The organism is Neisseria bergeri, assembly GCA_003044455.1.
GTDB lineage: Bacteria > Pseudomonadota > Gammaproteobacteria > Burkholderiales > Neisseriaceae > Neisseria > Neisseria bergeri.
Genome location: POWY01000009.1, coordinates 1 through 91172 on the forward strand (window position 1 = coordinate 1; position 91172 = coordinate 91172).

Here is a 91172-nt window from a genome sequence, read left to right on the forward strand (position 1 = left end):
CAAAACGGTGCGTTCAAGTCTGTGGACGAGTTGACGAAGGTGAAGGGCATCGGCCCGGCGGTGCTGGCGAAGCTGAAGGACCAGGCTTCGGTCGGCGCGCCCGCACCCAAAGCCCCCGCCAAACCGGCAACGCCCGCGGCTAAAAAATAGGGGAACCTGTAAGGGAAGGGGCATCGGCCGACACCGGTGCTTTTTTGTTTGGAAGGGAAATGGCTGGAGAAAGACCTGCGCTATATCGGGGAATGAATCGACGCAAAGGAAATGCCGTCTGAACATGCGTTCGGACGGCGTTTTGTTGGGGGTATCAGAGCGGAATGTCTGAAAAAGGGTCTCAGGCGGCCTTTGGGCGTGTGGCGGCAGTTGAAAACGTGATAAGGCTACCTGAAAAGTTTGGGAGATTTTCAGGTAGCCTTTGGTATTGGGCGCAACAGACGCAGGTACAGATTAGGCGGTGTGCCGTAATCGTACGAATGCTGATTCAACCCAAGCAGACATCAGTATTTGGGAAGCGAGTGTTTGATGGAGCAAAGGTTGTACGAAGGGTGGAAGGCAACCTGTGGGTGTTTGGTATGGTCGCGCTTGAAAAAACGTGTTTTAAGGGACAAATGCCGTCTGAAAATCGGTTTCAGACGGCATTTTTGGTTTGTATGAAACAATTAGGTAAACCGCGCTACGGAATACTTTCCTTGGAAATGGGAAAAGGCAGCATTTTTATGCTGCTTTTTATACGCAAGGGAATTAGAACGTTGCGGCTACACGGAAGCCGTACTCGTTAAACTTTTCTCTGTCTGTTTTGGTTTTGGTAGTATTCGAGCCAAATTTGGCAGACTTGCGGATTGCGCGGTGGCGGCAGTATGGGTCAAACTCTACGCCGAGACTACCGGTCAGTTGTTTGCCCACATTCAGACCGGTGCTGACGAACCGGCCTTTGGAGTTTAGGCTGGCATCTTGGGAAGCAATTGCTATTTTGTTTTTGTTGCGGAGATAGACAGCCACCCCGCTCATGGCTTCAGAAACCGGCTTTCGCCAAGGTTTTGACGGATTTCACCATCTGCTTGCAGGGGGAGGCGTTCGCTTTTGGACAGGCGTAGCCGCAGCACTTTTCTCCCAGATAACGTTTAACTTGGACGCGCTCCAAACCGCCACGGAAACGTGTGGATTCACCGACCAGTTGGGTGTGGGTATAACCGACATACACGGCAGCCGTTTTGCCTATTGCGCCGTTAGCGATGTGTGCATTCCCTCTTTTGTCGTCTGCATCGTTTTGCTTCAGGCGTACTCTGTCTCAAAACGCATACTGTGGCGTTCGTTGAACGGAAGCCGATGGACGGTGTGCGTTGTTTTTCTTTCAAATTGCCGGTAGTGGCTTTGCCTTTAACATAAGCGGAAAGACTTTGTATTCGCTTTTGCCGTTAGATTCGGGAATGTCGGTTACCGTAACGGCGGACACGGCTGCAAGTGAGAGTGCAAGCAGGGTTTTTTTCATGTTTTTATAATGAGGATAAATAAATGGAGAAAGTGTGGGAAATACCCGCATTCCAATAAAATCTTTTTTCAAGCAATTAGTTCTTTTGTTTTCAACATTTTCCTTGCGTATGAAATCTTGCCGGATGTGCAGGCGGAATCGGCAGCGAGGTGTCCTGTACCAGATTGTCGTGGAAACGGGAAAACGGATGTTCCGTGCGGTTTTGTCCGAATGAATGGCAGGTATTGTTTTTATCAATCTGTTTCTTTTTCTTTGAAATAAAATTCCTAAAATATTAAAAATATGAAATTTAAAATCTATGAAAAAAGATATATCAGTTATTTTGAAATAAAATAGCTTTGTAGTAATATGTTGCACTTGTTTGTGCAAGGTAAACGATGTAACCTAAGCCGCGTATAAAAACCCATCAGGAAAGATGCAAGATGACACACCATTACCCCACAGACGATATTAAGATTAAAGAAGTTAAAGAGTTGTTGCCGCCGATTGCCCATCTTTACGAGTTGCCGATTTCCAAAGAGGCTTCGGGCTTGGTTCACCGCACCCGTCAGGAAATTTCCGATTTGGTTCACGGCAGGGACAAGCGGCTGTTGGTCATTATCGGGCCGTGTTCGATTCACGATCCGAAAGCGGCGTTGGAATATGCGGAGCGTTTGTTGAAACTCCGCAAGCAGTATGAAAACGAGCTTTTGATCGTGATGCGCGTTTATTTCGAGAAGCCGAGGACGACGGTAGGGTGGAAAGGTTTGATTAACGACCCGCATTTGGACGGTACGTTCGACATCAATTTCGGTTTGCGTCAGGCGCGCAGCCTGTTGTTGTCGCTGAACAATATGGGCATGCCTGCCTCTACCGAGTTTTTGGATATGATTACGCCGCAATATTATGCGGACTTGATTTCTTGGGGGGCAATCGGTGCGCGGACGACCGAAAGCCAAGTTCACCGCGAATTGGCAAGCGGTTTGTCCTGCCCCGTCGGCTTTAAAAACGGTACGGACGGCAATTTGAAGATTGCCATCGATGCAATCGGTGCGGCGAGCCATTCGCATCATTTCTTGTCTGTAACCAAGGCAGGGCATTCCGCCATTGTCCATACCGGCGGCAATCCCGACTGTCATGTCATTTTGCGCGGCGGAAAAGAGCCGAATTATGATGCGGGACACGTCAGCGAGGCGGCGGAGCAACTGCGTGCGGCAGGGGTAACCGACAAGCTGATGATCGATTGCAGCCACGCCAACAGCCGCAAGGATTACACCCGGCAGATGGAAGTGGCACAAGATATCGCCGCCCAATTGGAACAGGACGGCGGCAATATCATGGGCGTGATGGTGGAAAGCCATTTGGTCGAAGGCAGGCAGGACAAGCCGGAAGTGTACGGCAAAAGCATTACCGATGCGTGTATCGGTTGGGACGCGACTGAAGAACTGTTGGCATTGTTGGCAGGTGCAAACAAAAAACGTATGGCGCGCGCCAGTTGAGATTTTTGACGCAGAATGTCATAAAATGCCGTCTGAAGCGTTCAGACGGCATTTTTGTGGAGGAAATATGCTCAAAATAACCCTAATTGCGGCGTGTGCGGAAAACCTGTGCATCGGGGCGGGCAATGCTATGCCTTGGCACATCCCCGAAGATTTCGCATTTTTCAAAGCCTATACCTTGGGCAAACCCGTCATTATGGGGCGGAAAACGTGGGAATCCCTGCCCGTCAAACCCCTGCCCGGGCGGAGGAACATCGTCATCAGCCGGCAGGCGGATTATTGCGCGGCAGGCGCGGAAACGGCGGCAAGTTTGGAGGCGGCATTGGCATTGTGCGTCGGCGCGGAAGAAGCCGTCATTATGGGCGGCGCGCAAATATACGGACAAGCGATGCCGTTGGCGACTGACCTGCGGATAACCGAAGTGGATTTGTCTGTGGAAGGAGATGCATTTTTCCCCGAAATAGACCGGACGCATTGGAAAGAGGCAGAGCGGACGGAACGCCGTGTCAGCAGCAAAGGCGTTGCATATACATTCGTGCATTACCTCAAGGGATAACCGCAAGGCAGATGCCGTCTGAAGCCGTTTCAGACGGCATTTTTCCAGCTTGAGAACGGATGTTTGCTCAAATAGGCATTGGTAAACATACCGTCCGAAGTGATTTCGCGCCCCAGCCAGTTCGGACGCTCAAAATCGGCATTCTCGTCGGGCAACTCGATTTCCGCGACGACCAAAGGCGCGTTTTCGCCAAGGAAAACATCGACTTCAAACAGGCTGCCGCCCCATCTGACCGGATAACGCCGTTTTTCCATCTTAAACGGGCACATCGTTTCCATCATCTTTTCCGCATCGGCAAGCGGGATTTCGTATTCGAACTCGCTGCGGCTGATTTCCGAAATATAGCCTTTCAGCGTCAGCCACGCCCGTTTTCCGACAATGCGGACGCGGACGGTGCGTTCTTTTTCAACAGACAGATAACCCTGCCTCAACAGCAGCGGCTCATCGGCGTATTGCCGCCAGTTGTCGTTTCCAATCAAAAAACGGCGTTCGATTTCTATCGGCATAAGATGCTCCGTCAAAACGGTTTGAACACGACCAGATAAAGCGCACCTATCATCAGCAGCACGGGGATTTCGTTAAATACGCGATACCAGCGGTGTGAGAAAGTATTGCTGTAATCCTGAAAACGGCGCAGCAGCACGCCGCAATACAGCTGATAGGCCAAGAGCATCAACCCCAAACACAGTTTGACGTGAACCCAGCCGTTGCCCCACCAGCCGGCGGCAAACGGTATCGCCGCGCCGAACACGACCGCGCCGAAGCCCAACGGCGACATAAAACGGTACAGCCGCACCGCCATACCCGACAGGCGCACATACTCGGGATTGCCGCGCGGCGCATCAATCATCGCCATATTGACGAAAATCCTCGGCAGGTAAAACAGCCCTGCAAACCACGAAATGACAAAAAACAAGTGAAACAGTTTGAACCAAGAAAACATCATCGCCCACACCCTGCCGAAAAGCGGTATTGTACAGGCAAACCGCTTGGGAAACGTGATAAAATCAGGCGGATAAACAAATCGAATAAATCCTTACCGCAAAACGGAGGCAAAATGCTCAAATCCATCGAACTCAATTCCCACGTCCGCAACCGCCTTGCAGCATATCTGAAAGGAAGGGGTATGGATTTTCAGACGGCGATGCGGGAGGAAAAAGGCAACAAAGAAATCGCCGCCATCGTCCACAGCGGTCTGCCCACTCTGGTACGCAAACTGTATTCCGAACAAAAAATGCAGAAGTTTTTTTGGGACAAGCGGGATTTGATTGCCGACTACATCAGCCGCCGGATGCAGGGATAGGCGGCTGAAATCTGTTTTCAGGCAAGTGAAAAGACAATATGGCAGATTGAAATTACGCTTATCGTCATTCCCGCCCGCGCGGGAATCCGACTTGTCCGGTTTCGGTTATTTTTCGTTTCGTAACTTTTGAGCCGTCCTTCCCGAACAGGCGGTAATCTGAACACGTCCGTAGGGAAACCTATATCCCGTCATTCCCACGAAAGTGGGAATCTAGGATGCAGGGGAAACCGTTTTATCCGATAAGTTTCCGCCCCGAAAGGTCTAGATTCCCGCTTTCGCGGGAATGACGGCGGAGGGGTTTTAGTTTTCCCGATAAATGCACATCATCCAAAATCCCGTTATTCCCACAAAAACAGAAAATCAAAAAACAGCAACCTGAAATCCCGTCCTTCTGGCACAGGCGGAAATCCGGCTTGTTCGGTTTCGGTTCTTTTTCCCGTTTCGGGTGATTTCTAAACCGTCATTCCCGCGCAGGCGGGAATCCAGACCTTTAAATCCCGTCCATCTCTGATAAATTCTTGCGGCGTTGAAATTCTAGATTCCCGCTTTCGCGGGAATGACGGCGGAGGGTTTTTTGCTTTTCCTGATTTTTCATTGCGATGTAGTATAATGTAGTATATAATCATTATAATTTTAACACTTGACAAAGGAAAATTTCTCATGACACTGAAAGCAAGCAAGCAAGCAAGCAAGCAAGCAAGCAAGCAAGCAAGCAAGCAAGCAAGCAAGCAAGCAAGCAAGCAAGCAAGCAAGCAAGCAAGCAAGCAAGCAAGCAAGCAAGCAAGCAAGCAAGCAAGCGGTCAGGTTAATCTATTAGCATTATCTGTTTTATCGCTGTTTTGCACGCCATATGCTTGGGGTTCGGATGCGTACGATCCCGTCAAAGAAGCCGAGATTAAAAACAAATTTATTTTAGAAGCGGCGGAAGACAGAAATTCCCACGTTTGGCGCGGCCCGTGCAGCATATCTTTTGATTGCTTCGGTACTTTCAGTTATCAGCCCGGTTCAAATACTCGTTCTACCGAAATCGGCAACGATACCGATTTTTCATTTTCAGACAAGCCGGCAAACGGCGTTTCCCATTATTTTTCCAGCGGTAAAACCGATCCAAATTCATCTGAAGCCTTGTATGACGAAATCAATATCACGGGTAAAAACTACAATAGCGGCATCCTCGCCGTCGATAATATGCCCGTTGTTAAGAAATATGTTACAAAGAATTACGGGGATAATTTAAAGGAGGCAGTTAAGAAGCAATTAGAAGATACTGTGCAAAAACAACCAGATGTATTTGCTAAAGCTGCAGAGAAAATCAAGCAAGATTTGAAAAAAGGAGCAGTAAACAAGTTTGGTGAGAAGGTGCTGGAAAAAATACCAGAAAAGACTTGGGATGCTTTAGCAAACCAAACGTTACAAGGTTACATAACGAATACAACAGCTCAAATAACTAATATATCAGACCAAACACTCAACAACATCTTCAATAAAACACTGCACGTCAAAATCGAAAACAAATCCCATGTCGCCGGACAGGTGTTGGAACTGACCAAGATGACGCTGAAAGATTCCCTTTGGGAACCGCGCCGCCATTCCGACATCCATACGCTGGAAACTTCCGATAATGCCCGCATCCGCCTGAACACGAAAGATGAAAAACTGACCGTCCATAAAGCGTATAAGGGCGGTGCGGATTTCCTGTTCGGCTACGACGTGCGGGAGTCGGACGAACCCGCCCTGACCTTTGAAGACAAGGTCAGCGGAAAATCCGGCGTGGTTTTGGAACGCCGGCCGGAAAATCTGAAAACGCTCGACGGGCGCAAACTGATTGCGGCGGAAAAGGCAGACTCTAATTCGTTTGCGTTTAAACAAAATTACCGGCAGGGACTGTACGAATTATTGCTCAAGCAATGCGAAGGCGGATTTTGCTTGGGCGTGCAGCGTTTGGCTATCCCCGAGGCGGAAGCGGTTTTATATGCCCAACAGGCTTATGCGGCAAATACTTTGTTTGGGCTGCGTGCCGCCGACAGGGGCGGCGACGTGTATGCCGCCGATCCGTCCCGTCAAAAATTGTGGCTGCGCTTCATCGGCGGCCGGTCGCATCAAAATATACGGGGCGGCGCGGCTGCGGACGGGTGGCGCAAAGGCGTGCAAATTGGCGGCGAGGTGTTTGTACGGCAAAATGAAGGTAGTCGGCTGGCAATCGGCGTGATGGGCGGCAGGGCCGGCCAGCACGCATCAGTCAACGGCAAAGGCGGTGCGGCAGGCAGTTATTTGCATGGTTATGGCGGGGGTGTTTATGCTGCGTGGCATCAGTTGCGCGATAAACAAACGGGTGCGTATTTGGACGGCTGGTTGCAATACCAACGTTTCAAACACCGCATCAATGATGAAAACCGTGCGGAACGCTACAAAACCAAAGGTTGGACGGCTTCTGTCGAAGGCGGCTACAACGCGCTTGTGGCGGAAGGCGTTGTCGGAAAAGGCAATAATATGCGGTTTTACCTGCAACCGCAGGCGCAGTTTACCTACTTGGGCGTAAACGGCGGCTTTACCGACAGCGAGGGGACGGCGGTCGGACTGCTCGGCAGCGGTCAGTGGCAAAGCCGCGCCGGCATTCGGGCAAAAACCCGTTTTGCTTTGCGTAATGGTGTCAATCTTCAGCCTTTTGCCGCTTTTAATGTTTTGCACAGGTCAAAATCTTTCGGCGTGGAAATGGACGGCGAAAAACAGACGCTGGCAGGCAGGACGGCGCTCGAAGGGCGGTTCGGTATTGAAGCCGGTTGGAAAGGCCATATGTCCGCACGCATCGGATACGGCAAAAGGACGGACGGCGACAAAGAAGCCGCATTGTTGGTCAAATGGCTGTTTTGATGCGTCGGGAAATGTTTTGACGCACAGGCGGCACACCTGCACGGCCCCGCGCGCCGCCCCGCAAACCGATCCGAACCCTGCCGCCCCGAAGGGCGGGGCATAATGATGAAACCGGCGGGAAACCGCCGGTTTTTTGCTGCCGTCTGAAACCCGATTCTGGCTTCAGACGGCATTGTCGCGGCATCGGGCGGCAGGGTTTGGAACAGCGGCATAAAAAACTGATACAATCCGCCAGTTGATAATGGTTATTTTTTATTTTTATTTTTGTGGGAAGACATTTATGCCTGCACGAAACAGATGGATGCTGTTGCTGCCTTTATTGGCAAGCGCGGCATATGCCGAAGAAACACCGCGCGAACCAGATTTGAGAAGCCGTCCCGAGTTCAGGCTTCATGAAGCGGAGGCCAAACCGATCGACAGGGAGAAGGTACCGGGGCAGGTGCGGGAAAAAGGAAAAGTTTTGCAGATTGACGGCGAAACCCTGCTGAAAAATCCCGAATTGCTGTCCCGCGCGATGTATTCCGCAGTAGTTTCAAACAATATTGCCGGTATCCGCGTTATTTTGCCGATTTACCTACAACAGGCGCAGCAGGATAAGATGCTGGCACTTTATGCACAAGGGATTTTGGCGCAGGCAGACGGTAGGGTGAAAGAAGCGGTTTCTCATTACCGGGAATTGATTGCTGCCCAACCCGACGCGCCCGCCGTCCGTATGCGTTTGGCGGCGGCATTGTTTGAAGACAGGCAGAACGAGGCGGCGGCAGACCAGTTCGACCGCCTGAAGGCGGAAAACCTGCCGCCGCAGCTTATGGAACAGGTCGAGCTGTACCGCAAGGCATTGCGCGAACGCGATGCGTGGAAAGTAAACGGCGGTTTCAGCGTTACCCGTGAACACAATATCAACCAAGCCCCGAAACAGCAGCAGTACGGCAACTGGACTTTCCCGAAACAGGTGGACGGCACGGCGGTCAATTACCGGCTCGGCGCGGAGAAAAAATGGTCGCTGAAAAACGGCTGGTACACGACGGCGGGCGGCGACGTGTCCGGCAGGGTTTATCCGGGGAATAAGAAATTCAACGATATGACGGCAGGCGTTTCCGGCGGCATCGGTTTTGCCGACCGGCGTAAAGATGTCGGGCTGGCAGTGTTCCACGAACGCCGCACCTACGGCAACGACGCTTATTCTTACGCCAACGGCGCACGCCTTTATTTCAACCGTTGGCAAACCCCGAAATGGCAAACGCTGTCTTCGGCGGAGTGGGGGCGTTTGAAGAATACGCGCCGGGCGCGTTCCGACAATACCCATTTGCAAATTTCCAATTCGCTGGTGTTTTACCGGAATGCGCGCCAATATTGGACGGGCGGTTTGGATTTTTACCGCGAGCGCAACCCCGCCGACCGTGGCGACAATTTCAACCGTTACGGCCTGCGCTTTGCCTGGGGGCAGGAATGGGGCGGCAGCGGCCTGTCTTCGCTGTTGCGCCTCGGCGCGGCGAAACGGCATTATGAAAAACCCGGCTTTTTCAGCGGTTTTAAAGGGGAAAGGCGCAGGGATAAAGAATTGGACACATCCTTGAGCCTTTGGCACCGGGCATTGCATTTCAAAGGCATCACGCCGCGCCTGACGCTGTCGCACCGCGAAACGTGGAGCAACGATGTGTTCAACGAATATGAGAAAAATCGGGTGTTTGTCGAGTTTAACAAAACGTTCTGATGTTCGTTGCAAAGTGAAAAATGCCGTCTGAAACCCGATTCCGGCTTCAGACGGCATTTTTTCGGCGTGAGGGTTTAGGCTTCGACAACTTTGCCGCGCAGGGAGAAGGTGTAGGCCTCGGTGATTTCCAAATCGATCATTTGGTTAATCATGTCGGGTGTGCCGGTAAAGTTGACGACGCGGTTGTTGGCGGTGCGGGCTTGGAGCTGGTCGGGGTCTTTTTTGGAGATGCCTTCGACCAGGCAGCGTTGAACCGTGCCGACCATGGTTTGGTTGATGCGCGCGGTTTCGGCTTCGATGACTTCGTTCAAAGCTTCGAGGCGGCGCACTTTTTCTTCATGCGGCGTGTCGTCGTGCAGGTTGGCAGCAGGCGTGCCAGGGCGCGGACTGTAAATAAAGACGAAGCTCAAGTCGAAGGCAATGTCTTTCACCAGTTTCAAGGTTTGCTCGAACTCGCGCTCGGTCTCGCCCGGGAAGCCGACGATAAAGTCGGAGCTGAGGCACAAATCAGGACGGATGGCGCGCAGTTTGCGGATGATGGATTTGTATTCCAAAGCGGTATAGCCGCGTTTCATCGCGCTCAATACGCGGTCGGAACCGCTTTGAATCGGCAGGTGCAGGTGGGAAACCAGCTTCGGCAGGTCGCGGTAGCACTCGATAATCGAGTCGGTAAACTCGCGCGGGTGGCTGGTGGTGAAGCGTATACGTTCAATGCCGGGGATTTCGTGGACGATGCGCAGCAGGGTGGCGAAGTCGCAGATTTCGCCGTCGTCCATTTCGCCGCGATAGGCGTTGACGTTTTGTCCCAAGAGGTTGATTTCTTTCACACCTTGCTGCGCCAAGCCGGCAATCTCGGTCAATACGTCGTTGAGCGGTCGGGAGAATTCTTCGCCGCGCGTGTAGGGGACGACGCAGAAGGAGCAGTATTTGGAACAGCCTTCCATAATCGACACGAATGCCGCGCCGCCTTCGACGCGGGCGGGCGGCAGGTGGTCGAATTTTTCGATTTCGGGAAAGGAAATATCGACTTGCGACAGCCCGCTGGTTTCTTTGTCCACAATCATTTTGGGCAGGCGGTGCAGCGTTTGCGGGCCGAAGACGACGTCCACATAAGGCGCGCGTTTGATGATGTTTTCGCCTTCTTGCGAGGCGACGCAGCCGGCAACGCCGATGATGAGGCCGGGGTTTTTTTCTTTGAGCGGACGCACGCGCCCCAAGTCGGAGAACACTTTTTCCTGTGCTTTTTCGCGCACGGAGCAGGTATTGAACAAGATGATGTCGGCTTCGTCGGCTTGGGTAACCTGTTCGATGCCGCCGTGTTCTTCGGCGAGGACGGCGAGCATTTTGTCGCTGTCGTATTCGTTCATCTGGCAGCCGAAGGTACGGATAAATACTTTTTTCATGGTCTGTGTCTTTCTCAGGCAGCCGTAATTGCGGGGCTGATTGTTGTCGGAATGAAAAAATTTCAGACGGCATGACGGTGCCGTCTGAAAATCGGTGCGGATTATAGCACGATGTGGGTTTGGGAGGTAGAATATTGTTTTAAAATATAAATTTAATCGGTCGGAGCGACTGTATAATGTTTGGCTTTAATGGGAGGTGTGTATGAAACCGGTTGTATGGGCGGCATTGCTGCTGTGTGCGTGTACCAGCAATTTCGGCGACAGGGAACATCAGTTCCTGCGTTATCAGACGGAAGAGGGAATCGCACAAACGGTTGTTAAAGGCAAAACGACCCGGGCGGAGGTAGAGGCACGTTTCGGGAAGCGCAACCCTTTCGGTTGTTATGCCTATCATGAAGTCAGCCTGCCTATTTATAATTTTTTGCCGACCAATTTTATTTATATGAAATCGGAGCGGCGGCATTGGGAATGGTGTGTGGATTACGACGGGGAGGGAGTTGTCCGGGACTACCGCTTTACACATAAAGTGGAAAAAGACGAGCGTTCCGTCATTCGGGATGCGGTTGGCGTAATCCGCAAAGAAGCGGGCAAATCCTTGTCGCAACCTGAAAAATGATAAAATGGGGGCTTTCTGCTTCCAAGCCCGAAACCTGCCGTTCAGACGGCATTTGAGGATAAATATGAACCGTAACGAAATTTTATTCGACCGCGCCAAGGCGGTCATTCCCGGCGGCGTGAATTCGCCCGTGCGCGCATTCGGCAGCGTCGGCGGCGTGCCGCGCTTCATCAAAAAAGCCGAGGGCGCGTATGTTTGGGACGAAAACGGCACGCGCTACACCGATTATGTCGGCTCGTGGGGGCCTGCGATTGTCGGACACGCGCATCCCGAAGTCGTCGAAGCCGTGCGCGAAGCCGCGTTGGGCGGTTTGTCGTTCGGCGCGCCTACCGAAGGCGAAATCGCCATTGCCGAAGAAATCGCCAAAATCATGCCGTCCGTCGAACGGCTGCGCCTTGTCAGCTCCGGTACGGAAGCAACGATGACCGCCATCCGTCTGGCACGCGGTTTTACCGGCCGCGACAAAATCATCAAGTTTGAAGGCTGCTACCACGGCCATTCCGACAGCCTGTTGGTGAAAGCCGGCAGCGGCCTGCTGACGTTTGGCAACCCGTCTTCCGCCGGTGTGCCTGCCGACTTTACCAAACATACTTTGGTACTCGAATACAACAATATCGCCCAACTGGAAGAAGCCTTTGCCCAAAGCGGCGACGAAATCGCCTGCGTGATTGTCGAACCCTTCGTCGGCAATATGAACCTCGTCCGCCCGACCGAAGCCTTTGTCAAAGCCTTGCGCGGATTGACCGAAAAACACGGCGCGGTGTTGATTTACGATGAAGTGATGACCGGCTTCCGCGTCGCGCTCGGCGGCGCGCAATCTTTGCACGGCATCACGCCCGACCTGACCACGATGGGCAAAGTCATCGGCGGCGGTATGCCGCTTGCCGCGTTCGGCGGGCGCAAAGACATTATGGAATGTATTTCCCCGCTGGGCGGCGTGTATCAGGCAGGTACATTGTCCGGCAACCCGGTTGCCGTCGCCGCCGGTTTGAAAACGCTCGAAATCATCCAGCGCGAAGGGTTTTATGAAAACCTGACCGCCTTGACCCGCCGCCTCGCTGATGGGCTTGCCGCCGCCGCCAAAGTGCACGGTATCGAGTTCACCGCCGACAGCGTGGGCGGTATGTTCGGTCTGTATTTCGCCGGACACGCGCCGCGAAACTATGCCGATATGGCGCGTTCCAATATCGACGCCTTCAAACGCTTCTTCCACGGCATGCTCGACCGCAATGTCGCGTTCGGCCCGTCCGCTTATGAAGCAGGTTTCGTTTCCGCTGCGCATACGCCCGAGCTGATTGACGAAACGGTTGCGGTTGCGGTTGAAGTGTTCAAGGCGATGGCTGCATGATGTTTTGACGGACAGGGTTTCTCTGTTCGATCTGTTTGGCAGATTGAAGTATAGTGGATTAACAAAAACCAGTACGGCGTTGCCTCGCCTTAGCTCAAAGAGAACGATTCTCTAAGGTGCTGAAGCACCAAGTGAATCGGTTCCGTACTATTTGTACTGTCTGCGGCTTCGTCGCCTTGTCCTGATTTTTGTTAATCCACTATAAGAATGCACACCGCCGTCATTCCCGCGCAGGCGGGAATCCGGACCTTTCAGTTTCTGTAATGATTGAAAATAACGGCAGGCCCGACCTTCCGGATTCCTGCCTGCGCGGGAAGGACGGGCGTGTATATTTTTGATTTCAATCTGCTGTAAAAATGCCGTCTGAAATGCAAACTGCGTTTCAGACGGCATTGTTTGTTTCTTATTGCGCTTCGGCTTTCGGGGCGGAAATCAGAAAGTGTTCGCGGTAGTGGCGCATTTCCCCGATGCTTTCCAAAATGTCGTCCAATGCCTTGTGCGAACCGCGTTTGACCACGCTTTTGGCAACGGGCGGATTCCAGCGTTTGGCGAGTTCTTTCAGCGTGGAAACGTCGAGGTTGCGGTAGTGGAAGTAGTTTTCCAGTTTCGGCATATATTTGACCATAAAACGCCGGTCTTGGTGGATGGAGTTGCCGCACATCGGCGTGGCGCGTCCGGGTATCCATTCCGACATAAAGTCCAGCAGTTTCTGTTCGACTTCGGCTTCGGTATGCCGCGATTCGCGCACGCGCTGCGTCAGCCCCGTCCTGCCGTGTGTGGCGGTGTTCCACTCGTCCATATTGTCGAGCAGCTCATCGCTTTGGTGGATGGCGTAAACTTCGGATTGCGCCAATACATTCAAATCCGAGTCGGTAATAATCATTGCGACTTCGATAATGCGGTCGGTTTCGGGGTTCAGCCCCGTCATTTCCATATCAAGCCAGCAGAGGTTGTTTTTGTCCTGCACGGTGTTTCCTTTCCGTTTCAGCGTTTTACGCCGCTCAAGCGCGCCCAGCCTTCGTCAGTTTCCGCCGGGTCGAGGTCGAACCATTGGCTGTAAATGCCGCTGAGTTCTTCGATTTGTTCGTCCAACAAACCGGATAACACGATGCGGCCGCCCTGTTTGGTGCGGGCGGCAAGCATTTCGCCGAGCATACGCAAAGGGTTGGCGAGGATGTTGGCGACGACGACATCGAATTGTCCGGATGGCAATTGTTCGGGCAAATAAAATTGTGCATCGACGTTGTTTTGCGCGGCGTTGTCCCTGCCGGCGCGGACGGCCTGTCCGTCAATATCCACGCCGACGGCGGAACCTGCACCGAGTTTGAGGGCGGCAATGGTCAGGATGCCCGAACCGCAGCCGTAGTCGAGGACGCTTTCGCCGTTTTTGAGTTGCGTATCCAGCCATTTGAGGCAGAGGCGCGTGGTCGGGTGGCTGCCGGTGCCGAAGGCGAGTCCGGGATCGAGGCGGAGGTTGACGGCGCAGCCTTCGGGTGCTTCGTGCCAGGAGGGGGTAATCCACAGGCGGTCGGAAATTCGGATGGGGTCGAATTGCGATTGCGTGAGGCGCACCCAGTCTTGGTCTTCGATGGTTTCGCCGGTGTATGCCAAGTCTTTTAACCCGCATTCCTGTGCGGCGGCATCGATGATGACGGCGGCTTCGTCGTGTTCGTCGAACAGGGCGATGACTTTGCTTTGCTGCCAGATTTGTTCGGTCGGCATACCGGGTTCGCCAAAGATGGCTTGTTCGTTTTCGGTGCCGGCGTAGGCATCTTCGATGGCGGCGGAGAGTGCGCCGTGTTCCATCAGCGCGTCGGCGAGGCGTTCGGCGACGGCATCGTTGACGTTGACGGTGATTTGTTGGTAGGGCATAACGGGCTTTCTTGGAAATATCGAAATCGGTTTCAGACGGCGGGGCAAGGGAAATGCCGTCTGAACGCGGACGGGCGGCTTCAGACGGCATATCGGGGACGGCTTATTTGTCCTGTTTGGCTTTGCGATCTTCCAGCCAGTGTTCCAAATAGTGGATGCTGACGCCGCCTTCTTGGAAACCTGCATCGGCGAACAGGTCGCGGTGCAGCGGCGTATTGGTTTTGATGCCGGTAATCGCCAGCTCGGCAAGGGCTACGCGCATTTTCGCCATTGCCTGTTCACGCGTTTTGCCGTGTACGCAGACTTTGCCGATCAGGCTGTCGTAATACGGCGGGATGCGGTAGCCTTGGTAGATGTGGCTGTCCACGCGGATGCCGAAGCCGCCGGGCAGGTGGCAGCTTTCAATCGGGCCCGGGCTGGGGATGAAGTTGTACGGGTCTTCGGCATTGATGCGGCACTCGAAGGCGTGTCCTTCGATTTTGATGTCTTTTTGCTTGTATTGCAGCGGCAGGCCGGATGCGATGCGGAGTTGCTCCTGCACGATGTCCACGCCGGTGATGAGTTCGGTAACCGGATGCTCGACCTGAACGCGCGTGTTCATCTCGATAAAGAAAAATTCGCCGTTTTCGTATAAAAACTCAAACGTGCCCGCGCCCCGGTAGCCGATGCGTTTGCAGGCATCGGCACAGGCTTTGCCGATTTTTTTGCGTGCCTCTTCATCGATGAACGGGGCGGGTGCCTCCTCGATGACTTTCTGGTGGCGGCGTTGCAGCGAACAGTCGCGCTCGGCAAGATAGACGGCGTTGCCGTGTTCGTCGGCAAGCACTTGGATTTCGACGTGGCGCGGGCGTTGCAGGTAGCGTTCCATATAAACCATTGGGTTGCCGAATGCCGCGCCTGCTTCGGCCTTGGTCATTTCGACAGATTGGAGCAGGTCTTCTTTTTTCTCGACCACGCGCATACCGCGTCCGCCGCCGCCGCCCGATGCTTTGATAATCACGGGATAACCGACTTTGTCGGCGATTTTGAGGATTTCGGCATCATCGTCGGGCAATGCGCCGTCAGAACCGGGGACGCAGGGCACGCCTGCCGCTATCATCGCGTGTTTGGCGGAGACTTTGTCGCCCATCAGGCGGATGGTGTCGGGTTTCGGGCCGATGAAGGTAAAGCCGGACTGTTCGACCTGTTCGGCGAAATTGGCGTTTTCGGCAAGGAAGCCGTAGCCGGGGTGGATGGCATCTGCATCGGTAACCTCGGCGGCGGCAATGATGGCGGGAATGTTCAGATAACTTTGCGCGGAAGCGGCAGGGCCGATGCACACGGATTCGTCGGCGAGTTTGACGTGCAGGCTGTCTTTGTCGGCCTCGGAATGCACGGCGACGGTGGCAATGCCCATTTCGCGGCAGGCACGGAGTACGCGCAATGCGATTTCGCCCCGGTTGGCGATTAAAACTTTTTTCAGCATGATGACCTTTCCTGCGGTTCCGGCAACCCGTCCGTAAAAAAGGTGCGGGAACGCTGTAGGGGGAAAACAGGATTATCCGATAATGAAGAGCGGTTCGCCGAATTCGACGGGCGTACCGTTTTCGACCAGAATTTCTTTGACCGTGCCGGATTTTTCGGCTTCGATTTCGTTCATCAGCTTCATCGCTTCGATGATGCACAGCGTGTCGCCGGCTTTAACCTGTTGACCGACTTCGACAAAAGGCGCGGCATTCGGACCGGGTGCGCGGTAGAACGTGCCGACCATAGGCGATTTTTGCGCGTCGGACAAATCGCGGGCGGCCGGTGCGGCGGCGGGCGCGGATGCCGCAACGGGTGCGGCGGCAGGCGTTACGGCCGGCGCGGCGGCAGGTACGGGCGCGGCGTAAACGGGAGCTGCCGCAGCTGCAATGGTACGGGTAATGCGGACTTTTTCCTCGCCTTCGGTTACTTCGATTTCGGCGATGCCCGATTCTTCAACCAAATCAATCAGTTTTTTTAATTTGCGCAAATCCATTTCTGTTCCTTTAAAGGCTGCCGGTGTTCCGGCGGGTTGTTGCGTTGGTTTTTCAGAAAACAGCCGGCTTGCGGCAACGGCGCAAACCGGGCGGAATGGTGTTCGGATACGGTTTTCCTGTGGTGGAAAACGACCGTGAGAATGTGTCCATTTTCCCGAAGTTGTCGGCAAATGTCCAGTAAAATATCAAAAAACGGCGGTTTTTGGGGGAAATGTGCAGGAAGTTTGATTTTGCGCACAAGATGCCCCGGGTCAAGAGTGTTTATTCTAATCTGTTGGTTTTTCGGGCAAAGATGCCGTCTGAAAAAGGGCTAAAGTGCGTATAATGGCGGCTTGCCCGAACGAGAGTGTAAAAATGGATATTTTAGATTTTGACTTTACCCTGCCCGAACACCTGATTGCCCAGCATCCGCCCGAGGTGCGCGGCAGCAGCCGCCTTTTGGTCGCGCTGCCCGATATGCCGCTGCAAGACCGGGTGTTCGGCGATTTGCCGGATTATGTCGAGGCGGGCGACGTTTTGGTGTTCAACAACACCAAAGTCATGAAGGCGCGGCTGTTTGGGCAGAAAGACAGCGGCGGCAGAATCGAAGCCCTGATTGAGCGCGTATTGGACAACCATACCGCACTGGCGCACATCCGTTCGTCCAAGTCCCCCAAGCCCGGTATGGGGCTGGTGTTTGAAGGCGGCATCCGCGCCGTGATGGTCGGGCGTGAGGGCGAACTGTTCTGCCTGCGTTTTGAAGGCGGAGAGACCGTTTACGAACTTTTGGAACAGAACGGACACCTGCCCCTGCCGCCTTATATCGAACGTGCCGCCGATGCGGACGACGACAGCCGTTACCAGACTGTTTATGCCAAATATCAGGGCGCGGTCGCCGCGCCGACGGCGGGCCTGCATTTTACGGAAGAACTTTTGCGCCGTCTGAAAGACAAAGGCGCGGTAACCGCAGAAGTAACCCTGCACGTCGGTGCGGGAACGTTCCAACCCGTGCGCGTCGATAAAATCGAAGAACACAAAATGCACAGCGAATGGTTTGAAGTGCCGTCTGAAACCGCCGCCGCCGTTGAGGCGGCAAAAGCACGGGGGAACAAAGTCTGGGCGGTCGGCACGACTTCCATGCGCGCCCTCGAGTCTGCCGCGCTCGAGACAGGCCGTCTGAAAGTGGGGCAGGGCGATACCGATATTTTCATCACGCCGGGCTACCGTTTTAATGTTGCCGACAGGTTGGTTACCAATTTCCATCTGCCGAAATCGACGCTGCTGATGCTTGTCAGCGCGTTTTCGGGTATGGGGCATATCCGCGCCGTATATCGTCATGCGGTCGAACGCGAATACCGTTTCTTCAGCTACGGCGATGCGATGGTTTTGGGGCGGAACGAAGGGGTGGTACGTTAGAACAGCCCCAAGTCTATTGGGGGGAGACAAGTGCCGTCTGAACGGATGTTCGGACGGCATTCTTTTGTTGATTTGAATGAAAGGAACTGTATGACATAGATTCAGGCGCGAGAGGCGAGAAACTCAGTCATTGTTGATGACGCGCAATACATTAAAATTCATTCCGTTTTGGTCGTATAAGCATATTACATACGCCATTTTTTGTATTCAAGGCTGACTGAAAACAGTGAGCAAGAATATCTAACCCAACGAAAAGCTGAAAAAGCAACAAAAAATAATCTGCACCTTAGTCGGTTGGTTAGTCCAACCTTAGTGGTGCAGACCATTTAATCTTTCAGACGGCCTTTGTTTGTTTATCAGACAAATTTTTAGCCGAACAATTTTTCCAAGTGTGCCTGATAGTCTGCCAAGTATTTTTCCACTTGCGGGTTTTTAATCACATCGTTACACAAGAATGTCGGCAGGCGGGTCAAGCCGATGAACTCGTTGGCTTTGTGGAAGTGCATATACAAAACATCAACGCCTTTGCCTTCAAAGAAATCGCCTTCGCGGGTAAAGGCTTCAATCGGCGCATTCCAAGTCAGTGAAAGCATATGTTTTTTGCCTTGCAACAAGCCGCCTGTGCCGTAGCCCTCAGTCGGATTGGCGCGGTGTCTGCCGTCGCTTTGGTAGAGTTTGCCGTGTCCGCCGGTAAATACTTCGTCCATATATTTTTTCACTGTCCAAGGCTCGTGCATCCACCAGCCCGGCATCTGCCAAATCACGGCATCCATCCAAACGAATTTTTCGATTTCTGCCTCAACATCATAGCCGGCATCAATCACGGTTTCTTGAACATTGTGTCCGAGCGCGGTCAAAACTTCTTTCGCTTTTTTGTGAAGCGTGTGGTTTAACCCGCCGTGAGAATGTCCGAACGCTTTGCCGCCGTCTAATAATAAAATATTCATTTGTTACCTCGTTTGTGAATTGATGAATGTATTGTACTGTTTTACTTTATGATTTAAAAGTACAAAAATAAGAAAACACTTTTGCGTCAAATGGAATAATCAGATGTTTCAACACACAGGATGACACATAAAGCACCGCCCTGTGTGCCGTCCTGATTCGGAAGGGGTTACGCCCCTCCCGAATAAAGTCTGATCCTGTCGCCCTAAAGGGCGGGGTTTCAACCGAAAAGGAAACACGATGAAAACCAATTCAGAAGAACTGACCGTATTTGTTCAAGTGGTGGAAAGCGGCAGCTTCAGCCGTGCGGCGGAGCAGTTGGCGATGGCAAATTCTGCCGTAAGCCGCATCGTCAAACGGCTGGAGGAAAAGTTGGGCGTGAACCTGCTCAACCGCACCACGCGGCAACTCAGTCTGACGGAAGAGGGCGCGCAATATTTCCGCCGCGCGCAGAGAATCCTGCAAGAAATGGCAGCGGCGGAAACCGAAATGCTGGCAGTGCACGAAGTACCGCAAGGCGTGTTGCGCGTGGATTCCGCGATGCCGATGGTGCTGCATCTGCTGGCGCCGCTGGCAGCAAAATTCAACGAACGCTATCCGCATATCCGACTTTCGCTCGTTTCTTCCGAAGGCTATATCAATCTGATTGAACGCAAAGTCGATATTGCCTTACGGGCCGGAGAATTGGACGATTCCGGGCTGCGTGCACGCCATCTGTTTGACAGCCGCTTCCGCGTAGTCGCCAGTCTTGAATACCTGGCAAAACACGGCACGCCGCAATCTGTAGAAGATCTTGCCAACCATCAATGTTTAGGCTTCACAGAACCCGGTTCTCTAAATACATGGGCGGTTTTAGATGCGCAGGGAAATCCCTATAAAATTTCACCGCACTTTACCGCCAGCAGCGGTGAAATCTTACGCTCGTTGTGCCTTTCAGGTTGCGGTATTGCTTACTTATCAGATTTTTTGGTTGACAACGACATCGCTGAAGGAAAGTTAATTCCCCTGCTCGCCGAACAAACCTCCAATAAAACGCACCCCTTTAATGCTGTTTATTACAGCGATAAAGCCGTCAATCTCCGCTTACGCGTATTTTTGGATTTTTTGGCGGAGGAACTGGGAAACAATCTCTGTGGATAATTCTATAAAAATCCGTCATAAAACTGTTTTTGCTTACTTAATAACTTTGAGAAAAAATAAATAAGATGATGTATAGCCGGCGGCAATGGCAGTCTATATGGGGAGCGTGATAGGGCTGTTCCTTATGTACGGCTTGTGTGTGGCAACATCGGCTTTCCGAATGACAAAATGCCGTCTGAAACCGCAAAACAGCTTCAGACGGCATAGTTCAACCTGATTCAGGCATCAGTTGCGGTTTTTCAAACGCCCGTGCAGCTCTTGAACGCTGTACACGCCCAGATGGTCGCGGCTTTTCGTGCCTTCGCTCATCGCTTCGCCGCCGGCGGTGGTGGTGTATTGCGGCACGCGTTGCTGCAATGCGCTTTGGCGGATGATGTGGCTGTCGGACACGGATTGCGGATTGCTGGAAACGGTATTCACGACCAGTGCGATTTCACCGTTTTTCAGTGCGTCGCCGATGTGCGGGCGGCCTTCGGGGACTTTGTTGATGGTCTGCACAATCAGCCCGTGTTCGGTCAGGTATTGCGCCGTGCCGCGCGTGGCGCAGATGCCGTAGCCTAATGCTTGGAAGTTTTTGGCGGTTTTGATGACGCGTTCTTTGTCTTCTTCGCGCACGGAGAGGAAGATTTTGCCGGTCGGGTTGAGGCGTTCGCCCGCGCCGAGTTGGGCTTTGTAGTAGGCTTCTCCGAAACTTGCACCCACGCCCATCACTTCGCCGGTGGAGCGCATTTCCGGTCCCAAAATCGTATCCACGCCCGGGAATTTGATGAAGGGGAACACGGCTTCTTTGACGGCATAGAAATCGGGGACAACTTCTTTTTCCACGCCTTGTTCTTTCAGGGAAATGCCTGCCATGCAGCGCGCGCCGACTTTGGCAAGCGGCACGCCGGTGGCTTTGGAGACGAAGGGCACGGTACGGCTGGCGCGCGGGTTCACTTCCAACACGAACACCACGCCGTCCTGCACGGCAAACTGCACGTTCATCAGACCGACCACGCCCAGTGCGTATGCCATCGCTTTGGTTTGGCGGCGGATTTCGTCTTGGATTTCTTCGCTTAAGGAATAGGGCGGCAGCGAGCAGCTGGAGTCGCCCGAGTGGATGCCCGCCTGTTCGACGTGCTGCATAATGCCGCCGATAACCACGTCTTTGCCGTCTGAAACACAGTCCACATCGACTTCAATCGCGTTGTTGAGGAAGAAGTCGAGCAGCACGGGGCTGTCTTCGGAAACCTGCACGGCTTCGCGCATATATTTTTGCAACTGCTCGGCAGAGTGAACAATCTGCATGGCGCGGCCGCCGAGGACGTAAGAAGGACGGACAACCAACGGATAACCGATTTCTTCGGCTTTAACGAGGGCTTCTTCTTCGTTGTGGGCGATGCGGTTGGGCGGTTGACGTAGGCCTAAGTCGTTCAACACTTTTTGGAAGCGTTCGCGGTCTTCGGCGGCATCGATGCTGTCGGCGGACGTGCCGATGATGTTCACGCCGTTTTCAACCAATGCATTAGCCAGTTTTAGCGGGGTTTGACCGCCGTAATGCACAATCACGCCCCACGGGTTTTCGGTGCGGACGATTTCCAACACGTCTTCCAGCGTCAGCGGCTCAAAATAGAGGCGGTCGCTGGTGTCGAAGTCGGTGGACACGGTTTCTGGGTTGCAGTTCACCATAATCGTTTCAAAGCCCGATTCGCGCAGGGCAAGTGCGGCGTGAACGCAGCAGTAGTCAAACTCGATGCCCTGACCGATGCGGTTCGGGCCGCCGCCGAGAATCATCACTTTTTTACGGTCGGAAGGACGCGCTTCGCATTTCTCTTCGTAAGTGGAATAGAGGTAGGCGGTTTCGGTGGCGAACTCGGCGGCGCAGGTATCGACGCGTTTATACACGGGATGCAGCTTCAGTGCGTAGCGGTGTTCGCGCACTTCTTTTTCGCTTACGTTCAACAATTGTGCCAATCGTTTGTCGGAGAAGCCTTTGCGTTTTAGACGGCGTAGGGCGGCGAAATCCAAATCACTCAAAATGCCGTCTGAAACCGATTTTTCTTCTTTTACCAAGTCTTCGATTTGCGCCAAGAACCAAGGGTCGATGGCGCAGATTTCGTGGATTTCTTCCAAAGTAAAGCCTGCGCGGAACGCATCGGCTACAAAGAGCATGCGCTCAGGACCTGGGTTGGCCAGTTCGCGGCGGATTTCCGCTTTGTCGGAGCTTCTCGGATTGAAGCCGCACAAACCTGTTTCCAAGCCGCGCAGGGCTTTTTGGAAGCTTTCCTGAATCGTGCGTCCCATCGCCATCACTTCGCCCACGGATTTCATCTGCGTGGTCAGGCGGTCGTCTGCGGCAGGGAATTTTTCAAACGCGAAACGCGGGATTTTGGTTACCACATAGTCGATGGACGGCTCGAACGACGCGGGTGTGCGACCGCCGGTGATGTCGTTGCGCAACTCGTCCAGCGTAAAGCCGACCGCCAGTTTCGCCGCCACCTTCGCAATCGGGAAACCCGTCGCTTTGGAAGCCAGCGCGGACGAACGGCTCACGCGCGGGTTCATCTCAATTACAATCATCTCGCCGTTTGCAGGGTTTACCGCAAACTGAACGTTCGAGCCGCCCGTATCCACACCGATTTCGCGCAACACCGCCAACGAAGCATTACGCATGATTTGGTATTCTTTGTCCGTCAGCGTTTGCGCCGGCGCAACCGTAATCGAGTCGCCCGTATGCACGCCCATCGGGTCGAAGTTTTCAATCGAGCAGATGATGATGCAGTTGTCGTTTTTATCGCGCACCACTTCCATCTCGTACTCTTTCCAACCGAGCACGGACTGCTCAATCAGCAGCTCATGCGTGGGCGACGCATCGAAACCGCGTTCGCAAATCGCCAAGAACTCGTCTTTGTTGTAGGCAATGCCGCCGCCCGAACCGCCCATCGTGAAAGACGGACGAATCAGCGTCGGAAAGCCGACCTGTTCCTGCGCCGCCAAAGCTTCGTTCATCGTGTGGCAGACAAAAGATTTCGGGCAGGACAAACCGATTTTTTCCATCGCCTCCTTAAAGCGGCCGCGGTCTTCCGCCTTATCGATCGCGTCTTCCGTCGCACCGATCAGCTCGACATTGTATTTCGCCAGCACGCCGTTGCGCGCCAAATCCAGCGCACAGTTCAGCGCGGTCTGGCCGCCCATCGTGGGCAAAATCGCATCGGGTCGCTCCTTGGCGATAATCTTCTCCACCGTCTGCCACATAATCGGCTCGATGTAGGTAACATCCGCCATTTCAGGGTCGGTCATAATCGTGGCGGGGTTGGAGTTTACCAAAATGACTTTATAGCCTTCTTCACGCAAAGCCTTACAGGCCTGTGCGCCCGAATAGTCAAATTCGCAGGCCTGACCGATAACGATAGGGCCGGCGCCGATGATAAGGATGGATTTTAGGTCGGTACGTTTGGGCATGGGTGGGTCTTTCTTTCATGAAGTTTTGGGAATCAAAATTTTTTTTTGATTAAAATTCTGAAATATGGATTTTTTCCATTTATAGATAAATCTTTTCCGTCACTACCTTTCCTAAACTGAATAATTTCAAATTGTTCAGGATTAAACTTGTGTAAGAACGTAATGGGAACTCCCATAATCCCATTATAATCAATAGGTATATCTTTTGTCTTATTTACATTAATTGCATCGTAATTATCATACCTAGGATAATTTCCTTCATTTCCATAGTATTTCTTAGTCAGCGGTATATTCTCATGTCGTTTTGAATTATCTAGATTTGTTAACCATAGGCAATTATTTGGAGAAATAATTCTTTCTCCATTTTCATTAATTTTAGTCTCTGTTCCATAAAGTTCATAATGCTTTGGTACAATAAAACCTGAAATTCCTCTACCTAGGTTTATACCTAACCAAGCTTGATTATTCTGTATTAATTTGAATATTTCTTTATATGTAATACAATTGATATTTCCAATCACAAGAAATTTTTTCTCATACTTTATTATTTGGTCAATATATTCTCTAAATAGTGAAAATGGTGGATTTGTTACGACAATATCAGCTTTTTTCAACAGTTCAATATTCTCAATATTTCTAAAATCACCATCTCCCTTGAAAAACATAATATCATCAGTTTTTATTTCACTGCCTTCATTTCCTGTATATTCATACCAGAAACCTTGTTCGTTGTTTCCTATATACTCTTTCTTGTAGGATGAGCAAATTAATTTCTTAATCCCTAATTTCTTGAAATTCAATGAGAAATATCTAAAGAAGTTACTAAATCTTATGTCATCGCAATTACAAAGTACAATTTTGTCTTTAAAATGATGCTTATAATGGATCAGTTCGTTTTCTATATCTATCAACTGTGTATAAAATTCATCGTTTCTATTTATTTTTGCATTTTTTAAAAATGTACGATCTACGTTTCGAGTCATAGTAATTCTATTTTTTAGTTAGTTGTTTAAATAAATCACTTCCTAACACTTGAAGTGAGGTGTCGGCTACACCATACATAATATTAAACATTTCTGTTTTATTCCAAGCAATGCCTTGCCCTTGTGTATAAATTGATGTTGCTTGCAACATAATTGTTTTATCTCCATGCCTCAGAAATTTATTCTTACATAAGTTGGTATTAATGCTCATTCCATAGTTGGCGGCTGTTAATCTATCTAATCTATTCAATAATCCTGAATTATATTCAAGCTTTACTATTCTCCCGTCAGGTCTGGCAACCTCAATTGTCTCAGTCAGAAAATTGGAACCCTCTAAGAATAAAATATATGGGAAATAGGATTCTTTTAGCATTAGATTTGCAATCTCAGAAATGTTCTTATGAGACCGTTCAATAGCATTTCCAGCAGCCATTAAATCCTGATTATTCTGTGCGCCAACTAAAATTCCTTTTTTGATGTTCTCAATATCTTTTCCTTGATGTTTAGCCTCTGTAACTAGAATAATTCTCCAGTTATCAGAATCATCTTTAACTTCAATAATTCCTCCGTCAGGCTTGATACTAGAATTTTCAACAAAGAGGGTTTGCCCTAGTTCAGGATCAAGTTCTTTTAATGACTGATTAATTTCTTCTTTTGTTACTGTTGTTCTATATCTAAATAATAATTTCGGGTAGTCAGTCTCTAATTGCTTTTGTACAAGTCTTGCAATTTCTCCAACTGTTTTATCATGGATTTTTGCTTCATCTCCAAATATCCCAATAACTCCCTGTGATGATTTATGCTGATTGGTTAATCGAGAAGATTGATTCTTTTTAGACATGAAATAAACACCTTTAAAAAATCTGCACCTATAATTAAAAAATGAACTGTTATGCTAATTTAGCAAGCCGTAGCCCGCATGTAGGGTGTGTGCGGAACGCACGCACGTGTTCCCCATTTTCCCTGCAACCCCAACCCGCCGCGTGCGTGCCTTGCGGCACACCCTACCACTTGGGTTTAAAGGTCGTCTGAAAAAATGCTCGCGACGTTTGTTCTATCTGCCTTGCGATAAAGGCTACCTGAAAAATTCCTGCTGTTGATATTTTGGTGACTCTTTTTCAGACGACTTTTTGCGTTTTTATTTTGCACAGGCCGTCTGAAAACTTCCTTAAAAACTGGTAATAAACGTAATCAGACCCAAAATGATGCCGGGGATGTTTGCCAGTATGACGGGGTAGTCGCGTTTTTCTTTCAAAAAGCCGTAGGCAACCCATAATGTGCAGTTGATGGCGGCGACGAAGGGTTGCAGCGGCGAGCCGTGGTTGCCTGCGAGGTTATTTTGGATTTGCGGGATGTAGGAAACGTACATACCCACGGCGGTCAGGGCGGCGGCGGCGGAAAGGATGCGCATTTGTTTTTCAGTCAAAATAGTCCTTTCTGATTTTGGGGCGGCAAACGGTGTCGGGATGCCGTCCGTATGCCTTGTATCGGAATCTGTCTGCGTTTTCAGACGGCATACTTTTCGGATGCCGTCTGAAACAGCCGGCTTATTGTTTTGCAGCCTCCATATTGCCAATGAATTTGTCGAACAGGTAACCGACATCTTGCGGACCGGGGCTGGCTTCGGGGTGTCCTTGGAAGCAGAACACGGGTTTGTCGGTCAGTTCGATGCCTTGCAAGGTGTTGTCAAACAAGGACTTGTGGGTAATGCGCGCGTTGGCGGGCAGGGTGTCGGCATCGACGGCGAAACCGTGGTTTTGGCTGGTGATGACGACTTTGCCGCTGTCCAAGTCTTGTACGGGGTGGTTCGCGCCGTGATGGCTGAAGCGCATTTTCAGGGTTTTCGCGCCGATGGCGAGGCTGATGAGCTGGTGTCCCAAGCAGATGCCGAAAATCGGTTTGCCGCTTTCCATCAGTTTTTGTACGGCTTTGATGGCGTAGTCGCAAGGTTCGGGGTCGCCGGGGCCGTTGGACAGGAATACGCCGTCGGGATTGAGTGCCAACACGTCTTCCGCACTGGTTTGTGCGGGGACGACGGTCAGGCGGCAGCCGCGCGAGGCGAGCATACGCAGGATGTTGGTTTTCACGCCGAAATCGTAGGCGACGACGTGGTAAGGCTGTTCGTCAGGGGTAACGAAACCTTTGCCCAATTCCCATTCGCCTTCCGTCCATTCGTAAGTTTCCGTGCAGGAAACTTCTTTTGCCAAGTCTTTGCCGACCATGCTGCCGAACGCGGCGATGAGTTCTTGTGCTTTTTCAACCGTAGCGTCCGCACCTGTCAGAATCGCGCCGCCTTGTGCGCCTTTTTCGCGCAACAGCGTGGTCAGGCGGCGGGTATCGATGTCGGCGATGGCAACGGTTTTGTTGCGTACCAGATAGTCGTGCAGGCTTTCGGAGGCGCGGAAGTTGCTGTGCAAGAGCGGCAGGTCGCGGATAATCAGGCCGGCGGCGTAAACGCTGCGGCTTTCTTCATCTTCGGCGTTGGTGCCGGTATTACCGATGTGGGGGTAGGTGAGGGTAACGATTTGTTTGCAGTAGGACGGGTCGGTCAGGATTTCCTGATAGCCGGTCATCGAAGTATTGAACACGACTTCGCCGGAAGTCGAACCTTCGTAACCGATTGATGTGCCGTGAAATACGCTGCCGTCAGCGAGGACGAGGAGGGCGGGGGTGCTCATGAGTGGGAATCCTGTTTTTAATAAAATTCTTGACAATGCCGTCTGAAGGGACTTCGGCAGGGTCATCTGGTCGGAAAAATCCGGTCAAAAAAAAACACGCCGCGCAAGAAAGGCGCGTAACGTGCTTTTCGGGCAAGTGCCTATACCCTGAAAGCAGCATATTTTAAGACGAAACATACCCGATTTCAAGCGCAAACGCGTCCGGCGGGCCTGTATGTTCGCGCGAAAACGGAAATCCGCGGCGTAAAACCGCCCGCCCCGCGCCCACTATGCCCGTTACGCATTTCCCCACGTCCGCCCGGCGAAACTATGGGAATACCCAAACCGTCAGGAATACCCGAACCGTCAGGAATACCCGAACCGTCATTCCCGCGCAGGCGGGAATCCAGACCTGTCGGTGCAGAAACTTATCGGGTACAACTGAAGGTTTCTCCAGTCCTGAGTCCTAGATTCCCGCCTGCGCGGGAATGACGCGTTTCATTTGCTGCCCCCCCCCATCCCGAAAAACGCAAAAAATGCCGTCTGAAAGCTCTTGTAGAGTAGGCTTCAGCCCACCGATTCCATCAATCCCACATTTCCACCGTTTTCATCGAATACCCCGAATCCGCCCCTTTTCACAATCCGGTTCTACGCAACTGAACCGTCATTCCCGCGCAGGCGGGAATCCAGACCCGTCGGTGCGGAAACTTATCGGGTACAACTGAAGGTTTCTCCAGTCCTGAGTCCTAGATTCCCACTTTCGTGGGAATGACGGGATGTAGGTTTCCTTAACCCTGCATCCTAGATTCCCGCCTGCGCGGGAATGACGGCATCGGTTTGACGGCGTTTCCCCCCCCTCCCGAATTTGTCGGCGTTTCATTTGCCCCCCTCCGAAAAACGCAAAAAATGCCGTCTGAAGGGCTTTCAGGCGGCATTTGCGGAAAAATCGGACGTGCGGGCGGGTTAGAAGAAAACTTCGCGCCAGCTTACCCGTTTCATATTGCAGATCGGGCCGGCAACATCCAAGTCGGACATATCGTTCATCAGCAGCGTGTGCACGCCTTTGCTGAAGAAGCAGCGGTTGCCGGATTTTTGGAAGGGGGCGTTGTCGTTGCCGCTGCCGCCCGCGTCGCCGTCTGCCGTTGTCGGGTTGTCGCTTGTTTTTTGGCTGTCCAAATAGCTTGCGGTCAGCAGTTTCGGATAAACATATCCGCTCGGGCAGACGGTTTCAGTGCCTTTTTCCATACAGCCCACGGGGATATTGTTGCCTTTCGCGTCTTTTTTCTCGCCGACTTTTTTTGCCACGCGGGGATCAGGCACGACGGGGCGCGCGCTTTTCTTCGTCAGCCTGCCGCCGTCGGCGGTGTTGATGCCCAAAAATGCCGTTTCCGCGCCGCAGCCGTTGGCATTGTAGTTGCGGATGGTAACAAAGGCGGTACGCAATACCACGGTCGGTTTGACGGTAACGCGCTGTCCGGGCTGCAATTTCACTACCCAGCCCTTGTCGCCCGAGCCGTCAGACCTTTTGTAGTCGCTCAAGAACAGCGTATTGTTGCCGTCTTTTGTCAGCACTTGCTCAAGCAACCCTTTGCCCAATCCGTCTTCTGCCGGCAAAGAGTCCGTATCGTTATCAAAGATACCGTAAACGTGTTGGATTTCTTGGCTTGCCACATCATCCTCAGTCAAATCGCTGCCTGTGCCGAAGATGACGACGCGTTTGTCTTTCAGTTGGGAAATAGCGGGTGCGGAAGTAATCGGCTTCGTGCCGTTGAAAATGGAGCGTGCAGACCATCTGGTCGGATCGTTGCCGCTCAAATCAAAGCGGTACATCTTGCCGCCGCGATCGCCGGCATAGGCGATATCGACCGTGCCGTCCAAATCTGTATCAACAAGCGTTGGGGACGAAAGCCCGCCCTTGCCGCCGGGTACGGCAATTTTTTTAATCAGCGTACCGTTGCTTTCCAAATCATATACATACAGCGCGGTTTGATTTTCCGGGCTGTTAATATCTTTGACGGCATAACCGGAGGCGAGGAAGGCGGCGTATTTGTCGTTGTGGGTTTTGCCGATTTGCGGTGTGCCGACGGTGTAGCCCAATCCGTTGCCTTGTACATCAAACAGGGAAACGCCGGTCTGGTTGCTGTCGGCTTTGGTCAAATCCAGGGCATACGCGCCTTTGCCGCCCTGACCCATCGCGCCGAACATAAACACGCGGTTTCCGACTTGGCGCAAGACAAAGCCGCCGTCCACGCCGTACAAACCGCCCGTGTAGTTTTCGTTGGCAAAATTGTGCAGGTCTTTTGCCAAATCGGAATCGTTATTGTCCAAATCTTTGCGCGGCATTTCACCGGGGATGTAGCTGAGTTTCAGATTGTAGCCGCCGCCGCTTTTTTTGAAGATATGCACCATCCCGTCGTTGGCGGCGGTTGCCAAATAGTCGCCGACCGCCGTTACCGGGCTGTTGACAATGTCGCCCAAATTGCGATTCTTGTCGTCGCGGATGCGGTATTGCTGGCTATACAGTTTGCCGCGTGTCGAGGCATCTATCGTATTGTTAAAATAGTTAAACTGATTGTCGTTTGCATCGCGCCGGTCGGTCCAGCGCAGCAATACGGTTTTCCATTCGTCTTGATTGTTTCCCAAGCCGCCGATACCGAATGTGCTATTCGTAATGCCGTTAATATTGCTGTCGCTCAAGGATACGCCGTTTGCCAGGCGGATTACCGCCTTGCGTCCGGCAAAGACGGGTTCGGTAAAACCTTTGCTTGGCAGATAATCCGCGCCGCCGTTTTTCTTATTGTTTTTATCCAAGGTGTAAAAGAGGATGCGGCTGCTTGCCGACTTGGGATCGGTAACGACCGCCGCCGCCTTGCCCGGGAAACCCACGCCCAAAGGGGCGGGAGCGACAATGGCGTATTGGCTGCCGTCCGGCCCGGCGGCGGTATATTGCGCCCGCGTACAGCCGCCCGCGCCTATGCTCGGAAGCTGGAGTTTTACGTCGATATGGCCCTGTTCCCGTACCTTATATATAGTTGCTGTCCGCCCCTTGCCGTTTTCATTATGCGGCATAAAGGCGAAGTTGGGCATACTAATCTCGCCCAGCTTGATTTCTTGGGCGTTGAGGCTGCCAGAGTTGCCCAGCATATGCAGTTTGGCGCGCAGGGCGAAGACCTGCCCCTTGCTTCTTTCCCCTGTCGGTTGGGTAACCATTTTGCTTACTTCGGTATGGTCTCTCTGAATGGCGAGCCAGTTTTCCGGTGTTTTGCCGTCTGATAAAGCCAATTGGAAGGAAACGCCCAGCCACGGATGGTCTGTCAGCTTGTATATCGGCAGACCGTCTGAACTGGTTCCCACCGATGTGGAGTCGAGCGCGCTATTGGTAAAGTCGAAAAAAAACTGGAAGGGCAAGTCGGGACACTGGCGGCTTTGCCCCGTCGATACGCCCACACCCTTGAGGAAGCAACTCAAGCCGGTAAAATCGTAACCCATCTTCCCTTTGTGAACGGTCGTCAGCCAATTGTCGGTCTTGCGCCCCGCCATATTGTCGGCATCAAGCCCGGAAACCTTGCCCCACAGCGGGGCGGAACCGCCGCCGAGAATCAGCTTCCCACCGTTCTTGCCCGCAAGCAGCGTGTCGGTGTTTGCGTAGGTGAGTTCATAAGTCAGTGCGGCGAGAAATGGACACCCTTGTACGGGGTCATGCTGGATACCCAGTTCCCTACATACGTTTTTTGGGCGTGTAGAGCTTCCGATTGGGAAAGTTTCTTTCTTACCCGTTCGTACGCCTTTGTTGCCGGGTGCCTGGTCGCCTTTTACGCTGCCGTCGTCGTTGACGATAAAATTGAAATTCGCGGTATCGCCCACGCCGAACGCCTGTTGGGACGATACCGCCAAGAGCATCGCGGTATAAACCGCGGTATGGCGGAGCAAGTGCCGTTTGGGTGTTTTTTTCATATCGTTTTCCTTTTCCGTTTTCCTTTTTTGGTGAAACCCCACCACTTGGACATCCGTCCTTCGCGGCGGCAGAATCAGACTTTGTTTGGGAGGGGCGCAACCCCTTCCGAATCGGGGCGGCACACAGGGCGACGCTTTATGTGCCGCCCTGCATGTCGAAACATATGTTTCGTGGGTTTCGCAGGGCGGGCTTTAGCCCACTCTATGGCGCACCTTGCGAATCTGCCTTATAAAGATACCCGAACCGTCATTCCCGCGCAGGCGGGAATCTAGGATGAGGAATCTAGAGAAACCGTTTATCCGGTAAGTTTCCGTGCCGAAAGGTCTAGATTCCCGCCTGCGCGGGAATGACGAATCCATCCGCACGGAAACCTGCACCGCGTCATTCCCACGAAAGTGGGAATCTAGAACGTAAAATCTCAAGAAACCGTTTTATCCGATAAGTTTCCGTTCCGACAGGTCTGGATTCCCGCCTGCGCGGGAATGACGAATCCATCCGCACGGAAACCTGCACCGCGTCATTCCCACAAACCTACATCCCGTCATTCCCACGAAAGTGGGAATCCAGAACGTAAAATCTGAAGAAACCGTTTTATCCGATAAGTTTCCGTGCCGACGGGTCTAGATTCCCGCCTGCGCGGGAATGACGGCGCATCGGTTTCCGTGCGGACGAGTCCGGATTCCTGCCTGTGTGGGAATGACGGACGGGAACGGCGCACGGGCATTGCCGGAATCTTTTGTGTTTCCATTATCATACTCTTTTTAATGCGCTATTCCAAGAATATGATGCCCTCCGGCGGCATCGCGCCCTACGGCTTGCTATAAAAATACCTAAACCGTCATTCCCGCGCAGGCGGGAATCTAGAACGTAAAATCTGAAGAAACCGTTTTATCCGATAAGTTTCCGTGCCGAAAGGTCTGGATTCCCACTTCCGTGGGAATGACGGCGGAGGGGATAAGTTCTTGCAATCTAAAATTTCGTCATTTCTATAAAATAGCAACCCGAAACAGCAACCTGAAACCCCGTCATTCCCGCGCAGGCGGGAATCTAGACCTTCAATGCTAAGGCAATTTATCGGGAATGACTGAAACTCAAAAAACTGGATTCCCACCTGCGCGGGAATGACGAAGTAGAAGTTACCCGAAACTTAAAACAAGCGAAACCGAACGAACTAGATTCCCACTTCCGTGGGAATGACGGCGGGGCGGATAAATCCTTGCAATCTAAAATCTCGGCATTTCCAATAAATTTCATATTTTTCATTTCTTTATTTTCAATCACTGATTGCCCGAAGGTCGGTTTGTATCGGCCGGTAAAAATCCGTCTCTTAATCAGCCGGGGTTTTTGGGGCGCATTAAGCGTTTCAGACGGCATTTGCCGTTTCGGGTACAGGCAGGGGGTTTTCGGGTAAAATGGCACTCTTTTATCCGGCTGTTGAAAAATATGTCTTCATCTGTTTCAAGTAAAACGCGCTATTGGGTATTGGCACTTGCCGCCATCGTGCTGGACCAGTGGTCGAAGTGGGCGGTGCTGTCGTCGTTTCAGTATCGGGAACGCGTCAATGTCATCCCTTCCTTTTTCGATTTGACCTTGGTGTACAACCCGGGCGCGGCGTTCAGCTTCCTTGCCGATCAGGGCGGCTGGCAGAAATACTTTTTTTTGGTGCTGGCGGTGGCGGTGAGCGCGTATTTGGTACGCGCCATCTTGCGCGACGAGTTTGCAGCCCTCGGAAAAATCGGGGCGGCAATGATTATCGGCGGTGCGTTGGGCAATGTCATCGATCGCCTGATACACGGTCATGTGGTCGATTTCTTATTGTTTTATTGGCAAAATTGGTTTTATCCCGCCTTTAATATTGCCGACAGTTTTATCTGCGTCGGCGCGGTGTTGGCAGTGTTGGACAATATCGTCCATCGCAAAGATAGCAAAAAAACGTGAATGCCGTCTGAACACGGAATGCAAAACTTATGAACGGAAAAACCATCATCCTTGCCAATCCGCGCGGCTTCTGCGCCGGTGTGGATCGGGCAATCAGTATTGTCGAACGTGCTTTGGAAGAATTCGGCGCGCCGATTTATGTGCGCCACGAAGTCGTCCACAACAAATTCGTCGTGGACAACCTGCGCGAAAAAGGCGCGGTGTTTATCGAAGACTTGGCGGAAGTGCCTCGGGGCGCGACGCTGATTTATTCGGCACACGGCGTATCGAAGGCGGTGCAGCAAGAAGCGGCGGAGCGCGGTTTCCGCGTGTTTGATGCGACTTGCCCGCTAGTGACGAAAGTGCATAAGGAAGTCGCCCGACTGGATGCCCAAGACTGTGAAATCATCATGATCGGGCATAAGGGGCACGTCGAGGTCGAAGGAACGATGGGGCAGCTTGCGCCGGGCAAAATGCTTTTGGTCGAAACGGTCGGAGATGTGGCAAAACTCGAAGTCAGAAACCCCGACAAACTCGCCTATGTCAGCCAAACTACGCTCTCGGTCGATGAAACCAAAGACATCATCGCCGCGCTGAACGCGCGTTTCCCCAATATCCGCAATCCGCACAAGGAAGACATCTGCTATGCGACGACCAACCGGCAAACCGCCGTCAAAGAGCTGGCGGAACAGTGCGACATCGTGATTGTGGTCGGTTCGCCCAATTCGTCCAACAGCAACCGCCTGCGCGAAGTGGCGGCAGGCATCGGGACCGATGCGTATATGGTGGATAATGCAGGCTACCTGCAACGCGCGTGGTTTGAGGGCAAGAACAAAGTCGGCGTAACGGCAGGCGCGTCCGCGCCCGAAGTGTTGGTGCGGGAAGTATTGGCAACCATACGCGGGTGGGGGCATGAAACCGTACGCGAAGGGGAGGGCGCGGAAGAAAGCATCGTGTTCGTCCTGCCCAAAGAGTTGCGCCGTGAGGGCGAAACCAAACCTGATTTGTGCAAACGTTGACGTAGGCATCGGATGTTTGGGCAACACAAATGCCGTCTGAACAGGTTTCAGACGGCATTTTTGCCGCGTGCCGGATGCGGAAACCAATCAGGCGTAATGCCGTGCAAGAAAACCGGGCAGTTCGGACAAGTCATTCAATACGGCGAGATGCGGTGCGCCAAGGAGCTGTTCGCGCGAATGTGCGCCGGTGGCAACGCCGACTGCCGCCGCGCCCGCGTTTGCCGCCATATGCAGGTCGTGCGCCGTATCGCCGACGACCAATGCCTCTTTCGGGTCGAGTCCCAGTTCGCGGCAGATTTCGAATACCATTTCGGGCGAGGGTTTGGACGGATACTCGCTTGCACAGGCGGTGGCGAGCCAATAGCCGCTGGTGGCGGTTTGGCTGATGGCGTTGTCCAAACCCGCCCGCCCTTTGCCCGTGGCGACGGCAAGCCGGAAGCCTTGCGCTTTGAGCGTGTCCAGACAGGGCAGGGCATCGGGAAAGAGCGTCATATTGCGGTTGTTGGGATTGAGGTAATGCGCGGAATAAGTGCGCGCGATGTCGGCAACGGCGGCTTCAGACGGCATTTCGAGCAGGGCGCGGATGATGGCGGGCAGGCTGTAGCCGATCAGGCTGCGGACACGTTTCGCTTCGGGCGGCGGAAAACCGCATTCGGCGAAGCTGCGGCGCATGGTGTCGATGATGGGTTGGGTCGTGTCGGCAAGCGTGCCGTCCCAGTCGAAGATGATGAGTTTGGGCGTGGTCATGGCAGGTTGTTTGCGGTGAAAAGTCAGATTTTATGCGGGAAACGCAGACGTGTCGCATTTTCGACAAAATTTGTCGGCTGCGCGATATGTTTTTCCGAACAAGCCGCGTTGTGCTTTATTAAAATAGAACCATTATCATTTATGTGAATGGGACAGTTTATGTCAGTTTTCCGCATCAATATGACCGCCGCCACGGTTTTGGCAGCACTTTCGTCTTCGGTTTTTGCCGCACAAACGGCGGATTTGGAAACCGTCCACATCAAAGGGCAGCGTTCTTACAACGCGATTGCCACCGAGAAAAACGGCGATTACAGCTCGTTTGCCGCCACTGTCGGCACAAAAATCCCCGCATCTTTGCGCGAAATTCCGCAATCCGTCAGCATCATCACCAACCGGCAGGTCAAAGACCGCAATGTCGATACGTTTGACCAGTTGGCACGCAAAACGCCCGGCCTGCGCGTGTTGAGCAACGACGACGGACGCTCTTCGGTTTACGCGCGCGGTTACGAATACAGCGAATACAACATCGACGGTCTGCCCGCGCAGATGCAGAGTATCAACGGCACGCTGCCCAACCTGTTTGCCTTCGACCGCGTGGAAGTGATGCGCGGGCCGAGCGGACTGTTCGACAGCAGCGGTGAGATGGGGGGCATCGTGAATCTGGTACGCAAACGCCCGACCAAAGCGTTCCAAGGTCATGCTGCAGCGGGATTCGGTACGCACAAGCAATATAAAGCCGAAGCCGACGTATCGGGCAGCCTCAATTCAGACGGCAGCGTGCGCGGCCGCGTGATGGCGCAGACCGTCGGCGCGTCTCCGCGTCCCGCCGAGAAAAACAACCACCACGAAACCTTCTACGCGGCGGCGGATTGGGACATCAACCCCGATACGGTTTTGGGCGCGGGCTATCTTTACCAGCAACGCCGCCTCGCGCCGTATAACGGCCTGCCTGCCGATGCAGACGGCAAATTGCCGTCCCTGCCGCAACACGCATTTGTCGGCGCGGATTGGAACAAATTTAAAATGCACAGCCACGACGTGTTCGCCGATTTGAAACATTACTTCGGCAACGGCGGCTACGGCAAAGTCGGTATGCGCTATTCCGACCGGAAAGCCGATTCCAATTACACGTTTGCGGGCAGCAAACTCAACAATGCCGGACAAGCCAACGTGGCGGGTTTGGGTACGGACATCAAACAAAAGGCGTTCGCGGTTGACGCAAGTTACAGCCGGCCGTTTGCCTTGGGCAACACTGCCAACGAACTCGTCGTCGGCGCGGACTACAACCGCCTGCGCAGCACCAACGAACAAGGCCGTGCAGCCGTTGCGCGTAATGTTGCCTTGGGCGATTTCCACTCTGTTCCCTATGTCAACCTGATGCAGAACGCCCGTGCCGGCGCGCGTGGTTACAGCCATACCGTCGCTACTGAAAACCTTGACGAATTCGGCGTTTACGGCAAATCCGTCTTCCATCCGGTCGACAGGCTGTCGCTCATCGGCGGCGGACGTTTGGGACACTACAAAATCGAAGCGGGCGAAGGCAAAACCCTGCACAAAGCTTCAAAAACCAAATTCACGAGTTACGTCGGTGCGGTTTACGATATAGACGGCAGCAACAGCCTCTACGCCAGCTTCTCCCAACTCTACACGCCGCAAACCAGCCTCGGCACCGACGGCAAGCTGCTCAAACCGCGCCAAGGCAACCAGTTTGAAGTCGGATACAAAGGCAGCTACATGGACGACCGCCTCAACACCCGCGTCTCCCTCTACCGCCTGAAAGACAAAAACGCCGCCGCACCGCTGAACCTGAACAATTGCAACAACTGTTACGCCGCATTGGGCAAGCGCGTGATGGAAGGCGTTGAGACCGAAATCAGCGGCGCGGTTACACCGAAATGGCAAATCCATGCAGGTTACAGCTATCTGCACAGCCAAATCAAAACCGCCGCCAATTCACGCGACGACGGCATCTTCCTGCTGATGCCCAAACACAGCGCGAACCTGTGGACGACTTACCAAGTTACGTCTGGGCTGACCGTCGGCGGCGGCGTGAACGCGATGAGCGGCATTACTTCATCTGCAGGGATGCATGCAGGCGGTTATGCCACGTTCGATGCGATGGCGGCATACCGCTTCACGCCCAAGCTGAAGCTGCAAATCAACGCCGACAACATCTTCAACCGCCATTACTACGCCCGCGTCGGCAGCGCGAACACCTTTAACATTCCCGGTTCGGAGCGCAGCCTGACGGCAAACCTGCGTTACAGTTTTTAAAGGCAAATATACCGTCTGAAACGGCAGCCGCAGCATCATCAAACCACAACAAGCTGCGCGGCATACCCTATGCTCTCACAACTGGAGTATGGCATTGCGAAGGAAAACAGACCGGACCGGCAGGCAGACCGCTTTGCCGGTTCGGTTTTACCGCTTGCCGCCAGTCTGACCCACAAGCCGAACATCATGAAACCCATACCGACCGACACATTCCAACCTGCCATACTGCCCCAAGCCTTTGAAACCGAAATCAAATCCACCTGCACGGGGCGAATCTATCGGATTCAGACGGCAACACTCGGCAAAATGCCGTCTGAAGGTTATCCCGTCCTCTTTGTCCTCGACGGCGAAGCCTTTTTCCCCGCACTTTTCAACATCATGCAGTCGCTGATGAACAACCCCGTTACCCGAAGCAACGCCCCCTGCCTGATCGTAGGCATCGGCTATGTCGGAGGAGGAGTGCGCGATTTGGCACAACGTGCCGCCGACTACACGCCGCCGCTTGGAGACAACGCCACGGCAGACGAACGGCAGCAGTTCGGACAGGCAGACCGCTTCGCCGACTTTATCGACAGCGAACTGACCACCTTTTTAGAAAGCAAATACCGGCTGGACAAAAATGAAACCGCCGTATTCGGGCATTCGTTCGGCGCACTGTTCGGACTGTATTCCCTGCTTTCCCACCGCCGTTTCAGACGGCATTGGCTCGTGTCCCCCTCGATTTGGTGGCACAACAGGCGGATACTCGATTTTATGCCGTCTGAAAACCGGCTAAACGGCATCGATGTCTGCCTCAACATCGGCGCGCTAGAACGGGGCAGCGATTGTAAACGCAGGGAAGAACGCGACATGGCAGGGCAGGCCGAACAAATGGCGGCAGAGTTGGACAGGCGCGGGGCCGCCGTCTTTTTCCGGGAATATCCGAATGCCAACCACGGCAATGCCCCGTTTCACTCGCTGACCGATTGCGTCGAATATTTGAGGAAGGCTTGGCAGAGGTAGGGAATCAGGGGTGGGCATAAAAGGCTTATCGCAAGATTGGAAGCCAAGGAGACCAAAAAAGCCGTCATCGCCGCATTGATGCGTAAGCAGGCAGCGATTGCGTACCGCACAGACAAGAAAATCAAAGATGACGGCTCATCGCGTGACAAACCGGCGGAAATCCTGATAAGAAAAAAAGGCATTTCTTTTGAAACGCCCGCCTTGCCGCGTGTAAAATCCTTTCAATTGTAAGGATTATGTTATCGATCAAAGGAGTATCTTTTCCATTTCGCAGTGCTACAATAATTCACGCCGTACCAACCCAACCAAATAGGTTGTAGCTCCCATTCTCATTTCGCAGTGCTACAATGCCGCGCTATGATTGCCTGCCCTCCGACACGTTGTAGCTCCCATTCTCATTTCGCAGTGCTACAATCTGAACGTGCGGCGTAGTTTCATCATATTGGTTGTAGCTCCCATTCTCATTTCGCAGTGCTACAATCGTGGTCAGGCTCTCCAACACGCATTCGAGGTTGTAGCTCCCATTCTCATTTCGCAGTGCTACAATACGGTACGTTGGTTGTCGGTGGCCCCGACTGTTGTAGCTCCCATTCTCATTTCGCAGTGCTACAATACTCCAACGGGAAATCCTTATTCTATAAGGGTTTCCCGTTTTATTTTGACTAAAAAAGTGGCTTTAAAATAATAATAGTTGGTCTGAATTGACCTTTTTTTCTTGGGTTTTCAGTTCGCCCAACAGCAGTTTCATAGCGGCATATTGCTTTTCTGTTACTTCCAAACAGCGGATTGAGCCTTCTTGCGGCAGGTTTGCACACAGCCTGTTGTGGTGTTTTTGCAACGAATCTCGGCCTTTGACGATACGGCTGTATACGGAAAGCTGGAGCATTTGGTATCCGTCTTTTAATAAAAACTGGCGGAATTGATTGGCGGCTTTGCGTTTTGCCGCCGTGATAACCGGTAGGTCGAAGAAGACGATAATCCTCATAAATTTGGCCTCACTCATATCGGTATTCTTTCAATGGTAGGATTTCAGGCAGTTTCAGTTGTTTGGCGTTTTTATCGGTTACACCGGCTTGAAATGACGAAACCATTTTGTCGATGGCAGCCAAGGTGCTGAAATGTTGCCGTTCGATGCTGATTTGATAGTGAAGGGTTTTGATAAGGTGTTGTTTGATGCCGGGGGTCAGTTCGGCTTTCAGACGGCCTTGTTCGTACAAATGTATCACGGTCAGGTCGGCTAATGGGCGTAAGGGTTCGATAAAGTCATCGGCGAGATTGAATGGATTGAGTTCGCTTCCATGAAACAAGCCTAATGCGGGCAACCAACCGTATAAGGTGAGGGTGCGTGCAACTGCGGCACGGAGCACGGCGTAGGTGTAGTTCAATGCGGCATTGACGGCGTTGTTGTCATTACGGGTAAATTTTTCTCCAAAGAGGGCTTGGAAGTAGAGGGCGGCAGCTTGGGCTTCACGGTTTCCTGTATCGCCTGAACGGACTTCAGATGCCAAAGTGCGCAGCCGTTTGGCTGCAAGATCATTGCCTGTTTCATCTGCAACAAAGGCTTGGTTCAGGATTTTTTGGCGGACGATATGTTGCCAGAATTGCTTTTTTAAGGGTTCGCTTATGTTCAGTTGCAGCTTGAGGATTTTAAGCTGGCGGTGATATTGGGCATAAGGCAGCCATTGTCCGCAGGGTAGGAACTGCTCGTCGCAGGTCAGCAGGGTTGCGCCATGTTCGGCTAAGGCTGATAGGAGCGGGGCGGTAATCAGGGTTTCGCGATTTTCGATGATGATAACGGCGATGTCTTCTAATGGTACGGTATGGGACTCGCCGTTTTGTTGAATCAGCAATTGCCGGCGTTGCAAGGATAGTTTGCCGCCGTTTTGAATGAGCAGGCTGCGCCAAGTCATGTTTTTCCCCTTATTTTGATATAAAAATCCCTGCTTCAGGCCGTCTGAAGCAGGGACAGATTAATTTAACGGACAGATGGGCGTTTTTTCAGACGGCATGGTCTGATTTCTTTGCCCAGTTCATCGATTTGGTGTTTTTGGAATGAAAGGGCAGTTTTAATTCCGATTCGATATACACCGTCTTTACCTTTAGTTTTATCTAAATCATGTGAACGCAAAGAAATGTTGCCAGTAGAACGATCTAATCCAGAAAAATAGCCGAAGAAAGTTTCTTTTTTAAGTTCAGCTTTAATCAGATCATTCGCATAAAGTACAAACCTAAACTCAAAACTATCATCCATTACCGTCCAATCTTCTTCATCTTTGAAAGCAACAACAGCCCTATCCGGTAAAATCCCTTTCGCTACCTGCCAACTGTAAATCGGGACCAGATAATACTTGCCGCCTTTCTCAAACACATCTACGCGCACCATGGTTGCGTTGTCGGCAATGCCGTTATGGTTGCGCACCCATACGCCGGTTTTCTGTACTTGCTCTACGCGCACGGCTTTTACCTGTTGGGTGCGGTTGCCTGCTTTATCGTATTTGTAAAACGGTTCGGCAAAGGCTTTGGCTGGGTCGTCTTTATGTGCTTCCAAACGTGCTTTCAGTGCTTCGTATAGCTTAGGTTCGCGCTCCCGATTGACCATTTTTTCCAAGTCTTTCAGTTTTAACTGTGTCAGCGGTACGCGCAACACGCTGATGCCTTCGTCCAGCCGTTTGGCGGATTTGACGGTTTCCATATGGCCTTGCCCGCTCATCTTCCGATTGGGCGCACGCGAAACAAACAGTGGCGTAACGTATTCGTGCACGGCTTCGGGACGAGATGATAATTTTTCTGCGAGCAGGGTACGCAGTTTTTCGGGGGTATCCGCTTCTTCAAATTCGGGTTTCCCGTCCGGTTTGCCGAAGACGCGAATCATGACTTCTTGTGCGAAAAATTCCCAAGGTTGCGGGAAGTGTGTTTTTTGATGCAGCACTTCTCCTGTTTCTTTATCTATGGTTTTCCCGTCAAACGCGTTCATTTCTTTATAGCGTACAAAACGGGTAATTTTCTGCTGCATGGCAACGGTCGAGCAGGCAACGACGACGGCATCCAAGGCGTGATGGCGGTCGTTTTCCGCACGCACTTTGCGCAATCCCCAAAAGCCGCGCAACAGATTGGTAATTTGTCCGTTGGATGCAAAGACACGTCTTTTCCTTTTACCTGTCAGCAGCATATGGTCGGCAACGAATTGGCACAGGAAACGGTTGACGTAGCGCGTATCGTTCAGATTGCGTTCTTTAAAGCCCTCTTCATCGAATTTTTGCAGCAGAATCCGTTGTTTTTTACTGCGTGGGAAACGGCTGGTTTCGACACGCGCTTTAAATTCCTGCCATTCGCGGCTGTTGTCTTTGCCGTTGAAGTATTCGTAAGGGGTTTGATTGCCTTTGTTTTGGTTTTCGCTGCCCAATACCAGCACTTTATTGTTGAAACTGTCGTCCCATGTGCGCGAGAACGGCAGGGCATGGTCAATTTCGACATAGCCTTTTTCGTTCAGACGGCCTAAGTTGATTTCTTTGCCCGAATACAGGCATTTGCCGTGTTGTTGCTCGTACAGGCGCAGTTTCAGAATATCTTTGGATTTGGGTTCGCCGACAAAATTGGGGAAATACTCTCGGAATTTGGCGGCGGCTTTTTCACGGTCTTTACGGTTTTCTTCTTGGCGTTTTTCGATTTCTTTGCGGTCTTTAAACGATTTTCCTACTTCCCTTGCCGTTTCAATATGGATACGTGCGGGGGAGCCGTAACGCCGAACCACGCCGTTAATGACTTTTCTGGCCTGAGATAAGGCACGCAAAACAACGGGGTTGCGGATTTCGTCGGCAGGGATGGGCGGCAGATCAATCTTTTCTTCCGTATTCTTCTTGCCGTAATGGTCTCCGTAGATTTCGGCGCAGGCTTCATCGTAACGTTTGCCTTGTTCCATTAGAGGCACAATTCGGCGCAATGCTTTCAAGGAAATTTGAACGAACTTGTCGAAGCTGATGTGTTTTAACAGCGCTTCTAAGATTTCGGGCTGTACACGGTCTTTCAGACGGCCTGTAATGTCCTCATCGGTTTTGAACAGGGAGAATGCCGTGCCGATTTCGTCTTGTAATTCGGGAGAAAGGTTTAATGGGGATTTTTTGTCTTTCAATCCTTCTTTTTCCAGCGCACGGCTGATGGCATGGTAGGCCTTCATTTCCATCAACGTTGAGGCTTCGGCATTGTCTTTACCATAGCGCAAGCCTTTGAAAAAGGCGGTATTGTCTAGCTCCAAAAGCTTACGGGCTTGTGCGTAAGTCAGTTTGGATTTTCTGTATGGCTCATCTATAAGCGTGGTGCGTTCGGTATCGGTCAATGGCCGCTCGCTGCCTTGCTCTAAAATACGCAGGTTATTCAGTTTGGTTAGCCAGACGAAACGTTCGGCTGTGTAGGTGTTTTTAGCGGCTTTCGGCTCTGTCGGCTCAAAGGTGCAATGCCCCAACATTTTTTGAACAGCATCGCCGGATAGGGCGGGGCGTTGCGTCATCAGCAGGGTTTCAATACCTTCTTTAAGGCCGCCTGAAATATGCGGATTGCCGAATTCTTTTTGTTTTTCAAACAATAAATTCAGCTCCGCCTGCAAATCTTTGCGGCTGAACGTATGCGAATAATCGCCGCGCTGGTTGCGGATATGGCCGCTTTCTTTCTCAAATTTATTTAAAGCCAATTCGGCCGGTGTGCGGAAATCGCCTGTCTGTAAGGCATGGGCATTGCCGGCTACGCCTTTAAGCAAAGCGCCAAGCTCCTTATCGGCAGTTTCGCCCTCGTTTTTCCGTTGCGATAAATAGCCGCGATGTTTGATTAAATGCAACAAGACTGCCGACCACTCTAAAGGCGTCAGTTTGCGGTCTAATGCGGCTGCGCGAAGTTGCCATGGTGTATTCGGTAAGGATTTAATCAAGCCGTTTTCGTCAAAATTGGCGGCTTGTAATACGCCTTCGCGTTTCAATAGGCGGCGGGTCCGAAGCAGGCGGTGGGCGCGACGGCGGGTCAGGCGGCGAACACTGCGTGCCAAGCGTCTTGCCGCTGCGAGAGAGTCGCCTGTTTTCGGTACTTCCGCACGCTCAAATACGCGCACACCTAAATCAATCAGGCGGGTGGGGTTTTCTTCTTCATCAATTTCTACCATTGCCCAGCCGACGGATGCGATGCCGATATCGAGACCGAGGATGTAGTTGATTGGATTAGGTTTGGAGGCAGCCATTTATTACTCCGTAAACAACGTTGCAAATAATGATAATATATCTGATTGTCTTATTTATATACAAATAGATTATTGACTTATCATCTCACAACGGCTAGAATTCTGAACATATTGTCGCGCTGCGAAATGAGAACCGTTGCTACAATAAGGCCGTCTGAAAAGATGTGCCGCAACGCTCTGCCCCTTAAAGCTTCTGCTTTAAGGGGCATCGTTTATTTCGGTTAAAAAATGCCGTCTGAAACCGGTTTTTGGGTTTCAGACGGCATTTGTATTTCGGGTTACCAGTTGACGCGCACCGACCGGCTGCCGAGCAATGTTTCCAGTTCGCCGAACAATGCGGAACTCGGCGTAACCGTCCATTTCGGCGGCACTTGAAGCCTGCCCGACGCTTTTTCGTTGGCATACGACAGTTGCAGCGGGATGCGCGGCGTGTCGGGCAGTTGGTGGGCGGCGAGCAGTTGTACCAGTCCGCCGATGTCGTGATGCGGGGCGAGGGCGAGGCTGAGGCTGCGGGCGTAGCGTTCGCGCGCCGTTTGCAGGGTCATGACTTGGTTTGCCAGAATACGCAGCCCGTCGCCGCCGCCGTAGTCGTCGCGGCTGACTTTGGATTCGATAATCAGCACTTGGTCGGATTTGAGGTAGTCGGCACAGTTTTCCAGCGTGTGGCCGCTGACCATGATTTCAATCTGCCCGCTCAAATCTTCGAGGCTGACAAAGGCGATTTTGCCGCGTTTGCCCATCGTGGTGCGCACGGCGGTCACGAATCCGGCGAGGCGCACGCTGTCTTGCGGTTTGAGTTTCGACAGTTTCTGCGGGGCGATTTGGCGGACTTCTTGGGCATACGGGCCAAAGGGGTGGCCGGACAGATAAAAGCCGATGACGGTTTTTTCTTCGGCGAGTTTTTCCGATTCGCTCCACATGGGCGCGTCAACGAGCCGCACCGGTTCGATGGCATCTTCCATCATGTCAAACAGCCCGCCCTGATTGGCGTTGGCGGCTTTTTGGTCGGCGTTGTTCATGGCAAGGTCGATGTTTGCCAAGAGCATGGCGCGGTTGGGTTCGATGCTGTCGAACGCGCCGCCGCGTATCAGGGCTTCAAGGGTGCGGCGGTTCATGTGTTCTTTGCCGACGCGCTCGCAGAAGTCCAACAGGCCGGTAAATTTGCCGCCGCTTTGCCGCGCGGCGGTGATGGATTCGACGGCGGCTTCGCCCGTGCCTTTAATCGCGCCGAGTGCGTAGCGGATTTTCATGTTCGGATACGGCGTGAAGCGGTAGTCGGATTCGTTGATGTCGGGCGGCAGGAACTCGATGCCGTTGGCGCGGCAGTCGTCGTAGAAATGCTTGAGCTGGTCGGTGTTGTCCAATTCAGACGACATGGTCGCCGCCATAAATTCGGCGGGGTAATGGGCTTTGAGCCATGCGGTCTGGTAGGAAATCAGGGCGTAGGCGGCGGCGTGGGATTTGTTGAAACCGTAGCCGGCGAATTTTTCCATATAGTTGAAGATTTCGTCGGATTTTTCGCGCGAAATGCCTTGTTTTGCCGCGCCTTCGGCGAAGATTTCGCGGTGTTTCACCATCTCTTCGGGCTTTTTCTTACCCATGGCGCGACGCAGCAGGTCCGCGCCGCCGAGCGAGTAGCCGCCGATAATCTGCGCCGCCTGCATCACTTGTTCCTGATACACCATAATCCCGTAGGTCGGCGCGAGGATGCCTTCGAGCAGCGGGTGGATGTATTGGAATTCCTGCCCCTTCATGCGCGCGACGAAGTCGGGGATGTTGTCCATCGGGCCGGGGCGGTAGAGCGATACGAAGGCGATGAGTTCTTCAAACTTGGTGGTGTGCGCCGTTTTCAGCATTTTTTTCATGCCGGTCGACTCGAACTGGAAGACGGCGGTGGTGTTCGCGTCGCGGAAGATTTTGTAGGCGGCTTGGTCGTCGAGCGGGATTTTGCCGACATCGACAATATCGCCGGTGGTGTTTTTGATGTTGTTCTGCGCCATTTCGATAATGGTCAGGTTGCGCAGGCCCAAAAAGTCGAACTTCACCAAACCCACGTCTTCCACGTCGCCCTTGTCGTACATGGATACGGGCGAAGCGGATTCGTCCGCCTGATACACGGGGCTGTAATCGGAAATCTTGCCCGGCGCAATCAACACGCCGCCCGCGTGCATACCCAGACCGCGCGTCAAATCTTCCAGCTTTTTCGCCAGCGTAATCAGTTCGTCCGCTTCTTCCGCTTCGATCAATTCCTGAATCTGCGGCTCCGCCTTCATTGCATCGTCCAAACCCAAAGGTTTGTTGGCTTCCAACGGAATCAGCTTCGACAGTTTGTCGCACAGGGTAAACGGCAGTTCCAGCACGCGCCCTACGTCGCGTATCACCGCTTTGGACGACATCGTGCCGAAGGTAACAATTTGGCTGACCGCCTCCGCGCCGTATTTCTCGCGCACATATTCAATCACGCGGCCGCGGTTGCTTTGGCAAAAGTCCACGTCGAAGTCGGGCATAGAAACGCGTTCGGGGTTTAGGAAACGCTCGAACAGCAGCGCGTATTTGAGCGGATCAAGGTCGGTAATCTTCAATGAATACGCCACCAGCGAACCCGCGCCCGAACCACGGCCCGGCCCGACCGGACAGCCGTGTGTTTTCGCCCAGTTGATAAAGTCTTGTACGATAAGGAAATAGCCGGGGAATTTCATCTGGATGATGATGTTCAGCTCAAAATCCAGCCGTTCCTGATATTCCGGCATTTTCGCCGCCCGCTCCGCCTCGTCGGGATAAAGCTGAATCATGCGTTCCTGCAAGCCTTCGTTGGACAGCTTGACCAGATAATCGTCCAGCGACAGGCCGTCCGGAGTAGGGAAGAGCGGCAGGAAGTTTTTGCCCAATGTGATGTGCAGATTACAGCGTTTGGCAATTTCTACCGTGTTTTCCAAGGCTTCGGGCAAATCGGCGAAACGTTCGGCCATCGTTTCCGGCGGAATGAAAAACTGACCCGGCGTGAAATCGCGCGGACGTTTCTTGTCCGTCAATACCCAGCCGCCTGCGATACACACCCGCGCCTCGTGCGCGTTGAAATCGTCGCGGCTCATAAACTGCGTCGGATGCGTCGCCACTACCGGCAAACCCAGTTCCTCCGCCAGCTTCACGCTGCCGGAAACGCAAGCCTCCCATTCGGGACGCTCGGGCAGGCGTTGCAGCTCTAAATAAAACGCATCGGGAAACCACGCCGCATATTTCAACGCCGCCGCACGCGCCGCGTCTTCATTGCCGTTCAACAGATTCACGCCCACTTCGCCGTAATGCGCGCCGCTCAAACAAATCAAGCCGCTGTTGTCGCCGTTTTCCAGCCATTCGGGATTGAGTTCCGCATGGTGGACATTGCGGTCTTTGCCGACATAAGCCGCCGTTAAAAGCTCGCTCAAGCGCAGATAGCCCGCATCGTTGCGGATAATCAGCATGGCGCGGAACGGCTTGTCGGGCGCATTCGGATTGCCTATCCACACATCCGCTGCACCGACAGGCTTAATCCCCGCGCCGCGGCAGGCTTTATAGAATTTCACCAAGCCGAATTCGTTCATCAAATCACTGATGCCCAAAGCAGGCAAACCGTATTCCTGCGCTTTGGCAATCAGTTTTTTAATCCGTACCATGCCGTCGGTAATCGAGAATTCGGTATGCAGGCGCAGGGGGATGTAGGTCGGCTCGGTCATGGCAAAATCGGCGTGAACAATAAAAGGCGTATTGTAGCAGGGTTGTCTTCAGATGGCGGTGTAGGTAATGCCGTTTCGGATTCAGACGGCATGACCTGCAAATGTTTTTGAGCTTTTACGACGGCAAAAAAATGCCTCCTGCCGTATGGCGGAGGCTTCCCAAGGAGTATTGATAGATATAAAGAACTATCAAACTAGTCATAAAGAACTATATACCTTATTTGGACGGACGGCAAGCAGTTAAATTAATTTTACGTTCAAACAGGTTTTTGATTTCGTTTTGATGGCTGATGCCGATGACCAGTGTATCGGGCAGTTCGCGTTTGAGGAGGTGCATCAGCGTCAATGCGGATTCGTCGTCGAGCTGGTTGGTGGCTTCGTCAAGGAACAGAATTTGCGGTTTGTGCAGCAATGCGCGGGCAAGGCTGAGCCGCTGTTGTTCGCCGCCTGACAGGAGGGAGTGCCATTCCCTTTCGGTATCCAAGTCGTCGGTCAGACAGCCTAACCCTACCTGTTCCAATGCCGTCTGAAGGGCGTGGTCGTCTGTATGTGCGGCATTCGGGTAGTGGGCGGTTTGACGCAGGGTTCCGGCGGGAAGATAGGGGCGTTGCGGTAGGAACAATGTTCCGCCTTTTAATGTGAAATTGCCGAGATAATAAGGCCACAACCCTGCCAATACGCGCAGAAGGGTGGATTTTCCGATGCCGCTTTTGCCTTCGAGCAATACCCATTCGGGGGCGCGGGCTTTGAGGGTGATACCGGAGAGCAGTTTGCCGCCGCTTTGGGTGTGGACGGTCAGGTCTTGCAGGGCGAGGATGCCGCCTGCTTTGTTGCCGGACGGTGATGGGTCGGGCTTTTGTATTGCGGCTGCCGTTGTCCTTTTTTCACTTATTTGTTCCAATGCCGTCTGAAAACCGGAAAGGCGTTCGACGACTGCCGCCCATTCGATAAGGCTGCGGTAGTAATCGGTAAACCAGCCGAAGCTGTCTTGAACCCGGGCAAACGATGTGCGGGTCTGCATCATATCGCCGAAGGTCAGGGTTTTCGCCAGATACATGGGTAACGTGGCGAGGATGGGGATAAAGATGCTGATGCGGACGTAGGTTGCAAAGAAGGTTTCTTGGCGGAATTCGCAGTTGGTCAGCTGCCGCCAGTTGTCGCGGATACGCTTAAAACGCTGTTTCAGCCGGTCTGCTTCGGCATCGTTGCCATTGTAAAAGGCGATTTGTTCGGCATTATCGCGCACACGCAGGAGGGCGGCGCGGTAATCGGCTTCGCGGTGCTGGCGGTCAATGTTGAGGATTTTCAGTTTGCGGCCGACGAGGTGTGCGAAGAGTGTGCTGATGACGGAATAAATCAGGGCAACCCAGACGAGGTAGCCGTGCAGGGTGATGTTTTGTCCGCCGATATTGAAGGTTTGTACGCCGGAGAGCGTCCACAGTACGGCGACGAACGCGCTGAATTTGGCAACGTTGTTGATGAAGGAGCGAAAGAGGCTGATGCTTTTGTCGGCGAGGAGGTAGATGTCTTCGGCGATACGCTGGTCGGGGTTGTCCGGTTCGCCCGTCAGGCGCAGGCGGTAGTGTTTGTGTTCGTCAAGCCAGTGGTGTTGGAACTGCTCGGTCAGATGGGAACGCCAGCGGAAAATAAGGCGTTTCTGCAGCCAGTCCCCAAATCCGATGCAGGCAACAATCATTGCCATATATCCTAAAAATTCACTGATCAGGGAAGGCATGGACGCGCCGTCGAATGCGGCCAGCGCATCATAGAAGCGTTTGTCCCAAGCGGCTATCCAAACGCTGATGGTGGTTGAAAAAAGCGTAAGGCCGATGAGTGAGGCGAGTATCAGCCATTGGGTTTTGCTGTGTCTGCCTGTCCAAAACGGACGGGCAAGATGAAGGAAGTTTTTTAGGGATTTCATGATGTTTTTAATGCATACGGCAAGCCGTCCGAAAGCAGGGTCAGGCTTTCAGACGGCCTCTTTGATTAAAAATGATACTTTTGCAGCGAAGGCACGCCCTTACATCTTCCATTTCAGGCTGAACACGGCATTACGCGGTTCGCCGTAGAAGTTGCCGTAGTTTTTTGTACGGTTGCTGTTGTTTTCATAGTAGCGTTTGTCGGTCAGGTTGTTGACTGCCAGCCCCAGTTGCAAATTGTCGGTCGGACGGTATTGCAAACCGGCATTCCAAACCGTATAGCCGCCTTGGGGCAGTTTGCTGCCGGTTTTGCTTTGACTGGATAAGCCCATACCGATGCTTAACTTACCGTTTGCAAACGGCGGCGTATAGCTGCTGTAAGCGCGGAAAATGTGTTTTGGAGTCCAGTTGGCAAAATCGCCCTCGGTATGGGGATGGTTTTCTGTTTTGCGGATATTGTAGGTATAGCCGGCAAACAGTTTCCAATTTGCGCCGATTGCTCCGGAAATTTCCGCATCTGCACCGCGGCTGCGTTCTTTTGCGGGAACGTAGTAGAAAGTCTGCTTCTTGTTGCCGCTGGCCGGAACGTTGACACGCACGCCGACGTTGGTGTTATCGGTTTGGAACAGGGAAACGGCCGTATTGAGTTTGCCCTGCATCCATTCGCCTTTCCAACCCAATTCGTAGTTTTTACCGACTTCGGGCGCGAGATAGCTGTTGTCCGCATTTGTTTTCAGAGTCGGTTTGTAGATGGATGTATAGCTTGCATAGAGGCTTTGCCCCGGCATGAAATCGTAGGTGATGCCGATGTATGGAATGAATTTGTTGTTTTTGACCGAATAGGTTTTTGCATCATTATCCGGAGCGCCTGCATAACGGGACCAGTTGTAATCGAAGTCGCGTTTCCAATGGGTATAGCGTCCGCCTGCCAACAGATGCAGTTTTTCCGTAGGATTGATGCGGGTACCTGCCGCAAGGGCGTGCGTATAGAAATGGTTGTTGCTGTCCATAATGCTGTATGGTTCGGCGGCCCAGTCCGGCTGAGGGATAACGGCAGAAAATGGATCGTAGCTGCCGGTTGCCTGCATACGGGTATGGTGCAGGGTATTGCGCTCTTTCGAATAATTATGGGTCAGGAAGATGTCGTGGGTTTGACCCAAGGCTTCAAACTTGCCGCGCAGGTTGTTTTGAATATGCAGGTGTTTGCTGTCGTGCTGATAGCGGAAAGCCTGTTGGTCTTCGATACCGATGGATTGATTGGCTTTCAACCCGCTTTTGCCTGCCATTAAGAAAGCATACCTTTGGTCGGAGTGGCTGTTTCGCCAATCGATTTTGCTGTTCCATTTCCAGTTGTCGTTGAAGTAGTGGTCAAATTCTGCAAAAACACCGTTTTTGATGAACCGCCCATGATTCCAATCCGCACCGAAATAGCTGTTGCGCGGCAGGCTGCTTCCGTCTTCCCATAAAGGTAAGCCGTTGAGATTGGGGGTGTTGCGCTGGGCGATACGGTACGCGCCGACAGAAACCTTGCTGTTTTCCCCGATGTCTTTTTCCAAAATGCCGTAAAGAAGGCTGTTTTGCCCTTTCACTTTATCCTGAAAGGTTTTGTCATGATCAAAACTGCCGACAATACGCCCGCGGAGTTGGTTTTCTGGGCTTAAAGTGCCCGAGGCATCCAATTCGATATGCCGTTTGCCGAAACGGTCGGCTAAACCATTCATACTGATTTGTTTTTTAGCCGTCGGTTTTTTGCGTACGGCATTAATCGTACCGCCGGGCGCGCTGTTGGATTGGGTCAGCCCGGCCGCACCACGCACAACTTCAATGTGGTCATACATGGCAAGGTCGGTGATGTTGTGCCCGTCTCTGACAGGGCTGCCGAATATGCCCGGCGCGCCAATAGTGGTGGCCATGCCGTCTTCTTCCAATTTTTCAATATAGAATCCGCGGCTTTGGAAATGGGTGCGGTTCCCTTGGCGGACGACATTTACACCGGTCGTTGTTTTCAACGCATCTGCAAGCGTAGTAATACCTTGATCGTCAATTTGGTTTTTGGTAATCACGCTGACGGATTGCGGCGTCTCGCGCGGAGTCAATGCCAGTCCTGTGGTGGAACTCATGGCCGAAGTCGTATAGTCATTACGGTTTTCGGTACGCAGGCTGCGGTTTTTGGCGGTTACGCGGATTTGTTCCAGTTCTGCCTGTTGCATTTCTCCGGCAGCCTGTGCGGCGTGGGACAATGCGGTCAGGCTGAGCGTCAGTATGCTGAGTTTGAAGAGTTTGTATGGGCGGTTCATGCCTATGCTCCTGTGCAAGGTTGACTTGGTAAAGCTTATTAATGTTGCAAACATATCCCCTGTTTTGAAATAAACCAAATATTACTTGGCGGGTATTCGGACAGGGTAGGATATGGTAGTTTAATGATTCGATACCAATAAAAATAATCAGAAAGAACTATATCGAAATCCTAAAAAAATCAACAGGATTTTTGTTGGATTTGGAGGGGTTTAGATGCTTTGTTTTAAATCAAATTTTTTATCGGGCAAATTTTAATGGTTTTTTGATGGATGATGCCTGCCGTCGTTATAGCGGACGGTTTATGCGTTGGGATATATATAAACGGTTTGCGGATTTATTGTCGGTTTTCAGGGTAATGCGCGGTCGGGATAAGGCGTTGCAGCCTGCTGTTGGACAGGATTTCTTTGATCGGATGGCGGCATATGGGGTTTCAGACGGCATTTTTACTTTTACGGAACAGGTGGGGTGGGATGTGCCGCCGGTTTTGCGGCAATTTGGGGTGCGCGGCGGCAGGTGCTACAATAACGGCCTCTTTCTGAAAGGGGACATTATGGAAGCCACTGTCTATCTCGAAGACAACGAATACATCGCCTTGTGCGACCTCTTGAAGTTGGCCGGACTTGCCGAAAGCGGCGGGCAGGCGAAAGCGTTGATTGCCGAAGGGCTGGTGTTGCGCAACGGCGAAACCGAAACCCGTAAAACCGCCAAAATACGCGGCGGCGAAGTCATCGAGTTTGACGGCGCGCGCTTGGAAATCGCCGATGGATACGACCCTGAAGAATAAAGCCGAAGCCCTTTTGGGCGAGCCGCTTTTAGACGAACCCGTCCGACCCGAGTCGTGGGAATGCTGCGGCAGCGACTGCGGCGAGGCGTGCATTCAGACGATTTATTGGGCGGATAAGGCCCGCTACGACGCGCAACGGCAGAAATTGAAAGAAGCGGGTTGGGCGGACAATGCCGTCTGAAAACGGTTCGGCTTGATATAGTGAATTAACAAAAATCAGGACAAGGCGGCGAGCCGCAGACAGTACAAATAGTACGGAACCGATTCACTTGGTGCTTCAGCACCTTAGAGAATCGTTCTCTTTGAGCTAAGGCGAGCCAACGCTGTACCGGTTTAAATTTAATTCACTATAAAACCACGTTTTCAGACAGTCTTTTATAGTAGATTAAAATTGAAAACGTCCATATCGTCATTCCCGCGCAGGCGGGAATCCGGAAGTTCGAAATAGCGGTTAACCTTAAACATTTCCAATAAATCAAAGTCTGGATTCCCGCCTGCGCGGGAATGACGGCATAGCGGCTTTTCCTTTGCATTTGCCATACGCCCGTCTTCAACATTACCGCCGCCACACCGCCCGACAATATTGAAACACCCTGCCCACCATTTACCACACACATAACGCCTTATGATAGACCTGCACTGCCATTCCACCGTTTCCGACGGTATGCTCTCCCCCGCCGAAGTCGTGCGTCTCGCGCATCAAAACGGCTGCACGCTGCTGGCGTTGACTGACCACGACCACACCGGCGGCATCGCCGAAGCGCGTGCCGAAGCTGACAGGCTCGGTTTGCGCCTGATTAACGGCGTGGAAATCTCCGTAACGTGGCGCGGGCGCACCATACACGTTGTCGGTTTGGATTTCGACGAGCAGGACGAAAACCTGCAAAACCTGTTGGCGCAAGTGCGGAAAGGTCGTCTGAAACGTCTTGAAGCCATCGCCGAAAAACTTGAAAAGAAAGGCATCGGCGGCGCATACGAAGGCGCGCTCGCGCTGGCGGCAAACAAAGAAATGGTCAGCCGCACCCACATCGCCGAGTTCCTCATCAAAAACGGATACGTCAAAAACAAGCAGCAGGCGTTCATCAAATACTTGGGCGACGGCAAATCCTGCGCCGTCCGACACGAATGGGCGACGCTGGCAGACTGCGTTTCCTCCGTCAACGGCGCGGGCGGGTTGGCGGTCATCGCCCACCCCATGCGCTACGATTTGTCCGCCACCGCCAAGCGCAATCTGTTTGAAGAATTTAAAAACCTCGGTGGCGCAGGCATCGAAGTCCACAGCGGCAACTGCTGCAAAAACGACCGCCTTAACTACGCGCTTTTGGCAGAACGCTTCGGTATGCTCGCCAGCGCGGGCAGCGACTTCCACCGTTTAAACGACTTCAGCGGCGGCATTCTTGGCGCGTGTCCCGAACTGCCGGAAAACTGCAAACCGGTGTGGGCGCATTTTTCCCGACATTGAATGCGGATAAAAATGCCGTCTGAAAACTTTTCAGACGGCATTTTTTTTGCGTTTTAAACGTTGTCGTACAGTTTTCGGACGGTTTTACCGATGGCGGCGATGCCTTTTTCCAGCGTTTGAGCGTCCTGCGCAATGCTCATGCGGATGCACTCGCCCGCGTGCGGGTAATCCTGCGTGTCGATGCCGACGAAGAAATGCTCGCCCGGAATAATCAGCGTACCTTCGGCTTTGAGCATTTCGTACAGGGTTTGCGATGAAACGGGCAGGTTTTCAAACCAGAGCCACAGGAAAATCGCGCCTTCGGGTTTGTGGATTTTCATCGGGTACGCGCCCAGCTCGCGCTTGAGCAGCGAGACGGCGGTTCGCGCCTGATTGCGGTAAAACGGCCGGATGACTTGGTCGGCAAGCCGTTTCATCTCGCCGCTTTCCAGTAGAGGGGCGGCGATGGCCGCGCCGAAGCGCGTGGGGGCAAGGTTCACAATCGCGTTCAGGCTGCTGACGGCTTTGACGACTTCGGGCGCGGCGACGATGATGCCGGTGCGAACGCCTGGCAGGCCGACTTTGGAAAGGCTGAAGCAGAGGATGATGTTTTCGTGCCAATTCAGCGTTACGTCGCTGTAAATGATGTTGGGGAACGGCATTCCGTAGGCGTTGTCGATAATCAGCGGAATACCGTGTTCACGCGCCAAAGCGTCCAAACGCGCCATCTCACCGTCGGTCAACACATTGCCGGTCGGGTTGGTCGGGCGCGAACAGCAAATCGCGCCGATTTTGCCTGCTTTGAGTTCGGGCAGGTTTTCCAATGCTTCAAAGTCCACGCGGTATTTGAAGAAGCCTGCTTCGCCTTCGTGTTTGACGTTTTCGATTTTGGGCTTGACGGAAACGAAGTGCTGCCCTTCGACGTGTACGTCGGCATAGCCGATATATTCGGGCGCGAGCGGCAACAAAATGGCTTTTTCTGCGGATGTGCCGTCTGAAAGGTTGAATTTGCCGCCGAAGAGGTTGAATAAATAGAAAAACGCGTTTTGCGAACCGTTGGTCAGCGCGATATTGTCGGCGGTCAGGTTCCAGCCGTATTCGCGGTTGAGGAAGGCGGTCAGTGCGTCAATCAGCGCGGCATCGCCTTGGGGGTTGGAGTAGTTGCCGATGTTTTCGACGGCGTGTTCTGCCGCCAGTTTGGAGAATATGTCGGCAAACGCCCGATCGATTTCCGGAATGCGCGCCGGGTTGCCGCCGCCGAGCATGTTGACGGGCTTGTCGCTTTTGAGCGCGTCGCCGAGGTCGTCCATCAGTTGGAGGATGCCGCTGTGTTGCGTGAATTTTTCGCCGAATGCTGAAAACTGCATGTCAAACTCCGTGTGTGTAAGGTAGGTTGGTTTGTACGTTATGCCGTCTGAAGGTTCAGACGGCATTTTTTGTGTGTGTTTCTCGTACCCAAAGCAGGTCGCAGATGCCGTCGCTCGGGGCAAAGCCGGTCGGGGCGTTGATGAGCAGGGTGCGGATTGCCTGCTGGTCGTAACGGTCGCAGGCCGCACGGATGCGGTTGAGCAGGGCGGAGAGCTCGTGCCACGGCAGCATGGTCTCGTTGGCGGTCATGATGCGCGGATGGCTGGTTTTGCGGACGTTGTCGCCGATGAGCAGCTCTTCGTAGAGTTTTTCTCCGGGACGCAATCCGGTAATGAGGATTTCGATGTCGCCGTCGGGTTGTTCGGGTGTTTTGGGTTTGAGGCCGCTTAGGGTAATCATTTGGCGGGCAAGGTCGATGATTTTGACGGATTCGCCCATGTCGAGGACAAATACGTCGCCGCCCGTACCCATCGCGCCTGCCTGTATGACGAGTTGGGCGGCTTCGGGTATGGTCATGAAATAACGTGTGATTTCGGGGTGGGTCAGGGTAAGCGGGCCGCCTTCGGCGATCTGTTTTTCAAACAGCGGGACAACGGAGCCGGACGAACCTAAAACATTGCCGAAACGCACCATGCTGAAGCGGGTTTTTTGTCCTGGTTCGGCGGCGAGTGCCTGAAGGCAGAGTTCCGCCATGCGTTTGCTGGCACCCATGGTGTTGGTGGGGCGGACGGCTTTGTCGGTGGAGATGAGGACGAAGGTTCTTACGCCCGATGCCGTGGCGGCAAGCGCGCACTCGAGTGTGCCGAAGATGTTGTTGCGTATGCCTTCGACGGTGTTGAATTCGACCATGGGGACGTGTTTGTAGGCAGCGGCGTGATAGACGGTCGCAATGGAAAAGGCGGTCATGACGTGTTCGAGCAGGGTGCGGTTTTGCACCGAGCCGAGAAAGGGCAGGATTTCGGTGTCGAGGCGTTTTTGGATGCAGGTTTCGCGCAATTCTTTTTCGATGGCGTACAGGGCGAATTCGGATAACTCGAACAGCAGCAGCTTTTCGGGGCGGCGGCGGATAATCTGGCGGCAGAGTTCCGAACCGATGGAGCCGCCCGCGCCGGTTACCATGACGGTTTTGCCTTCGATGTCGGCACTCATCAGGCGGTCGTCGGGCGTGACGGGGTCGCGCCCGAGCAGGTCGGAGACGGAGATTTTTTTGAGCGTGCCGATGCTGATTTTCCCGTCCATCAGGTCTTTCATTCCGGGAATGGTCAACACTTCGCACGGATAGGCTTCCAGTTTGCTGATGATTCGGCGGCGTTGTTCCTGAGTCGCGCCGGGGATGGCGAGCAGGATTTTTTCCACGCCGTAGCGTCCGATGAGGGCGGCGATGTCGTCGGGGCGGTAAACGGCAAGGCCGCAGATGACGGTGCGCCACAGTTTGGGGTCGTCGTCCACAAAGGCGGCGGCGGAATATTCGCGCATTTGTTTGACGGCCTCAAGCAGTTGTCTGCCCGACCGTCCCGCGCCGTAAATGATGACGGGGATCATCTGTTTTTTGGGGTGTTCGGACAACAGTCCGCGCAAAACCATACGCGAGCCGGTCACGGAAACAAACAGCAGTAAGAAATAGACAATCGGCAGGGCGAGGCGCAGCCTTTCTTCAAAAATCAATGTGTTGAGGAAGAACAGGACGGCGGAAACAATGCTGCCTGCCAGCGCGGTGGAGAGGATGCGGAAGCTGATGAAGCGTGTAACGGCACGGTAGAGCCCCATTCTGACGAACAGACCGATGGTCAACAGCGCGGTCAATAGGAAAGACTGCCAGTTGGCAGGGTCGAACCATTCGTTCGAGTAGTCGGCCTTTAGGCTTTGGGTGAACCAGAATGCAATGAAAATCATCAGAAAATCGTGTATGAGGAAACAGATTTTCTTGATGTTGCGCGGCAGGGCGATCAGGGTTTCCAGAGTCATATCGTGGGGCGGTATGTGCTTTCAGGCGGCATATGCCGTCTGAAGGGTTATCGTGCGGCTTCGGTCAATACGGCTTCGATGTGTTTTTTGCAGAATGCGATTTCGCCGTCGGTCAGCGTCGGGTGCACCAAGAACATCAGGCTGGTATCGCCCAACTCGACGGCGTTTTTCAGCCGCTCTTTGGGCCGCCACGGCGTGTTGTCGAAGGCTTTTTCCAAATACACTTCTGAGCAGCTGCCTTGATAGCAGGGGACTTTGCGCGCGTTCAGTTCGCTGACGATGCGGTCGCGCGTCCAGCCGTCTTTGAGGTGTTCGGGTTTGACGAAGGCGTAAAACTTGTATTGCGCGTGTTCGATGTAGCCGGCGACTTCAATCAAGCGGATGCTTTTGAATTTGCCCAGGCTTTCCGCCAGCTTGGCGGCGTTTTCTCGGCGGCGCGCCGTCCATTCTGGCATACGTTTGAGCTGGATGCGCCCGATGACCGCCTGCATTTCCATCATACGCCAGTTTGTGCCGAAACTTTCGTGCAGCCAGCGGAAACCGGGTGCGTGTTGGCGGCAGTACACGGCATCGTAGCTTTTGCCGTGGTCTTTGTACGACCACATTTTTTCCCACAGGGTTTTGTCGTTGGTCGTAACCATACCGCCCTCGCCGCCGGTGGTCATGATTTTGTCTTGGCAGAACGACCACGCGCCGACGTGTCCGATGCTGCCGACGGATTTGCCTTTGTATTTCGCGCCGTGCGCTTGGGCGCAGTCTTCGATTACCCAAAGATTATGTTCTTTTGCCAAAGCCATAATGCCGTCCATTTCGGCGGGCATACCGGCAAGGTGGACGACGATGACGGCTTTGGTATTCGGGGTCAGCACAGCCTTGACGGTTTCCGCGCTGATGTTTTGGCTGTTCAAATCCACATCGGCAAACACCGGATTTGCGCCCGCGTTCACAATGCAGGACGCGGAAGCCAAGAAAGTGCGCGAGGTAACGATGACATCGTCGCCCGCGCCTATGCCGATTGCTTTGAGCGCGGCATCGAGTGCCAGCGTGCCGTTGGCAAGGGCGACGGCGTATTGCGTACCGGCGAAGGCGGCAAATTCTTTTTCAAATTCGCGGCATTCGTTTCCCGTCCAGTAATTGACTTTGTTGGACAGCAGGACTTTGGAAACGGCATCGGCTTCTTCTTGGGTGAAGCAGGGCCACGGGGAAAGGGAAGTGTTCAACATGATGGTTTGTCCGTCGGGTTCAGACGGCATTTCCGACCCTATGCCGTCTGAAAGGGGTGCGTCCCGAAGAATCGGGCGCACGCCGCAGGTGTTGTCAAAATCGGTCTGTACGGGGGTGTATTTTAATCGCTTATGCTGTCGAGGTCTCGGGGTTTTTGCGCGGCAGCGGCTTTGCCGGATTGCCCGCGACGGTTATGCCGTCTGAAACGTCGCGTACGACGACTGCGCCCGCTCCAATGGTTGCGCGGCTGCCGATACGGATTTGCTGGCGGCTGCACGCGCCCGTGCCTATCCAGCTTTCTTCGCCGATACGCGTGTTGCCCGACAGGTGCGCGCCCGGGCTGATGTGGACGAAAGCGTCAAGCAGGCAGTCGTGATCGACGGTGGCGGCAGTGTTCACAATCACGCCGTCTTTCAATACGCTGCCGGCCTGTACGACTGCCTGAGCCATCACGACGCTGCCCTGACCGACGGTTGCCGACGGGGAAACGTATGCAAGCGGATGAATCAGGACGGGCAGTTTAAAACCCAATGCGGCGGCGCGTCCGGCGATTTGGCGGCGGATGCGGTTGTTGCCGACGGCGACGGCGATGTCGAATTGTTCGGGCAATAAACCGTTTTCAAGCAGCAGCGTCGTGCCGATGACGGGAAAGCCGTCGATACTGCCTTGTGCGCGGTCGTCCAGAAAAACGATTTCGCCGTATGTGCCGAGTGCGGCGGCAAGGTCGGCAACGACTTTTCCGTGTCCGCCCGCGCCGACGACGGCAAGTTTGCGTTTCCCTGTGAAAGGGGGCATGGTGGCTTCGCCCTGTGCGGAAATCCCTTCTTTAATCAAGACTTTTCTGACTGTCAAAAACAGGATTTTCATATCCAGCCAAAAACTGTAATGGTCGATATACCAAACATCGCAGGCGAATTTTTCGTCCCACGAAAGCGCGTTGCGCCCGTTGACCTGCGCCCAGCCGGTAATGCCGGGTTTCATTTCGTGGCGGCGGTTTTGAAATTCGTCGTACAGCGGCAGATATTGCATCAGCAGCGGGCGCGGGCCGACCAGGCTCATCTCGCCTTTTAAGACATTCCACAGTTCGGGCAGTTCGTCCAAGCTGGCGGCACGCAGTTTTTTGCCGAAATCGGTCAGGCGTTCGCTGTCGGGCAGCGGAATGCCGTCTGAATCAAGCGCGTCGCGCATAGAGCGGAATTTAATCATTTTAAACGGCTTGCCGTCCTTGCCCGGCCGCTCTTGGATGAAGAATACGGGCGAACCCAGATTCTTGCGGATGAGGTACGCCAAAATCAGGAAAACGGGTGAGAGGACAATCAGCCCCGATGCGGAGGCGGCAATGTCGAACAGGCGTTTGAAAAATTTATTCATCAGCTAATCTTTCAATCAGGTTGACGATTTTTTGATAGGCAACGTCGCGCCTGAAGCGGCGGACGATTTCGTCGGACTGAACGGGGTCGTTTTTGCGCTTCAAAATATCTTTGGCGGCTTGAACGAAACCGTCCACATCGCCGGAACGGTAGTTTTCGTGCGGCAGCAGGTTCAAGAGGCTAAGGACTTCGGCATTGTTCTGGCTGTTCAGAATCGGTTTTTGCAAAGCCATATAGTCGGAAAGTTTGTTGGTAACCGACTGCATGGCGTGGCTATGGATGGCGTTGACGGCAATGTCGCACGCTTTGGCAATCGACATCATTTCAGAATAGGGTAAATAACCGTAAAACTTGATGGCGCGGTTTTCATATTGTTTGAGTTTCTCCAAATCGGGTCCTCCGCCCATAATGTGCAATTCGACGTTTTCGCCGTCGTCTAAAAGTTTCCGAACACCTTTGCACACGGTTTCCACGTCATAGCTGTAACTGAGCGTGCCCAAGTAGAAAAGGCGGACGGTTTTGGAGCGGAATCGCGGGGGGGGGGCGATGGCGGCAAAATCCGTACCGATATAGACGGCTTCGCCGGGTACGTTCGGATTGGCTTCTTTGGCGCGGTCGAGATAAGTCTGCGATACGGCAACCAGCGCGTCGGCGCAGCGGTAGGCACGGTTGGCGCGTGAAGCAAAGGGCAGCAGCTTGTGCGGTACTTTTTTCAAAAACGGTACGACCGAGGAGAAAGACTCCGGCCATACGTCCTGTACATCGACAATCAGTTTGTAGCCCAAACGCGCTTTGTGTTTGCCCAACAGCAGGTTGGTGGCAATCAGCGGATAGGCGGAATAGACGATGTCTTGTTCGCCCGGCCGGCAGTTTTTCAGCCATTGCTCAAAATTTTTGACGAAGCGGTAATGGCTGGCAACACGTTCTAAAGACACGTTTTTGCCGTAGCCGCTTTCTTCCAACAGCATGACTTTCAGACGGCCTTGCGAGGCGGCCTCGGCATCTTCGGGCCGTCTGAAGGATTTGTCGTAGTGGCGGAAACGGCTGGTAATCAGTAACACGTCGTGCGATTGCGACAACAGTTCTGCCAGATACCAAAAGCGGTTGAAATACGGTTCGGACGGCAGCGAGCAGTAGGGGGCGACTATGGTGATGTTCATCGGCGGCTTTCAGACGGCATTACATGGTATAGGCGGCCATGGTGGTACGGTAGATTTCGTCGTCGGAACAGAGTGCGGCGACGTGTGCGTGCAGCCTTTTGCCCATTGCTTCGCGCAACAGCGGCTGTCTGACGAGCGTGTCTACGGCTTCGATAAATGCTTCTTCGTCGCCGAAGGGGATGCAGTAACCCGTTTCCCCGTTGACGACCATTTCGGAAATGCCCGCCATATCGTAGGTAACGACGGGCGTGTCGTAAAGTCCGGCTTCCAAGATGTTGTTGCCGACACCTGCGCCGTGGTCGCCCACGCAATGCGGCGTGTTCACCAAAATGTCGATTTCTTTGAAGTAGCCGGTCAAATCGCGTATGCCGCCGAGGAAGGTAACTTTGTCTTCAATGCCCAGACGTTCCGCCTGCATTTTTAAATTGTCCATTTCTTCTCCTATGCCCGCTATGTTGAGGCGGACGGGCATACCGCGGTCAACCATTTCCTTCAAAATATCCAGCATCAGATGCACGGCGCGGACGGTGTCCAAACGGGAAAGCGTGCCGAGTACGGCGCATTCTTTTTCGGTTTTCCGGAAATAAAATTCCGGGGGGGGGGAGTGCGTTGTAGGCGTAGGCAATCCGGCCGGCGGGGAAGCCGTGGCGGATGAGTTTTTCGCGCTCGTGTTTGCAGTTGCCGATGATGTACACGCCCAGCTTGTCGAAGAGTTTGGCGATTTTGGGGTAGGTTGCCGCGTCCAAACCGTGCGAGTGGTAGATGATTTTGGTTTTCGGCGAAACGATTTTGGCGGCAAGGGCGCAGGCTGGAACAACGCGCGCCATTTGGCAGTCGATGATGTCGGGTTGTTCGCGGCGCAGCATCCGGGCGTAGGCAAAGGTGCTTTTGAGGTAGCCGGCAAGCCCGCCCCGGTAAAAATCAACCGGCTGCCAACGGATGCCCGATGCTTGCGCCTCTCCGACAAAAGGCCCGTCCGAAGAAGCAAGGATGATGTCGTGCCCGCGCCGTTTGAGCAGCCGCCCGAGGCGGACGGTGGCGGTTTCCGTGCCGCCCAAGCCCGACATAGAAGTGGTCAGGATGATTTTCATAATGGAAACCCTTGTTTTTTCAAATAATGAAACAGTTTGTGCAAATCTTTCCGGTGGCGCAGGATGCAGCCTGCCAGATATGCCGCCCATACGCCGGCAAACAGGGGGTAGTTTGCCGGCGTGCCGAAGCAGGTGTAGGCCGCCGAGGAGGCCAGGCAGAACAATGTGTGCAGATAAAGCGGCAGGCGTTTGAGCGGCTGCCACAGGCGGCAGGAGCTTTCGGTCTTGAAAGCAAAAAACAGCCAGAATGAGGCGGCACAGGCAGCCGCCGCGCCGCGCGCGCCGCCGGACGGTACGGCAAGCCCCAGCAGCAGCAGGTTTGCCGCCAGCGCGCCCAAGGTGGCAAGTGCGATCGGGCGTGTTTTTCGGACGACGTTCAAACCGATGCCGCTGATTTCTGCCAGCGTGCAAAACAGCGGCGGCAGCATACACGATACGACGATAAACCGGACGGCGGCGTAGTTTTCCGGCAGCAGGAGTGAGGCGAGGGGCGAGAAAATGCCGGTCAGGCAGAGGGCGGCGGCAAGCAGGGCGGCGGCGGATTCTGCCGTTGCCGAGAGACGGGCGGGCGGGGCGTTTTCTTCGATTGCGCGGAAAATATACGGTGTCCAGACCGTTGAAAAGATGCTTTGGAACAATAATGCCGCCCCGCCGAACGAAATTCCCATCGAATAAACGCCGAGCTGTTCCAGGCCGGCATATTTTTTCAGGAACAAACGGTCGGCGGATGCCAGCCCCCAATAGGCGATGCTGCTCAGTGCGATCGGTATGCCGTAGCGCAGCCCCCGGTGCAGGACGGGGCGCGAAAACGGCGCGCGCCGGACGGCCTTCAGACGGCATCGGTTTTGAAACAGCAAAAAGGCGGCGGAGGCAAGGTTTGCCAGCGCGTAAACGGCGGTCAGGACGGCGGTGTTCGCCGGAAAGTGCAGCAGCCCGACCGTCAGCGGCAATAGCAGCAGCAGGGCGAGCTTGGGCACGAGTTGCGCTGACGAAAAGGCAAGGGCGCGCCCTTCCATACGCAAAACCAGTAAGAGAAAGCGGATGGGCAGGAAGCTCAGTTCAAACAGCACCAGCCCGATGCCGGCGGCGGCATCGTCGAGCGAAAACAGGATTTCAGACGGCAGGGACGGGCGGGAAAGCAGCAGGGCGGCTATCGCGGCGGCAGACAGCAGCGGCGGCAGGAACAGGGTTTTGAACAAGGTGTCTTTGTCGGCGGCGGCATAGTATTCGCGGACGTATGCCTGATCCAGCCCGAGGCACAATACCGACACAGTCAGTCCCGCCGCCGTCTGCATCAGCACGATGCGCCCGATGTCGTCGGCGGGGAAATACCACGACAGCAGCGGCAGGATGATGACGGCTAAAACCGCGCTGCCGATCGAGCCTGCCGCGTAGCCGAGGATTTCTTTTGTGTCCATTTTTGATGTCCGGACGGCGGCGGGATTCTGCCTGTGCCGTCTGAAGCCTTTCTTGATCGGAATTTGACGGCTTTCAGTCCGTCGCGGCTGCCGGCGGGGTGCGGCAGTCCGGGTTGCGCTTTTCCGGGCGGGCGGCGGTCTGAACGGGGCCGTTTTTTATCGGCGTTATTATATAGTGAAACGGCGCAAACCCTCTAAAAGGCGTTGCCGTTTTTTCGGAACACTGTTTTGATGTCGTGTCCGAGGATTTCGCTGGAAACGGGTGTCCACAAGGGCGGTGCGGAAAGGGCGGCGCGGTTTTCGGGCAGGGAAAACAGGTCTTTGCCGTTGCCGAGGATTTTGGGCGAACGGTACAGCACGATTTCGTCCGCCAAATCTTCTGCCAAAAATGCGGATGTGAGTTCGGAGCCTGCTTCGACCATGAGTTCCCCTATGCCTTCGTCGGCGAGCAGGTGCAGCAGGCTGTTCAAATCGATTTTGCCGTCTGCCGTTTCAGACGGCATCAGGATGTGGGCGTGTTTGCGATAGGGGCGGAATTTGTCTTCATCGCGTTCCAAGGTGGCGATGTAGGTCGGAGATTGTCCGTCGGTAACCAAATGGCTGTTCGGGGGCAGGCGCAGGCGGCTGTCTAACACGATGCGTGCGGGTTGGCGCAGGGTTGGGAAGTCGCGGACGTTGAGTTGGGGATTGTCCGCCAACACCGTGCCGATGCCGGTCAGCACCGCGCAGCTTTCGGCGCGCAAAACCTGTACGTCGGCACGCGCTTCTTCGCCGGTAATCCAAAAACTGCTGCCGTCTGAAAGGGCGGTTTTGCCGTCCAGCGAAACGGCGCATTTGAGGCGGACAAAGGGGCGGCGGCGTTCGATGCGGGACAGGAAGCCTCGGTTGAGTTCGCGTGCTTTGTTTTCAAGCAGCCCGCATTCTGTTTTGATGCCTGCCGATTCGAGCAGGGCAAGCCCTTTGCCTGCAACCAGCGGGTTGGGGTCGCGCATGGCGGCGACGACGCGTGTTACGCCGGAACGGAGCAGGGCTTCGGCGCAGGGCGGCGTGCGTCCGTAATGGCTGCACGGTTCGAGGGTAACAAAGGCGGTCGCGCCTTGTGCCATTTCGCCCGCCTGACGCAGGGCGTGGACTTCGGCGTGCGGTTCGCCCGCTTTGACGTGGAAGCCCTGTCCGACAATTTGACCGCCGTGTGCGATAACGCAGCCGACGCGCGGATTGGGCGAAGTGGAAAAACGCCCCAAAGCGGCAAGTTGGAGGGCGTTTTCCATCATGGATATATCTGTGTTCGAAAACATAGGGATACCGTATCAATATGGGTTGGGGGAATCAGGCTTTGCGGTCTGTTTTGACGGCTTGCGCCAGCCATGAGGCGAAATGTTCCGGGCTGTCGAAGCGTTTGTGCAGCGCGGCGAAGCGTACGGCGGCTTCCGTATTTTGCCCGAACAGCTCTTCCAGCACGATTTCGACAAGTTCGGATGAGGATATGTCGCGCTGACCCGAAGCGTAGAGCCTGAGTTCCGTCAGGCGGGCGGTTTCGTCGATCTGTTCGGGTGTCAGGGCGGATTTTCGGGCGGCGGCGGTCAGGTCGTTGCGGAGGCGTTGTGCATTGAAGGGCGAACGTTTTTTGTCCGGGCCGATGACGGCGGGCATTTTGAGTTCGGCGGTTTCGAGCGTGCCGAAGCGTTTGCCGCAGTTGGGGCATTGGCGGCGGCGGCGCACGGCGTTGCGTTCTTCCATCAGGCGGGAATCGGCAACTCGGGTGTCGGGGTGGGCGCAAAACGGGCATTTCATGGTATTTCTTCCTGATGCCGTCTGAACGTCAAACCGATACGCCGGCGGCGCGGGCGATTTCCAGACCTTCTTCGGCACTCATATAGACGGGGTTTTCGGGACGGTCGTGCCGGACGATGTTGCCTTCGCGGAACATGACCAGTTCGTTCACGGCAAGTTGGGACCACGTTTCATCGCGCGTCAGCGGCAGGGTGGCGATAACGGCAACGCGGTCGTCCGGCGTGGTTACTTCGGCAAAATCGACCATTACATCGTCGTCGAGCAGGCGTGCCTTGCCGAACGGGGCTTGGCGGACGATGTAGTGCAGCAGTGTGCTGGCGTGGGCAAACAGTGATACGCCGTCGGACAAGACGAAGTTAAACAGTCCGAATTTGCGGATTTCGTGCGTCAGCCCCGCAATCGCGTCAAACAGCGTGTCGTCGTCGGGACGGGCGGCAAAGCGGGTGCGGAGGCGGTTGAGGATGTGGCAGAACGCGCGTTCGGAATCGGTTGTGCCGACGGGGTGGAAAAATTCGTCCTGTTCGGGGAAAAAATCGACCAAATGCCCGTTGTGGGCAAACAGCCAGTAGCCGCCCCACATTTCGCGCATAAAGGGATGGGTGTTCGCCAGCGAGGTTTGACCTTGCGAGGCTTTGCGGATGTGTGCGACGACGTTTTCCGATTTAATCTGGTAGGCGCGTACGAGGTCGGCGACGGGGGAATTTGCACTCGGCTTGTCGTCATGGAACAGGCGCACGCCTTTGCCTTCGAAAAAGCCGATGCCGAAACCGTCGGCGTGGTGGTCGGTAATGCCGCCCCTGCGGCGGAAGCCTTCAAAGGAAAACATAATATCGGTCGGCGTATTGCAGTTCATGCCCAGCAGTTGACACATAGTTTGTCCAAATGATTCAGATGGTCGCAAGTATTCGGATTATACCCCGAACTGAAAATGCCGTCTGAAATACGGCTTGTTCCCCATTATTCCCGCGAAAACGGAAAACAAAGACGGAAACTTAAGATTCCGCCATTTCCGCTCAGGCGGGAATCCGACTTGTCCGGTTTCGGTTGTTTTTCGTTCCGTAACTTTTGAGCCGTCATTTTCCCCATTATTCCCGCAAAAACAGAAAACTAAGAACAGAAACCTAAAATCCGTCATTCCCGCGCAGGCGGGAATCTAGAATTTCAATGCCTCAAGAATTTATCGGGAAAAACCAAAACCCTTCCGCCGTCATTCCCACGAAAGTGGGAATCTAGAAATGAAAAGCAACAGGAATTTATCGGAAATGACCGAAGCTGAACGGACTGGATTCCCGCCTGCGCGGGAATGACGGGGTGTTTCGGGTTGCTGTTTTTTGTGGAAATGACGAGGCTTTGGATTGTGAGGATTTATCCCTTCCGCCGTCATTCCCACGAAAGTGGGAATCTAGAAATGAAAAGCAACAGGAATTTATCGGAAATGACCGAAACTGAACGGACCGGATTCCCGCTTTCGCGGGAATGACGGCGACAGGGTTGCTGTTATAGTGGATTAACAAAAACCAGTACGGCGTTGCCTCGCCTTAGCTCAAAGAGAACGATTCTCTAAGGTGCTGAAGCACCAAGTGAATCGGTTCCGTACTATTTGTACTGTCTGCGGCTTCGTCGCCTTGTCCTGATTTTTGTTAATCCGCTATATTCCGGATAAATTCCTGTGATTTTGAATTTCCGGATTTTCATCTGCGCGGAAATGATGGCGGACAGGTTGTCGTTATTCCGGATAAATCCCTGCGATATGGGATAACCGGATGCCCACTTTCGCGGAGAATGATGATGGAAAGTCATCATCGTGCGTCAAACCCGCGCGGCAACACATCGGTATGGCTAATCAGAGATACGGTTGCAGGGTGCGGCGGAGGATGTCCGTGTCGGTAATTTCGGTGATGTTGGCTTCGCCCAGCCGGTTCAGACCGATAAAGCGCATCACGCCGCCGCTGACTTTTTTATCGTGGCTCATGTGTTCCAGCCATTTTTCAAAGGCAAACACGGGCGGTGCGGACGGCAGTCCGGCGGCTTCGAGCAGGGCGGCGAGCCGCGCGGTATCTGCGGCGGAGGTTTTGCCCAGTTGTTCGGACAAACGCGCCGCCAACACGCAGCCGGCGGCAACAGCCTCGCCGTGCAGCCATACGCCGTAACCCATTTCCGCTTCGACAGCGTGTCCGAAGGTGTGTCCGAGGTTGAGCCATGCGCGTATGCCCTGTTCGGTCTCGTCTTGGGCGACGATGTCTGCCTTCATCTGACAGCAGCGGTACACGGCTTGGGCGAGTTTTTCCCGATCGAGCGTCATCAGTTCGGGCATATGCTGTTCCAGCCATTCAAAAAAACCGATGTCGCCGAGCGCGCCGTATTTGATGACTTCCGCCATACCGGCGGACAGTTCGCGGGCGGGCAGGGTGTGCAGCGTGTCCAGGTCGGCAAGTACGGCTTGCGGCTGGTAAAACGCGCCGATCATATTTTTGCCGAGCGGGTGGTTGATGGCGGTTTTGCCGCCGACGGAGGAATCGACCTGACTCAACAGCGTGGTCGGTATTTGGATGAACGGTGCGCCGCGCTGGTAGGTGGCGGCGGCAAAGCCGACCATGTCGCCAATCACGCCGCCGCCCAGTGCGATGAGCGTGGTTTTGCGTTCGGCGCGGTTTTGCATCAGCCCGTCAAAGATGAGGTTGAGCGTCTGCCAGTTTTTGTGCGCCTCGCCGTCGGGCAGGATGATGCTGAAATGGGATACGCCTGCCTCATCCAATGCCGTCTGAAGCGTGCAGAGGTAGAGCGGGGCGACGGTTTCGTTGGTAATGATGGCGGCACGCCTACCAAGATACGGTTTGAGCAGGCTTCCTGCCTGCGGCAGCAGCCCGTTGCCGATAAAGATGGGGTAGCTGTGCGAAGGTGCGTGTACGTTCAGTGTTTTCATGCGTCGATTTTTATTCGGATAAAAGGTTGAGCAGGGTTTGTATGGTTTGCCGGCAGTTTCCAGATTCGACGGTGAAGTCGGCGGTTTGCCTGTAAAGCGGGTCGCGTGCGGTATAGAGTTCGCGCAATCTGCCTAAGGGATCGGCAACTTGTAAAAGGGGGCGGCTACTGTCGCAGCGCGTCCGTTCGAGGAGCGTCTCAGGTTGCGCGTGCAGATAGACGACCGTGCCGCTTTTGCGGATAAGGGCGCGGTTTTCTTCTTTTAACACCGCGCCGCCGCCGGTGGACAGGACGATATGGGGCAGGATAACCAGCTTTTTGAGCATGGCGGTTTCGCGCGAACGGAATCCCTGTTCGCCTTCCATTTCAAATATGGTGGGGATGGGAACGCCGGCGGCTGCGGCGATTTCGTGATCGCTGTCGTAAAAACGGTAATCCAGCCGCTGCGCCATTTGCCGGCCCAGCGTGGTTTTGCCCGCGCCCATCAGTCCGATGAGGATGAGTTTGTCGTTAAAGTTTTTCATCACGATTCCTTAATGTTTGACACCCCGCCTTTCGGGGCGGCAGGGTTCGGGCTTATCGGGTTACGGCGGGATTTTATACGAAATCGGCAGGGCGGCGATACGTTTGGAAAAATAACCCGACCATCCCGAACCTTTCTGATTTTAAGGAAAAATAAAAGAAATCAGGGAGGTTTTTTATTTCAGGCTGTGTTTTGACAATCCGTTGATTTCACTTATTTGTCAGGAAAAGGCAATTATCTTTGCTTAGGTAAACAATTATCCAGTTGAATACATTGAAAATAATATGTTTATTAATACTATATTCAAACACAGCCGATCAAAAAAACGGATTCCCGCAAAAATAGAAAACAAAGAACAGCAACCTAAAATCCGTCATTCCCGCCTGCGTGGGAATGACGGGGTGTTTCGGGTTGCTGTTTTTTGTGGAAATGACGAGGCTTTGGATTGCGAGGATTTATCCCTTCCGCCGTCATTCCCACGAAAGTGGGAATCTAGAAATGAAAAGCAACAGGAATTTATCGGAAATGACCGAAACTGAAGAGACCAGATTTCCGCTTTCGCGGGAATGACGGCTCAAAAGTTACGAGACGAAAAACAAGCGAAACCGGACAAGTTGGATTCCCGCCTGCGCGGGAATGACGGCATTTCGGGCGCGGCAAAAGCATAAAGAAAGGGCATATGCCGTAAACATATGCCCTTATTTTGCCGCATCAATAGCGCAGGCTGTTGCCGGCCGTATCCATAATCCTCGGGGTAATGAAAATCAGCAGTTCGCGGCGGTTGGTGCTTTTCCCGCGTGTTTTAAAGAGGTTGCCGATAACGGGGATGTCGCCCAACAGGGGGACTTTGGTCAGCGTATTGCCGTTCTCTTCTTCATAAATGCCGCCTACAATCAAAGTGCCGCCGTTTTCAACCATAGCCTGCGTATTCAGGTTTTTGGTTTGGATACACTTGGTCGTCTCATCTTTTACGGTACAGTCGACAGGTGTGTCTTTATTGATTTTGACGGTCATAATGATTTGCCCGTCGGGCGTGATGTTCGGCGTAACGGTCAGCCCCAAGACGGCTTTTTTGAAGGTTGTGGTCGTGCTGCTGCTACCGCCCGAACTTGAAGTGTCTTGGAAGGGGATTTCCGTACCGGATTCGATTTTGGCTTCTTTCCGGTTTTGGGTCAGTACGCGCGGATTGGCAAGCGTTTTGGTTTTTGAAAGCGACTCGGATGCGGACAATTCCAAATTCAACGCGCCGGAGGAAATCGCGCGCACCAGCGAAATGCTGTTTGCGGCAGCGGCAACCGGCAGGTTGATGCTGGTTTGGGCAGACCATTTGCCGTCGCCGCCTTCAAAACCCGAGTTCACACCCCAGCCGAATGCGCGGTCTGCATCTTTCAGTTTTTTCTTGCCTGTCGCGCCGAATTTAACGCCCAAATCGCGCGAGAAGCCGTCTGCCGCTTCGACGATACGCGCCTCAATCATCACTTGTTGCGCGGGCACGTCCAATTCGTCAATCAGTTTGCGGAATTTTTCGATGACGCTGCGGGTGTCGGTAACAATCAGGGTGTTGGTGGCGGGATCGATCAGCACGCTGCCCCTGCCGCTGATAAGCGTGTTGCGGTTTCCGGTCGTGTCGGCATTGTCCAAACGCAGGATGCTGCGGAATTCTTCTACGTTTTTGTATTTCAACTGGAAGTTTTGGGAATACAGCGCACCCAGATCGGCAATGTCTTTTTCTGCCTGCAAGAGGGCTTTGTCTTTGGCAAGCAGTTCGTCGCGGGGCGCGATGTTGACGATGTTCCCTTGCTGGCGCATATCGAGGTTGCGCGCCTGCATAACCAAATCCAAAGCCTGATCCCAAGGTACGTCTTTGAGGGAGAGGGTCATTTTGCCGTTGACGGAATCGCTGGCAACAATGTTCATCCCGGATTCTTTTGCCAAAATCTGCAGGATGGTGCGGACTTCGACATCTTGGAAGTCAAGGGAGATTTTCCGGCCTTTGAAGGTTTTGGGCGCATTGTTCACGCCGCCTGACTCGAGGTTTTGTTTTTTCGGCAGGACTTGGAAGGTAAAGTATCCGGGCGCGGCGGATTTGTTGACGAGTTCCCAGTTGCCGACTGTTGTGATAATCAGCTGGGTGTCGTTATTGAAGCGTTTCAGCGTAACCTTTTGAACCGGTGTTTTGAAGTCTGCCACATCCAAACTGCGTTGGAGCGCGGTCGGCAGGGTATGGTTTTTCAGCGTAACGATGATGTGGTCGCGCTGTTGGCTGATGTCGGGCTGCCCGGCAAAGCCTAATGCCGCCAATTCGATAATGCCGGCATTTTTGCCGTCTTTGCGGAAATCGATATTGGTTTGTTTTGCCTGTACAGCCGCCGTTTGTTGTGTTGCGGGGCTGAATGGGGCGGATACGGATACTACGGACTCGGTAAACGGCGCGGCAGCCTGTTGTTTTGCCGGTGCGGCAGGCGCGGCTTTTACGGCGGGGCGGGTGGGGGCGGATGTGGTATCGTCCGATTCGTTGATGAGAATCCAAACTTCATTTCCGCGTACTTCGGTATTGTATTGGCCCGGTTTGTTCAGATTCAGAACCAGACGCGCACGGCTGCTGTTTTGTGCGGCACTGATTTTGCTCAACAGAGGGTCGGCATACTCGAGTACCTGTTGATCCATGGAAATGCCGGTTTGTTCAAAGTCCAAGGCGATGCGGGCCGGTGAGGAGGTTATGAAGCCGGTCGGGTTGACAACTTCTTTGTCAAAGCTGACTTTGACGATTTTCTGTTTGTTGGGCAGGGAGGAGACTTTGATGTCTGTAATGTTTCCTGCCGATGCCGTCTGAAAGGCGGCGGTTGCGACAAACAGGCCGGAAATGATTTTTGTCAGTTTGGTATTCATATGGATTAATCCCCTTCTTAATTTTGTTCTGCGGCGGGTGCTGCCGCTTGTTCGGTGTTTTTGTCGGAAGCGTTCAGAGGCAGTTCCGCCCTGCGGGAAACCCAGTTGCCCGTACCGTCTTCGATTAATTCGTTCAAAACGATGCTGTCGTCGGTAATGCTTTGGATTTTACCGTAATTTTGCCCCAAATAGTTGCCGATGCCGACTGTGTAGACATAACCGTCGGCTTCAACGAAGCCGGATACTTTCTGACCGGACTTCACAATGCCGACATAGCGTATGTTTTCCAGGCTGAATTTTTCCAGCGTTTCTTTAATACGCTTGGTGTCGGGGGCGTTACCCCCTTTTTTGGCGGCTTCCATTCGGTGGAAATCGAAAGCGTTGGGTCCTGTCGTCTGAGGGGGGCTGTATACCGGCGCGACCGGCAGGGTCGGTGCTTGGAAAGGTATGATTCCTGCTTTGGCTTCCTGCTGTGTCTGAGCCATCCACCCGTTCAGGTCTTCAGCATCTTGGGAACAGGCGGATAGGGCGGCAAGGCTGATGAATAAGGCGTAATATTTCATGGTTTCCCTAACATAAGTTATTTTTGTTCGGCATTTTGTGCCGCTTCTGCAGCCTGCTGTTGTGCGGCAAGTTCTTCTATGGATTTTGCCTTATAGGTAGTGGCAATGGCGCTGAGGTTCAGGATGTTGCTTTTGCCGTCCGCCCCCCCTCCGTTTTCGGAGGATTGGGTGATTTTGAGCGATTCAAGGGTGATAATCCGCGAAAGGCTGCCGACATCGCGCGTGAACTGGTTGATTTGATTGTAGTTTCCAGTAATGGAAATGGAATAGGGCAGCCTTTGTATCGGACCGTCGTCAACAGGCGGCTGCGGTATGACGCTGTCCAAGCGCAGGCCGTTGCTCGAACCCGCCTGATGAAGCTCTTGAACCAGATTGGGAATTTCGGAATCGGTCGGAAGCTGTTTCAGCATAATGTTGAAGGCGGATCGGATGGCGGCAAGCTCTTCTTTCAGGTTGTCCAAACTGGCCGCGTCGATACTTTTCTGTTTGTAGGTGTTTTTCAGTTCGGTTTCTTTTGCTTCATATTCCTCAAGGGATTCCATCTGGCTTTTGAACAATCCGGCATAACCGAGCCCCAGCATGGCGGCAACGACCAGCAGGGCGATAAAAAGCCTGGCAGGAAGGTTGAGCAGGTGAAGATTGTTGAGATCCAAGTTGGTTTTAGATGATTTAGAAGCCATTCAGTTTGCCTCCTGTGCATTTCCCGAAGCCGGATTCTCTTTGGATTCGGCCGCCTTTACGATAGGTTGTAATGTTGCCTGAAGGGTAAATTCTTGATACGAATTGTTTTTCTTGATGCTTAATAATTCGGGTTGCTTGAATATGCCGGTATTAGGCATCGCCCTCATCATGGCGGCAACGCGGTTGTCGCTGGATGTCCTGCCGTTGAGCCGGTAAGAGTCGGCGGTAACGGCATCCAGCGAGGTCAGGTAGGTGCTTTCGGGGACGGCCTCATTCAGGCTGTCGAGGATTTTTGCGGCTTGGAGGCGTTTGAGTTGGAGTTCCTCGATTTTGTTTTTCTTAATCAGGAAGGCATCTTTTTCCTGTTTGAGCTTTTGTATTTCCGACAGCTCGGTATCCAAGTGTGCGATGGAGGTTTCCAGCAGCGTGTTTCTTTCCGACTGGTTATTGATCATGTTGTCGATAAACAGGTAGGTTGCCGCAACGGCGGCAACGCCCGTCAGCACGGCGCCGTACATCAGCATTTTAAACTGCTGCTGTTTGCGCTTGTCCATCTCTTCCCTGTAGGGGAGGAGGTTGATTTTGATTAAATTGTTCATAATTATAATCCCCGTACCGCCAAACCGAACGCCCTGGTCAGTGTCGGCGCATCAAGTTCGAATTGTTGTTTGTCTGTTTTGAGGTCGTCCGCAAAATAACGCGCGGGATGGACGCATTGTACATCCGCATTGGTTTGCGAGGCGACGGTTTGGGCGATGCCTTCCTGGCGCACCGCTTCCCCCGTCAGCAGGATATGCTTGATGTCGGTCATATCGTCTGCGGTCTGCGTGGTGTAATAAAACTGCAAGACCCTTTGTATTTCTTGGGTAATCTGCTGGTTGAAATGGTCTGCCACTCTTTCTTGGTAATCGGAAGGTTTTTGCGGGGAGTTGATGATTTCTTCCGCTTTTTCTTCTGTCACCTGATAGGTGCGCTGGATGAGTTGGTTGAGCTGTTCTTCGCTGACGGAGGTTTCCTGTTTGTATAGGATTTTTCCGTCTTGGATGACCAAGGCGTAGGTTTGTGCGGCATATACGCCGAAAATGGCGACTTTTTCGGCTGCAAGTTCGGGGGCGAAATGGTTTATCCACAGCGCGTAGGCGTTGTATTGCCCGAAAATGTCCACATCAAGCGCGGATAATTTCATACCGGCGGCGTTGAATGCGTCAATCAGTGGTTCGATTTCATCCTTTCTCGATGCGACGGCCAAAACAGCTTCGCCGGCGGCCGATTGGGACAAGACCTGATAGTCGTAATTGGCTTCTTCGAGCGATATCGAGCTGACTTCGGAGATGGAGGACTCCACGAACCCCTGCAGATCCAATTCCGCATCTTTGGCCGTGTAGGTCAATTGTTCGATGGTTGTCAGATTTTGCGGGACGGATGCGATGATGTTTTTGCACGAAGCACCCAGTTCGGCATAGGCTTGTTGCAAATATGTAACAAGTTGATCGTAATTTTGAACTTTGTTGCCTTGGACAATATTTTTCGGCAGTTTGACAATAATGTATTTTTCCAATTGGATTTGGTTTAAACTACGTCCTGACAATTGGACCATTTTGATGGAATGTTGGTCGATGTCGACGCCGATTGCCGTGCGGTTATTGAGCCCTGAGGATTTCTTTGGGGGCTTGGCATCTGTTTTTTTAGGGTTTTTCAAGCTGTTAAACAAGCGCATGATGAAGTTCCTACTTTATTTGTACAGTGAGTAACCGTTTCGGTATCCGTAATGGATTTCTTGTTTTTTACACGTTGAAACTGTGCTTTGTAGAAATCGGCTGCTATTTTACTTTATTTAATACCGATAATGGTAAATTATCATTCAGCTATGATTAAAAAGATTATAACTACCTGTTTTGGTTTGGTTTTGGGATTATGTGTATTTGGAGTGGGGCTGGTTGCCATTGCTATTTTGGTAACGTATCCGAAACTGCCGTCTTTGGATTCTTTGCAGCATTACCAGCCTAAAATGCCGTTGACTATTTATTCGGCGGATGGAGAAGTCATCGGTATGTATGGGGAGCAGCGGCGCGAATTTACAAAAATCGGCGATTTCCCCGAGGTGTTGCGGAATGCGGTTATCGCCGCCGAGGACAAACGCTTTTACCGGCATTGGGGGGTGGATGTTTGGGGTGTTGCCCGCGCTGCCGTCGGCAATGTCGTGTCCGGCAGCGTGCAGTCGGGTGCGAGTACGATTACGCAGCAGGTGGCGAAGAATTTTTATTTGAGCAGTGAAAAGACATTTACACGGAAGTTCAATGAGGCGTTGCTTGCTTATAAAATTGAGCAGTCTTTGAGTAAGGATAAAATCCTTGAGCTGTATTTCAATCAAATTTATTTGGGTCAGCGCGCTTATGGTTTCGCGTCTGCTGCGCAAATCTATTTTAATAAAGATGTCAAAGAGTTGACTCTGGCGGAAGCCGCCATGCTGGCGGGGCTGCCTAAGGCTCCATCTGCCTATAACCCTATTGTTAATCCGGAACGAGCCAAGTTGCGTCAAAAGTATATTTTGAACAACATGCTTGAGGAAAAGATGATTACCTTGCAACAGCGCGATCAGGCGTTGAGTGAGGAACTGCATTATGAGCGGTTTGTCCAGAAAATTGATCAGAGTGCTCTATATGTTGCAGAAATGGTGCGTCAGGAACTGTATGAGAAATATGGTGAAGATGCCTATACGCAGGGTTTTAAGGTTTATACCACGGTCCGTACCGATCATCAGAAAGTAGCAACAGAGGCGTTGCGTAAAGCGTTGCGGAATTTTGATCGCGGCAGCAGTTATCGTGGTGCGGAAAACTATATCGATTTGAGTAAGAGTGAAGATGTCGAAGAGACTGTCAGCCAGTATCTTTCGGGACTTTATACCGTCGATAAAATGGTTCCCGCTGTCGTATTGGATGTGACTAAAAAGAAAAATGTCGTCATACAGTTGCCCAGTGGTAAGCGGGTTACGCTTGACGGCCGTTCCTTAGGTTTTGCAGCCCGCGCGGTCAATAATGAAAAAATGGGAGAGGACCGTATCCGCAGGGGTTCGGTTATACGTGTTAGGAACAATGGCGGGCGTTGGGTAGTGGTTCAAGAGCCGCTCCTGCAGGGTGCTTTGGTTTCCTTGGATGCCAAAACCGGTGCGGTGCGCGCGCTGGTCGGCGGTTATGACTTCCACAGCAAAACATTCAACCGTGCCGCCCAAGCTATGCGGCAGCCGGGTTCGACATTTAAGCCGTTTGTTTATTCGGCAGCTTTATCTAAGGGTATGACTGCCTCTACAATGGTTAACGACGCGCCGATTTCTCTGCCGGGGAAAGGGCCGAACGGTTCGGTTTGGACACCTAAAAATTCAGACGGCAGATATTCGGGATATATCACTTTAAGGCAGGCACTGACGGCTTCCAAAAATATGGTTTCCATCCGTATTTTGATGTCTATCGGTGTCGGTTACGCGCAACAGTATATCCGGCGTTTCGGCTTCAAACCGTCCGAGCTGCCTGTCAGCCTGTCTATGGCTTTAGGTACGGGCGAGACGACACCGTTGAGGATAGCGGAGGCATACAGCGTGTTCGCAAACGGGGGTTATAGGGTTTCTTCGTACGTCATCGATAAAATTTATGACAGCGAGGGCAGGTTGCGCGCACAAATGCAGCCTTTGGTGGCGGGGCAAAATGCGCCTCAGGCAATCGATCCGCGCAATGCCTATATTATGTATAAGATTATGCAGGATGTCGTCCGCGTCGGTACGGCAAGGGGCGCGACCGCGCTGGGCAGGTCGGACATCGCCGGTAAAACGGGTACGACCAACGACAATAAAGATGCGTGGTTTGTCGGGTTTAACCCCGATGTGGTCACTGCCGTATATATCGGTTTTGACAAACCTAAAAGTATGGGGCGTGCCGGTTACGGCGGTACGATTGCCGTTCCGGTTTGGGTGGACTATATGCGTTTTGCGTTGAAAGGAAAGCAGGGCAAAGGGATGAAAATGCCTGAAGGTGTGGTCAGCAGCAATGGCGAATACTATATGAAAGAACGTATGGTAACCGATCCAGGCTTGATGCTGGACAACAGCGGTATTGCGCCGCAACCTTCCCGACGGGCAAAAGAAGATGATGAAGCGGCAGTAGAAAAAGAACAGCAGGGAAGGTCTGACGAAACGCGTCAGGACGTACAGGAAACGCCGGTGCTTCCGAGCAATACGGATTCCAAACAGCAGCAGTTGGATTCTCTGTTTTAAAGACTCCGCAAAATGCCGTCTGAAAAGTCTTTCAGACGGCATTTTAGATTTGGCAGTGGCAATTTTTTAAATGTTTGCGGTCGGTCAAGTGGGGGAAATACGGTTTCCGTATAATTGGGGTCAGTTTTCCTCTGGAGAGGAAGCGGCGGCATCTGCTGCGTCAAACCAGCTTCCGACAGTTCGGTTGGTCTCGTCAATACCTTGTTTTTTCAGGCTGGAAAACAGCTGTACGCTGATGTTTTGCCTGTCGGAATAAGGTTTGAGCAGTTTTTTGACTTGGGACAGGGTTTTTATCTGTTCGTTTTTGGATAATTTGTCGGCTTTTGACAGAAGGATGTGAACCGGTCTGCCGGTCGTGTGGAAAAAGTCCAGCATACGGATGTCGAGTTCTTTTAAAGGATGGCGGGCATCCATAATCAGAATCAGACCGATAAGCTGTTTCCGATGGCGGAGGTAGTCGCCGAGCAGATTGACCCAATGTGCGCGTACCGCTTCGGGGACTTGGGCATAACCGTAGCCGGGCAAATCGACCATAAAATTGCCGTTTTGCAGCTCGAAAAAGTTGATATGCTGCGTCCGTCCCGGTGTTTTTGAAACGTAGGCAAGACGGACATGGTTGGTCAGGGTATTGATGGCACTGGATTTTCCGGCATTGCTCCTGCCGACAAAGGCAATTTCGAGCGATGTGTCCGGCAGGTCTTTGAGATGGTTTACCGTCGTGAAGAATTTGGCGTTTTGAAAAAGGTTCATGGGCATATCCTTGTTTTTCCGCCGCCGTTTGTCCGACAGCAAAATATGCGGTTGGTTTTATGTGAAACACAGTAGTAATTTAATGTAAATTTAGTATAGAATATCACGTTTGCAGAATCATCGGTTTTAATCGGGTCAAAAATCCCGTATTTGAATATAAAAAGAGCATTGTTGCGTTATCCAATGCTGTAATCAGGAGCACTCCATGAAACGATTGACTTTATTGGCCTTTGTTTTGGCTGCCGGTGCGGTTTCCGCATCTCCCAAAGCGGACGTGGAAAAAGGCAAACAGGTTGCCGCAACGGTTTGTGCGGCTTGCCATGCAGCAGACGGTAACAGCGGCATTGCGATGTATCCGCGTTTGGCGGCACAGCATACTGCTTACATCTATCATCAAACCATCGGCATCCGTGACGGCAAACGCACCCACGGTTCGGCAGCCGTGATGAAGCCGATGGTAATGAATTTGAGCGATCAGGATATTTTGAACGTATCCGCGTTCTATGCCAAACAACAGCCGAAATCGGGTGAGACGAATCCGAAAGAAAATCCCGAATTGGGTGCGAAAATCTATCGCGGCGGTTTGAGCGATAAAAAATTGCCGGCGTGTATGTCCTGCCACGGTCCGAGCGGTGCGGGTATGCCGGGCGGCGGAAGCGAGATTCAGGCTTATCCGCGTTTGGGCGGCCAGCATCAGGCATATATTGTCGAACAGATGAATGCCTACAAGTCCGGTCAGCGCAAAAATGCCATTATGGCGGATATTGCAAACCGTATGTCTGAAGAAGATTTGAAAGCGGTTGCCAACTTTATCCAAGGTTTGCGTTAATTCCGCAATAGTCTGTTTTAGAGGCCGTCTGAAAAGTTTTCAGACGGCTTCAGACAATTCTGCGATAAGTTTTTTCAATCGCAACCGTTGGAATCGATGCAGGCTGTCTTCATTGTCTTGAAATAAAAAGCATCAAGACAGTAGAATCGGGGCGTTGTTTTCTGTTTGCCCAATTCTGCTTTCCCATATTCCTGATGGCGGAATAAACACACAATGAGTAAATCCCGTATATCTCCCCCACTTCTTTCCCGTCCGTGGTTCGCTTTTTTCAGCTCCATGCGCTTTGCGGTCGCCTTGCTCAGTCTGCTGGGTATTGCATCGGTTATCGGTACGGTGTTGCAGCAAAACCAGCCGCAGACAGATTATTTGGTCAAATTCGGACCGTTTTGGGTGCAGATTTTTGGTTTTCTGGGACTGTATGATGTCTATGCTTCGGCATGGTTCGTTGTCATTATGCTCTTTTTGGTCATCTCGACCAGTTTGTGCCTGATTCGCAATGTGCCGCCGTTCTGGCGCGAAATGAAGTCTTTTCGGGAAAAGGTTAAAGAAAAATCTCTGGCGGCGATGCGCCATTCTTCGCTGTTGGATGTAAAAATTGCCCCCGAAGTTGCCAAACGTTATCTGGAGGTGCAGGGTTTTCAGGGAAAAACCATTAACCGTGAAGACGGTTCGGTTTTGATTGCAGCTAAAAAAGGCACAATGAACAAATGGGGCTATATCTTTGCCCATATTGCTTTGATTGTCATTTGTTTGGGCGGTCTGATAGACAGCAACCTGCTGTTGAAGCTGGGTATGCTGACCGGACGGATTGTCCCGGATAATCAGGCAGTTTATGCTAAGGATTTCAAACCCGAAAGTATTTTGGGTGCGTCCAATCTCTCATTTAGGGGCAACGTTAATATTTCCGAAGGGCAAAGTGCAGACGTAGTTTTCCTGAATGCTGACAACGGAATGCTGGTTCAGGACTTGCCTTTTGAAGTCAAACTGAAAAAATTCCATATCGACTTTTACAATACGGGTATGCCGCGCGATTTTGCCAGCGATATTGAAGTAATGGACAAGGCAACCGGTGAGAAACTCGAGCGGACCATACGGGTCAATCATCCGCTGACCTTGCACGGTATTACCATTTATCAGGCAAGCTTTGCGGATGGTGGTTCGGATTTGGCATTTAAGGCGTGGAATCTGGGTGATGCTTCGCGCGAGCCTGTCGTGTTGAAGGCAACCTCCATGCGGCAGTTCCCGTTGGAAATCGGCAGGCATAAATACCGTCTTGAATTTGATCAGTTTACTTCGATGAACGTGGAGGACATGAGTGAGGATGGGAAACGGGAAAAAAGTCTGAAATCCACGCTGAACGATGTCCGCGCCGTTACTCAGGAGGGTAAAAAATACACTAATATCGGTCCTTCCATCGTGTACCGCATTCGTGATGCGGCAGGGCAGGCGGTCGAATATAAAAACTATATGCTGCCGGTTTTGCAGGAACAGGATTATTTTTGGATTACCGGCACGCGCAGCGGTTTGCAACAGCAATACCGTTGGCTGCGTATTCCTTTGGACAAACAAGGGAAAGCGGACACTTTCATGGCATTGCGCGAGTTTTTGAAAGATGGGGAAGGGCGCAAACGTCTGGTTGCCGACGCAACCAAAGACGCACCTGCCGAAATCCGCGAACAATTCATGCTGGCGGCAGAAAACACGCTGAACATCTTTGCACAAAAAGGCTATTTGGGATTGGACGAATTTATTACGTCCAATATCCCGAAAGAGCAGCAGGAGAAAATGCAGGGCTATTTCTACGAAATGCTTTACGGCGTGATGGACGCTGCTTTGGATGAAACCATACGCCGGTACGGCTTGCCGGAATGGCAGCAGGATGAAGCGCGGAACCGTTTCCTGCTGCACAGTATGGATGCCTATACGGGGCTGACGGAATATCCCGCCCCTATGCTGCTCCAGCTTGACGGGTTTTCGGAAGTGCGCTCTTCAGGTTTGCAGATGACCCGTTCGCCGGGTGCGCTTTTGGTCTATCTCGGCTCGGTATTGTTGGTTTTGGGTACGGTATTTATGTTTTATGTGCGCGAAAAACGGGCGTGGGTATTGTTTTCAGACGGCAAAATCCGTTTTGCCATGTCTTCGGCCCGCAGCGAACGGGATTTGCAGAAGGAATTTCCAAAACACGTCGAGAGTCTGCAACGGCTCGGCAAGGACTTGAATCATGACTGAACACTATAAAACCCTTCCGGAACACGAGCTGCTGGTTCGAAAGTCTTTTATCCGTAATTTGAATATTTGGGATTGGGTGTTTGCCGCGCTGGTTTTTGCGGGTACGGTTTTCGTACAGACCCGTTCCGGTATGCATATGGACATTTACGAAACGGTCATGTTGTGGGCGAGTGCCGGTATTGCCGTGTTTTTGGGTTGGTTTTTCAAACCGATGCGCTGGTTTGTGCCACTGTGCATATTGTTTGCTTATGCTGCCGTCGGTTTGTACGGAGGCGACATCAAATCGGCAGAGATTTTCCTGTTGCGGTATTTCCTCAGCAGCCAATCGGCGATTATGTGGCAGTGTGCTTTTGTCTTCTTCGCCCTGTTCGCCTATATTTCGGGCGCGGTTTTGGCAAGAGTAAAAAATGTGCCGACCAACACGCTGTTGGGTATGGGAACCGTGTTTGCATGGGTGTCTGCCGTAGCGGGCTTTACCGGTCTGCTGGTACGTTGGCACGAAAGCTACCTGCTCCGTCCCGATGCCGGGCATATCCCCGTGTCCAACCTTTATGAAGTCTTCATCCTGTTTCTGGTCATTACCGCGCTGATGTATCTGTATTACGAGGGCAAATTCGCCGTACAGAAATTGGGCGGCTTCGTGTTCGGCTTTATGGCGGTCGTGGTTGGATTTGTCTTGTGGTACAGCGTGTCGCGTGAGGCGCATACCATCCAGCCGCTGATTCCCGCGCTCCAGTCTTGGTGGATGAAAATCCACGTTCCGGCAAACTTTATCGGTTACGGCGCGTTTTGTATTTCCGCGATGCTCGGTATTGCCGAACTGGTTTCCCTGCGTGCGGAAGAAAAAGGCGGAAAACTGTGGCTGCCGCCGTCGGCATTGATCGACGAGGTGATGTATAAGGCGATTGCCGTCGGCTTTCTGTTCTTTACCATTGCTACCATTTTGGGTGCGCTGTGGGCGGCGGATGCTTGGGGACGCTATTGGAGTTGGGATCCGAAAGAGACGTGGGCGTTCATCGTCTGGCTCAATTACGCCGTTTGGCTGCATTTGCGGCTGGTGGCAGGCTGGCGCGGCAAAGTGCTGGCGTGGTGGGCGATTATCGGTTTGTTCGTAACCGCATTTGCCTTTATCGGCGTGAATATGTTTTTGAGCGGGCTGCATTCTTACGGAACGCTTTGAATCAGGCAGAATATGCCGTCTGAACGGTCTTCAGACGGCATGTTCCGTTTTGGGGATACGGCAGTCGTGCCGAAATCCGCTAAAATATGTTTTTCAGTTTTTAGACGGCATCAGACCATGTTGGTATTAGGAATCGAATCTTCTTGCGACGAAACAGGCGTTGCGCTGTACGACACTGAACGCGGATTGCGGGCGCATTGCCTGCACACTCAAATGGCAATGCACGCCGAATACGGTGGGGTTGTGCCGGAATTGGCAAGCCGCGACCATATCCGCCGCCTTGTTCCGTTGACTGAAGGCTGTTTGGCGCAGGCGGGCGCATCGTATGGCGACATTGACGCGGTTGCCTTTACGCAGGGGCCCGGTTTGGGCGGCGCGCTGCTGGCGGGTTCGAGCTATGCCAACGCGCTGGCTTTGGCATTGGACAAGCCTGTCATTCCCGTCCATCATTTGGAAGGACATCTGCTGTCGCCGCTGTTGGCGGAGGAAAAACCTGACTTTCCTTTTGTCGCGCTGTTGGTTTCGGGCGGGCATACGCAGATTATGGCGGTCAGGGGCATAGGCAACTACGAGCTTTTGGGCGAGAGCGTCGATGATGCGGCGGGCGAGGCATTCGATAAAACGGCAAAATTGCTCGGATTGCCGTATCCGGGTGGCGCAAAGCTTTCCGAACTTGCCAAATTGGGCAGCCCCGATGCCTTTATTTTCCCACGCCCGATGATTCATTCCGACGATTTGCAGATGAGTTTTTCGGGATTGAAAACCGCTGTTTTGACTGCCGTTGAAAAAGTGCGTGAGGCAAACGGTTCGGAAACCATACCCGAGCAAACCCGCAACGACATCTGCCGTGCGTTTCAAGATGCGGTGGTAGATGTGTTGGAGGCAAAAGTGAAAAAAGCCCTGTTGCAGACGGGATTCAGGACGCTGGTTGTGGCAGGCGGTGTCGGTGCGAATTGGAAGCTGCGCGAAACGTTCGGCAACATGACGGTGCAAATCCCGACCCCCAAAGGCAAGCCGAAACATCCGTCCGAAAAAGTCAGCGTGTTTTTCCCGCCGATGGCATACTGCACGGACAACGGTGCCATGATTGCCTTTGCAGGCGCGATGCATTTGAAAACGGGTAGGGAAGCCGGTGCATTTAATGTACGCCCGCGCTGGCCGTTGTCTGAAATCGTCAAATGACAAAATGCCGTCTGAAACCTGTTCAGACGGCATTTCCATATGTTTACGGCGTTTTGTAGCGGTTGTACATAAACAGATACTGCGTCGGAAAACGGCGTATCCAATATTCGGTATTGCGGTTGAACACGGCGGCATCATGGGCTTTGTCGCCGTTCAATTCCCCTTGGACGGGGCGGATGTGCAACACAAAGCCTTGTCCGTCGGGCAGGCGTTCGCAGCAGAAAAACAGGGTTTTCACGCCTTTGACGTTTGCCAATCTTGCCGCCAGCGTCATCGTATAGGCAGGTTTGCCGAAAAAGTCCGCCCATACGCCTTCCCCGCCTTCTTGAGGGGAGGGGACGTGGTCGGGCAGGACGATGGTTGCTTCGCCCGCACGCAGGGCCTTGATGATTTGTTTGACCCCTTGCATGTCGGTGGGCGCGGTTTTACCTTTGCCGCGCACCCTGCCTGCCTGCATCACTTTGTCTATCGCTTTGATTTTCGGCGGTTTGTACATGGCGGTCAGCGGGAACGGAAGCTGCTGGCTGATGTAGCGTCCGCCCAAATCGTAGCTGCCGATGTGCGGCGTGATGAACAGCAGCCCTTCGCCCTTATCCAAAGCCTGTTGCACGTGTTCCCAGCCGTGTACCGATTGGAACAGCGTTTCGATGTCTTCCGGCTTTTTGAAAAACGCGGGGGCGAGTTCCAAACCGCATTTTGCCGTTTCCGCAAAAACGGCTTTGACCGTCTGCGTGTCGGGGTTCAAACCCGCCTGACGCATATTGGCAATAATGCGTGCCCGGTCTTCTTTACGCAGGTAAAACGCCAGATGTCCGAGGAAAACACCTAATTTGTGCAGAAAGGGCAGGGGCAGCAGGGAAAAGGATTTGAGCAGGGCGGTCAATAAGGTGTACATAGCAGGGGGTGAAAGGGGGAAACAGCCCGAATTGTAAACGAAAGATGCCGTCTGAAAAAGGGAACGGCTTGCGGTGGAAAGGCTTTTCTGCTAACATCACCCGCTTGCATCAAGAGTTGGGAATTCCATGCCAACCTGCTTTTCAAAAGGAAAAGTAAGGTGGACGGTTGAAAAGCTGATGTGGCCGCAAAGGCAATCCAAACCCGCTTGATGCGGGAATTTTTTTGCCTGTAAGAAACGTACGGGCAGAGATTCCAAAGTATAGTGGATTAAATTTAAACCAGTACAGCGTTGCCTCGCCTTGCCGTACTATTGTACTGTCTGCGGCTTCGTCGCCTTGTCCTGATTTAAATTTAATCCACTATACCATTTAAATGGGAATGTTTCTCAACTGGATGGCACGAATAGGGAAATTTTGCTATATTTCCCGCTGTCGACATTATGTTCATACAACATGCCGTCTGAAGAAGATGGTTTGTTTTTCAAGGAAAATCTCAATGAGCGAATATCTGTTTACTTCCGAATCGGTATCCGAAGGCCATCCGGATAAAGTTGCCGACCAAGTATCTGATGCAATTTTGGATGCCATCTTGGCGCAAGACCCCAAAGCGCGTGTCGCGGCGGAAACTTTGGTCAACACAGGCTTGTGCGTATTGGCGGGCGAAATCACCACCACCGCCCAAGTGGACTACATCAAAGTCGCACGCGAAACCATCAAACGCATCGGCTACAACTCCTCCGAGCTGGGCTTTGATGCCAACGGCTGCGCAGTCGGCGTGTACTACGACCAACAATCTCCGGACATCGCCCAAGGCGTGAACGAAGGCGAAGGCATCGACTTGAACCAAGGCGCGGGCGACCAAGGCCTGATGTTCGGCTACGCCTGCGACGAAACCCCGACCCTGATGCCGTTTGCCATCTATTACAGCCACCGCCTGATGCAGCGTCAAAGCGAATTGCGCAAAGACGGCCGCCTGCCGTGGTTGCGTCCCGACGCAAAAGCGCAGCTGACCGTGGTTTACGACAGCGAAACCGGCAAGGTAAAACGCATCGACACCGTCGTCCTGTCCACCCAGCACGACCCTGCCATCAGCCATGAAGAACTGAGTAAAGCCGTGATCGAGCAGATTATCAAGCCCGTTCTGCCGCCCGAAATGCTGACCGCCGAAACCAAATACCTGATCAACCCGACCGGCCGCTTCGTCATCGGCGGTCCGCAAGGCGACTGCGGTTTGACCGGCCGTAAAATCATCGTCGATACCTACGGCGGCGCAGCTCCGCACGGCGGCGGCGCGTTCTCCGGCAAAGACCCGTCCAAAGTCGACCGTTCCGCCGCTTACGCCTGCCGTTATGTTGCGAAAAACATCGTCGCTGCGGGTTTGGCAACCCAATGTCAGATTCAGGTTTCCTACGCCATCGGCGTTGCCGAACCGACTTCGATTTCCATCGATACCTTCGGCACAGGCAAAATCAGCGAAGAAAAACTGATTGCCTTAGTTCGCGAACATTTCGACCTGCGCCCCAAAGGCATCGTCCAAATGCTCGACCTCTTGCGCCCGATTTACGGCAAATCCGCCGCCTACGGCCACTTCGGCCGCGAAGAGCCTGAATTTACTTGGGAGCGCACCGACAAAGCGGCCGCATTGAAAGCAGCCGCCGGTCTGTAATTTGGTCTGAATAAAGAAATGCCGTCTGAAACCGAACTGCCTCCGGAGGCGGTTTGTGTTTCAGACGGCATTTTTGCAGCCTTTTGCAGCCTTAATGTTGCGTTACAATCGGGATTCTCGGTTCGTAGAGCAGGTCGTAGGTCGGCTTGTTGAGCAGGTCTTGCAGCGTAAAACCGTCCAGATACGTGAAAAACGACTTCATCGCGCCGCCGAGTATGCCTGTCAGACGGCAGGACGGTGTAATCAGGCATTCGTTGTTCTCGCCCATGCACTCGACCAGCTGCATCGGTTCGAGATGACGGACGACCGCACCGATATTGATGCAGTCGGGCGGAGCGGCAAGCCTCAGGCCGCCGCCTTTTCCGCGTATGCTGTGTAAGAACCCGCCTTTGACCAGCGAAGTAACCACCTTCATTAAATGACTTTTGGAAATACCGTATGTTTCGGCAATGGTGCCGATATTGACAAGCATATCGTCATTGATGGCGGCATAGATGAGGACGCGTAGACCGTAGTCCGTATGTTGGGTCAGATACATGATTTTTCCAGTATGGTTCGTTATTTTTATTGTCGCTGTCCAAGTTTCACAGAAAATACCTTAAAGGTTGAAACTTTGTCAGTCAGGGCGGTAGAATGCAGCCTGTTCGCGGCAGTATGCCGTCTGAAACAGGCGGGCTGCCGTTTGATAATTTATTATTATAACTCAAAATCATGAAACCGTTGAAACGACATTCGGCACTTATTGGACTTTCGCGCGACCACCACCATTCGCTTTCCCTGTGCGTGCGGCTGCTGCGTACGCCGGAAGAAGGGCATCGGGACGAACTCGAACCGCATTTTGCCGAACTGGAAATCCATTTTTGCGAAGAAGAAGCCAAGTTTGCCCCGATTTGGCAGAATGTCGCCCCCGAATTGAAACAACGTTTCGAGAAAGACCACGCCCGACTGCGGCAGATGATGGCGCAACCCGAATACGGGAGCAAAATATGGAACACGGATTTTGCCGTTACGCTCCGCGATCACGCGCGCTTTGAAGAACGCGAGCTGTTTCCCGCCGCCGAACCGTTTTTGCCGTCCGAGCCCGCCGGTTCGGAGGGCTGAATATATTAACGACAAATAAGGAACACGAATGAGCGCATTTACCAAACACCCCGTCTGGGCAATGGCGTTCCGCCCGTTTTATTCGCTGGCGGCACTGTACGGCGCATTGTCCGTATTGCTGTGGGGCTTCGGCTACACGGGAACGCATGAGCTGTCTGGTTTCTATTGGCACGCGCATGAGATGATTTGGGGTTATGCCGGACTGGTCGTCGTCGCCTTCCTGCTGACCGCCGTTGCCACATGGACGGGACAGCCGCCCACGCAGGGCGGGGTTTTGGCCGGGCTGACCGCCTTTTGGCTGGCGGCGCGGATTGCTGCCTTTATCCCGGGTTGGGGTGCGTCGGCAAGCGGCATACTCGGTACGCTGTTTTTCTGGTACGGCGCGGTGTGCATGGCTTTGCCCGTTATCCGTTCGCAGAATCAACGCAACTATGTCGCCGTGTTCGCGCTGTTCGTCTTGGGCGGTACGCACGCAGCGTTCCACGTCCAATTGCACAACGGCAACCTAGGCGGACTCTTGAGCGGTTTGCAGTCGGGGCTGATTATGGTGTCGGGCTTTATCGGCCTGATTGGGATGAGGATTATTTCGTTTTTTACGTCCAAACGGTTGAATGTGCCGCAGATTCCCAGTCCGAAATGGGTGGCGCAGGCTTCGCTGTGGCTGCCCATGCTGACCGCCATGCTGATGGCGCACGGCGTGATGCCTTGGCTGTCGGCCGTTTTTGCCTTTGCGGCAGGTGTGATTTTTACCGTACAGGTTTACCGTTGGTGGTATAGGGCCGTGTTGAAAGAACCGATGCTGTGGATTCTGTTTGCCGGTTATCTGTTTACCGGATTGGGGCTGATTGCGGTCGGCGCGTCTTATTTCAAACCCGCCTTCCTCAATTTGGGCGTGCACCTGATCGGGGTCGGAGGTATCGGCGTGCTGACTTTGGGCATGATGGCGCGTACCGCGCTCGGTCATACGGGCAATCCGATTTATCCGCCGCCCAAAGCCGTTCCCGTTGCGTTTTGGCTGATGATGGCGGCAACCGCCGTCCGCATGGTTGCCGTATTTTCTTCCGGCACTGCCTACACGCACAGCATCCGCACGTCGTCGGTTTTGTTCGCCCTCGCGCTGCTGGTGTATGCGTGGAAATACATCCCGTGGCTGATCCGTCCGCGTGCCGACGGCAGGCCGGGTTGAGCAAAACCGCCGCAGATTTTCGGTCTGCGGCGGTTTCGGTTTGGGCGCGATGCCGTCTGAACATCAATTTTCATCAGACCAGCCGTCGCGTGTGGTTTTGGCTTCTTCAAGATAACAGTACAGGGCGGGACGGTCCCGGTTAAGCAGGATGGTTTCCAAAGTGTCCAACTGCCTGCCCAAGCCCCGAATCAGCTCCAACAGGTTGTCCCTGTTGGCAAGGCAGATGTCCGCCCACACAGCAGGGTGGCCGGAAGCGATGCGGGTAAAGTCCTGAAAGCCCGTGGCGGCAAATTTCAGATACGCCTTCCCGTCGGGGTGGTCGAAAAGCTGGTGGACATAGGCAAAGGCGGTCAGGTGGGGCATATGGGAGACGGCGGCGAAAACCGCGTCGTGTTTTTGCGCGTCCATCGTATAAATTTCCGCACCGACCGCGCGCCACAGGTTTTCTACCAATGCGATGCCGTCTGAATCTTCGCCGCCGTGTGGTGTGATGATGAGTTTTCTGTTTTTGAACAGACCGTACTGCGCCGAATCTGCCCCGCTTTTGTCGGAACCGGCAATCGGATGGGCGGCGATGCAGTGGTGCAGGCGGTCGGGCAGACAGCGGCGGAAGGCTTCGATGACCGAAGATTTGGTGCTGCCGACATCGGAAATCCAAGTGTGTTCCGGCAAAACGGGGCGCAGCGCGGTCAAAATGGCGGGAACGGTGGCGACGGGCGTGGCAATCAGCACCAAATCCGCACTGCCGATGCTGTCCGCGTCGATGGCAACGGACGCACGGTCAATCACGCCGCGTTCCAATGCACGTTCGAGGTTGTCGCGGTCGGTGTCGATACCGGTAACGGTGCGGACGAGTCCCTGCCTTTTGAGGTCGAGAACGAACGAACCGCCGATCAGCCCTACACCGATGAGGGCAATATGGTTCAAAATGGGCATTTGTGTAAACGGTTTTCGCAAAGTGCCGTCATGGTAGCCTATCGGCGGAATATGCCGCAAGGTCGGCAGGGAAAAGGAGAAGAAATGGACAAAATCAGAGTTGCCGCCGTGCAGATGGTGTCGGGCGTGTCGCCTGAAACCAACGTTGCCGCCATGAAACGCCTGGTCGCACGGGCGGCGGAGCAGGGTGCGGATTGGGTGCTGCTGCCCGAATATTGGGTGCTGATGGGCGCAAACGATGCCGACAAACTCGCGCTTGCCGAGCCTTTGGGCGGCGGACGCTTTCAGACGGCATTGGCGGAAACGGCGAAAGCGTGCGGCGTGGTGCTGTTCGGCGGAACCGTGCCGCTGCAAAGCCCCGAAGCGTGCAGGGTCATGAATACTTTATTGGTGTACGGGCGCGACGGCAAACGGACGGGGCTGTACCACAAAATGCACCTCTTCGGTTTTTCCGGTTTGGGCGAACGCTATGCCGAAGCCGATACCATCCGCGCGGGCGGGGAAGTGCCGCATCTGTCGGCGGACGGCGTGTCCGTGGCGGCAGGCATCTGTTACGACTTGCGTTTTCCCGAATTTTTCCGCCGCCAGCTGCCGTTTGACGTATTGATGCTGCCCGCTGCGTTTACGCACACGACGGGCAAGGCGCATTGGGAGCTGCTTTTGCGTACGCGTGCCGTCGAAAACCAATGTTACGTCGTGGCGGCGGCACAGGGCGGGCTGCACGAAAACGGCAGGCGCACGTTCGGACACAGCATGATTGTCGATCCGTGGGGCGAAGTTTTGGACGTATTGCCCGAAGGCGAAGGCATCGTTACGGCAGACATCGATGCAGGCAGGCTGAATAGCGTCCGCAACCGCCTGCCCGCCCTGAAACACCGGGTTTTGGATGCCGTCTGAAACGCGGTTTTATATATAGTGGTTTAACAAAAATCAGGACAAGGCGGGGCAACGCTGTATCGGTTTAAATTTAAACCACTGTACTTTTGCTGTATTTTGTTCCGTCAGCTTGTTAAACTGTTGCCCATATTCCAAAAAATACGGCTTTTGCCGCACATACCGATGCTTTACCAAATCCTTGCCCTGATTATCTGGAGCAGCTCGTTTATTGCCGCCAAATACGCCTATGCCGCCATCGATCCCGCGCTGATGGTCGGCGTGCGTCTGCTGATTGCCGCGCTTTTGGTGCTGCCTGCCTGCCGCCGTCATGTCGGCAAGATTCCGCGCAGGGAATGGAAGCCGTTGCTGGCGGTATCCTTCATCAGTTATGTATTCACCCTAATGATGCAGTTTATCGGACTGAAATACACGTCTGCCGCCAGCGCATCGACCATCGTCGGACTCGAGCCGTTGCTGATGGTGTTTGTCGGACACTTCTTTTTCAACGACAAAGCGCGTGCCTACCACTGGATATGCGGCGCGGCAGCATTTGCCGGTGTCGCGCTGCTGATGGCGGGCGGTGCGGAAGAGGGCGGCGAAGTCGGCTGGTTCGGCTGTTTTCTGGTGCTGCTTGCAGGAATCGGTTTCTGCACGGCAGTCCGCCCGACTCAACGGATGATTGCCCGTATCGGCGCACCGGCATTCACATCTGTTTCCATTGCCGCCGCATCGCTGATGTGCCTGCCGTTCTCACTTGCCTTGGCGCAGAGTTATACCGTGCATTGGAGCTGGCAGGGCGTGGTGTCGCTGCTGTATTTGGGCGTGGGGTGCAGCTGGTACGCCTATTGGTTGTGGAATAAAGGTACGGGCAGTGTTCCGGCAAACGTGTCGGGACTGTTGATTTCGCTCGAACCCGTCGTCGGCGTGTTGTTGGCGGTTTTGATTTTGGGCGAACATTTATCGCCCGTGTCCGCTTTGGGCGTGTTTGTCGTCATCGCCGCCACTTTTGCCGCCGGCTGGCTGTCGCGCAACAGGGGCGGGGAGGGCGATGCCGTCTGAAGGCGGTGGGACGGGTTTGTATTTGCGCCGATGAGGACGCGCGCCACATATTTTGCGGAAGCCGTTGCAGCCGCATAAGTGATGCAGGCTTTATGTCCGATGCCGTTTCCAAGATGAACAAGCATCCTGATTTTTCTATTTTTTTTTTTTTTCAGAATTAAAAAAAGTATTGCGCCCCTTTGGCGGGGTGCGATATATAAAGTGTCCGCCGATTGGACATTTTTTGGCGCATCCCGTCCCTATCGAACACCCCGGCAGCCTCCGCTTTGAACGCGTAACCGCCAAGGCTTGCAGCATAGGGCAGTGCTGTAGCAACTGTATTTTTCACCCCGTCGGGCAAAAATACCAAAACTCAAATCAAGCCATTTGGATACCGTTTTCGGTGGTACCGTTTTCGGCAAAGTAATCACGCATCCGGGCATTCGATATCGTCAGCAGTTTGCGCATACATGCCGTAACGGCAACCTTATACGGCTTACCCTTGGACAGCAGGCGTTGGTAGAAATCCCGAATAAGCGGTTCAAAACGTGTCGCTGCCACGGTAGCCATATA

At 53.1% G+C, this 91172-nt stretch carries 76 protein-coding genes, 3 pseudogenes, 1 CRISPR repeat array and 1 riboswitch; of the genes and pseudogenes, 29 read left to right on the forward strand and 50 right to left on the reverse strand.

Annotation, left to right across the window (positions count from 1 at the left end):
* The coding region (locus tag DBY86_RS08955; RefSeq protein ID WP_199901079.1) for a helix-hairpin-helix domain-containing protein at nucleotides 1-150 on the forward strand (150 nt) is incomplete at its 5' end.
* Nucleotides 151-494: 344 nt separating this feature from the next.
* On the opposite strand, the gene DBY86_RS13095 is transcribed toward DBY86_RS08955, so the two are convergent.
* The 4 genes from DBY86_RS13095 to DBY86_RS13745 form a co-directional block, all read right to left on the reverse strand.
* Nucleotides 495-656 carry a hypothetical protein gene (locus tag DBY86_RS13095; RefSeq protein ID WP_159068578.1) on the reverse strand — a complete coding sequence of 54 codons (162 nt, stop codon included), beginning with the start codon at nucleotides 654-656 and terminating at the stop codon, nucleotides 495-497.
* An 82-nt stretch (nucleotides 657-738) separates the two neighbouring features.
* Nucleotides 739-1005, reverse strand: coding sequence for a hypothetical protein (locus DBY86_RS08970; protein ID WP_107819719.1), 267 nt, complete (start codon nucleotides 1003-1005; stop codon nucleotides 739-741).
* A gap of 4 nt (nucleotides 1006-1009) precedes the next feature.
* Nucleotides 1010-1198, reverse strand: coding sequence for a hypothetical protein (locus DBY86_RS13740; RefSeq protein WP_234403428.1), 189 nt, complete (start codon nucleotides 1196-1198; stop codon nucleotides 1010-1012).
* Between the two features lie 150 nt (nucleotides 1199-1348).
* Entirely contained in the window at nucleotides 1349-1723 is a 375-nt protein-coding gene (locus DBY86_RS13745) for a hypothetical protein (RefSeq protein ID WP_234403429.1), read from the reverse strand.
* A 185-nt stretch (nucleotides 1724-1908) separates the two neighbouring features.
* On the opposite strand from DBY86_RS13745, the gene aroG reads away from it, so the two are divergent.
* Both aroG and DBY86_RS08995 read left to right on the forward strand, forming a co-directional pair.
* Nucleotides 1909-2964 carry a 3-deoxy-7-phosphoheptulonate synthase AroG gene (aroG, locus tag DBY86_RS08990; protein ID WP_014573752.1) on the forward strand — a complete coding sequence of 352 codons (1056 nt, stop codon included), beginning with the start codon at nucleotides 1909-1911 and terminating at the stop codon, nucleotides 2962-2964.
* Between the two features lie 67 nt (nucleotides 2965-3031).
* Nucleotides 3032-3520 carry a dihydrofolate reductase gene (locus tag DBY86_RS08995; RefSeq protein ID WP_107819720.1) on the forward strand — a complete coding sequence of 163 codons (489 nt, stop codon included), beginning with the start codon at nucleotides 3032-3034 and terminating at the stop codon, nucleotides 3518-3520.
* Between the two features lie 29 nt (nucleotides 3521-3549).
* Here the strand turns inward: DBY86_RS08995 and DBY86_RS09000 are convergent, their stop codons facing one another.
* Nucleotides 3550-4026, reverse strand: coding sequence for a CYTH domain-containing protein (locus DBY86_RS09000; RefSeq protein WP_107819721.1), 477 nt, complete (start codon nucleotides 4024-4026; stop codon nucleotides 3550-3552).
* An 11-nt stretch (nucleotides 4027-4037) separates the two neighbouring features.
* Entirely contained in the window at nucleotides 4038-4466 is a 429-nt protein-coding gene (locus tag DBY86_RS09005; protein ID WP_107819722.1) for a CopD family protein, read from the reverse strand.
* A gap of 111 nt (nucleotides 4467-4577) precedes the next feature.
* Here DBY86_RS09005 and DBY86_RS09015 point away from each other — a divergent pair, with 111 nt between their 5' ends.
* The 3 genes from DBY86_RS09015 to DBY86_RS09035 all read left to right on the forward strand — a co-directional run bounded on the left by DBY86_RS09015 (nucleotide 4578) and on the right by DBY86_RS09035 (nucleotide 9408).
* Nucleotides 4578-4823 carry a hypothetical protein gene (locus tag DBY86_RS09015; protein ID WP_107819723.1) on the forward strand — a complete coding sequence of 82 codons (246 nt, stop codon included), beginning with the start codon at nucleotides 4578-4580 and terminating at the stop codon, nucleotides 4821-4823.
* Nucleotides 4824-5483: 660 nt separating this feature from the next.
* Nucleotides 5484-7694, forward strand: coding sequence for an autotransporter outer membrane beta-barrel domain-containing protein (locus DBY86_RS09025; protein ID WP_199901080.1), 2211 nt, complete (start codon nucleotides 5484-5486; stop codon nucleotides 7692-7694).
* A 247-nt stretch (nucleotides 7695-7941) separates the two neighbouring features.
* The gene (locus DBY86_RS09035) at nucleotides 7942-9408 is read left to right on the forward strand and encodes a surface lipoprotein assembly modifier (protein WP_439652351.1); all 1467 of its coding nucleotides are present in this window, start codon (nucleotides 7942-7944) and stop codon (nucleotides 9406-9408) included.
* A 74-nt stretch (nucleotides 9409-9482) separates the two neighbouring features.
* Here the strand turns inward: DBY86_RS09035 and miaB are convergent, their stop codons facing one another.
* A complete protein-coding gene (gene miaB, locus DBY86_RS09040; protein WP_107819725.1) occupies nucleotides 9483-10811 on the reverse strand; it encodes a tRNA (N6-isopentenyl adenosine(37)-C2)-methylthiotransferase MiaB in 1329 nt (442 codons plus the stop codon).
* A 202-nt stretch (nucleotides 10812-11013) separates the two neighbouring features.
* On the opposite strand from miaB, the gene DBY86_RS09045 reads away from it, so the two are divergent.
* Nucleotides 11014-11427: a glucosamine-fructose-6-phosphate aminotransferase gene (locus tag DBY86_RS09045; protein WP_107819726.1), complete on the forward strand. Its 414-nt coding sequence runs from the start codon at nucleotides 11014-11016 to the stop codon at nucleotides 11425-11427.
* Nucleotides 11428-11491: 64 nt separating this feature from the next.
* Nucleotides 11492-12775 (forward strand): glutamate-1-semialdehyde 2,1-aminomutase, encoded by a 1284-nt coding sequence (gene hemL, locus DBY86_RS09050; protein ID WP_107819727.1) that lies wholly within the window; start codon nucleotides 11492-11494, stop codon nucleotides 12773-12775.
* Nucleotides 12776-13178: 403 nt separating this feature from the next.
* Here hemL and orn read toward each other — a convergent pair whose 3' ends face one another.
* The 5 genes from orn to DBY86_RS09075 all read right to left on the reverse strand — a co-directional run bounded on the left by orn (nucleotide 13179) and on the right by DBY86_RS09075 (nucleotide 16885).
* Complete coding sequence (orn, locus tag DBY86_RS09055) at nucleotides 13179-13742, reverse strand: oligoribonuclease (protein WP_107819728.1); 564 nt, start codon at nucleotides 13740-13742, stop codon at nucleotides 13179-13181.
* A 17-nt stretch (nucleotides 13743-13759) separates the two neighbouring features.
* Nucleotides 13760-14647: a 50S ribosomal protein L11 methyltransferase gene (gene prmA / locus DBY86_RS09060; RefSeq protein WP_107819729.1), complete on the reverse strand. Its 888-nt coding sequence runs from the start codon at nucleotides 14645-14647 to the stop codon at nucleotides 13760-13762.
* Between the two features lie 103 nt (nucleotides 14648-14750).
* Nucleotides 14751-16112, reverse strand: a complete 1362-nt coding sequence (gene accC, locus DBY86_RS09065) for an acetyl-CoA carboxylase biotin carboxylase subunit (protein ID WP_107819730.1) — start codon at nucleotides 16110-16112, stop codon at nucleotides 14751-14753.
* A 72-nt stretch (nucleotides 16113-16184) separates the two neighbouring features.
* Nucleotides 16185-16646, reverse strand: coding sequence for an acetyl-CoA carboxylase biotin carboxyl carrier protein (gene accB, locus DBY86_RS09070; RefSeq protein WP_002256934.1), 462 nt, complete (start codon nucleotides 16644-16646; stop codon nucleotides 16185-16187).
* A complete protein-coding gene (locus tag DBY86_RS09075; RefSeq protein ID WP_107819731.1) occupies nucleotides 16628-16885 on the reverse strand; it encodes an acetyl-CoA carboxylase in 258 nt (85 codons plus the stop codon). Before DBY86_RS09075 ends, accB begins: the two co-directional genes overlap by 19 nt.
* Nucleotides 16886-17001: 116 nt before the next feature.
* Here DBY86_RS09075 and queA point away from each other — a divergent pair, with 116 nt between their 5' ends.
* Entirely contained in the window at nucleotides 17002-18042 is a 1041-nt protein-coding gene (gene queA / locus DBY86_RS09080) for a tRNA preQ1(34) S-adenosylmethionine ribosyltransferase-isomerase QueA (RefSeq protein ID WP_107819732.1), read from the forward strand.
* 368 nt (nucleotides 18043-18410) lie between these two features.
* Here queA and DBY86_RS09090 read toward each other — a convergent pair whose 3' ends face one another.
* A complete protein-coding gene (locus DBY86_RS09090) occupies nucleotides 18411-18989 on the reverse strand; it encodes an NAD(P)H-dependent oxidoreductase (RefSeq protein ID WP_107819733.1) in 579 nt (192 codons plus the stop codon).
* 238 nt (nucleotides 18990-19227) lie between these two features.
* Between DBY86_RS09090 and crgA the strand changes: the two genes are divergently transcribed.
* Nucleotides 19228-20127 carry a LysR family transcriptional regulator CrgA gene (gene crgA / locus DBY86_RS09100; RefSeq protein WP_107819735.1) on the forward strand — a complete coding sequence of 300 codons (900 nt, stop codon included), beginning with the start codon at nucleotides 19228-19230 and terminating at the stop codon, nucleotides 20125-20127.
* Between the two features lie 225 nt (nucleotides 20128-20352).
* Here the strand turns inward: crgA and carB are convergent, their stop codons facing one another.
* The 7 genes from carB to DBY86_RS13100 all read right to left on the reverse strand — a co-directional run bounded on the left by carB (nucleotide 20353) and on the right by DBY86_RS13100 (nucleotide 32537).
* Complete coding sequence (gene carB, locus DBY86_RS09105; protein WP_107819736.1) at nucleotides 20353-23568, reverse strand: carbamoyl-phosphate synthase large subunit; 3216 nt, start codon at nucleotides 23566-23568, stop codon at nucleotides 20353-20355.
* Between the two features lie 32 nt (nucleotides 23569-23600).
* Nucleotides 23601-24551 (reverse strand): adenine-specific methyltransferase EcoRI family protein, encoded by a 951-nt coding sequence (locus tag DBY86_RS09110; RefSeq protein ID WP_107810556.1) that lies wholly within the window; start codon nucleotides 24549-24551, stop codon nucleotides 23601-23603.
* A 7-nt stretch (nucleotides 24552-24558) separates the two neighbouring features.
* Complete coding sequence (locus DBY86_RS09115; protein WP_107810555.1) at nucleotides 24559-25392, reverse strand: EcoRI family type II restriction endonuclease; 834 nt, start codon at nucleotides 25390-25392, stop codon at nucleotides 24559-24561.
* 327 nt (nucleotides 25393-25719) lie between these two features.
* Nucleotides 25720-25977 (reverse strand): SemiSWEET family transporter, encoded by a 258-nt coding sequence (locus DBY86_RS09125; protein ID WP_107819737.1) that lies wholly within the window; start codon nucleotides 25975-25977, stop codon nucleotides 25720-25722.
* A gap of 121 nt (nucleotides 25978-26098) precedes the next feature.
* Nucleotides 26099-27229, reverse strand: a complete 1131-nt coding sequence (gene carA, locus DBY86_RS09130; RefSeq protein WP_107819738.1) for a glutamine-hydrolyzing carbamoyl-phosphate synthase small subunit — start codon at nucleotides 27227-27229, stop codon at nucleotides 26099-26101.
* Nucleotides 27230-28171: 942 nt separating this feature from the next.
* Nucleotides 28172-31162: a PilC family type IV pilus tip adhesin gene (gene pilC, locus DBY86_RS09155; protein WP_107819786.1), complete on the reverse strand. Its 2991-nt coding sequence runs from the start codon at nucleotides 31160-31162 to the stop codon at nucleotides 28172-28174.
* A gap of 1072 nt (nucleotides 31163-32234) precedes the next feature.
* On the reverse strand, nucleotides 32235-32537 hold the full coding sequence (locus tag DBY86_RS13100; protein ID WP_159068579.1) for a hypothetical protein: 303 nt from the start codon (nucleotides 32535-32537) through the stop codon (nucleotides 32235-32237).
* Nucleotides 32538-32606: 69 nt separating this feature from the next.
* Between DBY86_RS13100 and lspA the strand changes: the two genes are divergently transcribed.
* On the forward strand, nucleotides 32607-33101 hold the full coding sequence (gene lspA, locus DBY86_RS09180; protein WP_025456587.1) for a signal peptidase II: 495 nt from the start codon (nucleotides 32607-32609) through the stop codon (nucleotides 33099-33101).
* Between the two features lie 29 nt (nucleotides 33102-33130).
* A complete protein-coding gene (gene ispH / locus DBY86_RS09185) occupies nucleotides 33131-34099 on the forward strand; it encodes a 4-hydroxy-3-methylbut-2-enyl diphosphate reductase (RefSeq protein WP_107819742.1) in 969 nt (322 codons plus the stop codon).
* Between the two features lie 87 nt (nucleotides 34100-34186).
* Here the strand turns inward: ispH and DBY86_RS09190 are convergent, their stop codons facing one another.
* Nucleotides 34187-34846: an HAD-IA family hydrolase gene (locus tag DBY86_RS09190; RefSeq protein ID WP_107819743.1), complete on the reverse strand. Its 660-nt coding sequence runs from the start codon at nucleotides 34844-34846 to the stop codon at nucleotides 34187-34189.
* Between the two features lie 159 nt (nucleotides 34847-35005).
* Here DBY86_RS09190 and DBY86_RS09195 point away from each other — a divergent pair, with 159 nt between their 5' ends.
* The 3 genes from DBY86_RS09195 (at nucleotide 35006) to DBY86_RS13395 (ending at nucleotide 38353) form a co-directional block, all read left to right on the forward strand.
* Nucleotides 35006-37120, forward strand: a complete 2115-nt coding sequence (locus DBY86_RS09195) for a TonB-dependent siderophore receptor (protein WP_199901081.1) — start codon at nucleotides 35006-35008, stop codon at nucleotides 37118-37120.
* Nucleotides 37121-37189: 69 nt separating this feature from the next.
* On the forward strand, nucleotides 37190-38122 hold the full coding sequence (locus DBY86_RS09200) for an alpha/beta hydrolase (RefSeq protein ID WP_107819745.1): 933 nt from the start codon (nucleotides 37190-37192) through the stop codon (nucleotides 38120-38122).
* Nucleotides 38123-38158: 36 nt separating this feature from the next.
* The gene (locus tag DBY86_RS13395) at nucleotides 38159-38353 is read left to right on the forward strand and encodes a hypothetical protein (protein ID WP_199901082.1); all 195 of its coding nucleotides are present in this window, start codon (nucleotides 38159-38161) and stop codon (nucleotides 38351-38353) included.
* An 82-nt stretch (nucleotides 38354-38435) separates the two neighbouring features.
* Nucleotides 38436-38735: direct repeats of the CRISPR family, unit length 36 nt; unit sequence GTTGTAGCTCCCATTCTCATTTCGCAGTGCTACAAT.
* Nucleotides 38736-38798: 63 nt separating this feature from the next.
* Here the strand turns inward: DBY86_RS13395 and cas2 are convergent.
* The 6 genes from cas2 to DBY86_RS09235 all read right to left on the reverse strand — a co-directional run bounded on the left by cas2 (nucleotide 38799) and on the right by DBY86_RS09235 (nucleotide 51272).
* Complete coding sequence (cas2, locus tag DBY86_RS09210; protein ID WP_107819746.1) at nucleotides 38799-39125, reverse strand: CRISPR-associated endonuclease Cas2; 327 nt, start codon at nucleotides 39123-39125, stop codon at nucleotides 38799-38801.
* Nucleotides 39118-40032 (reverse strand): type II CRISPR-associated endonuclease Cas1, encoded by a 915-nt coding sequence (gene cas1 / locus DBY86_RS09215; protein ID WP_107819747.1) that lies wholly within the window; start codon nucleotides 40030-40032, stop codon nucleotides 39118-39120. The genes cas2 and cas1 overlap by 8 nt, the downstream gene beginning before the upstream one ends.
* Before the next feature lie 65 nt (nucleotides 40033-40097).
* Complete coding sequence (gene cas9, locus DBY86_RS09220) at nucleotides 40098-43343, reverse strand: type II CRISPR RNA-guided endonuclease Cas9 (protein WP_107819748.1); 3246 nt, start codon at nucleotides 43341-43343, stop codon at nucleotides 40098-40100.
* A gap of 278 nt (nucleotides 43344-43621) precedes the next feature.
* On the reverse strand, nucleotides 43622-47056 hold the full coding sequence (gene dnaE / locus DBY86_RS09225) for a DNA polymerase III subunit alpha (RefSeq protein ID WP_107819749.1): 3435 nt from the start codon (nucleotides 47054-47056) through the stop codon (nucleotides 43622-43624).
* A 217-nt stretch (nucleotides 47057-47273) separates the two neighbouring features.
* Nucleotides 47274-48977: an ABC transporter ATP-binding protein/permease gene (locus DBY86_RS09230; RefSeq protein WP_107819750.1), complete on the reverse strand. Its 1704-nt coding sequence runs from the start codon at nucleotides 48975-48977 to the stop codon at nucleotides 47274-47276.
* A 99-nt stretch (nucleotides 48978-49076) separates the two neighbouring features.
* On the reverse strand, nucleotides 49077-51272 hold the full coding sequence (locus tag DBY86_RS09235) for a TonB-dependent siderophore receptor (RefSeq protein ID WP_107819751.1): 2196 nt from the start codon (nucleotides 51270-51272) through the stop codon (nucleotides 49077-49079).
* 302 nt (nucleotides 51273-51574) lie between these two features.
* Between DBY86_RS09235 and DBY86_RS13750 the strand changes: the two genes are divergently transcribed.
* The 3 genes from DBY86_RS13750 (at nucleotide 51575) to DBY86_RS09255 (ending at nucleotide 53519) form a co-directional block, all read left to right on the forward strand.
* Nucleotides 51575-52057 (forward strand): RNA-binding S4 domain-containing protein, encoded by a 483-nt coding sequence (locus tag DBY86_RS13750; protein WP_234403430.1) that lies wholly within the window; start codon nucleotides 51575-51577, stop codon nucleotides 52055-52057.
* Nucleotides 52035-52238: an oxidoreductase-like domain-containing protein gene (locus DBY86_RS09245; protein WP_107819753.1), complete on the forward strand. Its 204-nt coding sequence runs from the start codon at nucleotides 52035-52037 to the stop codon at nucleotides 52236-52238. The genes DBY86_RS13750 and DBY86_RS09245 overlap by 23 nt, the downstream gene beginning before the upstream one ends.
* 444 nt (nucleotides 52239-52682) lie before the next feature.
* The gene (locus DBY86_RS09255; RefSeq protein ID WP_107819754.1) at nucleotides 52683-53519 is read left to right on the forward strand and encodes a PHP domain-containing protein; all 837 of its coding nucleotides are present in this window, start codon (nucleotides 52683-52685) and stop codon (nucleotides 53517-53519) included.
* A 53-nt stretch (nucleotides 53520-53572) separates the two neighbouring features.
* On the opposite strand, the gene DBY86_RS09260 is transcribed toward DBY86_RS09255, so the two are convergent.
* The 12 genes and pseudogenes from DBY86_RS09260 to DBY86_RS09320 all read right to left on the reverse strand — a co-directional run bounded on the left by DBY86_RS09260 (nucleotide 53573) and on the right by DBY86_RS09320 (nucleotide 68334).
* Nucleotides 53573-54865 carry a valine--pyruvate transaminase gene (locus DBY86_RS09260; RefSeq protein ID WP_107819755.1) on the reverse strand — a complete coding sequence of 431 codons (1293 nt, stop codon included), beginning with the start codon at nucleotides 54863-54865 and terminating at the stop codon, nucleotides 53573-53575.
* A gap of 55 nt (nucleotides 54866-54920) precedes the next feature.
* Entirely contained in the window at nucleotides 54921-56831 is a 1911-nt protein-coding gene (gene pglD / locus DBY86_RS09265) for an NADH-dependent dehydratase PglD (RefSeq protein ID WP_107819756.1), read from the reverse strand.
* Nucleotides 56832-56878: 47 nt separating this feature from the next.
* Nucleotides 56879-58054: a DegT/DnrJ/EryC1/StrS family aminotransferase gene (locus DBY86_RS09270; RefSeq protein WP_107819788.1), complete on the reverse strand. Its 1176-nt coding sequence runs from the start codon at nucleotides 58052-58054 to the stop codon at nucleotides 56879-56881.
* 130 nt (nucleotides 58055-58184) lie between these two features.
* Entirely contained in the window at nucleotides 58185-59426 is a 1242-nt protein-coding gene (locus DBY86_RS13990) for a NeuD/PglB/VioB family sugar acetyltransferase (protein WP_107819757.1), read from the reverse strand.
* Nucleotides 59419-60585 (reverse strand): glycosyltransferase, encoded by a 1167-nt coding sequence (locus DBY86_RS09280; protein ID WP_107819758.1) that lies wholly within the window; start codon nucleotides 60583-60585, stop codon nucleotides 59419-59421. Before DBY86_RS09280 ends, DBY86_RS13990 begins: the two co-directional genes overlap by 8 nt.
* Before the next feature lie 19 nt (nucleotides 60586-60604).
* A pseudogene (locus DBY86_RS14165) lies at nucleotides 60605-61676 on the reverse strand (glycosyltransferase family 4 protein).
* Nucleotides 61673-63094: a lipopolysaccharide biosynthesis protein gene (locus DBY86_RS09290; protein WP_061725674.1), complete on the reverse strand. Its 1422-nt coding sequence runs from the start codon at nucleotides 63092-63094 to the stop codon at nucleotides 61673-61675. The pseudogene DBY86_RS14165 and the gene DBY86_RS09290 overlap by 4 nt, the downstream one beginning before the upstream one ends.
* A 194-nt stretch (nucleotides 63095-63288) precedes the next feature.
* Nucleotides 63289-64392: a bifunctional diaminohydroxyphosphoribosylaminopyrimidine deaminase/5-amino-6-(5-phosphoribosylamino)uracil reductase RibD gene (gene ribD / locus DBY86_RS09295; protein WP_061725675.1), complete on the reverse strand. Its 1104-nt coding sequence runs from the start codon at nucleotides 64390-64392 to the stop codon at nucleotides 63289-63291.
* Between the two features lie 31 nt (nucleotides 64393-64423).
* Nucleotides 64424-64888 carry a transcriptional regulator NrdR gene (locus DBY86_RS09300; RefSeq protein ID WP_061725676.1) on the reverse strand — a complete coding sequence of 155 codons (465 nt, stop codon included), beginning with the start codon at nucleotides 64886-64888 and terminating at the stop codon, nucleotides 64424-64426.
* 28 nt (nucleotides 64889-64916) lie between these two features.
* Nucleotides 64917-65759, reverse strand: a complete 843-nt coding sequence (locus DBY86_RS09305) for a class II glutamine amidotransferase (RefSeq protein ID WP_061725677.1) — start codon at nucleotides 65757-65759, stop codon at nucleotides 64917-64919.
* A gap of 972 nt (nucleotides 65760-66731) precedes the next feature.
* The gene (gene aroB / locus DBY86_RS09315) at nucleotides 66732-67811 is read right to left on the reverse strand and encodes a 3-dehydroquinate synthase (RefSeq protein ID WP_107819760.1); all 1080 of its coding nucleotides are present in this window, start codon (nucleotides 67809-67811) and stop codon (nucleotides 66732-66734) included.
* 10 nt (nucleotides 67812-67821) lie between these two features.
* The gene (locus tag DBY86_RS09320) at nucleotides 67822-68334 is read right to left on the reverse strand and encodes a shikimate kinase (protein ID WP_107819761.1); all 513 of its coding nucleotides are present in this window, start codon (nucleotides 68332-68334) and stop codon (nucleotides 67822-67824) included.
* 283 nt (nucleotides 68335-68617) lie between these two features.
* On the opposite strand from DBY86_RS09320, the gene DBY86_RS09325 reads away from it, so the two are divergent.
* Complete coding sequence (locus DBY86_RS09325) at nucleotides 68618-68872, forward strand: hypothetical protein (RefSeq protein ID WP_107819762.1); 255 nt, start codon at nucleotides 68618-68620, stop codon at nucleotides 68870-68872.
* Nucleotides 68873-69044: 172 nt separating this feature from the next.
* Here the strand turns inward: DBY86_RS09325 and pilQ are convergent, their stop codons facing one another.
* The 5 genes from pilQ to pilM are packed head-to-tail and all read right to left on the reverse strand — an operon-like array spanning nucleotide 69045 to nucleotide 74183.
* Nucleotides 69045-71222: a type IV pilus secretin PilQ gene (gene pilQ, locus DBY86_RS09330; RefSeq protein WP_107819763.1), complete on the reverse strand. Its 2178-nt coding sequence runs from the start codon at nucleotides 71220-71222 to the stop codon at nucleotides 69045-69047.
* Nucleotides 71223-71239: 17 nt separating this feature from the next.
* A complete protein-coding gene (locus DBY86_RS09335; protein WP_107819764.1) occupies nucleotides 71240-71785 on the reverse strand; it encodes a pilus assembly protein PilP in 546 nt (181 codons plus the stop codon).
* A gap of 17 nt (nucleotides 71786-71802) precedes the next feature.
* Nucleotides 71803-72465 (reverse strand): type IV pilus inner membrane component PilO, encoded by a 663-nt coding sequence (locus DBY86_RS09340; protein WP_107819765.1) that lies wholly within the window; start codon nucleotides 72463-72465, stop codon nucleotides 71803-71805.
* Nucleotides 72466-73065 (reverse strand): PilN domain-containing protein, encoded by a 600-nt coding sequence (locus tag DBY86_RS09345; protein WP_107819766.1) that lies wholly within the window; start codon nucleotides 73063-73065, stop codon nucleotides 72466-72468.
* Nucleotides 73066-73067: 2 nt separating this feature from the next.
* Entirely contained in the window at nucleotides 73068-74183 is a 1116-nt protein-coding gene (gene pilM / locus DBY86_RS09350; RefSeq protein ID WP_107819767.1) for a type IV pilus biogenesis protein PilM, read from the reverse strand.
* 150 nt (nucleotides 74184-74333) lie between these two features.
* Between pilM and DBY86_RS09355 the strand changes: the two genes are divergently transcribed.
* A complete protein-coding gene (locus DBY86_RS09355; protein ID WP_107819768.1) occupies nucleotides 74334-76730 on the forward strand; it encodes a penicillin-binding protein 1A in 2397 nt (798 codons plus the stop codon).
* A gap of 120 nt (nucleotides 76731-76850) precedes the next feature.
* Here the strand turns inward: DBY86_RS09355 and yihA are convergent, their stop codons facing one another.
* Complete coding sequence (yihA, locus tag DBY86_RS09360; protein ID WP_107819769.1) at nucleotides 76851-77480, reverse strand: ribosome biogenesis GTP-binding protein YihA/YsxC; 630 nt, start codon at nucleotides 77478-77480, stop codon at nucleotides 76851-76853.
* A gap of 205 nt (nucleotides 77481-77685) precedes the next feature.
* Here yihA and DBY86_RS09365 point away from each other — a divergent pair, with 205 nt between their 5' ends.
* The 4 genes from DBY86_RS09365 to tsaD all read left to right on the forward strand — a co-directional run bounded on the left by DBY86_RS09365 (nucleotide 77686) and on the right by tsaD (nucleotide 82900).
* Nucleotides 77686-78309, forward strand: a complete 624-nt coding sequence (locus DBY86_RS09365) for a c-type cytochrome (RefSeq protein WP_107819770.1) — start codon at nucleotides 77686-77688, stop codon at nucleotides 78307-78309.
* Between the two features lie 276 nt (nucleotides 78310-78585).
* Nucleotides 78586-80538, forward strand: coding sequence for a cytochrome c biogenesis protein ResB (locus DBY86_RS09375; protein WP_199901084.1), 1953 nt, complete (start codon nucleotides 78586-78588; stop codon nucleotides 80536-80538).
* Nucleotides 80531-81718: a c-type cytochrome biogenesis protein CcsB gene (gene ccsB / locus DBY86_RS09380; RefSeq protein WP_107819772.1), complete on the forward strand. Its 1188-nt coding sequence runs from the start codon at nucleotides 80531-80533 to the stop codon at nucleotides 81716-81718. Before DBY86_RS09375 ends, ccsB begins: the two co-directional genes overlap by 8 nt.
* A 117-nt stretch (nucleotides 81719-81835) precedes the next feature.
* Nucleotides 81836-82900, forward strand: a complete 1065-nt coding sequence (gene tsaD / locus DBY86_RS09385; RefSeq protein WP_107819773.1) for a tRNA (adenosine(37)-N6)-threonylcarbamoyltransferase complex transferase subunit TsaD — start codon at nucleotides 81836-81838, stop codon at nucleotides 82898-82900.
* Between the two features lie 43 nt (nucleotides 82901-82943).
* Here the strand turns inward: tsaD and DBY86_RS09390 are convergent, their stop codons facing one another.
* Nucleotides 82944-83795, reverse strand: a complete 852-nt coding sequence (locus DBY86_RS09390; RefSeq protein ID WP_107819774.1) for a lysophospholipid acyltransferase family protein — start codon at nucleotides 83793-83795, stop codon at nucleotides 82944-82946.
* Between the two features lie 101 nt (nucleotides 83796-83896).
* A riboswitch (SAM-I-IV-variant riboswitch) is annotated at nucleotides 83897-84005 on the forward strand.
* 25 nt (nucleotides 84006-84030) lie between these two features.
* A pseudogene (locus DBY86_RS13105) lies at nucleotides 84031-84161 on the reverse strand (IS5/IS1182 family transposase); the annotation flags it as partial.
* A gap of 131 nt (nucleotides 84162-84292) precedes the next feature.
* Here DBY86_RS13105 and metK point away from each other — a divergent pair.
* Nucleotides 84293-85462 carry a methionine adenosyltransferase gene (gene metK / locus DBY86_RS09395; protein WP_107819775.1) on the forward strand — a complete coding sequence of 390 codons (1170 nt, stop codon included), beginning with the start codon at nucleotides 84293-84295 and terminating at the stop codon, nucleotides 85460-85462.
* Nucleotides 85463-85553: 91 nt separating this feature from the next.
* Here the strand turns inward: metK and DBY86_RS09400 are convergent, their stop codons facing one another.
* Entirely contained in the window at nucleotides 85554-86000 is a 447-nt protein-coding gene (locus tag DBY86_RS09400; RefSeq protein WP_107819776.1) for an Rrf2 family transcriptional regulator, read from the reverse strand.
* Between the two features lie 173 nt (nucleotides 86001-86173).
* Here DBY86_RS09400 and DBY86_RS09410 point away from each other — a divergent pair, with 173 nt between their 5' ends.
* Together DBY86_RS09410 and DBY86_RS09415 are read left to right on the forward strand one after the other, a co-directional pair.
* Nucleotides 86174-86563 (forward strand): hypothetical protein, encoded by a 390-nt coding sequence (locus DBY86_RS09410; protein ID WP_107819778.1) that lies wholly within the window; start codon nucleotides 86174-86176, stop codon nucleotides 86561-86563.
* A gap of 28 nt (nucleotides 86564-86591) precedes the next feature.
* Complete coding sequence (locus DBY86_RS09415; protein WP_107819779.1) at nucleotides 86592-87749, forward strand: NnrS family protein; 1158 nt, start codon at nucleotides 86592-86594, stop codon at nucleotides 87747-87749.
* 63 nt (nucleotides 87750-87812) lie between these two features.
* Here DBY86_RS09415 and DBY86_RS09420 read toward each other — a convergent pair whose 3' ends face one another.
* Nucleotides 87813-88685: a prephenate dehydrogenase gene (locus tag DBY86_RS09420; protein WP_107819780.1), complete on the reverse strand. Its 873-nt coding sequence runs from the start codon at nucleotides 88683-88685 to the stop codon at nucleotides 87813-87815.
* 84 nt (nucleotides 88686-88769) lie between these two features.
* Between DBY86_RS09420 and DBY86_RS09425 the strand changes: the two genes are divergently transcribed.
* Nucleotides 88770-89582 (forward strand): carbon-nitrogen hydrolase family protein, encoded by an 813-nt coding sequence (locus tag DBY86_RS09425; protein ID WP_107819781.1) that lies wholly within the window; start codon nucleotides 88770-88772, stop codon nucleotides 89580-89582.
* Nucleotides 89583-89744: 162 nt separating this feature from the next.
* The gene (locus tag DBY86_RS09430) at nucleotides 89745-90620 is read left to right on the forward strand and encodes a DMT family transporter (protein ID WP_107819782.1); all 876 of its coding nucleotides are present in this window, start codon (nucleotides 89745-89747) and stop codon (nucleotides 90618-90620) included.
* A 357-nt stretch (nucleotides 90621-90977) separates the two neighbouring features.
* Here the strand turns inward: DBY86_RS09430 and DBY86_RS09440 are convergent.
* Nucleotides 90978-91172: pseudogene (locus DBY86_RS09440) on the reverse strand (IS110 family transposase); the annotation flags it as partial.

What these genes read in the sequence shown, in the direction of transcription:
- DBY86_RS08970 (WP_107819719.1), bottom strand. Translation starts at nt 1,005, where the DNA reads ATGAGCGGGGTGGCTGTCTATCTCCGCAACAAAAACAAAATAGCAATT.
- aroG (WP_014573752.1), top strand. Translation starts at nt 1,909, where the DNA reads ATGACACACCATTACCCCACAGACGATATTAAGATTAAAGAAGTTAAA.
- DBY86_RS08995 (WP_107819720.1), top strand. Translation starts at nt 3,032, where the DNA reads ATGCTCAAAATAACCCTAATTGCGGCGTGTGCGGAAAACCTGTGCATC.
- DBY86_RS09000 (WP_107819721.1), bottom strand. Translation starts at nt 4,026, where the DNA reads ATGCCGATAGAAATCGAACGCCGTTTTTTGATTGGAAACGACAACTGG.
- DBY86_RS09005 (WP_107819722.1), bottom strand. Translation starts at nt 4,466, where the DNA reads ATGATGTTTTCTTGGTTCAAACTGTTTCACTTGTTTTTTGTCATTTCG.
- DBY86_RS09015 (WP_107819723.1), top strand. Translation starts at nt 4,578, where the DNA reads ATGCTCAAATCCATCGAACTCAATTCCCACGTCCGCAACCGCCTTGCA.
- DBY86_RS09025 (WP_199901080.1), top strand. Translation starts at nt 5,484, where the DNA reads ATGACACTGAAAGCAAGCAAGCAAGCAAGCAAGCAAGCAAGCAAGCAA.
- miaB (WP_107819725.1), bottom strand. Translation starts at nt 10,811, where the DNA reads ATGAAAAAAGTATTTATCCGTACCTTCGGCTGCCAGATGAACGAATAC.
- DBY86_RS09045 (WP_107819726.1), top strand. Translation starts at nt 11,014, where the DNA reads ATGAAACCGGTTGTATGGGCGGCATTGCTGCTGTGTGCGTGTACCAGC.
- hemL (WP_107819727.1), top strand. Translation starts at nt 11,492, where the DNA reads ATGAACCGTAACGAAATTTTATTCGACCGCGCCAAGGCGGTCATTCCC.
- prmA (WP_107819729.1), bottom strand. Translation starts at nt 14,647, where the DNA reads ATGCCCTACCAACAAATCACCGTCAACGTCAACGATGCCGTCGCCGAA.
- accC (WP_107819730.1), bottom strand. Translation starts at nt 16,112, where the DNA reads ATGCTGAAAAAAGTTTTAATCGCCAACCGGGGCGAAATCGCATTGCGC.
- accB (WP_002256934.1), bottom strand. Translation starts at nt 16,646, where the DNA reads ATGGATTTGCGCAAATTAAAAAAACTGATTGATTTGGTTGAAGAATCG.
- queA (WP_107819732.1), top strand. Translation starts at nt 17,002, where the DNA reads ATGGATATTTTAGATTTTGACTTTACCCTGCCCGAACACCTGATTGCC.
- DBY86_RS09090 (WP_107819733.1), bottom strand. Translation starts at nt 18,989, where the DNA reads ATGAATATTTTATTATTAGACGGCGGCAAAGCGTTCGGACATTCTCAC.
- crgA (WP_107819735.1), top strand. Translation starts at nt 19,228, where the DNA reads ATGAAAACCAATTCAGAAGAACTGACCGTATTTGTTCAAGTGGTGGAA.
- carB (WP_107819736.1), bottom strand. Translation starts at nt 23,568, where the DNA reads ATGCCCAAACGTACCGACCTAAAATCCATCCTTATCATCGGCGCCGGC.
- DBY86_RS09110 (WP_107810556.1), bottom strand. Translation starts at nt 24,551, where the DNA reads ATGACTCGAAACGTAGATCGTACATTTTTAAAAAATGCAAAAATAAAT.
- DBY86_RS09115 (WP_107810555.1), bottom strand. Translation starts at nt 25,392, where the DNA reads ATGTCTAAAAAGAATCAATCTTCTCGATTAACCAATCAGCATAAATCA.
- carA (WP_107819738.1), bottom strand. Translation starts at nt 27,229, where the DNA reads ATGAGCACCCCCGCCCTCCTCGTCCTCGCTGACGGCAGCGTATTTCAC.
- pilC (WP_107819786.1), bottom strand. Translation starts at nt 31,162, where the DNA reads ATGAAAAAAACACCCAAACGGCACTTGCTCCGCCATACCGCGGTTTAT.
- DBY86_RS13100 (WP_159068579.1), bottom strand. Translation starts at nt 32,537, where the DNA reads ATGCCGTCTGAAACGCTTAATGCGCCCCAAAAACCCCGGCTGATTAAG.
- lspA (WP_025456587.1), top strand. Translation starts at nt 32,607, where the DNA reads ATGTCTTCATCTGTTTCAAGTAAAACGCGCTATTGGGTATTGGCACTT.
- ispH (WP_107819742.1), top strand. Translation starts at nt 33,131, where the DNA reads ATGAACGGAAAAACCATCATCCTTGCCAATCCGCGCGGCTTCTGCGCC.
- DBY86_RS09190 (WP_107819743.1), bottom strand. Translation starts at nt 34,846, where the DNA reads ATGACCACGCCCAAACTCATCATCTTCGACTGGGACGGCACGCTTGCC.
- DBY86_RS09195 (WP_199901081.1), top strand. Translation starts at nt 35,006, where the DNA reads ATGTCAGTTTTCCGCATCAATATGACCGCCGCCACGGTTTTGGCAGCA.
- DBY86_RS09200 (WP_107819745.1), top strand. Translation starts at nt 37,190, where the DNA reads ATGCTCTCACAACTGGAGTATGGCATTGCGAAGGAAAACAGACCGGAC.
- cas2 (WP_107819746.1), bottom strand. Translation starts at nt 39,125, where the DNA reads ATGAGTGAGGCCAAATTTATGAGGATTATCGTCTTCTTCGACCTACCG.
- cas1 (WP_107819747.1), bottom strand. Translation starts at nt 40,032, where the DNA reads ATGACTTGGCGCAGCCTGCTCATTCAAAACGGCGGCAAACTATCCTTG.
- cas9 (WP_107819748.1), bottom strand. Translation starts at nt 43,343, where the DNA reads ATGGCTGCCTCCAAACCTAATCCAATCAACTACATCCTCGGTCTCGAT.
- dnaE (WP_107819749.1), bottom strand. Translation starts at nt 47,056, where the DNA reads ATGACCGAGCCGACCTACATCCCCCTGCGCCTGCATACCGAATTCTCG.
- DBY86_RS09230 (WP_107819750.1), bottom strand. Translation starts at nt 48,977, where the DNA reads ATGAAATCCCTAAAAAACTTCCTTCATCTTGCCCGTCCGTTTTGGACA.
- DBY86_RS09235 (WP_107819751.1), bottom strand. Translation starts at nt 51,272, where the DNA reads ATGAACCGCCCATACAAACTCTTCAAACTCAGCATACTGACGCTCAGC.
- DBY86_RS13750 (WP_234403430.1), top strand. Translation starts at nt 51,575, where the DNA reads ATGCGTTGGGATATATATAAACGGTTTGCGGATTTATTGTCGGTTTTC.
- DBY86_RS09245 (WP_107819753.1), top strand. Translation starts at nt 52,035, where the DNA reads ATGGATACGACCCTGAAGAATAAAGCCGAAGCCCTTTTGGGCGAGCCG.
- DBY86_RS09255 (WP_107819754.1), top strand. Translation starts at nt 52,683, where the DNA reads ATGATAGACCTGCACTGCCATTCCACCGTTTCCGACGGTATGCTCTCC.
- DBY86_RS09260 (WP_107819755.1), bottom strand. Translation starts at nt 54,865, where the DNA reads ATGCAGTTTTCAGCATTCGGCGAAAAATTCACGCAACACAGCGGCATC.
- pglD (WP_107819756.1), bottom strand. Translation starts at nt 56,831, where the DNA reads ATGACTCTGGAAACCCTGATCGCCCTGCCGCGCAACATCAAGAAAATC.
- DBY86_RS09270 (WP_107819788.1), bottom strand. Translation starts at nt 58,054, where the DNA reads ATGTTGAACACTTCCCTTTCCCCGTGGCCCTGCTTCACCCAAGAAGAA.
- DBY86_RS13990 (WP_107819757.1), bottom strand. Translation starts at nt 59,426, where the DNA reads ATGAATAAATTTTTCAAACGCCTGTTCGACATTGCCGCCTCCGCATCG.
- DBY86_RS09280 (WP_107819758.1), bottom strand. Translation starts at nt 60,585, where the DNA reads ATGAACATCACCATAGTCGCCCCCTACTGCTCGCTGCCGTCCGAACCG.
- DBY86_RS09290 (WP_061725674.1), bottom strand. Translation starts at nt 63,094, where the DNA reads ATGGACACAAAAGAAATCCTCGGCTACGCGGCAGGCTCGATCGGCAGC.
- ribD (WP_061725675.1), bottom strand. Translation starts at nt 64,392, where the DNA reads ATGTTTTCGAACACAGATATATCCATGATGGAAAACGCCCTCCAACTT.
- DBY86_RS09300 (WP_061725676.1), bottom strand. Translation starts at nt 64,888, where the DNA reads ATGAAATGCCCGTTTTGCGCCCACCCCGACACCCGAGTTGCCGATTCC.
- DBY86_RS09305 (WP_061725677.1), bottom strand. Translation starts at nt 65,759, where the DNA reads ATGTGTCAACTGCTGGGCATGAACTGCAATACGCCGACCGATATTATG.
- aroB (WP_107819760.1), bottom strand. Translation starts at nt 67,811, where the DNA reads ATGAAAACACTGAACGTACACGCACCTTCGCACAGCTACCCCATCTTT.
- DBY86_RS09320 (WP_107819761.1), bottom strand. Translation starts at nt 68,334, where the DNA reads ATGAAAAACTTTAACGACAAACTCATCCTCATCGGACTGATGGGCGCG.
- DBY86_RS09325 (WP_107819762.1), top strand. Translation starts at nt 68,618, where the DNA reads ATGTTTATTAATACTATATTCAAACACAGCCGATCAAAAAAACGGATT.
- pilQ (WP_107819763.1), bottom strand. Translation starts at nt 71,222, where the DNA reads ATGAATACCAAACTGACAAAAATCATTTCCGGCCTGTTTGTCGCAACC.
- DBY86_RS09335 (WP_107819764.1), bottom strand. Translation starts at nt 71,785, where the DNA reads ATGAAATATTACGCCTTATTCATCAGCCTTGCCGCCCTATCCGCCTGT.
- DBY86_RS09340 (WP_107819765.1), bottom strand. Translation starts at nt 72,465, where the DNA reads ATGGCTTCTAAATCATCTAAAACCAACTTGGATCTCAACAATCTTCAC.
- DBY86_RS09345 (WP_107819766.1), bottom strand. Translation starts at nt 73,065, where the DNA reads ATGAACAATTTAATCAAAATCAACCTCCTCCCCTACAGGGAAGAGATG.
- pilM (WP_107819767.1), bottom strand. Translation starts at nt 74,183, where the DNA reads ATGCGCTTGTTTAACAGCTTGAAAAACCCTAAAAAAACAGATGCCAAG.
- DBY86_RS09355 (WP_107819768.1), top strand. Translation starts at nt 74,334, where the DNA reads ATGATTAAAAAGATTATAACTACCTGTTTTGGTTTGGTTTTGGGATTA.
- yihA (WP_107819769.1), bottom strand. Translation starts at nt 77,480, where the DNA reads ATGAACCTTTTTCAAAACGCCAAATTCTTCACGACGGTAAACCATCTC.
- DBY86_RS09365 (WP_107819770.1), top strand. Translation starts at nt 77,686, where the DNA reads ATGAAACGATTGACTTTATTGGCCTTTGTTTTGGCTGCCGGTGCGGTT.
- DBY86_RS09375 (WP_199901084.1), top strand. Translation starts at nt 78,586, where the DNA reads ATGCGCTTTGCGGTCGCCTTGCTCAGTCTGCTGGGTATTGCATCGGTT.
- ccsB (WP_107819772.1), top strand. Translation starts at nt 80,531, where the DNA reads ATGACTGAACACTATAAAACCCTTCCGGAACACGAGCTGCTGGTTCGA.
- tsaD (WP_107819773.1), top strand. Translation starts at nt 81,836, where the DNA reads ATGTTGGTATTAGGAATCGAATCTTCTTGCGACGAAACAGGCGTTGCG.
- DBY86_RS09390 (WP_107819774.1), bottom strand. Translation starts at nt 83,795, where the DNA reads ATGTACACCTTATTGACCGCCCTGCTCAAATCCTTTTCCCTGCTGCCC.
- metK (WP_107819775.1), top strand. Translation starts at nt 84,293, where the DNA reads ATGAGCGAATATCTGTTTACTTCCGAATCGGTATCCGAAGGCCATCCG.
- DBY86_RS09400 (WP_107819776.1), bottom strand. Translation starts at nt 86,000, where the DNA reads ATGTATCTGACCCAACATACGGACTACGGTCTACGCGTCCTCATCTAT.
- DBY86_RS09410 (WP_107819778.1), top strand. Translation starts at nt 86,174, where the DNA reads ATGAAACCGTTGAAACGACATTCGGCACTTATTGGACTTTCGCGCGAC.
- DBY86_RS09415 (WP_107819779.1), top strand. Translation starts at nt 86,592, where the DNA reads ATGAGCGCATTTACCAAACACCCCGTCTGGGCAATGGCGTTCCGCCCG.
- DBY86_RS09420 (WP_107819780.1), bottom strand. Translation starts at nt 88,685, where the DNA reads ATGCCCATTTTGAACCATATTGCCCTCATCGGTGTAGGGCTGATCGGC.
- DBY86_RS09425 (WP_107819781.1), top strand. Translation starts at nt 88,770, where the DNA reads ATGGACAAAATCAGAGTTGCCGCCGTGCAGATGGTGTCGGGCGTGTCG.
- DBY86_RS09430 (WP_107819782.1), top strand. Translation starts at nt 89,745, where the DNA reads ATGCTTTACCAAATCCTTGCCCTGATTATCTGGAGCAGCTCGTTTATT.